A 98,635-nucleotide genomic window follows, 5' to 3' on the forward strand; every position below is an offset into this window, starting at 1 on the left:
CGGATTCTGACAGTGACTCGGATTCCGACAGCGATTCGGACTCCGACAGCGACTCTGACTCCGACAGCGATTCGGATTCTGACAGTGATTCGGATTCTGACAGTGACTCGGATTCCGACAGCGATTCGGACTCCGACAGCGACTCTGACTCCGACAGCGATTCGGATTCTGACAGTGATTCGGATTCTGACAGTGACTCGGATTCCGACAGCGATTCGGACTCCGACAGCGACTCGGATTCCGACAGCGATATCGAGGCCATCCCCGATAGCAACAGCCCGGACGTTGTCGCGCTGGAAGGTAACCTGAACAACGTCAGCGGTACCAGCGGTCAACTGGTTGGCCTGACGTTACTCAGCACCGTCGATGTCTCGCTGCTGTCGGGCAATAATCTGCGCTTTAGCGTGGGTTCCGGAACCGTTGAGGATATGACGGTATCGGTGAACGGCAACTCGCTGCTGACGGCGAGCGGATTGCTGACCACTATCGTCAACCTGCTGGGAGCAGGAAATACCCTGACGGCCGATCTGTCGGTGGTGAATACGGCCACCGGCGAAGTCGTGGCGATTGCGGAAAACAGCGTCTCTATCTCGGCGAGCCTGCTTGGCGGGCTCTCCTATAACGGCACGGTCTCCTTCGCCAATCTGCCGGCGGGCGACTACACCATGGTTATCTCTGCGCCGGAAAGTAACGGCCCCCTGGTATCGTTGATCAACGCGCTGGCGGCGGCCCAGGTGGCAAGCTTCGTCAACGTGGACGTGACGGATTCCGTTGGCTACAGCGTCGGCGCCATTGAAGGTAACGTGCTGGATACCACAGCCAGCGGCGATATGCAGGATAGCGGTCAGGGCATCTCGGTCACCAGCGCGGTATCTGACTCCGTCGACGGATCGACCCCGGTTAACGTGACCAGCGCTGGCGTCAATATCACCGGGGCTTATGGGGTACTGACGATTCACTCTGATGGCAGCTATAGCTACCAGTTGACCAAAGGCGGGGCCGCTATCGGTCAATCGGATGTCTTTAGCTATACCATTACCGATGAAGCGGGCAATACCTCGACGACTAACCTGACGATTAATATCGGCGGCAACATCGAACCGGCGCAGGCCAATCCGGATGCTCAGGAAACAGATCTGACCGCGACGTTCGATACCCTCAACGGAGAAAGCGGTACCGTTGGCCAACTTGTCGGCGTCTCGTTACTTGGTTCCGTCAACGTTGGCTTACTCAACGGCAATAGTTTTGACTTTGACGTCGCCGCGGGGGCAAACGAAAAAGTGCTGCTCGCTGTCTCTGGGACCACCGGCCTGAGCCTGGGCGCGGCCCTGAGCACGTTGCTGAGCCTGCTGGGTGGCGCATCGTCCTTTACGGCGGATCTCTCTATCGTCGATAAGGCGACCGGCGAAGTGGTGCAGGTTCTGACCAACGCCGTCAACATTAATGTTAATGGACTGGGTCTCAGCCTGGGCTATAGCGGCGGCGGCTGGTCCTCAATGTTACCTTCAGGGTCGTACACAGCGGTGGTCTCTTCACCGAATACCGGCGGTCTGTTGGGCGCGCTGCTGGACCTGAACCTGGGCACCTTTGTCAACGTGTCGGTCACCGACTCTGAGGGCTATCACACCGACAGCCTGACGGGGAACGTCCTGCAAAGCGATGGCGACGGCGATGTGGCGGACACCGGGGTAAATATTAAGGTGACGAGCGTCACCGCCACCTCGGTGACCGACGCCGATCCGGTATCGGTCACCAGCAGCGGAACGACGATAGCCGGTGCCTGGGGATCGCTGACCATCCATAGCGACGGTAGCTATACCTATCAGCCGTACGGCGGAGTGAATAGCGTCGGCCAATCGGAGGTCTTTACCTACACCATAACCGACAGTCTGGGCCACACGGCGAGCACGACGCTGACGATCGATATCGACAGCCCGGCTTCGCTGGCGGTGAATGATGTCGTTGCGCTGAACGTGGCAACGGCGCTGGCAACGGTGAATGTTCCGGCGATTGACACCGCGGGGCTGAACACAAGCGGTAAGTCGACAACGGGCGGAGTATCAGCGAGTAAGTCGATTAGCTTTAGCGTGGGGGCCGATCGCGAAATGGATACCCTCTCGGTGAATGTGAACTACACCGCAAGTGGCTCGGTGGTCAATACCGTCAGGATTGACAGCACGGTCAGTATTTATCATGTGCTCGGCGACGGCAGTAAGGTTCTGGTGTGGCAGGGGGTACCGACAGAAAATCTGACCACGATTATCGGCGCAACAGCTAGCGCTACGGATACGCTAACGCTAACGGGTGTGGCATTGAGCGAAGGAAATTACGAGATGGTCCTGGCTTCGAAAGCCACCGCCACTCTGGATTCTTTCTTAACGCCAGCGCCGAATTATACGGTTGGAGCTTCTATCACCGGTACAACGTTCGATACCGCAACGCATTATACGGTGGCAGGAACCAACGTCAGCGGGAATATCCAGAACGGAAACAACTCGGGCGGTACGGAAGATTTCCATGGCGTGCTGTATGCCTCATACACCGTCGCCGGACATACTTCCTCTGGCAGTGCCGAATCCTGGACCTTCAACAGTAATGGCAGTATCACCACCAGCAACGGTAGCGCAGTAACCGGAAGCAGCGTCACAATTTACGGTGACTATGGCACCCTGACGATGGCGAATAATGGTTCTTATACCTACAGTCTGAAGGCAGGGATGGATGTGTCGACAATCACGCACAAGGAGGTCTTCGCCTACACGGTAAACGACAGCAATGGCGTTTCTTCCGCGGCGACGCTGACCATCGATCTGCATCCGCAGATTACCGGCAGCGTGAACGGCGACGATATCCACAGCACCGCTTATGACGATACCTTCACCCTGGGTATCGGGGCCGACACGGTGGTTTACAACCTGCTGGCCGATGACAATACCGGCGGCAACGGCAGCGATACCTGGAAGGATTTCTCGGTTGCGCAAGGGGATCATATCGATGTGTCGGCGCTGCTGGTTGACTGGGATGGGAACAGCAGCAGTTTGGGCAACTATGTGACCCTGAGCTACGTTGGCAATAACACGGTGGTATCCATCGACCGCGACGGCGGGGCCGGTGACCATCAATCAACAACCTTAATTACGCTGGAAGGGGTGCATATCAATTCGCTCAACGAGCTGTTTGATACAAATAACTCCAACTAATCGGCGTTATAGCGAACGGCACACGGAAGTGCCGTCCAGATTATTTATTGCGGAGGAATGAATCGGGCAGCGATCCGGGAGATAGCAGACCGTTATTTAATAAAAATAATGATGCGGAAATTATTATATCCGTTTTTTCAGTGCGTGAATTCTGAAGGGTAAATTTGATGCGTCTATTTAAACAAAAAAGGAATGTCATAACCTGCGGCTATACCGCTCTCTTTATTGCTTTGAATCCGCCGTTTTCAGGTCATGCGGAAAATTCATACTTAATGCCGAATGATATTAGCAGCCAGCGTTTAACCGATAGCCAACAGGTCGCGGGGTACAATGAAGAGATTATTAATAGCCAGACCCGAATATCCGGCCCGCTGGATATTAAAAAAGCGGTAAAAAATGCGGTCAACTGGCATCCGGCGATTACCCAGGAGGTCAGCAAACTCCAGGAAATGGCGCAGAAAGTTGACGTGGCGAAAGCCAAATATTACCCGCAAATTAGTGCGGGTATGAATAATGGTTATAGTAATACTTATTCTGATGCCGGATATACGCCATCGCTGGTCGTCTCGGTATCGCAAATGCTTTACGACTTCGGCAAAGTGTCCAGTTCGGTCAGGGCCGCCGACTCCGGCGTGGCCCAGCAGCAGGCCACCGTCATGCTGAATATCGACCAGGTCGCTCACGACACCGCCGCGGCGGTAGTGCAGGTGCAGGGCTATCAAAAGCTGGTCGACATCGCTAAAGCGCAGGTCAATTCGCTTAAACAGATTGGCGATCTTATTCGCCAGCGCAACGATGCGGGGGCGTCATCATTATCGGACGTTGTGCAGACCGATACCCGCGTGGAGGGCGCGCAATCTACGCTCCTGCAATATCAGGCGGCCCTTCAGCGCTGGAAAGCCACGCTCGCGACCTATATCGGCATCGGCGGCATTGCCACGGTGACGGATGACCTTCCGCAGGGGATGGACGCCGCCTGCGCGGTATCCAAAATCGATTACCGCTCTGTTCCGGCGGTATTAGCGGCGCTGGCCCAGGCCGGCCAGGCTCAGGCTCAGCTGGATAACGCCAACGCGCAAATGCTGCCGACGATTTCCCTTGAGCCGGAAGTCACCCATTACCTCAACGATAACTACGCCAACAGCGCGGTACTGAATAAAACGCAATACTCCGCCTGGGTGAAAGTGCAAATGCCCATCTATCAGGGCGGTGCGATGACCGCCTCCCGCGACGCCGCCCAGCAAAGTCTGGCGGCGGCGAATGCGGCGATCAAAACCGCCCAGCTGGACGCCAGCCAGAAGCTGAACGCCTCTCGCGATGAAGCGGTTAATCTTGCCCAGTCGCTGGGGATTCAGAAACGTCAGCAGCAGCTGGGTGAGCAAACCCGGGCGCTGTATCAGGATCAGTATCTTCAGCTCGGCTCGCGGCCGCTGCTGGATCTGCTCAACGTCGATCAGGAAATTTACCAGGCCAGATTTAGCCAGGTCCTGACGGAATCACAACTGCGTTCGCTGGAGCTGGACTGCCTGTTCAGCACCGGCAAGATGCGCTCGGTGTTCGCACTGGAAAAGCAAAATATCCAGGGCGTGGAGATCCGCCCATGACCTCACAAAACGAACGCGCCGGGATACCGCATTTGCTCGATTGGTCTAATGCGATTGCTTTTATTGCCAACCACTATCGACAAAGCTTTTCTCCCGGCACGCTGCATGCCGCCGCCGAGTGGGCGACGCAGAAAACCCTGCCGGAGGCGCTCCGGCACCTGGCGCGCCACGCCGGGCTAAACTGCCAGTTTTTATCTCCGGGCGATGAGAAAATGTCGGCCTGGCGGCTACCGCTGGTCGTCCAGCTGCGCGACGGGCAAGTCGCCGTGCTCGAAAGCTTTGACGTTAATAACGCCGTCGGGGTGCGGTTTGTGAAGGAGCTCGCGCTGCTCAGCTACTGCCCGCTGGAAACCCTGCTGCCGGAAATTGAAAAGACCATTGCGTTTCGCCCGTCAGCGCCGGAAAGGGATATTCGCACCGAGAGCTACCTGGCCCGCTTTCAGCCGGACTGGCTGCGCAAAATTGTGCTGAAAGATATTCGCCCCTATCTGCACGTGATGCTGGCGTCTTTTGCCATAAACGTTCTTGCGCTGAGCGGTATTCTGTTTTCGATGCAGGTTTACGATCGGGTGATCCCGGCGCAGTCTTATCCCACTCTTTATGTCCTGTTCAGCGGCGTATTGCTGGCGGCAGTATTTGCTTTTGTGCTGAAAATTATGCGCGGGCACGTCACGGATCTGCTCGGCAAACGCGGGGATATTCGCGTTTCTGACCGGGTCTTCGGCCACGCGCTGCGCCTGAAAAACAGCGCGGTACCGCGCTCGACGGGGAGCTTTATTTCGCAAATCCGCGAGCTGGAGCAGGTGCGCGAAATGATGACCTCAACGATGATGACCATCGTGGCGGATTTACCGTTCTTTTTGCTGTTTCAGGTGGTGCTGTTTATCGTCTCGCCGTGGCTAAGCTGGATTGCGCCGGTGGCGACGATTCTGATGATCCTGCCCGGCCTGCTGCTGCAGCGCAAGCTCGCGGCGCTGGCCAATAAAAACCAGCATGAAAATACCTTGCGTAACGCCATTCTGGTGGAAAGCATTCAGGGGTTGCAGGACATCAAAATGATGCAGGCGGAAAGCCGCTTTTTGCATCAGTGGAATAGCTATATTGCCATTACCGCCGAGTCGGGGGTCAAAACGCGCAGGCTCACCCACGGCCTGGTCAGCTGGGGAATGTCGGTGCAAAACCTGCTCTATGCCACGGTGGTGGTGGTCGGCGCGCCGCTGGTGATTAATGGCGACATCACCACCGGGGCGATGGTGGCGGCATCAATGCTCTCGACCCGCATGGTGGCGCCGATGACCGCGCTGTGCGGCGTACTCGCTCGCTGGCAGCAGGTGAAAACGGCGAAGGCCAGCCTTGATAACCTGATGGCGCTGCCGGTCGAAGGGGGGCAGGACGAAACCCGGGTTCACCGCGCCGTGCTGCACGGCAACTACGAGTTCCGGCAGGCGGAATTCCGCTACGGCCTTAACGATGCCGCGATCCCGCTGCGTATCAACCAGTTATCCATTAAAGCCGGCGAGAGAATCGCCATCCTTGGGCGAATCGGCGCCGGTAAATCGACCCTGCTGCAGGCGATGATGGGCAACGTCGAGCTGGTTTCGGGCGAGCTGCGGCTGGATGATTTAAGCTTGCCGCAGATCGACCTCGCGGATATTCGCCGCAACGCCACCTTGCTGACCCAGGAGGCGCGGCTGTTCCACGGCACCCTGCGTGAGAACCTGATCCTCGGGCGACCGGCGGCGACGGATGATGAAATCTTCTCGGTGCTTACCCTGTGCGGCGCGCTGGAGTTTGTGCGCAAACTGCCCCTCGGTCTTGAACACGTCATTATGGAAGGCGGGCTGGGGCTTTCAGGCGGCCAGCGGCAGTCGCTGCTGCTGGCCAGGACGCTGCTGCGCGATCCGAACATTATCCTGCTCGATGAACCGACCTCGTTTTTCGACGAGCGAACGGAAAAGGCCTTTGTGGAACAGCTGGCGCAGTGGGCCGGCGAGCGAACGATGATCATCGCCACGCATAAAGCTGCGGTGCTTAATATCGTCGATCGGATCCTGGTTATGCAGGACGGGCAGCTGGCGCTGGATAAACCCAAAGCAACGGTTTTTGAGCAAGAGAAAGCCCGCGGGCAGGTGGTGAACATATGAGTAAAATCCCCCTGATGGCCGATCACGACCCGGTGGCGCTGCTGCCGGATAGCGAAGAAGACGAGGCGAAAATTGTTAAATCGCGGCGGCTGATTCTCCTGCTGGCCGTTATGCTGCTGGTGGGCGGCATCTGGGCATGGTTCGCGGTACTGGACGAAGTTTCAACCGGTACCGGAAAAGTGATCCCCAGCTCGCGGGAGCAGGTGATACAAACCCTCGACGGCGGTATTTTAACCGAGCTGAACGTACGGGAAGGCAGCAAGGTACAAGCCGGACAGGTTGTGGCGCGCCTCGATCCCACCCGCAGCGAATCTAACGTCGGCGAAAGCCAGGCGAAATATCGCGCCTCGCTGGCGGCGAGCATTCGCTTAACCGCCGAGGTGAACAATCAGCCGCTGGCGTTTCCCGACTCCCTGAAAGCCTGGCCCGCGCTGCTGGCGGAGGAGATGCGTCTTTACCATAGCCGCAAAGAGCAGCTGAGCAAATCGACGCGCCAGCTGGATGAGTCGTTAAAACTGGTGAATAGCGAACTGGCCATCACCGAAAGGCTGGCGAAAACCGGGGCGGCGAGCAATGTCGAAGTGCTGCGTCTTCGGCAGCAGGTCGCGGATATTAGTTTTAAAAAGATCGATCTCAATACCCGCTATTTTGTTGACGCGCGTGAACAGCTGTCAAAAGCCAATGCCGACGTGGCCAGCCTGGCGGAAGTGATAAAGGGGCGCGCCGATTCGGTCACGCGCTTAACCGTCCGTTCGCCGGTGCAGGGGATCGTTAAAAATATTAAGGTCAATACGATTGGTGGGGTTATTGCGCCCAACGGCGAGCTGATGGAAATTGTTCCGGTCGATGGCCGGTTATTAATCGAAGCGCGGATTTCACCTCGTGATATCGCTTTTATTCATCCTGACCAGCAGGCGCTGGTGAAAATTACCGCCTATGATTATGCCATCTATGGCGCGCTGAACGGCGTGGTGGAAACCATATCGCCGGATACCACTCAGGATGAAGCTAAACCGGATGTTTACTACTATCGGGTGTTTATTCGCACTGACTATGATTACCTGGAAAATAAAAGCGGCAAGCGTTTTTTAATTGGCCCGGGAATGATTGCCACCGTTGATATTAAGACCGGCGAAAAAACGGTCATGGATTATTTGGTCAAACCGTTTAATCGGGCAAAAGAAGCCTTAAGGGAACGTTAATCAACGGGCGAGCTTCTTATCGGCTACGGGCCATCGCCGTTTGCGGTCCGCCAGCCCGGACAAGACGCGTTGAGCGCCGCCTCCGGGGAGTGTGCCGGGACGAGCCATCGGCGCAATATCTAAAATGGGTTTGTTTGCAGTCTCTGATAATAATTTTTAAACATTCAACGCATTCTTGAATAAACGGAGAGGGGAAGATGGCGCTAAGTGATTTACTGCAACAAGCCTGCTTTCAGGCGAAAAAATTAAAATCCACCGTATTGCCCTCTGACTATCCGGCATGGGTAATCTTCTTTAGCGTCAGCGATGGCCAATCACGCGCGCATATGCATATTTCTCGCGGTACCAGCTTCGATCTCGCGTGGCTGGCGGGGGCCAGGGCGCTGCAGGAGTGGCGTAAAAAACAGGACAGCGAACCGCAGTGGCTGCGGGTTGACGTCGTGGACAGCGTGGAAAAGCTCAGCTGGCAATCCCTCAATGAAAAATTCATGGTCACCAAGCGTAACTATTTTCGCTTTGGCCTCGCGTTTGACCCGCAGTTTAATTGCGCAATGCTCGAGCAGGAAATTGCCGGCAACGCGCTGCTCTACGATGGCGATAACGGCGTCGTGGCGCCGAATAGCGTCAATCTGGAAAACTACGCCCGGCGGCGGTTTAAACAGACGCTTAGCTGGCCGCAGGATCCGCAGCAGCCGCTCTGGCGCTTTAAAACGCAGGGGATCTTCTGCGATCGTTTTGGGACAAAAGTGATGGAGCAGAGCGGGCGAGGTTCCGGCTATCGCGTTATCGGGGAAAACTGGCAGGACGAGTGCCTCGCCGAGGTGATTAAAAAAGGCACCGATTATCTTGCCCGTCAGGTAAAGCAAGACGGCCTCTACCATTACGGCTGGTTTCCCTGTTTCGACCGCCCGGTCCGATCCTATAACGCGCTGCGCCACGCCAGCTCCACCTATTCGCTGATCGAGGGCTGGGAAGCGACCCGTCAGCCGTCGGTTCGTCAGGCGATAGACCGCGCGATTGCGTACCTGGTTAACACGCTGATTGAAGTAAGGACGCTGGACGATGGCCGCGAGGCGGCGTTTCTCTGCGACGTGGGCGATGAGATCAAGCTCGGCGGTAACGCGGTAAGTATCCTGGCGCTGGTGAAATACACCGAAACGACCGGAGACCGGCAATATCTGCCGCTGATGGCGCAGCTGGCGACCGGCATCGCCTTTATGCAGGATCCGCTCAGCGGCCAGTTTGTTCACGTATTGAATAGCCACGATCTGTCGCTGAAAGCCAAATTCCGCATCATTTATTACGATGGCGAAGCGGCTTTTGCCCTTATGCGCCTGTATGGCCTGACCAAAGCGCCGCAGTGGCTGGAGATGGTGGAAAAAGCCTTCGCCTATTTCATTAAAAATAAGCACTGGCAGCACCATGACCACTGGCTGAGCTACTGCGTTAATGAGTTAACCCGCTTTCGCCCGGAAGAGAAGTACTTTCGCTTTGGCCTGAACAACGTGCGCGATCATCTTGATTTTGTGCTGCATCGCGTCACCACCTATCCCACGCTGCTGGAATTAATGATGGCGGCGTCTGAGATGGTGACCCGTCTGGACGCTTCGCCCGAGCATCGCCATCTGCTGGCGGATTTTGACCAGCAGAAGTTCTGGCAGGCGCTGGAAGTTCGGGCGCGCTATTTGCTGAACGGCTTCTTCTGGCCTGAGCTGGCGATGTTCTTTAAAAATCCCGCACGGATCGTCAACAGCTTCTTTATTCGCCACCACAGCTACCGCGTGCGTATCGATGACGTCGAGCACTACCTTTCCGGCTTTATCGCCTATCAGAAATACCATTTAGCGGCAAAAAAGCCGCTGCTCCCGCAGGACGACGCGCCGCCTTCGAATAACGCGATCCCCGTTTTTCTGCTGGAGACGCTGCGCGACGTCGGCAACGGTATTGAGGTGGCGGCCATGCGGCGGGCGAAGCTCTTTACCGAACATTTGCGCACCGTGCCCTGGATAGTTACCGCGACGTGGAATCCCGAATTGTCCAGAGCGGTGCGGGCGCTGAAAGCACGCGGCGCGCTGCCCGAAGAGGTGCCGGTTTATAACCTCTATGAGTGGCTCAGCGATTGCTTTGAGATGAACGCGATCGCTGCGCTGGCGCCGCTGGTGGGCAATATCGAGCTCAGGCATGCCGTCAATCCCGGCGCGGATGTCGCGGTGGGTAAACACAACTTCCTGCTGCGTCCGCAGGGGAGAATCATCGAAGACTACATTGATAGCGCCGGTAATATTCTGCTGCGCAAAAGCTTTGACGAGAAAAAGGGCAACGTGCAGCTAAGCCATCTTGAAATTGCCCTGGCGGGCGGCGAAGTCAAACGCTTTGCTCAGGAAGAGGCGTTTTATGCGTGGATGCTGGAAACCCAGCTGGCGGAAAAAGGGCGCTGGCATTTTATCGTCGATAAAAATAAAACGTGGAAAAGCTTCGTCTGCTCGCGGCCCGCACAGCGCATGGGGTGTACGCTGAGCGCGATTATTCACTCCCATCATCAGCTGTCTAACGGCGCGCTGAAAAGCTCCTACCGGCATATCCTCGAACAGCCGGAGCTTGTCGATCGGCTGATTGTCCTCACCGATGAGCAGTGGCAGGACCTGCAGCTGGAGGGTTTCCCGGCCGCGCGGATGGCGGTGATCCCCAATCATCTCGATAACGGCAATATTCCGGCGAACCCGCAGAAAGCGCCGTCGCAGACGGTCATTTATCTGGCGCGCTACTCGGAAGAGAAGCAGCATGCCTTGCTGCTGAACGCCTTTCGTAAAGTGCTGACGGCGATCCCCGATGCGCAGCTGCACACCTACGGGGTCGGTCCGCTGCGGCGCAGCTTAAGCGCGCGGGTGGCGGAGTGGGGGCTGGAGAAGGCGATCCATATCAACGGCTTCACCTCCGACATCGCGCAGGCGCATAAAACGGCCTGCTGCGCGGTACTTTGTTCGACTCAGGAGGGGCAGTCTCTCTCCGCCGTGGAGGCGATGGCCTACGGTACGCCGCTGATTAGCTTTGCCATTAAGTACGGTCCGCGCGACATCCTGCAGGACAGGGAGGCGGGGATTCTGGTGCCCTGCGGCGATGAGGAGGCCCTGGCGGCGGCGCTGATCGCCGTTATCTCCGACAAGTCGCTGCAGCAAAGTATGCAGCAGGCCGCGCTGCGCAACGCCCAGCGCTACTACGGCAGCGCTATCGCCGGACGCTGGGCGGCATGGCTGCAGACAAGCGAGCGTCAGCTGGATGCCGGCGCGGAGCGCGGAAACGGGCTGGAAAAAAAGCGTCCTCGGGTGGTTAACGTTGGCTAACCGTCAGCGCCTTTTTTATTCCCGCGGCCCTCAGGCGTGGCGATGAGGCGAGTCATCGCGCTCCTTCTGGCATCCTGCTGCTGTTCGCCGCTGCTGGCGCGCGATGTGGTGCAGGTTTCCCGCTGCGTTCCCGGCTCTTTGCTTCATGCGCATCGCCTGGAAAAAGCGCACGTCGTGGATGACTTTCATATTTACTACAGCCTGCAGGGTAGGGACGCCCTGCAATATCCGCAGGATAGTACCGGCGACGGCGTGCCGGATGTCGTGAAAGACATTGCGAGCCAGCTCCAGGCTGCGAAATATCTCTACACCTCGCTGCTGGGCCTGCGCTCGCCGCTGCAGCAGAAAATTTATCGCCAGGCCCGACAGATCAACATCTACCTGCTGACGCTCCCCAAAGGTCACGGCCTGGCCTTCGATCGGGTGGCGGCAGAAACCATGGGTGACGGAACGGCGCTGCCCTGCGGCTTAAAAATTGTCCTTAACGCCGCGCTGCGGCCGGCGCGCAACATTACGCCAGCGCATGAATTATTCCATTTGTATCAATACGGCTACGGGGTTTTTAAACAGAAATGGTACCTGGAAGGTATGGCGCGCTGGATGGAAAATACCTTCAGACCCGCGCAGGAAAGAGTTGTGCCTTCATCCGGGGAGGTTGCCTGCGAGAGCAACGTTTCTCGCGGCTATAGCGCGGCCACCTTTTGGGCCAGCTATGCGCAGCAGGCGTTTGCCGCCACGCTAGTGCCGGATAACGCGCTGGCGTATCGCTATGTCGACGGCAGCCCGGTGTTTCAAACCCGGACGGTACCCGGCGGCGCGATGCTGGCGCCTTTTTTTCAGCAGCTTGCGCTCAGCAGCCGGCGCATTTCTGGTGAAATGAAGCTGCCCAATATCCGCTGGAGTGAACAGCAGCAGCGCGACGGGCGGTTCAGTCGCCTGATTTGCCAGGCGTTAGCCGCGACGGCGCAGAATAAAAAATAAGCGGTATGCATACTCATTCTGCTGGCTGCGCGGGCCCGGATTTTGAATAAAGCCTGTTCATCTTTTCCGGCAGATCAATAATATCCGTCAGGATGCCGCGCGATAAATGGATATAGCCGTCACTCTTCAGCTTCGATAATACCCGCATGATGCCGCTGCGGGACAAAAAAGAGTGGTCCATAATATAATTCACAGCGGTGATGTTATTCTTAATTGCATTTGGTTCATCAATAAGTTCGAGCAGATGGGTACGTATAATTTCGTATGCGGAGAGTTGTGATATCGTCATGCAATGGGCATAGACTTTGGCCGAACTATAATCCTGCAGCATCGCCAGCGATTGCCAGAGATGATATTTGACGACCTGCTCATGAAAAAAACGTTGTGGAATCAAAAGCAAGCGCGATGTTTCTTTCGTTTTAACATACAGATGGCGGGTATATGCCAGCTGGCAGCTGGCGCCAAAAATAAACGGTGCGCTTTCAGCATTAAGGATCATCCCATCGCTTATGCGGTTTAACGCCACGCTCCCGTCGAATAAAATGAGGCACTGTCTTTCACCATTCCGCGTCAGGCTGATGTTGCGTTTTTTGCTGATGGTGCAGGGCGTATGCTCTTTAGCGATTATCTCAATCAATTTTTCAATATGATCGGTGGGTTTCACGACTTTGCTTAAAATTTCATCGCGGAGCAGCGAGTGATTATTCCTCTTCATTGTTACCCTTTTAAAACAATGAGTTGAAAATATTATTGAATGGATATTGTACGCGTCTAATAATCAATAATATGCTTTCTGTTGGCAACTTATCGAACATTGCCAGGATTATTTTCCTGCTATAAATTACGATTTGTAATCTAAAACCTGTAATTCATATTAGTCAATATAAATTGATTTTTTTTATTGTTTTTTTAAGCCAGGTAGATCTTTTTTTGCGGCTGGTCTTTTTGCGCAAAAAGTCATGTTATTGCGCGTGAGGAATTTCTCGCTTCGTTTTTGATTTTTTAACGCGGCGATAAGCGGAGTGAGTCAGATAGGTATATGTGTTTATTAACTAAAAAAGCGCGGCGTTTATTTTTTATCCTATTTGCCGCATACGCGGCGGCAAGGAGGAGATGAAAATAGCCAACGGGGTTTTAAACCTGGCGGAATCCAGGCGTAAAACCCACAAATGACTAGTTGCGCAATCGCGGCGCCTGCAGCTGCTGGCGAATGGTTCTGGCCAGTTCGTCCAGCGACGGCTGTTCAGGATGTTCGTCGCTGGGCTCGCTGCTCAGCTGCGCTTCTGCGAGATAAGTGTGAATCGGCTGGCCATCATCGTCTTCCATCACCACATGATACCAGGGCGCAAGGCGCAGTTCGTCGTTAGCGGCGATTTCATCCTCTTCCGGCTCCGTGAGCGAGTACTCGGGATCGACATCGACGATCACGCCCAGGTAGCCCAAAAGCGTGTGGCGAACTTGTTGGCCGATACCGAATTTGCTGGCTATCATAAGCACCTCCTGGGAGACATGATTACCTGCTATATGCGGGCCGATTCTCCACTTTTCAAGTTACATGATGCGGCAAGCAAACCCTTTCAGATACAGTCCTTCGGGGTAGGTTGCTATCACCGGGTGGTCGGCAGCCTGGCGGAACTGTTCTATAAATTGTACATCACGTCCGGCATCCAGGGCGGCATCGGCAATGATTTTCTGAAATAAATCGGTGGTCATCAGGCCGGAGCAGGAGAAGGTCAGCAGGACGCCGCCGGGATTCAGGAGCTGAATCGCCAGCATGTTGATGTCCTTATAGCCGCGGCAGGCGCCCATCAGCTGGCTTTTGTTTTCAACAAACTTCGGTGGATCCATCACAATCACGTCAAACTTTTCGCCGGCGTCGCGATATTTCCGCAGCAGCTTGAAGACGTCGTCGCGGATGAACTCCGCTTTAGACAGATCCAGCTTGTTCAGCTCAACGTTCTGCTTTGCGACGTCCAGCGCCTCCTGCGAGGTGTCAACGCTGACAACCTGACGGCAGCCGCCCATCAGCGCGGATATGGCAAAACCGCCGGTATAGGAGAAGCAGTTCAGCACGCGCTTATCGGCGACGTAGCGACGGGTCGCCAGGCGGCTGTCGCGCTGGTCAAGGTAATAGCCGGTTTTGTGGCCGCCCTGAATATCTACCAGCAGCTGCATACCGTGCTCGGTAATCGGCAGCAGGGCAGGCGGCAGTTCGCCGACAACGGGCCCCTGCGCCAGCTCCAGCCCCTCTTTTTTACGCACCGCGACGTCGCTACGATCGTAGATAGCGCAGTTCGGAAACAGCGTTTGCAGCGCGCTGACAATCGACGCCCGCTGGTATTCGGCACCGGCGCTCAGCAGCTGCAGTACAAAAAAGTCGCCAAAACGATCGATGGTCACGCCCGGCAGGCCGTCGGACTCACCGGCTATCAGGCGATAGCTATCGAGCCCGTCGCGGGCCGCCAGCCACTCGCGCCAGGTTTGCGCCTGCTGCAGGCGACGTTCGAAAAAGGCGTTATCAATGGCTTCATTGCGATCGAAGCTCCAGACGCGGGCGCGGATCTGTGAAGACGGCGAATAGGCGCCGCGGGCCAGCCATTTTCCCTGCGAATCAACGATATCGATGGTCTCACCTGAACGAGCCTTACCTTCCATCCGGGCGACGGCGCCGGAGAAGATCCACGGATGGCGACGCAGCAGGGATTTCTCGCGTCCTTTGGTTAACACTAAGCGGGGGAAAATGGAGTCTGTCATGGGGCTACCTTTAAGCAACGGGAATGTCGGCACCGAAAAAATGGCGCGTAGATTAGCACATGTGGCTGAGGCAAGCACCATTCCACCGGTATCGACAAGTGAGCGTTTCGGCACAAAACGCAGGCGCTTTGGCACAATAAAAAACATGCCGGGATCTTACAGTATTTCCTCACCTTACGGAGGAAAATACGATGAAAACAGGATTGAAGGTCGCAGCCGCGATGATGGTTATTATGAGCGGGACGGTGATTGCCGCGCCGTTTAGCGTCAGCAGCGCGGATATGCGCGACGGCCAGACGCTGGCGCAGACGCACTGGTTTGGCGGTTTTGGCTGCACCGGCGGCAATATTTCACCGCAGATCGCCTGGAAAAATGCTCCGGCGGGTACCCGCAGTTTCGCGGTGACCGCTTACGATCCGGATGCGCCGACCGGGAGCGGCTGGTGGCACTGGACGGTGGTGAATATTGCCCAACAGGTGACTGGCTTAGCCGCTGGCGCCGGAGACAAAAATAACGCTAAACTGCCCGCCGGGGCGATACAGGGGCGCAATGACTTTGGCTATGCGGGTTTTGGCGGCGCGTGTCCGCCCGCCGGAGATAAACCGCATCGCTACCGCTTTACGGTATGGGCGCTTGATACCCCGACGTTGCCCATTGATGGCGAGGCCAGCGGGGCGTTAGTCGGATTTATGTTACACAGCCACGCTATCGCCAGCGCGCAGTTAACGGCGCTGGCCGGAAGATAATAAAAAGGGCGGCATGATGCGGAACATCCATTTTCACCATAACGCGTTAACGGCGGCGGAAATCACTACCCGTCGTTTATGCAAACTGCACCGCGTCACGCTGTTCTCGCCCGCGATCTGCCGGGTAAACCGCGGCAGTAAGGTCATTGTGCAGGGTGCCAGCGAGATGCTGGCAACGCCGCAGCAGCTGATTATTTTGCCCGCCGAGGTTGAGCTCGAGGTGATTAATCAGCCGGAAAACGGGCTGTTTTGCTCCGACCTGCTCTCTCTCACGCCGGAACTGCTGGCGGATTTTAAGCACCGCTATATGAGCGAGCCGCAGACCGGTCGTCTGACGTCGCTTTGCGCGCCGCTGGCGCCGGAAATGTCGTTTATGTGGCAAAGCGTCCTGCGGGCGGTACGGGAGGGGCTCAGCGCCGAGCTGCAGCACCATCAGGCGATGGGATTGCTGCTGGCGCTGTATCAGGCTGGCTACGCCGGGCCGCTGCTCAACGAGCGGCGCGAGGACATAACCGGTCAGGTCAGGCAAATTATTATGCTGTCGCCTGCCGAAGCGTGGAGCGTGGCGAAAGTGGCTAAAATGCTCTTTCTTGGCGAATCGACGCTGCGCCGTCGTTTGCAGCAGGAGTCCCGGAGCTTCCGCCAGATCGTGGAAGAGGTCCGTATGGCCTACGCGCTGGGGCAATTACAGTCGACGTCGCGACCCATTGGCGACATTGCGCAAAGCAGCGGCTACCTGTCAGGCTCGCGCTTTAGCGCCCGTTTTCGTCAGCACTATGGATTATTACCTAAGCATGTACGCTGACGGAATTTGCTATCCTCTGTATTGAGTCATTGGCCGAAAAGGGGGGAACATGGCAACGGTTTGCACGATGGCGTGGGTATACGGCTCCGTTCAGGGCGTCGGGTTTCGCTATTCGACCCAGCGCGAGGCGCTGCAGCTTGGATTAACGGGATACGCGCGCAATCTCGACGACGGCGGCGTGGAGGTTCTGGCCTGCGGAGAACCGGACCAGGTGGAGAAACTTATTGCCTGGCTGAAGGCCGGTGGGCCGCGCAGCGCGCGGGTGGACAGGGTTCTGACCGAGCCCCATCAGCCCACCAGAGAGTGGCAGAAATTCGCCATTTTGTATTAGATGCATTTAACCGGTTTAGGCAGTCCGGCGATTTTTGTCGCCTGCTTAGCCGGGCCTTTCGGGAACAGGCGGTAGAGATAGCGGCTGTTGCCTTTCTCTTCGCCAAACTTGTTCGCCATGGCCTTCACCAGCATACGAATCGCCGGTGAGGTGTTAAATTCCAGATAAAAGTCGCGCACAAAGCGCACCACTTCCCAATGCTCAACGGACAGGCTGATGCCCTCCTGCTCAGCGATAACGGCCGCCATCGCTTCGTTCCACAGGGTTGTGTCCTTCAGATAGCCTTCGCTATCGGTCTCTATTTCATTGCCTTCAAAGATAAACATGATTCTTCACATACCGCTGAAAATGGCGGCAGTGTAGCAAAAAATAAGGCCCCGCATAAGCGGGGCCTGAGTACAGACGGGGAGAGGATTAGTCTCTGCTGGCGAAGCCAAGGATGCTCAGCAGGCTGACGAAGATGTTGTACAGCGAGACGTACAGGCTAACGGTCGCGCGGATGTAGTTGGTTTCACCGCCGCGGATGATGTTGCTGGTCTCAAACAGAATGGCGCCTGAAGAGATCAGGATAAACACCGCGCTAATCGCCAGATGCAGGGCCGGCAGCTGCAGGAAAATGTTGGCAACCATACCGATAAGCACAACCACCACTCCCGCCATCAGCATTCCGCCGAGGAAGGACATATCTTTACGGGTGGTCAGTACGTAGGCCGAGCAGCAGAAGAACACCAGCGCGGTACCGCCCAGCGCCAGGCCAATCAGATCGCCCATACCCGCAGACAGGTAGGCGTTAAGCATTGGCCCCAGGATGTAGCCCAGAAAACCGGTAAAGGCGAACGCGGAAATGATACCCGTTGGCTTATTCGCGGTTTTATAGGTCAGGAACATCAGGCCGTACATACCGACCAGCGTCAGAATCAGACCCGGAGAAGGCAGCATCAGCACCGTGCTGGCCGTCGCCGTAATAGCGGAAAATGCCAGCGTCAGGCTAAGCAGGAAATAGGTGTTCCGCAGAACTTTGTGCGTGCTAAGTAGCGATGAACGGTCTCGCGACGATGTAATTATACGATCCATGAGTCACTCTCTTATGACAGATGTAATTAATAACGAAGCATAAAAAAAACAGGGCCTAAGCCCTAATGCTTTTACCCATCTTTACTCAAAGTCAGCGGGCTGAATGCAGCACATTATTCCAGGAAAAAAAGAATAAGTGGCATTTTTATTTGTTCGCCTTCCGGAGTCAGATCGAAATCTGATAACTCACTGAAAAATATTGCGTTATAGCCATTCTGCGACTAACTCTGGAGAGGGTACTCACGAAGCGTAACAAAGGCAAGGGATATGAAAACACAAAAATATAATCACATCACAAGCGTACTGGTGGCCGTCGGTCTGTTCTCCATGGTCATCCCGGCGCTGGCCGCTCAGGTACCGCCGGGAACGGCGTTGGCCGAAAAGCAAGAACTGGTCAGAAATAACGGCAGCGAACCGTCGTCGCTGGATCCGCATAAAGTGGAAAGCGACGTTGAAAACAACATTATCAGCGATCTTTTTGAAGGGCTGGTCAGCGTATCGCCAGCAGGAGAGATTGAGCCCCGGCTGGCGGAGAAGTGGGAGAATAAGGACAACACCGTCTGGACGTTCCACCTGCGTCCCGGGGTGACCTGGTCCGACGGTACGGCGATTACGGCGCAGGATATTGTCTGGAGCTGGCAGCGTCTGGTGTCGCCGCTCACGGCGTCGCCTTACGCGAGCTATCCCGGCAATATGCATATCGTCAACGGGGCAGAGATAGCGCAGGGCAAAAAAGCGCCCGAGACGCTGGGCGTCAAGGCGCTGGATGATGCCACCTTCGAGGTGACCTTAACTCAGCCGAATGCGGCGTTTTTGGCGATGTTGGCGCACCCGTCTCTGGTTCCGCTCGATAAAGTGCTGATATCGCGCTACGGCGACAAATGGACCAAACCGGAGCATATGGTGACCAGCGGGCCCTATAAGCTGTCGCAGTGGGTGGTGAATGAGCGCATTGTGGCCGAGCGCAATCCGCGCTACTGGGATAACGCGCATACGGTCATCAATAAGGTGACCTACCTGCCGATAAGTTCTGAAACCGCCGACGTCAACCGCTATAAGGCGGGAGAGATCGATATTGTGTATACGGTACCGATTAATCAGTTTGCCCAGCTCAAAAAAACCATGGGCGATCAGCTGGATGTTTCGCCGCAGCTGGCCACCTACTATTACGAATTCAACACCACCCGGCCGCCGTTTAACGACCCCCGCGTACGACGGGCGCTCAATATGGCTCTCGATAAAGACATTATCGCGGAGAAGGTGCTGGGGCAGGGGCAGCGTCCGGCCTGGCTTATCAGCCAGCCTGACATCGGCGGGGTAAAGCTGCACAATCCAGAGTACGCCAGCTGGCCACGCGATAAGCGTATCGCCGAGGCGAAAAAGCTATTAAGCGAAGCCGGGTATAATGAGACCCATCCGCTGGTCTTTAATCTGCTCTATAACACGTCCGAATCTCACCAGCGAATTGCCATCGCCGCCAGCTCAATGTGGAAAAAGAACCTTGGCGTTGAGGCGAAGCTGCAAAACCAGGAGTGGAAGACCATGCTCGACGCCATGCATACGCATAATTTTGACGCCGTGCGCTACGCGTGGATAGCCGACTATGACGACGCCGCGACGTTTCTCAATAACTTCCGCACCGGCGACAGTGAAAATACCAGCCAGTACAGCAACCCGGCCTACGATGAGGCGCTGCGCAATGCGGCAAAAGCCTCTGACACGACGGCACGGGGCAAGTTCTACCAGCAGGCGGAGGATCTGTTAGGTCAGGATGTCCCGGCCATTCCGGTCTATCACTACGTGCGCACCCATCTGGTCAAGCCATGGGTAGGGGGATTTACGCCGGATAAGCTGGGGTATTACTACACCAAAGATATGTACATCAAAAAACATTAACGCGAAGAGGGCGGTTTGCGCTGAAAATCTGCGCAAACTGCCTGAATTTCAGACGAATAACGCGTTTTTGTTTAATTTTAAGGCAGTTGAATAAATTGGTGCTTTACAGCCTGAACAGAGGTGTTTATAGTGCGCCTCATTGGAAGCGTGGCCGAGCGGTTGAAGGCACCGGTCTTGAAAACCGGCGACCCGAAAGGGTTCTAGAGTTCGAATCTCTACGCTTCCGCCAAATTCTAAATAAAATCAATAGCTTGAAGAATGATTTTGATTTTATGGTACATAGAGTGATGTAAAAAAGCCCGTTTATACGGGCTTTTTTACATCTAAAGTCCGTCCTTTGCTCAATAAATATCCTTTCAGTAGCAATGCCCCCTTTTCAGGTAAGAGGCATTACTGTAAGTCGATACCTATGGTAAAGATACTTTGTTATTAGTGCCCATCAATATGCTACTTTGTGATGGTAAAAATTCCCCTTTATTTTCATCTCTTCCTTGTAATAATATTTTTGCATCATCTTTATTATAGTCACGAACGGCTTTAGCTGATAGCTCACCGATAATAGTGTCAGATGAGCGTAGCCGGTTAATAATAAGAACACACTTTGTGTCATTAAAGTCGGACATCATGTTTTGATCTCCTTCGCTATCGCCAGCAACTAATATTGGTCCTGTATTTTTGTAATGTTGTTGTATAAATTTCTTTATAGTTTCGGTTTTACCTTTACCTTGCGTCTGGGGATAGTATGGATCGAGGCTGTGAGTCAATCTACCTTCTTTATCATATAAGGGATGCATTGCATAGACATGAGACTCAGGAACAGAAAAACCATATTTTCCTGTAGTAACGATGCTTTTTATCACATCTAAAGCTGAAGCGGAAATGACATAAACATCAACACCTGCCTGCTGTAGGTTTTTATATAATGTCTGCATTTCTGGGATCAGCCTGAATCCGTTTTTCCATGTTACTGATACGATACCAGCTCGGCCTGCCATATCTGCCGGGCTTACCCATGTCACCTTTCCGATAGGCTGGTTATTTTGCCACTCAATAGTATCGTGCACTAAATCAGCTACTTCTTTTTTGGACATGCCAGAAAAAAGATACGTCACCCATGGATAAGATACCTCATGGTCGAATGACCCACCTATTGCATCATATAAATATCTCATTTTCACTATAAAATTCATATAATTGGAATTTTTTTTAATTTCATCAAGCGTTTTATTACCCGCAAATCCGCTGTAATTATTGTATAGCCATGTGTAGCTATCAATAATGTCTTGACCAATGAGGTTTATATTAACCGGTTGATGATTTTTATTATTATAATCCGAGTTAAAGTTTGAAGGCGGTATATCTTTGTAAATTATCTGTTTCAATATCTCAGGTTTCATCGAAAATTTAAGGTTTTCTAGTTGATAGATAAGCGTTGCCTCTTCGATATCCAGAAAAGCTGTTGTGTTGTCAAAATCAAAAACAGCATATAAAGAATGCGCAGGCTTCTGCTTTGCTTCTTGAATGAGCCTGTCAATTTTTCTTGAGTTGAACTCGTCCCAATTGCCGGTAACTATTTGCTTTTGTTGGGGAATTGTAGTTTCTAAATTTTGTGACACTTGATTTGTGTTACTGGCACTGGCCGTTGTTCCATATACTCCAAAAAATACGGATAGTAGTGCATATATTATTGTCATTTTCATGATTAATTCCTTTTTTAGGGTGCATTACCATCTGTAGCAAAAAGTAAAAGCTAGCTATATCAAAAATTGGCATCCTGATCATGAATGTGATGGTTATCATATTTTATGAATATATGAAAATGGTGAGGGAGTAAGCCAGAATTATCTACAGAGAAATGTTTAGTATGACAAGGTAGCAGGTCAAAAACAGTTCGAACTATCTCCGAGTGTTATTTTAATGTCACTTATCTATCTACGGCTAGTCCTGATGGTTCTTTTGCTTTCTTCGGCATCGTGCAATCCTGTCATACAAACCCCGAGCTATTTAATCGCTCGGGGTTTTTTCTTATGTGCCGCTATTCAGTATGCCATTCGGTTGAGTAACCCGCTCTGGCCGTTTGAAGCTGACAGGTGCGGTTCCCTTCGCAAAGTCCCCCTCATGCGCTGTTGAGGGGGGCGGGCTCAGAAGATATTGATGCTGTAGCCGACGATAAACTTCACGTCGTTACGATCGGTTTTATAGTTGCTGTCTGTCGCCCGGAAGAGCGCCGGGAGCAGGGTAAAGGAGAGGCCTTTCGCCATGCCGTCCGCCACCTGATAGCGAGCGGAAAGATCGAACGACACCATGCTCCCGTCGTACTTTCTCGTCGAACCGGTTTTACTGACATCGCTAACCACGTGCCAGCCGTAGGTTCCGGCACCGCCCAGGGTTAACTCCGGTAGATTAAGATCGGCAAAGTTATAACTCACGCCAAAACGAACCGCGCGGGCGCCGGAAACGTTAAAGTCTTCCAGCTGCGACAGCGTCGGCTGATAATCACGCTTATCGGAGTTCGCCCACGGGGTTAAGCGGAAGTTGTAATCTCCGGTGTTCGGGGCGTAGTTCTGACTATAGCCAAGGGACCACACGGTGTTGTCGTGGCTCAGGTTAAAACCAACCCCCACATAATATTCCGTTGCAGGATCTTTAATTTTCGACAGATCTTCAATGTAGCGCGCGCCCTGGTAGAAGAGCTTACTCTGCAGGGAGACATCCTTTGTCAACGTATCGTGACGCTCTACCTGTGCCTGCCAGTTGCGACGGTAGCCTTTACCTTCGCCATAGCCCACGTCAAGCACGGTACTGCCAAAGTTATAGACTGCGCCCACCGTGTGAATGTAATCGATGATTGCACCGGCTTTAATGGTTTTGCCGTTGTCATCGAGTCCGGCGGCGTTGTTCTGGTGCCAGGCCGTGGTCATCGGTTTAAAATCACGGCTCCAGTCGTTCTTGAAGCGGTCGGCCCAGGCGTAGGTCAGCCTCAGTTTGTCGAGGGTCAGGGCACTGTCAAACCCGCGAAAAGCGTGAGGGTTGAGGCCCCAGCTGCTTTTTACGGTACCGGAGTTAATGGGGGTATAGCCCGCGGCCAGCTTGAAGTTGGTGCCTGCATCGCCAAGGTTGAGCTTGAGTGCGGCAACCGACACGCTCATGTAGGACTTCTCGCACGGGCTGAACTTGCCCGGCTCGCCGCAATCGTAGTCGTAGTAAAGGATCTCCGACTGACCGACGGTATGCCCGAGCTTAATGTTGGCGTTGCCCCAGAAATCAAAGCCAATAACGTCCTGGTAATAGCCTGAAATATAGCTAATTGCCACGTTACCGGTCTGGTTCTGGATCCCGGCTGGACCCAGTCCGTATTTACCGGTCGCGGGGTCTTTTACAGCACGATGACGAATATATAGTGAGGTATTGAGATTTAATTTGCCTTCATCATAAAACGCTTTCTCAAACTGAGAAGGCGCTTCATAATCCGTTTCTTCTTCCGCAAAGGCATCTGCGGCAATAAAAAGAAACAGCGGTGTACACAGAGAAACTCTGAGTCTATGACTTGTCATTATTATATACCTTATAAAACCATGTATTATAGGGCGAGGGGATGTACTGCTTATTTAAAACTCGTGTTATTTATGAGCTCCGGGATTTGCGCACCGTATTTTTCGAGAAGATATTCATTATGTTTTGCGGAATTCGCAATGTTACCGCTCAAAAATACCGGCAGAGATTTATTTTCACTCCCCAGGTTCGCTATGATTTCCGCGAACAGGGTGTGCATAATAAACAGCCCGGTCATTGAGGAAACCGGCGCGAACGGCGTTGCATGCTCCGTAAGGGAAAGCACCGCATCACCGATGGGCACCTGGTTATCAATGGCGACATCCACGCAGTCCCGCAGCTTAAGGCCAGCCTTGTGCTTCGACGGTTGGGTCTCGGCATACAGAAAGCTGGTCAGCGCCAGGGTAAATGCCCCGTGCTGTTTTGCCCAGAGCGCTGCATCGACCGGAGCGGGGTTAATCCCGGAAGTTGAGATAACAATCAGCGCATCTTTACTGGTGATCGAGAATCTCTCCAGGTGCTCAGCAATATAGTCATTCTGTTTTTCATAATATGATGAGGCCGCCGCCCCCTGATGTAACATTAAAGGTTCGATAAATATTGGCCGAACCGGGGCGATTCCTCCGGCACGATAAAATACATCTTCAGCGAAAATATGTGAGTGGCCGCAGCCGAAAATATAAATTACACCTCCCTGGTTAATGATTTTTGCCAGTTCCACGGCGGTGGAAGTGATTTTATGGCTTTGCTGTTGAGTAATGTCGTTAAGTTTTTTCTGGACGATATCTAAATAGCTCTGAATCATTGTCATAACCAGTATCCTGACCATTGTGGTTGGTAGACTCGGTATAACGCTTCCATATAGAAGTAATCTCCCCAGAGATTACATTCATCGATGCCTTTACCGAGGGCATAGGCGTAAACACCATGTTTAAGTAAGCCTTCGCAGACATCATCATCGCGGGCAGACGCGCCGCGCATTAATGCCAGCAGACACTGACGCGCCAGTTTCTGGTAACCGGCATCCGGAAAGTGCTTATGCGCTTCCAGCAGGCCGCAGACCGCAATCGCCAGCGCGGAGCTGTCTTTCGGGGCGTCCGGATCTGCAGCCAGCAGCAGATCCCAGGCGGGAACGCCGTCCTCCGGCAGGTAGCGGAAGAAATACTCGCAGGCCTGCTGCCACCGTTCGTAGTGGTCGGTTTCGCCGGTAGCCGACCAGTGAAGCGGGATGCCGAGAATGGCCCACGCCTGGCCGCGGGCCCAGCAGGAGTTATCGCTGTAGCCCTGAAAGGTTTTCCCGTGCGAAGGCGCACCGCTTGTCTGGTCAAAATAGAAGGTATGGAAAGTGGAGCCGTCTTCGCGAAAAATGTTGTTGATGACCGCCGCATAGTGGCGTTCAGCCACTTCCCGATAACGTGATTCACCGCTGATCTTTGCCGCCACGTGGAGCAGGGGAAGGTTAATCAATGAATCGATAATAAGCCGGTACTCCTGCGGGTCGTTAAGCGTCCCCCAGGCCTGGATAAAACCGGCGCTGTGGTGAAAACGGTTTACCAGCAGATCGGCCGCCGCCAGAATAAGCGGGGTTAGCGCTTCGCGCTCCGTCAGTTTCCAGTACGCGACTGCCGACAGGCTATAAAGGAAGCCGATATCGTGGTGATCGAGGACGTGGTGCGCCGCCAGGCGGGCTTTAAAACTCGCCACATTGCGTTCAACGCCGTCCAGGTAGGCGCGATCGCCGCTGAACTCCCAGGCCATTGCCTGCATCCCGGTCCAGAATCCGTTGGTCCAGTCGTTATTCTCTTTCAGAACGTAGCGATTATGGATCGTGCAGGCTGAGGGGAATTTCTCGCCGTACAGACCCATGTTACGCGCGATGCGTCGCGCGCACGCCGTCAGCTCATCCCGACAGGCGTCGGGCGTGAGGGCAGAAAAGGGCAGCGGTGTGAGGCGATTCGACAGACTCTCTTTCATGATTTTTCCCTACAGCGTGAATACGCGCTCTTTGTACTGACTCATCAGCATGTCGTTGTATTCTTTACCGCCGGGCAGATTGATGCTGCGCATCACCGGCGGCGCGATACCTTGTTCCAGCAGCATCTCGATGCAGCGGATCACCACGTTATTGATGATGAAGGCCGCAGACAGCGAGGACACCGGACCGGTCATGATGTTGCCGTTATCCATACTTAGCGTGCAGTCACCGGACGGGCAGCCGTTATCGAGAGTGACATCGGCATAGTCGCGAATGCTCTCGCTCGTTGGCGTCGACTCACCGGCGTAGCGGGTGATAACCACCAGCTTCAGCCCCCTCTCTTTGACCTTGCGTGCCAGCTCAACGTGCAGCGGTTTAGTGCCGGAGTTGGAGATAATCACAAAGCAGTCTGACTCGCGCAGATCGAGCAGCCCGGAGAAGATGTCGCCAATCCCTTTCAGCGAATCAAACCAGCCGGTTGGCCCATAGAACTGGTCAATGGCTTTGGTATTGACCAGGCCGCCCGCACGACCGGCCAGCTCAACCGCCGCGGCAAACGAGTGGCCGGATCCAAAGCCGTGAATAATGCCGTTGGCTTTGACGCACTCGGCAAACAGCGCCGCCGCCTGCTCAACTTCAGCGCTCTGAGTAAGAAACACCTGATTCAGCGTCGCTAAAACATGCTGATAATACTGCTGCTGATGTGGTGACATCCCTTATCCCTTATCGGCTTTTAAAAACGTGGTGATACAGGCGTTCGGCTCTTCCGGCGTCATCTGCGCCGTCACCGCCACGCCTTTTTCCAGCAGCGCGTTGATGGCCGCGATCTCAGCATCGTTGACGCTGACCGAGCGTTTGATCTGGCGGCGATCGTCTTTGTTGGACATATTGCCGATATTGAGCTGGGGGAGGGCAATTCCGGCGTTCATCAGCTTCAGCGCCAGCTCCGGGGTCTTCAGCAGGATCAGTACGCGCTGACCGTCGTAGTTGCCGGCGAGGATATTGGCGCTGGCTTTCTCAAAAGAGAGAATAGAGGTGTTGCAGCCTTCCGGGGCTGCACTGCGCAGCAGCATTTTCTCTACCTCGTTTGCAGCTACGGCGTCGTCAATCACCATAATACGGTTGGCGTTGAAGTGGCTTACCCAGCGGGTGGCCACCTGGCCGTGGATCAGCCGGTCATCGACACGAATATGCACAATACCTTTCATGATAAATTCCTTAAATCAATGTGTTACTTAACCGAAAATATTCAGGTTGTAGCCGATAATACCTAAAGCAATCAGGACAAAAATGACCCGAGTCGAGTTCATCTTTTTGAGCCCCAGCAGCCAGTAGGTGAACCCCACAACCAGCAGCGGAATAAGCCCGGGCATAATCTGGTCGGCAATGCTCTGCAGCTTGAGCGACACTTCGCCGTAGCTGAATTCGAAATTAAGATTCGCCTTCACCACCGAGGGGATAAGCGCCCCGATAACCGTCAGCCCGAGAATATTGGCTGCGCGGGTAATTTTGTTGAGGCTATTGGTCAAAGACCCCAGCAGGTTGACCCCTTCCTGATACCCTTTGCTGATGCTAAAGCGCATAAACAGCATGCGAACCAGGGCGAACAGTAGCCAGAGAACAAGCCCCACCGGGTTGCCCTGCAGCGCGAGGTACGACGCGACAGAACCGATAATGGTGGTCGGAATAACAAAGAACAGCGTATCTCCGATGCCCGCCAGAGGCCCCATCAGACCGGTTTTGATCCCGGCAACCGCATCTTTCCCCGCAAGCCCGGTCTGCTCTTCCAGGGCGATGTTCACCCCGAGGATCCCCGGCGCCATGGTGTTGTTGGTGTTAAAGAACTGGCTGTGTACCTTCGCCGCGTCCTTCTGCTCTTCGGGTTTTGCGTACTTTTTCTCAAGGAACGGATAGATGCTGTACAGATAGCCCAGACCCTGCATTTTTTCGTAGTTCCAGCCTGACTGACCGAACAGGAACCAGCGCCAGAACACGCGTTTTAATACTTTATTCATCGCCCATTGCTCCATTTGCCGGGGATTCGGTAGTTTGCGTTACCTGTTTTTCTGAGTTGAAGACGTAAAGCGCAATTGCCAGACCCAGCAGCGCGGCGCCCAGCACCGGCACTTTCAGATAGGCCGCCAGGAAAAAGCCCAGAATCAGAAACGAGATGTTCTTCTTAATCGGTAAATAGCGCAGCAGTATGGAGATACCCAGCGCAGGCAGTAGGCCCCCGGCGACTTTAAGACCGTTCATGATGGACGCGGGGATCCAGGTCACGACGTCATTAACAAAGGTTGCCCCGAGGATCAGCGCCAACAGCACCGGCAGCATACGCGAGAGCGAAATAGGCACCTGGCCCAGCAGGTTCATCCTGGCCGCCGCCTTCACCTGACCCTCTTCAATCAGCCTGTCGGCCTTATGATGGATAAAGGTGTTGCTGAAGCGGGCGAGGATATCCAGCTGTACCATTAAGAGACCAATCGGCACCGCAATGGTGGCGCCAAACGCCGCGCCCTGGCCGCTGATGATCGCGAAAGTGGTACCCAGCACCGCACCGGTCATGTAGTCCGGGATCGACGCGCCGCCGAAGTTGCCCACGCCCAGTACCAGCAGGTTCAGGGTGCCGCCGACGATAAGCCCGGTGGTCATATCGCCCATAATGAGGCCGGCAAAGAAGCCCGCCATGCTCGGTTTCACTAACCCAAGCGTCGTGTTGTTGCCGTCGTATATCGCCAGCCCTGAATAAAGCGTCAGTAACGCTATCTGCCAGACCGCAATGTGCTCCATTTTTTACTCGTCTCCGTCGTCTGTGTGGGCGGCAAGCGCTGCCTGCTGTAAATGGTAAATACCATCACGCGCCGTAGTTATTATTTCATTCAGCGAGGCTGGCGAGTGACTTTCATCAATTGCCATGGCCATTTCCAGAATTAAGTTTAAATTCATCCCAGAGAGCAGGGTGATATTATTCCATAGGTTGTTAGTGACAATAATCTCCATTGCGGAGTTATACGGCGAACCACTTTTTAAATCAGAGAGGATAATAATTTTGGATTTTGCTGCGCTAAGGATGGTGATTTTATCGAGAAGTTCCTGTTTAAATACTGCTATCCCTTTCTCACCATCCAGTTCAACTACATGAAGGTTTGGCTGCGCTCCGAGTATTAATTCTGTGGCCTGTCTGGCACCGCTGGCGAAACCCCCATGAGAGATTAATAATAATTGGTTCATCCTGCCCCCTTATCTGGCGTTCTTATTTCAATATAAAATGATTCTAACCGTTTCCAGGTCTCAATATATTCAATCACCTGACCTTGCTCGTCGTGGGTATAGCGTTTCATCATGATAACGGGCTGGTGAGCCGTGAGCTCAAGGTGCTGCAGGACTTCTGGCGCAGCATCGGTCAGGGCGCAGATGGTCTGCCGATAGGGCATGGTGTACATATCAAGACCATTGTTAACCTTAAAAGCCTCATAAATAGAGCTGAGTGCCGAATTCTTAATCGTCAATTGACTGGCGAAGTAGCGGGCCGGAATATGCGAAATCTGTAATGCATAAGGTTTGTTATTATCAAACTTTAAACGCGCAATACGATAATATCTTTCATCATCATTTAACCCGAGTTTTTCTTTAATACACGGATCGTTTTCCAGTTCACAGGCGATAACTTTAACCGACTGCATGCCTTTTAAATCGTTATCTGATTCTGAGAAAATAATGTTCTCATTACGTTTGGCTTTCGAAACAAAAGTGCCTTTACCCTGATAGCGAATCAGGTAGCCTTCATTCACCATTTCGTGAATAGCGCGAATAACCGTGGCGGAACTGACGGAGTAACGCTCTTTTAATTCCGACTCACTGTAGAATTTTTCCCCGGGTTTAAAAGTACCGTTTCTTATTTCATCTAACAGTGCTGCCTTTATCACCTGGTATTTCGTTGACTGTGCCGTTGCTTTCATTGTTTCGCCAGTTTCTGTTTACATTTATTTTATTTCGTAGGCTTACGATACCCGTACCCGATTGTCCGATCAACCTCTCAACTCAACTTAACCGGTTAACCTGTTAAGTTATTTCCTGGACTGTGATGCATTTCGCAATTTCGCCCCGACGGAGGGGGCAGGGGCGAGGAATTTTTGCTGCGCTATTGCGCTGGCGAGCTGAGAAAACGGAGCGCCCGCATTCAACAACCCCGGCCAGTACATCGCGCGGGGTTTTCTTTTTACAGGGCGCCATTGTGGTACTTGCGTGTCCTAACGCAGCTGCGCGCAGGCTTCGGCAATCCGCTGACAGGCCTGCGTCAGTAGCCCATCTTCTACCGCGTAGGCAATACGTAAATACCCCGGCATGCCGAACGCGGACCCGTGTAACACGGCCACCTGAGTGTGTTCTAACAGCCAGTTCGCCAGCCCGCTGTCGTCGCGGAGAGTTTCGCCGGTGGGCGTCACTCGCCCAATGAGCCGCTGGCAGTTGGCAAACACATAGAATGCGCCCTGGGGGATGCCAGCGCTCAGGCCCTCGGTAGCGGCAATCATCCCCAGCACCTGCTGACGGCGTTTATCCAGCGTGTGCAGCCAGCCGTCTAAGAAGTCCGCCGAATGGTTAAGAGCAGCGACCGCCGCAGCCTGCGAAATCGCGCTGGGGTTGGAGGTGCTTTGTGATTGCAGGATCTGCATGGCGGCAATGAGCCACTGCGGCCCGCCCGCATAGCCCAGACGCCAGCCGGTCATGGCGTGGCTTTTGGACACGCCGTTCACCGTCAGCGTGCGCGAAACCAGCTGCGGCGCGGCCTGAGCAAACGTGGTGAACGGGGTATTGTCGTAACGCAGCGGCTCATAAATGTCGTCGGCCATCACCAGCACCTGCGGGTAGTCCGCCAGCACGTCTGCCAGCGCGCGCAGCTCCCGTTCGCTGTAAACCGCCCCGGTCGGGTTGCCCGGCGAATTGAGGATCAACCAGCGCGTTGACGGGGTGAGGGCGGCGGCCAGTTGTTCCGGCGTCAGCTTCCAGCCGTGTTGTTCATCGCAGGGCACAATCACCGGTTCGCCGTCGGCCAGAGAGACCATATCCGGGTAAGAGACCCAGTAGGGCGCGGGAATAATCACCTGCTGCCCGGCGTCCAGGGTTGCCAGAAAGGCGTTGAAAATAAGCTGTTTGGCGCCGCTCCCGGCGATGATCTCTTCCGGACGGTAGCGCAGCTGATTGTCGCGAGCGAACTTGGCGGCAATGGCCGCCTTGAGCGCTGCGGTGCCGGAAACGGCGGTATACTTAGTCTGGTGATGCACGATAGCTTCAATGCCCGCATAGCTAATATGGGGTGGGGTAGCAAAATCCAGTTCCCCTTCGCCCAGGTTGATAACCTGCTTGCCTGCGGCTTCCAGTACCCGTACCTGGTCAGAAATGGCCGCGGTCGGAGAAGGCCGTACGGATTGCATACGACGGGCGATTTGACTGTTATTCATAAATCCTCTTTTGTATCTAATGATTCAATTAATACAATTAGGTACCCAACATCAGCAGGAAACTCGCCGTGTCACCGATCTTTATTCTCGATAACAGCTCCGCGCCCGCCCGCTACGGTATCACCGCCAGCCTGTGGGCCAATCGTCTTGGGTTGCCCCTCTGGAGCCTTCGCCCCGACTTCGCCGGGGATGTACCCGATAGCCACCAGCACGTCATTCGTGCAGGGTACTGCGTGACCAGCGGCCTCTGGCGCAGCGATACGCTGCGTGAAGAGGTGCGCGATATCGCCCGCCTGCCGTCATCAGACGCCGTCATTGTGCTGGCGTCCTCGCAGGTGCCGCTTATCGCCGACCTGCCGGGCCAGCGGCTTTACAGCGACGACAGCCGCCACCGCCTGACGCTCAGCGATGGGCAACACACGCTGTTAGATCTCACCGCTGACCGCTACGGCCGCTGGGATAGCGGCGTGTCGTCGTCTGCCGGCGGGTCCTTGCGCATCGCGCTGATTGGCCGCGAGGCGGACCACCGTCTGGTCTATCCCGCCACGCTCGGCTCGCTGGGCGATGCCGCGGCGTCGCTGGGGCTGAACCTGGAGGTCCATTTCTTTGCGCCGGTCAGCCTGTCCACGGGATTACACGAGCTTCAGGCCTTCCAGGGCGTGGTGCTGCCAGGCGGTTCCTCGATGGCGGCGGTCAACGGACAAATCCGCGTGGCGGAAGAGACCCTGGCCCGCGGGCAGCCAACGCTGGGGCTGTGCCTGGGAATGCAGAGCATGATGACCGCAGCCGTGCGCCGTAGCCCGGGTTTCGAATCGGCCATACCCGCGGAAGTCGCCCCCGATGAAGCCCTGCACAGCTTTGTTCCCTTTGCCGATGGCCGTCATCGCTGCGGCGTATTCCCTTTTTCCTCCGGGCTTATCCCCGGCGATATCCGCGAAATGCACTACAACCATCGCTACTGCTTTAACCCCGAGTTATTGCCGGCGCTGTCTCCCGGCGGGGTCAGCGTGAGCGCGCAAAGCGACGGTATCGTGGAAGCCGTTTCCCAGCCTGAGCTGCCGTTCTGGCACGGGGTTCAGGGGCATCCGGAACTGATGTCCCGCCCGGATGCGCCCCATCCGCTGTTCGTCGCGTTCCTACAGGCGGCGCTTAACGCGCCAGCGTAACCCCGCTGCGAGGGTCGCTGGCAAGCTCCTGCATTACGCGGGTCAGCTCTGCCAGCGCCGCGTCGCCGATCGGTTTTAACGGTGCGCGTACGGTGCCGCCGTTAAAGCCGCGCAGCGCCATCGCCGCTTTCACCAACTGCGGCTGACCGTGTTTGCGCGCCAGCGCTCGATACGCGTACCACAGCTGATGCAAATCGCGGGCGGTGGCGGCGTCGCCCCGTTCTACGGCGCGGAAGGTATTGACGATCAGCTCCGGCAGCGCGCCGCTGTTGGTCGTGCTGATGCCGTCAAACCCGGCCATCATCGGCCCGAGGAAAGCCAGATCGGAGGCACAGAACAAACGCAGCCGCCCGCGCAGGCGGTTGGCAATCTGATCGATGGCGGTTGGGTTGAGATCGCCCTGTTTGATGCCGACCACGTTCGGGATCTCTGCCAGCCGTTCCAGCAGCGCCGGGGAGAGGGTGATGCCGATGCCCGGCGCGTTGTACACCAGAATGCCGGTTTTGGATAACGGCGCCATCTCATTGAAGTAGCTGACGATCTGTTCGTCAGTGATTTCGCTAACAAAGGGGGCGGTGACCATCGGCAGCCCGCCCAGCTCGCTTGCCAGCCGGGTCAGCTCGCGGGCGTCGCGCGGGTCGGAACTGGCGCTGCACAGCATCACCGCCACGCGGTCGTCCACGCAGCCCATCACCTCATGAAACAGCTCTCGGCGTTCTTCGACGGTCATTACCGGAAACTCACCGTAGGTGCCGCCAATCAGCAGGCCGTCATAGCCCAGATCAATCACGCGTTCGATATTTTCACGCAGCGCCGGGAAGTCGATCGCGCCGCTGGCGGTGAACGGGGTGACGGTGATGTTGAAAATGCCGCGCAGGCGTTCACGGCACTCGTTGATATCTTTCATCTTTCTTTCCTTACAGCAGCGTTAATGGGCGAGCCAGGGAACCCAACTGGCGATATCCGGTTTCAGTCACCACCACGGTTTCGCTGACGCCGACGGTGAATTGACCGTAGATACGCAGGGCCGGCGGGATGTGGAAGGTCATGCCAGGTTGCAGCTCGGTGGTGACGCCGCTGTACAGGCTGAGAATGCCGCCTTCGCCCCAGTCCGGCGCGAAGGCGATACCGATGGAGTAACCGGTGCGTTTTTTGAAGTTTTCGGTGAATCCCGCGCGGTCGATCACCTTCTGGCAGGCCAGGTGCGGCGCTTCGCAGGTGGCGCCCGGACGAATGGCGTCGAGGGCGGCCTGCAGGGCTTCCTGACAAACTTTTTCCATTTCGATGGCGATAGCGGGCGGACGGCCCAGCCAGGCGGAGCGCATCATCGCGGCGTGGTAGCGATCGTGGGCGGCGGACATCTCCAGAAAGACCGGGTCGTTATCCTGCATCACCCGACGTCGCCACGTGCCGTGCGGCACGCCGCTGCGTGGGCCGGTAGAAACCAGCGGTTCCATGCCGACATACTCGGAACCGGCGGCAATAGCGGCCCCCATCATCGCGGAGACCAGCGCGTTTTCGTCCGCGCCGCTGCCAATCGCCGCCATCCCGGCGCGCATGCCCGCATCCACATAGCGCGCCGCGAGGGCGATTTTTTCCACCTCCGCCGCCGATTTCACCGCGCGCAGCGGTTCGATGACGCCCGCGGTATCGGCGATGGTGCCGAGCTTCGCCTGCAGGGCTTCATAGACGGCAATCGGCAGGAACCAGCCGCGTTTGTCCAGCCCAATGCGTTTGTTGAGCCAGCCGCGCTGTTGCAGCCTGCCTACCAGAAAATCCACCGGGTTATCGCCATCCTGGTAGATGGCGGCGTCTGAAATAAAGGTGTTGGCGATAAAGTTAAAGTATTCGAGCTGGCGAATCACAAAGACCGGATCCCCTTCTACCGGCAGCAGCAGCGCCTGAAAGGTGTAATAGCCCGGCGTTTGCTGACCGGTAAGCCAGAAAATGTTTTCCGGGCCGGTCACGATCATCACGTCCACGCCCGCGCGGCTTAAGCGTTCGCGGGTACGCTGAATGCGCAGCGCATATTCGTCGGCGCGAAAGGCGGACTCGCTGCCCTGAATCACATTGTTAACATCTTGCATCATTAAACTCCTGGAGTAAGTTGGCCCGCGCGGCATCGAACTGCACGCCCAGACCGGGAGAGTCGTTAACGGCGACCATGCCATTGCGGTATTCCAGCCCGCTGACGGGATCGTCGGTTAATCCATCGGCGCCATACAGTTCGGCAAATGCCGGTTGCACCACGCGGCACAGCTGGAGCGCGGCGGCGGTGGCGGCATGGCCTTCATTCATCTGGCCAATCATGAACGGCACGTCGGCGAGTCGCAGACGACCGGCGGCGGCAAGCGTCGGAGCAAGCCCCCCCAGTTTCACCAGCTTGAGATGCCCCCACAGCGCACCTTTGGCGGCGATAAGCCGGGTGATGGCCGACTCGCTGTTGAGGCTTTCGTCGAGCATGATCGGGATGCCGTAGCCGTACAGTTCAGCAAGCTGGCTATCGTTTGCCGGGCTTAACGGCTGTTCGATATAGCTGAGATTCAGCTCGCGCAGATAAGGGAACGCCGCGTGAGCCTGCGCCAGCGACCACTGGCCGTTCACGTCAATCGCCAGCGAAATCTGCTGACCAAACCGCAGCCTCAGCTTTTGCAGGCGGGCCAGGTCGGTGGCGAAATCCGCTATCCCCGTGCGTAACTTCAGCTGGGTAAAACCGCGATCGACATAGCGCTGCGCCTGCGCCAGCATCTCTGCTTCGCTGCCCCAGAACAGCGTCTGATTGGTGTGCCAGGCGGGCAGGCCAGCTGGCGCCCCCAGCCAGGCGGCGACGCTGACCCCGTTCTGACGCGCCATCAAATCGTGCAACGCCATATCCAGCGCCATGCGCGACGGCGGCAGCAGCGTGCGGTCCTCCTCGTGCAGCGCGGCAAGTTGCGCCGCGGGCTGCTGGCGCCAGTCCCAACCGTTGAGGCGCTGAAGCAGGTTGTTCAGCACCTGCTCTTCGCGGTAGCCGTGCAGGTAGCGAATGTTGAGACGCACTTCGCCAATCCCCGTCACGCCACGGTCCTCCAGGCGCAACCAGAGGGTGTCGAGCGCCGTCACCGGGCCGGAGGCGGCGGTATGCAGCGTCACGCCGGCGTAATGCAGGTCTCCCCGAAAGAGCTGCGCTTTCATAAATCGGACGCCGGCGGCAGCATGGCGAGCGCAATATCGAGATAGATATCTGCCGCGGCGATAAATTCATCGACGGGGACGAATTCATCGGGCTTGTGGGCCACGGCCAGCGAGCCGGGGCCAATCACCACGCCCTTTGCGCCCAGCGAACGGAAATGCACCAGGTCACAGCCGCCCTGAAAACCAAACGGGCCGGGCTCGCTCTGTCCGTGACGGCGGCAGGCGGCAAGGCTTTGCTCGACAATGGCTTCGCTGCTGTCGGTTTGCGTCGCGCCGCCGGTGGTGGGCTGCCAGGCGATAATTTCCGCTTCCACGTTTGCCTGCGCGTACGCGTGGTCGAGCAGCTGTTGCAGTTCGGCTTTAACAACCTCTTCGTCTTCCCCCGGTACCATGCGGCGATCGAGCAGCAGCTCGCAGCTGTCTGGCACCACGTTGTCCGCATGGCCGCCGTTGATGCGGGTCACCGTCAGGCTGGCATTGCCGACCAGATCGTGGCAGCGGCAACGCACCTGCTGGTGGTGGGCCTCTTCGATCAGCCCTAAAAGGCGCGCGGACTGGTAAATGGCGTTAACCCCCAGCTCCGGCGTGCCGGAGTGCGCGGTGACGCCTTTTACCCGCACGCGAGGACGCAAGCTGCCTTTGTGAGCCGAGAAGGTCGCATTCGATGTCGGCTCGCCAATCACCGCGAAATCAATCGCCGGCGGGGTGTCGCGTACGTAGAATTTCGCCCCTTCGCTGGCGACCTCTTCATCGGCGGTGAACACGCCCATCAAGGTGCCGGACCAGCGCTGACGGTTGGCGGCCAGCAGACGCAGGGCTTCAACCATCGCCACCAGCGGGCCTTTGGCATCGCAGGATCCGCGCCCGTACAGGCGGCCATCGCGTTCGCTGAGGGTGAAGGGATCGCTGGCCCAGCCGCTGCCCGCCGGAACGGTGTCAATATGGGTATTGAAGGCGAAGCACGGCCCCGGTCCATTGTGCAGGACGGCGATAACGTTGGTCCGCCCCGGCGCATATTCGCTAAAGGAGAGATCGAACCCGGCGGTCAGCAGCCAGCCTTCCAGACATTCGGCGGCTTCACGCTCATGGCCCGGCGGATTTTCCGTATTGATGGCAACCAGCGTCGCTAAATCCTTTTTCATTCGTGCGCTGTCAACCTGGTAACTGGACATAGGAACTCCATAATTAATGTAATATTTGCGTCAGGAAGCGCTGCGCGCGCTCGCTGACGTGGCCGGCGAAGAAATCACCGGTGCTGGCGCGATCGATAATTTCGCCGTCTTCCATAAAAAGAATGTTGTTGGCGGCCCGCCGGGCGAAGCCCATCTCGTGGGTCACCACCATGCTGGTCATCCCTTCCGCGCTGAGCTCTGCCATCACTTCCAGCACTTCGCGGATCATCTCCGGGTCGAGAGCTGAGGTGGGTTCGTCGTAGAGCATCAGCTCGGGCTTCATCGCCAGGGCACGGGCAATCGCCACGCGCTGCTGCTGGCCGCCGGAGAGCTCGTCCGGAAAGTGGTCCGCGCGTTCGTTGATGCGCACCTTCGCCAGCAGGTTGTCCGCCAGCGTGCGGGCATCAATGCGGTTCATCCCCAGCACCGTCATTGGGGCCAGCATGATGTTTTCCGCCGCCGTCAGGTGCGAGAACAGCTCGTAGTTCTGGAACACCATGCCAATACGCTGGCGCAGTTTGTGCACCGGCACTTCGCCCCGGCTGATGTGCTGGCTGGCGAAAAAGATGTCGCCGCTGTCGGCAGGTGAGAGCATGTTGACGCAGCGTAGCAGGGTGGATTTTCCCGAGCCCGATGGCCCAATCAGCACCACGGTTTCCCCGCGCTGCACCTCAAGTGAGCAGTTCTTGAGCACGGTCTGGCGACCAAAAGTCTTATCAATGCCGATCATCTCCAGCAGCGGTTTCTCGCTCATGGTTCCTCCCGGGCGATTTTCGGTAATTTAAACAGGCGGGTCAGTCGCTTCTGGCTCTTGCTGCGCCGCTGTTTGGGATCCAGTACGCTTTCAAGCCACGACTGGAAGATCATGAACAGGCTGGTGAGCAGCAGGTAATAGAGACCGGCGGCGCAAAGCGCTTCGAAGTAGCGGAAGCTGGCGCTGGCGGTCTGGTTGGCGACCAGCAGCAGCTCCTGAACGGCGATAACCGACACCAGCGCGCTCGATTTCAGCATGCTGATCATCTGGTTACCCATCGGCGGCAGAACGATGCGTGCGGCCTGAGGCAGCACGATTTTTCGCATGATCTGCTCGTGGGTCATCCCGAGCGCCATGCCGGCGGTGCGCTGGCCGCTTTTTACGGCCTGCAGGCCAGAGCGCAGAATTTCCGCCATGTAGGCGCCTTCATTGAGCGAAAGCGCCAGCACTGCACAGGTAAACGCGGAGAAGCGTAAGCCGAAGCCTGGCAGCACGTTGTAGACAAAGATTATCTGGAACAGCACTGGCGTCCCGCGAAACAGCCACAGGTAGAAAAAGGCCAGCCCTCTCCCGGCGCGAAACGGCGCTTCCTGCAACAGCGCCAACACCAGGCCCAGCACCACGCCACACAACAGTGAGCAGAGGGTAATCAGTAGTGTCATCCACGCACCCTGAACAAACTCGGGTGAGAGGAAGTACTGCCACATTAGTTCGATCGACATAGCTTTCTCCGGTTAATGGCAAAACGGCTTAGAAAAGGGCAACGGAGTCAGGGAAGTTCCATTTCTCAATCAATTGCTTATAGGTGCCATTTTTGACGAGACCCTGGAGACCTTTCTCCAGCAGGGCCCGGGTTTCGGTGTCGCCTTTACGCACGGCAAACGCGATATGGGTATCCGCTTCGAATTCGTCGCCAACCGCGGCAAACATGCCCGCTTTTTCGGTTAACAGGGCGACGGTCCCCGGCGTGGAGAGGAACTCGGCATCGGCGCGGCCCTGGGCGACGGCGACGGCGGAGTCGGTGGCGGCGGGGAAGGTCATGACGTTAATGGCCAGTTTTTTGGCGTCCAGGCAGCGCTGGTTATCTGCCCGGGCCTGGCTCTCTTCGATCCCGCCGAGCGTCACGGCGATGTTTTTGCCGCAGAGGCTCAGGTCGCGTCCGGTGATTTTTGCCGGGTTACCTTTGCTCACCACCACGCGGCTGCCGATTTTCAGATAGGGCACGAAGTCGACCTGCGCGGCACGGGTCGGGTTGACGTACATGGCGGAGTTGATGATATCGAGACGTTTCCCCTGCAGCGCTGGGATAAGCCCTTTGAACTCCATCGGCATCGGCGCAGGCGTCAGCTGGATCTCTTTGCTTAGCGCGTTAATCAGGTCGATATCGAAGCCGGTGAGCTTGCCCTCTTTCACGAACTCAAAAGGCATAAACGTCGCCGCCGTGCCGTAGGTCAGCTTGCCCGGGGCGATGGTTTCCACCGCAGCATGGCTTACCAGCGGAAGTGCGGTCAGCGCGAACATCAAGGTACGCACGCGGCGAAACAGTAAAGAATTGCTGGACATAGTCGTCTCCTGGTTAAGATTTAAATTGAATTTATTGAGTCAATAAATACAATCAAGCGTGTGAAAAAAATGTCTCATCCTGGTGCGTATTGCACGCTAATCGTGCAGTCCTTGCTTTGTTTTGCTGCGTTTTGTTGCCTGTGATATTGTATATATCGATCACAACAATGCATTTCAGGGAACCGTTCTCCATGCAGCCTGACTCCACTGCGAGCAGTCGCCGGATCGCCCGGCAAATACTCGACCTGATATCCGAAGCAAAATTCGATCCAGGTCATCATTTACGGGAGCAACATCTTGCCGATGCGCTGGGCGTGTCGCGTACGCCGGTGCGCGCCGGGCTAAAAGAGTTGACCCGAATGGGGGCGGTTGAAGCGCGTCCGAATCAGGGCTTTTTCCTGCTCAAACGCAGCAATGAGCTGGAGCTGCTGGAGATTGAGCAGTCCAAGAGCAATGACCAGAAGCTGTACGAGCAGCTGGTACACGATCGTATTGCGGGTGCGCTGCCGGAATCGTTTACCCAGACCGAAATCAGCCAGCGCTATGATGTCGATCGCGGCGTGCTGACCCGTACGCTGGTGAAGCTATCGGAGGACGGCCTGATTGCCCGTAACGCGGGGCACGGCTGGCGCTTCCTGCAAACCCTCAACTCCGATGTCGCCCTGCGCAACAGCTACGGTTTTCGCCTGATGATTGAACCGACGGCGCTGCTGACGCCCGGCCTGCATGTGGACAGGCAGATGCTTAAACGCCTGCGCGCAAGGCATCTGCGGCTCATCACCCATCCGGACATTACGCAGGTGCCGGCAAAAGAGATTTTCGAAACCGACGCTGAGTTTCACGAGTTGCTGGCAGAAGCCAGCGGCAACCTGTTCGTGTTACAGGCCATTCAGCAACAAAACCGGCTGCGCCGTCTGCTGGAGTTTGGCAGCTATCACAATAAGCGCCGCGTAAAAGCGTGGTGTGAAGAGCATGTTGCCATCATCGATGCTCTGCGAGAGAACAAGCCGGAACTGGCGGCAGAGTTGATGAGAACGCATCTGCAATACGCCTTTGACCAGGTCAATGTTAAAAACGCCCGCGCATAACTGGCATCGCTCTTGCACATATTGCTTCTGAAAATACAATCAGGAGCACTTATGGATTTTCAGATACAACAACGTGTGGCGCTGGTCTGCGGTGCCGGCAGTGGTCTGGGACAGGCTATTGCCCTGTCCCTGGCGCAGGAAGGGGTGAAGGTGGCGGTCACCGGCCGCAGCGCGGAAAAACTGGCGCAAACGGTGGAACGTATCACCTTATTGGGCGGTACTGCCCGCGCCTGGCGGTTGGATCTCGCCGCCCCGGAGCAGTTTGATCGAGTGATTGCCGATATCCGCGAGCGGTGGGGCGATATCGATATTCTGGTTAACAACTCCGGTGGTCCGCCGCCCGCACCGGCGCAGGGGACGGATGGCGCAGTCTGGCAACAGCAGTTTTCAGTCATGGTCGCCTCGTTGATTCAGCTCACCGATAAACTCCTGCCCGCCATGCGCAGCCGCGGCTGGGGACGCATTATTACCACCACTTCATCCGGCGTGATAACCCCCATTCCCGGACTCGCCCTGTCGAACGCGCTGCGCATGAGCCTGCTCGGCTGGTCGAAAACCCTCGCCAGCGAAGTGGCTGGCGACGGCGTGACGGTGAATGTGATGGTGCCAGGGCGCATCGCGACCGACCGCGTCAGTCAGCTGGATGCTCTCAAGGCGCAACGGGAAAACAGCAGTGCGGAAGCGGTCGCCGAAAAGAGTCGTCAGAGCATTCCGGCCGGGCGCTATGGCGAACCGCAGGAGTACGGCGCCGTCGCTGCGTTTCTGGCAAGCCAGCCTGCCGGCTACATTACCGGCGCGGTGATTCGGGTTGATGGGGGATTGATCGGCGCGATTTAGCCAGCGAGAGTGCGCCATGCCAGCCGGTTCGCAACGGGCTGGCATGGCGGCTTATCAGCCGCTCCGAATTGTTTATTTTGCAGGCAACGAAATCCATGTCTGCAAATTTAACCCGTGGCATCGGGATCGGCTCTGACAGCGATTCATTTTCTGTTTAACGGGTTTATTCTTCCGGCGTTGTTAAAGTGGAATGGTTCACCATAAATAATGCGCAAAGCGCGAGCAGTACGGCCCCGCCGGTAAGTAGCCACCCGGCGTGGTGAAACGCGGCTAAACTCCCCCGGGTATGGGCAAATCTGACGTAGCAGGCGGTTATCAGCGCCGCGCCCGCCATCGCCCCAACGCGCTGGAGGATATTCAGAACAGGTGCGGCATCAGCGACGTGACGGCTGCCAGCCATTGCCAGGCCCGCAGCCATCGCGGGCACCGTTGCCAGGGCTAAACCGAACCCTCTGACCGCTATTGCGCCCCCCACAAGCGTATAGCGACTTCCCGCATCAATCATTGCCAGTGGCAATGTGGCAAATGCCGCGAGCAAACCGCCAATGATAAGCACCGTTCGTGGCCCCAGCTTGTCAGAGAAGTAGCCGGCTACCGGAAATCCTATTGCCGAGCCGATTAACTGAGGGGTGAGAAGCAGGCCCACTTCAGCAAGCGTTACATGGCAAACGTCGCGGAAATATAAAGGAAGCAGGAACTGACCGCCAAAATTCACCGCGCCGCCGATAGCCATCAATAAGGCAGATAAAGTGAAACCCCGATGCTTGAAAAGCTCGAGATGCAGTAAGGGGGACTCAATGCGCAAAGAGCGATAAATAAACAAGCAGGTGAACAGGGCGCCCACGCTGAGCATGATGACGTTCCAGCCATATTTACCACTATTCAGGCTGAGCTCTTTCATGCCTTCCATCAGCATCGGCAGGCTGCAGAAGACCAGCGCCAGTCCCAGCCAGTCCAGGGAGAGGGGCCTGTCAGTTTTTATTGTCGGACGGGGAAGCAGCTTCCATCCGGCCAGATAGGCGCACAGACAGAACGGCACCGTGATCCAAAATAATCCTCGCCATCCGCAGATTTCAAGCAGGACCGCGCCCAGCGATGTTCCCAACAAAGGAGCAATAACGATCGCCACGCCAATCGTGCCAATCACCCGCCCCAGACGTTCGCGTCCGACGACCAGACCAAGGATCGTTTGCCCTGCCGGTACGAGTAATCCCCCTGCCAGGCCTTGCATAACTCTTGCAGCAAGCAGCAGCTCAAAACGCGGGGAAAGGGCGCAAACTGCCGAAAAAATCGCAAATAAAATAAGGCCATAGAGCCAAAGCTGCGTAGCGCCAAACCGCCTGGCCGCCCATGCGCTAAGCGGAACGCCTGCCGCAAGGGCCATAAGATACGCCGTTGCTATCCATTGTATTGCCGTGTCCGTCACGCCAAGGCCGGCGGCCATCGCGGGCAGCGCCGCGCTCAGCATCGTTGATGAGAGCATCGTTGCAAACGCCCCCAGGGTAATGATGGCCGCCTGCATCCACAGCGTCGGAGGTATGGCGTTTATCGGTCGTGGATGGGTTGTTTCCTTGACCCGCTTGTCTTGATTGATATTCATAAAAAGCCCCCTAAGGACGATGAGCGAAGAAATCTATCATTGATCAATAAACCTATCAATGATAGATTTATTTGCATTAAAGATTCCGTCAGGCGCTGAGTTCAGACAAAATGGCGCTTCACAGACCACTGGCCGGTTTGATGCATCAATAAAGGGGGAATATCATGGCGAAAATCCAGCGAGATCAGGTGATTGAGGCAGCATTAGCATTATTAGATGAGGTCGGCCTGGAAGCGATTACGACCCGTAAGCTGGCACAAAAACTGGGGGTGGAATCAGCGACGTTGTACTGGCATTTCAAGAACAAGGCCAGTTTACTTGAAGAAATGGCTTCCGCGGTTTTAGCCAAACACCATTCCCTGCCTGTCCCCGAAGACATTGCTGAATGGGCAAACTGGCTGGCGGAAAACGCCCGTAGTTTCCGGCGCGCTCTGCTCGCCCATCGGGACGGCGCCCTGTTACATGCCGGGACATCACCGGCCCGGGTGGGAGGGGATACGTTTCGTCCCAAGGTGGCGTATCTTGCGCGCGTCGGTTTCACTGAGGCCGACGCCGCTATGATATTACTCACTCTGAGTGAATACACCCTGGGATGCGTATTAGAGGAGCAGTCCCGCTCGGGCGGTGATGGTAAGCAAATTTTATCAAAGCCATCGCCAGGAAGTGCCTCTATCGAATCGCTGGTTTATCCCCATCCGGATACTGCGTTCGAATTCGGTCTGTCATTGATAATGAAAGGGTTATTAGCGCCCTGAGCTTCACGCTGTGCCGGTGACAACATGATGTGCATACCTTACGCAAAAACTATCTTGATAAAACCGGCAGCATTCAGAAGGGGAGGCGACATGTTTATTTCCGAAACAGTGATAGCCGTCATCATTGACTGGATCGACAATAACTTACATAAACCACTGCGTATAGAACAGATAGCCCGTTATTCAGGGTATTCCAAATGGTACCTGCAGCGTTTGTTCTTGCAATATCGAGGCGAGAGCCTCGGGCGCTATATCCGTAATAAAAAACTGGACTCAGCGGCCCGCGATTTACGCGAGACCGATGAGAATATTTACAGTATTGGTTTGCGCTACGGCTATGACTCGCAGCAAACATTCACCCGATTATTTACGCGTCATTTTCATTTGCCGCCCGGTGAGTATCGCAAGAAAAACAAAACAGCCTGTTACGTACCGGGTAAGGCTGAATCTTAATCTCCTTTCCGATAGCCCTGGCAAAGCCGCCGCAGAAAAATCGATGCGAAGAGATTTATCAAAAAATAGAAAAACAGACAGCGCCGAAAAGACAAAACCTCCTGTTCTTTGAGTAAACATGGGGAACGGCGCGGAAAACGCCGCGCCTGGTGAGTTATCAGAAGGTAGCTGGTCAGCTAGCGATTAATGGTAGGCGGGAAGCCAGCTGCCGTGTGCTTCAATAAGTTCGTCGCACAGTTTGCGGATGTCATCGATCGACAGCTCTGCGGAAGTATGCGGGTCGAGCAGGGCGGCATGGTAGATGGCTTCGCGTTTGCGCGTCACCGCCGCTTCGATGGTCAACAGCTGAGTATTGATGTTGGTCCGGTTCAGCGCTGCCAGCTGCTCCGGCAAATTGCCGACGTAGCATGGCGTGACGCCCTGGCCATCGACCAGGCAAGGGACTTCGACGCAGGCCTCGGAAGGTAAGTTGGTAATCAAGCCGGTGTTGAGCACGTTACCGCCAATTTTGTAAGGCCGATCGGTTTCCATCGCTTCGATGATGTAAGACGCGTATTCATGGGTACGGCTGTGGGTCAGGCTGGTGTCATGGGTCAGCGCCACTTTCTGCTGCTGCCATTGGTCAATCTGTTCAATACACCGGCGCGGATATTCATCCAGCGGGATATTGAATCGTTCAATCAGCTCCGGGTAGCTGCGTTTGATCCAGTAAGGCATATATTCGGCGTTGTGCTCTGACGATTCGGTGACGTAATAGCCGAAAGTTTTCATGATTTCATGGCGCACCATATCATCATGTTTGCTCTGCAGGGCGCTGGCCCGGCGCTTGATTTCCGGGTACAAATCCTCGCCGTGACGGCGAATGTCCAGCAGCCAGGCCATGTGATTAATACCCGCGATATGAAATTGCACGTCGTCGGTTGGCATATCCACGCTTTTCAACAGCGTTTCAGCACACACCTGAACGCTGTGGCACAGTCCTACCGTTTTCACTTCCGTATGGCGCAGCATGGCGCCGGTTATCGTGGCCATCGGGTTGGTGTAGTTCAGCAGCCAGGCGTCCGGGCACACGGCTTCAATATCCCGTGCGAAATCAAACAGCACGGGTAGGGTGCGCAGCGCGCGGAAGATACCGCCAATGCCCAGGGTATCGGCAATAGTCTGCTGCAGACCATATTTTTTCGCGATCGTGAAATCGGTGATGGTGCACGGATCGTAGCCGCCAACCTGAACCGCATTCACCACGTAATTGGCGTTTTTCAACGCCGCGCGGCGGTTCTCAACGCCAAGGTAGGCGGCGATCTTCGCTCTGCCCGCATTGGTATTGCGGTTGATATTATTCAACATGGCGAGGGATTCATTGAGACGGGCGCTGTCGATGTCGTACAGCGCAATCTCCACCTCTTTCAACGCCGGCGTCGTCATAATGTCGCCGAGTACGTTCCTGGCGAAAATGGTGCTGCCTGCGCCCATAAATGTCACTTTAATCATGGTATTTCTCCGTTCCTGCTGTTTTCACCAGGCAGAATGTACGCTGCGGCATGAACAGGAAATATGGCTAAATGTGATATTGGTATGGCGAAAAATGATGTCGCAATGAAAGTGTGAGCCAGCTCCGAATCTGGCCGAAACGCGGTGACTTTACTGCAGGCATCTCTGATAACGTGGGTGAAAAAGAGAGAGCGCGACTGATGCACAAGACTTTTACCCTTAATCATACCGACAATATCGAATTGAATTTGTACCAGTACGGCGAGGAGAATTGTCATAAGGGACATCGCTTTGGCCCCGCAGTCCGCCAGCATTACCTATTTCATTATGTGATAAGTGGAACCGGCACATTTTACAGTGAGTTTGGCGCTTTTCCTGTCGGCGCCGGGGAGGGGTTTCTGATCCATCCTCATGAGGTGACAACCTACTGCGCTGATAATAGGGATCCGTGGCATTATATGTGGCTTGAGGTCGATGGGCTGATTGCCGCCAGAATTTTCGAGGAGTGTCATCTTAGCCGGCAATCTCCGGTTTATCGACCCAACCTGAATAAAGACGACTCCAGCGCCTCTGGCTACCTGCGGCAAATTGTCGAACATGGCGATGAGCATCCGCTGAAGGTGCAGGGATTGTGCTATCTCTTCTTTTCTTCGCTAATCAGCAATACGCCCGGCGAAAAGGCTTCCCTCCCTGATGACAAAACCCGGCATCTGCAAAGGGCGATCAAAAAAATTGAAAATCGCTACCACGAACATCTGACGGTTGATAGCCTGGCCGCCTATTGCAATATCAATCGCAGCTACCTCTGCCGATTGTTCAAAGGCGCCTACGGTATCGGCCCCAGGGAATACTTGCTTAATTTTCGTATGAACATCGCAGTGAGCCTGCTGAAAAACAGCGCTACGGCGATTAAAGTCGTGGGCATTTCCGTAGGCTATGAAAATCAGCTGCATTTTTCTAAAGCCTTCAGGAAGCTGTACGGCATATCTCCGGCTAAATGGCGGCAAAAATACCTTTCTGAACAGCAGGCGCTGAGATGACGTTCAGCGCTTATTCTCATCGGCGGTGATTCTGCGCGATCGCTATTTTGCGGGCGTATCCTGATTGAGAATGCGCGATCGACAAACATCCAGAATTTCATCTGCCAGAGAGGAGCTATCAGGACAGGCGCGGGAAAGGACCAGCGCGCCGACAAGATGCGCAATCGTATCGATCAGGTCGGCACGCGTAAGGCCTTCCGCGGCTTTCTCATTTGCTAAGGTGGCCAGCTGAGCTTCAATGCCAGCCGCAAAGGTTGCCTTAATGGCTTCAGATTGACGCGCGGCGTCACTACCCAGAGCCGACATCACACACCCCTTTGCCATGTCATCACGATGTTGGCGGGAGAGGTAATACTCCACAAACGTTTTCCGGCTCACATCGGCCGTACGTTCTGCCGAACGCGTAAAGCCGCAATGCATCGCCTCCGATAATAAATCGGCCTTGGAACCAAAGTGTTTGTAAAACCCTCCGTGGGTTAAGCCAGCCGCTGACATCAGCTCCGCTACGCCTACGCCGTCGTAACCGCGCTCACGAAAAAGTTCTGAAGCCGTTTCAACGATTCGCATCCTGTTTTCGCGAACCTGCTCTTTTGACACTTTCATGGCTTACCCCCCTCAAAACAAAGGCTAAGTATACATTGATGATGATCATAATCAAACCAGTTGACTTTATAGATGATGATCATCATCATTAATCCTGCGCCTTTACCCGCTACCCAGCAGAGGAAGAAACATGACGAATTCCCCCTTATTTCACCCCTACGAACCTGGAACGATAACGCTTGCTAACCTGAACAACATCTTGAGAGCGTACTCAGAATGAACAATAAACGTGTGGCTCTGGTGACAGGCGCTTCTTCAGGCATCGGCGAAGCGACGGCTCATCAACTTTTAGCGGCGGGTTATAAGGTTTATGGCACCAGCCGGCGTGGCTCTCAGGCGGGTACACACCGCTTTCCGCTGCTGACGCTTGATGTGACTGACGATGCTTCGGTCGGGGCCGCTATTGACGATCTGCTGCGCCTGGAGGGGCGGATCGATATTCTGGTCAATAATGCGGGCTTTGGGGTCGCGCCAGCCGCCGCGGAAGAAAGCTCTATTGAACAGGCCTGGAGCATTTTCGATACCAACTTTTTGGGCATCGTCAGGCTGACGCGGGCTGTGCTCCCTCATATGCGCCGTCAGGGCAGCGGGCGCATCATCAATATCGGTTCGATTCTCGGGGTCGTGCCGTTGCCGTATGTCGCGCTTTATGCGGCCAGCAAGCATGCGGTCGAAGGGTACACGGGAGCACTCGACCATGAACTGCGCACCCAGGGCATCAGGGTTTCCGTGATCGAACCTGCCTACATAAAAACGCAGTTTGAAGCCAATAACAGAGAAGCGGATGCAAAGCTGGAAGAGTATGACCTTATCCGGGCTAAGCTGACGAAAGTGGTCAGTAAGGCAATGGCCGAAGCGGAAAGTCCGGAGGTTGTGGCTAAGGTGGTGGTTAAAGCGGCCCAGGCTCTACGGCCCAAGATCCGCTACACGGCAGGATCGCTGGCCGGTAAATTGAATTTCATTCTCCGATTCGCGCCTGCAAAAATCCTGGATAAGGTCGTGCGCAACAGCCTTCAGCTTGATGCGAGAGAGTCATCATGACATTTTCGCGACTGGCCGCGTCAGGCATCGTCGAGCGGCGTGAAGGATATGCTAACGGGCAAATTCTGTTTGCCGTATTTATCGAGCCGTTACTGGGAACCGCTTTTTTACTCGGCAATAGCGGCGCCAGAAAACATATCAGGACAAATACCAGGAAACCAGCACCATGAAAGCCTTCACGTTTAAACGCTACGGTAAATCCCCGGCGCTGGGATTTGATGACGTCGATTATCCCACCCCCGCGGCTGATGAACTTCTGGTTAAAGTTTACGCCGTTGGCCTGAATCCCATTGATAACGTGATTCCTGGCGGCCTGTTCAAACCGATTTTGTCTTTTAAACTTCCCGCAACGCTGGGCAGCGACTTGTCCGGGGTGGTTGTGGCAACGGGAAGCCGCGTGACGCGTTTTAAGCCAGGCGATGAAATCTTCGCCAGTATTTTCGACAGGGGAACCGGTTCTCTTGCCGAATTTGCGCGAGTACCTGAAAATCTCGCTGCCATGAAACCCGCAAACCTGGATTTCGAACAGGCAGCGTCGCTCCCGATGGTGAGTCTCACCGCCTGGCAGGCGCTGACAGAGAGAGCCGGACTGCAGCCAGGGCAGAAGGTGTTCATCCCGGCGGGGTCCGGAGGAATAGGCAGTTTCGCGATCCAGCTGGCAAAGCATCTTGGCGCAAAGGTGGGAACGACCACAAGTTCAGGCAACCTTGCGTGGGTGAGTCGTCTTGGCGCAGATGAGGTGGTTGACTACAAAAAGCAGACGTTTGAAAACGTGCTGAGCGGCTACGATATTGTACTCGGCACTCTCCGGGGAGATTCGATTGAAAAAGCCGTTAAAATACTCAAGCCTGGTGGCAAGATTGTTTCCCTCACCGGACCATTGGATGCCGCGTTCGCCCGTGACCGGGGGTTAAATTTCTTTTTGCGTTTTATCTTTGCGCTGATGAGCCGAAAGATCCTGCGTCTTACACGAGTGCGGGGTCTTAGCTATTCGTTTTTATTTGTCCGCCCCGATGGCGAGCAGCTCGCGCAAATTAGCCAACTCATCGAATCCGGGCAGATCGGGCCTGCGATCGACAAGGTGTTTCCCTTTGCCGAAACAAAGGAGGCGCTGGACTATCTTGCCCGGGGCCATGCTAAGGGAAAGGTGGTCGTTAGGGTGTCTGGGTCATAACCGCAGCGGTTTTCCGCTTCAACAAAAACACTTTCGTTTAAATCCGTCGTCCTTACTCTCCATCGGGAGCGCCCTGAGGACGGCCTTAGCCCGCAGGGAAAAGCGGGCGTCACGCCGTAGCGTTCACTTCCATCATTGAGATAAGCTGTCATAGGTGAGCCGATGCTTTTGTTGGCAAAGGATTTTGTCTGATACAATTTTGCTCGGGGAGCATCCGAATCTGGCCCAACAGCGTATGTCGCCTGACGCGGACGCTCCGGGCAGGTGCCGTCACCTGTGAGGATGATATTGCGCGATCCTGAAACAAGTCGAAATCGTGACTTAATTCTAAAATGGTTACTGGTTGTCAATCAAGGCGCATCACGCTAAGCTGAAAAAATGACTAAGAATATGAACGTCCCATCATCACGCGGCCCGCTCGATCACAGCGTCCGGGAGCAAATCGTCGACGCCGCCTTTGAGCATTTCGGGCATTACGGCTATGAAAAAACCACCGTGGCGGAGCTGGCTAAATCTATCGGTTTTTCAAAATCTTATATCTATAAGTTTTTCGAATCCAAACAGGCTATCGGCGAAGTGATCTGCGCTAACCGCCTGGAAATGATCATGGCCGCGGTACTCTCAGCGGTGGCTGACGCGCCGTCAGCCAGCGAAAAATTACGCCGCCTCTTCCGGGCGCTCACCGAAGCGGGGAGCGAACTCTTTTTTCACGATCGTAAACTCTACGATATTGCCGCCGTCGCCTCGCGGGAGAAGTGGCCTTCAACAGAAAGGTATGCGGAACGGCTGTTAAAGCTGATTGAGAGCATTCTTGTCGAAGGCAGGCAGGCCGGGGAGTTCGAAAGGAAAACCCCCCTTGATGAAGCCACTTATGCGATATATATGGTGATGTGCCCCTTCATCAATCCTGTTCAACTGCAGTTTAATCTCGAAACGGCCCCAACGGCGGCGGTTCTTCTCTCGTCGCTGATTTTAAGAAGCCTGGCCCCCTGATTTGTGACCATTGACTTTATTGGTCACTGGTCTGAGAATGCGGAAACCATCCTGTTATTTGATTAAGGGTTTCCCATGCTCAGGCTTCATTCAGCCCGCTTTGCCGCTTGTCTTCTGCCGTTGGCCCTCGTGGCCTGCGGTGATAACGCCTCGAGTGACGATCCGCGCACCCAGCCGCCGCTCGTCAGATCCGCATCCGTAGAACTCGCGCACGATACCTCTCGCACCTATACCGGCGTGGTGGTGGCAAGGACGCAAAGCGATCTTGGTTTTAGAGTGCAGGGTAAGATCCTTGAACGCTTTGTTGATACTGGCCAGACCGTTAAGCGCGGTCAGCCGCTGATGCGGCTGGATCCCGCCGACCTGAAGCTGCAGGCCGTGGCTCAGCAACAGGCCGTTGACGCCGCCAGGGCGCGGGCGCGAAAAGCCATCAGCGATGAGGCGCGCTACCGTGGCCTCGTTGGCGCTGGCGCAGTCTCCGCCTCGGAGTATGACCAGATCAAAGCGGCGGCAGATTCCGCGAAAGCGGATCTCAGCGCAGCCCAGGCGCAGGCAAACGTGGCGCAAAATGCCACGGGCTATGCCGTGCTGCTGGCCGACTCTGACGGCGTGGTGATGGAGACGCTTGCCGAACCCGGTCAGGTTGTCAGTGCCGGGCAGGCGGTGATCCGGCTGGCCAGAGCGGGGCAGCGTGAGGCGCTGGTACAGCTGCCGGAGACGCTGCGCCCCGCCATCGGCAGCGAAGCGCTGGCGACGCGCTATGGCGACGAAACGCAGCCTGTCGCCGCAAAACTGCGCCTGCTTTCCGATGCCGCCGATGCCACCACCCGTACCTTTGAGGCGCGGTACGTGCTGGAAGGCCCGTTAGCCAACGCGCCGCTGGGGGCGACCGTAACGCTGCACATCAAAAAACAGAGTGGGGAAAGCCAGGTCATGCAGGTGCCGCTGGCCGCGCTTTATGATGCGGGCAAAGGACCGGGCGTCTGGCGGATCTCCGCGCAGCCAGCCAGGGTCGCATGGCAGCCCGTCAAGGTGCTGAGCGTGGGCGAGGAGGCGGCGCAGGTAACGGGCGAGGTGAAGCCCGGTGAGAAGATCGTTGCGCTAGGGGCGCATCTTCTGCACGAGGGCGAGGCTGTCCGCCTGGCTGGGCAACCGGATACGGCCCGGACGGGGGACAAACCATGAGCCAGGGCCGCTTTAACCTGTCAGCGCTTGCGGTGCGCGAGCGCTCGGTCACGCTGTTTTTAATTATTCTGGTGACCATCGCCGGTATTTACGCCTTTTTTGGCCTCGGGCGAGCGGAGGATCCCCCCTTTACGGTTAAGCAAATGACGGTTATCACCGTCTGGCCCGGCGCGACCGCGCAGGAGATGCAGGATCAGGTGGCTGAGCCGCTGGAAAAACGCCTGCAGGAGCTCAAATGGTATGACCGCACGGAAACCTATACCCGGCCCGGCATGGCCTTTATCACGCTCTCACTCCAGGACAATACGCCGCCATCACAGGTGCAGGAAGAGTTCTACCAGGCGCGGAAGAAGCTTGGCGATGAAAGCAGAAACCTCCCCGCCGGCGTGACGGGGCCGATGATAAATGATGAATTTGCCGACGTCACTTTCGCCCTGTTTGCGCTGAAAGCGAAAGGAGAACCGCAGCGCCTGCTGGTCCGCGATGCCGAAACGTTACGCCAGCAGCTCCTGCACGTCCCGGGGGTCAAGAAAGTCAATATTATCGGCGAACAGGCCGAACGGATTTATATCTCCTTCTCCCATGAGCGTCTGGCTACCATGGGGCTCTCGCCGCAGGATATTTTCAATGCGCTGAATAACCAGAACGCATTAACCGCGGCAGGTTCAATTGAAACGCGCGGCGCGCAGATCTTTATTCGCCTCGATGGCGCTTTCGATGAATTGCAGAAGATCCGCGATACGCCATTTATTGCTCAGGGTAAAACGCTCAAGCTGTCCGACGTGGCAACGGTAGAACGCGGTTATGAAGATCCGCCCACTTTGCAGATTCGTAATCAACATGAATCGGCGCTGCTGCTGGGGATCGTGATGCGTGAAGGCTGGAATGGGCTGGCGTTGGGTAAAGCGCTGGATGCCGAAACGGCAAAAATCAATGCCAGTATGCCGCTGGGGATGACCCTGACGAAAGTCACCGATCAGTCCGTGAATATCAGCGCCGCAGTCGATGAGTTTATGATCAAATTCTTCGTCGCCCTGCTCGTGGTGATGGTGGTCTGTTTTGTCAGCATGGGGTGGCGCGTGGGGGTCGTGGTCGCGGCGGCGGTTCCCCTGACGCTGGCGGTTGTTTTTGTGGTGATGGAGGCCGCCGGTATCAACTTTGACCGCGTGACGCTGGGCTCCCTGATTCTTGCCCTGGGCTTACTGGTTGACGACGCGATAATCGCCATCGAAATGATGGTGGTGAAAATGGAGGAGGGCTACGACAGAATCAAAGCCTCCGCCTACGCCTGGAGCCATACCGCCGCGCCCATGCTGGCCGGTACCCTGGTCACGGCTATCGGCTTTATGCCGAATGGTTTCGCCCAGTCCACCGCCGGGGAATACACCAGCAATATGTTCTGGATTGTTGGCCTCGCCCTGATTGCCTCATGGCTGGTCGCCGTTGTTTTCACCCCTTATCTGGGGGTGAAAATGCTGCCGGATATCGCAAAGGTAGAAGGGGGGCATACCGCCATCTATGACACGCCGCGCTATAACCGCTTTCGCCGCCTGCTGACCCGCGTTATCGCCAGGAAATGGCTGGTGGCCGGTTCCGTCATTGCGCTTTTCGCGCTGGCGGTCATGGGGATGGGGCTGGTGAAAAAACAGTTTTTCCCCACCTCTGACCGCCCGGAAGTGCTCGTTGAAGTGCAGATGCCCTATGGCACCTCGATTGAGCAGACCAGCGCGGCAACGGCCAAAATAGAGGACTGGTTGGAAAAACAGCCGGAAGCCAGGATAGTTACCGCCTACATTGGCCAGGGTTCACCGCGTTTTTACCTGGCGATGGCCCCCGAACTCCCCGACCCGTCGTTTGCCAAAATAGTGATATTGACGGACAGCCAGGCATCACGCGATGCGCTCAAGTTGCGGCTGCGGCAAGCCGTGGCCAGCGGACTGGCGCCTGAAGCACGCGTTCGCGTGACGCAGCTGGTGTTTGGCCCGTATTCCCCTTTCCCGGTCGCCTGGCGAGTGATGGGGCCGGATACCGATACGCTGCGCGACATCGCGGACCGGGTTAAGGGCGTGCTGCAGGCAAGCCCGATGATGAGGACCGTCAACACCGACTGGGGATCGCGCGTGCCGACACTGCATTTCACCCTCGATCAGGACCGTCTACAGGCAACCGGCTTAACGTCCAATGCCGTTGCTCAGCAGCTCCAGTTCCTGCTATCGGGCATTCCCATCACCGCCGTGCGGGAAGATATTCGCTCGGTGCAGGTGACGGGGCGCGCCGCGGGGGATATACGTCTGGATCCGGCCAAAATTGAGGGGTTTAGCCTGGTCGGCAATGCGGGCCAGCGCATCCCGCTCGCGCAAATCGGGAAGGTGGAGGTCAGAATGGAAGATCCTTTACTGCGTCGCCGCGACAGAACGCCCACGATTACCGTGCGGGGGGATATTGCCGACAATCTTCAGCCGCCGGACGTTTCCGCCTCCATCATGAAACAGCTGCAGCCGATTGTGGACTCGCTTCCGCCAGGGTACCGCATCGAAATGGCGGGGTCGATTGAGGAATCGGCTAAAGCCACCCGGGCGATGGCGCCGCTGTTCCCCATCATGATCGCCCTGACGCTGCTGATCATCATTGTGCAGGTGCGCTCAATGTCGGCCATGGTTATGGTATTTCTTACCGCTCCGCTCGGGCTTGTCGGCGTGGTTCCCGCGCTGCTGCTTTTCAATCAGCCATTTGGTATCAACGCCCTCGTCGGGCTGATTGCGCTTTCGGGCATTCTGATGCGTAATACGCTGATTCTTATCGGGCAGATTCACCATAATGAGAAAGAAGGTCTCGATCCGTACCATGCGGTCATCGAAGCGACGGTGCAGAGAGCCAGGCCCGTCTTACTGACGGCCATGGCCGCCGTTCTGGCGTTCATTCCTCTGACCCATTCGGTGTTCTGGGGGACGCTCGCCTATACCCTGATTGGCGGGACGTTGGGGGGAACCATCATGACGCTGGTGTTCTTGCCCGCCATGTATGCGATCTGGTTCAGGATCCGTCCTGAAGCCCGGCGCCATGCTGAACAACATTAAGGCGCTCGCCTGCCTGCTCAACGAGCGCCTGGCATGACCGTCCGAAAGCAGAGAAAAGCGCCGCAGTCCGCGGCGCTTTTCATCACGCCTGAATAGAGCGATGAATGTTGGGTCCCATGGTGTATTGTTCGGCTGTCAGATTGGGAAAACCGGGAGTTTTTGAATATTCGGGTTATCCCGGTTCTTTTTTATTAAAGAAAAGCGTAAATCATCACTAGCCAGAGTATGGCTCCAACGGCAATAATCATTTTCAGGATGAAGTTACTGGCCGGGAAAAATATACCGCCGGCAGTGCGGAACGCCTGGCCTTAATGAGTAAATAAGGCGGCAATAATATACTCCACAGCACCAGCGAGATGCCGGCAAAGGCCAGGGCAGACAAAAATCCTTGCGGGGCAAATACAGGCCAGCGCGGCAGGAAAATAGGTCAAAATATGGCCAGCGGGCGTGAGCCCCGGCGGTTAATTTTGTTCAGCATATCCTCGAGATAATCACTCAAACCGATTGAGGCTGACATTAGAGAGGCTAAAACGGCAATACATCCAAAAGAGACCAGCATCCGTAGGCGGCCTGCCGAAGCAGGCCGGCAGCAGCTATTTATTTCGTGGCTTCAGCCAATGATTCTCTGAAGTTTTTATGGAAGTCGTCGATTTGCCCGCTCTCGTGGAGCGCCGACAATGCGCAGCGCAGAATGGCGTGTCCTTCTTCAACGGTTGGATACATCGCCACGGTCGTCGCGAAGCCGCGATCGTGCAGTTTTTTGCACATCGTGATGGCGAGATCTTCGTTACCAATCAGGATCCCCCGAATCGGCATCGTCGTACCCCGGTTAACGATGTCGATCTTGCCGAAAACTTCGTCAAAATAGCGAATGACGTTCTGAAGCTTCTCCTGGCGGGCAGCGACGGTGCCGTCCAGGTGGAGATCGGCGGCGGCTACGCAGGCGGCAATTCCAGGCAATGAAGGCGGCCCACCAAAGGCGTAGGTTGTGCCGTAGGTCTTAATAAATTTGATGGTCTCAGCGTCGCGACAGGCGATAAATCCGCCGTGTGAGCCAAAGGCTTTAGATAGCGAGCCGGCGATAATAATACGTTCGTCAAGCCGATGGCCGAGGCATGACATAACGTATCCGGAACCGTACTCTCCGTAGATAGAGGTGCCGTGCGCATCGTCTATATACGCGTAGCCGTCATACTGATGCGCCAGGCGGACAATATGCGCGACGGGGGCGACGCCGCCCATTGAGCCTACGCTGTCTGATACCGAGATCGGCGTTAATCCCTGGCTGGCCGCATAGCGAAAAGCCTCTTCAATCCGCGCCTTATCCTGAAAATCAATTCTGACGACTTCCCCAAACTGCTGTAAAAGCCCGCGGTTGATCTGCAACGTCGCGTGCGCGGTCTTCTCCATAATAAAATAGGGTTTTTTGCTGAACGTAAAATGCGGCAGCGTCCCGGATGCCAGCAGCGGCAGCACCGCGATATGGCAAGGGGTCACGGCGTTAAACGTCAGAGTATGAGCCCCATGCATGATGTCGTTCAGTCGTGCTTCCAACTGTGGGAACAGATCGACTTTTACCCGCGTTCTGGCGACAGAAACCTGCACGCCAAAACGCTCAATGGCGTCGACAACCGCTTTTTTCAGCGCCGGGTGAGTCTCTAGCCCAAGATAAGAGCATGAGACAAATTCCACCATTTTTCTGCCATCTTCGAGGGTGATGACCTTACCGTCCCTTTTTACCGCGACCAGTTCATTAATATGTTCAGAGAATACCCGGGTCTGATATTTTAGCGACCTGTCTATTTTCCTTTTTTGCCAGTTTTCCATTGCGTTACCTTCATTGTCGTGACTACCAGAAGAGACAGAATTGCCAGCGTTAACGTGCTGGCACCGAGGGTTCTGTCAAACCCCATACCGGTATCCGTTAGTTTTACGGCGAAATAGCTGATGGCGCCGGCGCTCACCGTTTGAATAAATCCGGTGACGGACGCCGCAATACCTGTTTTGCTGCCTTTGATTTGCAGCGCGATAAAATTCGCGCTCGGGTAATAGGCGCCAAGGGTGAGGTTAAAAATCATCGAGCCGGCGATGCATAATAGTAGTGAGTGGCTACCGATAATAAATGGGGTAACCGCCAGCGCATTCAGGATAAATAAAATCCACGGGTTAATTATTCGCTCAAATTTGGCGATCTGATTGCCAATAATAAAAAATAATACGGAAGCAGAAAAGAGCAGCGAGTAGTGCATGGTGCTTAGCCCCAGCTGCTGCATAAAAATGGCCGGCGACAGCGAGATATAGCAAAACAGCGAACTCAGAATCAGTGAAACCAGCAGCGTTCCCTGAATAAATGCCGGGGTGATAAACCCGGAAGAGGAGGGCGCCGCGGCCGCATCGTGCTGCTCAAGGCGACGCGGAGAGAGCACAAGGGTGACGACGCTAAACAGGGCCATAACCAGGAATATCGAATTCCAGCTGAGATAGCCGAGGAGTGCGGCGCCGGCCAGCGGCGCAATAAGAGGAACCACCGCGCTGGCGGAAGAAATATCGGAAAGCGCGCGCTTGAGCGTTAGCGGGGAGAACGTCTCTTTAGCGATAGCTTTAGACAGGACCGGCCCGGCGCCGGCGCCCAGGGCCTGTAACGCCCTGCCGGCCAACAGCATCATTAAACTATCGGACATAAAACAAAGGAGGCTGCCCGCGAGGAAAAGCAAAAAGCTGGCCGTCAGTACACGTAATTTACCCAGCTTTTCGCCAAGAAATCCTGAGAATAACTGGCTCGCCGCGTATATCACCAGAAAACCACTAATGGTTAACTGAATAGCCGAATAATCGGTAGTAAACGCTTCTTGTAATAGGGGCAGCGCGGGCACGATCATATCTGTCGCCAGCGCGGAAACCGATGCGGCGAGAATAAGGTATAAGTATATCCTGAGCATATTAAACTCTTCGGTGAATATGGGTTAAAACGTTAGATTATTATTTATGAATACGCCGCTGCTTTTTTAGCGAATGAGCAAATCGCGATTCCGGTCAAAATTAATAGCGAGCTCAGTAAATGATAGAGATGCGGCTGGGTATGTAAAAATACAATGCTTAATATGCCGCCGGAAAGCGGAATGATATGGGTATAAATCTCACCGCGAGTCGCGCCAATAGCCGCGATGCCTTTATTCCAGAACAGGTAGGCCAGCCACGAGGGGAAAATCACCAGATACGCCAGTCCAGTAAGGAACGCGATATCGTGGTAGGCGGCGAATGAGGTGGCGGGGTGCAGCCACAGCCAGAAAATCACCACCGGAAGCAGAATAAGGGTGCCAAGAAGCGAACTGACGGCGACGAAAGCATTGGCGGGGATACGACGATCTTTGTTACGCAACAGCGAGCAGTATACTGCCCAGCTTAGCGCCGACCCCATTGCCCACAGATCGCCCTGGCTAAACCCTTTTAGCCCCTCTGCGTTGTTCAGGTTGCCATGCAGCAGGAGCAGCAGCACGCCTGCGGTACTAAAGATCACGCCCCACCAGTTCCGCGCCGATACCCGGTCATGGAAGATCAGGCGATTAATCATCAGCACCATACAGGGGGTCGCAGACATGTAAATCGCCGCGTTCAGCGCAGACGTCGACTGCAGACCAATATAGAGGGTTAAGGGAAAGCTCACCTGTCCACACAGCGTTAGAACCAGCAGCGTTGCGCCATTCTGGCGGAACAACGGCCGACTGTCGCGGATTTGACGCTGATACAGCAATACCAGCAGTAGTGCGGTCAACGCCCATCTCGCTTCGGTCATGAGAATCGGATCCGCGCCCTGAACGAGAATATGCCCTACGACATAATTCCCTCCCCAAAACAGGGCCGCCAGCGTGAGTAACAGGTAAGGCATGCTCATTCCTTGCATCGCTTAGAACTGTACTAAATGGTAACTTTATTTTTTTTAATATATCAATTAAATTTTATGGTTATTGGGGGATTTTATTATTTTTTTATTTTAAATCATGCATTTAAAAATTAGTTACCTGTGTGCAAAAAATCTGATTGCAGCATATTTGTCTGTACGATAACGTATACATACCATGCATTATACAGGGATAAATCAATGCGTAAGACAGAAAATGGTTTCACCGGGAACGAACAACATTCCGCAATGGCCAAGCTCTCTCTGGATGACATGATTGACCAGCTTCTTCACAGCAACGCGCTTTCACTGAAACTGACGGCCAATCCGCTACTGGCGGACAGAGCCTGGTACCTGACCGAAAATACCTGTACTAAGGCTTTTACCGCCAACGATCCGCAAGCGAAAAAACGTGCCCACAGCGCGCTGTTTAAACTCTACCAGGCGTGGCTGGCGGAGCCGCTATCGGCGGCGGCAAAAAACCAGTTTCATCCATTACTCTGCGGGATCAGAAGCTACATCGAATCAGAATGGCTCCGGGTGGAAAAAAAACGTTTCAGTTTCCCGATACCCGCGCTTGACGCCGGGAATATCGTTGAGGAACTCCGTCATTTATGTCAGAAACATCCGGCTTCGCACCATCCCCTCTTTGATTTCCTCTCCTCTTCCGCCTCTGCTACGCAAATAGACTATTTCTTCAAAAGCGATAGCGCGCTCAATTTGCTGTTTTTCGATCTGGTCGCGATGGGGCTGGTCGGTTCTCTGCCAGAAACGCGTGCAGAAATTGCCCAGAACCTTTGGGATGAAATAGGCCAGGGCAGCCAGGAGTTTACGCACGTTAATTTGTATAAGGATTTGCTGAAGCGCAGAGATATTGCGCTACCTGAAAACCATTTCGCCCATCTGTATGACTGGCAGGGGCTCGCCGGGTATAACGCGTTCATGCTGGGCGGCGTTAACCGTCAGCATTACTACAAATCGCTCGGCGTGATGGCGATGACGGAACTGCTGGACCCGCCGCAGTACCAGAAGCTCGTGACCGGGTGCCGTCGCATTGGCCTTACGGATCGCGACGTGCATTATTACGCGGAACATATCGAGGTTGATATCGGTCACGCCGATGGGTGGCTGAATAACGTTATCGTTCCGATCGGCAATAAAAACCCGGCTGCGCTGGAGGAGGTCTACGTTGGCGCAGCGCTGCGTCTTCAGACCTGCTGCGATTACTACGATTGTCTGCTGGAGGCGTTACGTACCGTTGTTGAACGCGAGTCAGAGGGTGCCGCCCTCTGAATAAATAAGCGCTTTTGCCGCGCTCCAGGCCGTTATTCCGGGAGGGATCTCCCGGCATTCCGAGGACTCCGCCTGCTGAGCGGCAATGGCGCCGTCAATCAGCATGAGCATCATCATCGCCACCCGTTCCGCAGGTTCCGGTTTTAACAGCAGGGTAAGAATGTCGCGGAAAAACTGGTAGAGGCGCGATTTAAACCGTGAGCATGTCGCCCGGATAGCGGAAGACGAGGTTCCATATTCAAACAGGGCGCGGGTGAACATGCAGCCGTGGAAATCCTCACAGGTGAACCAGTTATTGTAATATTCGAAGACGGCAAACAGCTTCTCGCGGCCCGAAGGTTTATCGGCGGTAATCTCCTGCAGCGCCTGCATAAACTCACTCTCTTTCTGCTGTAAAATATCAAGAATGAGCGCCTCTTTATCCGCATAGTAGCGGTAGAAGGTCATTTTGGAGATGCCTGCATTCTCCGATATCCGGTCAATACTCGGCGACTGATACCCCTCTTTGTTAAACAGAGACATTGACTGGCGGATAATTTCCGCTTGTTTTGGCTTCATACTGTTTCCCGTGGAATGAAGTAATACAGAGGGTTTCTGGTAGCGAGCAGTCATTCATTTGATATGGCGGGCGGCACGCTGCAACGACGTATGCGCAATGTCATCCCGATGGCCGATATCCCAGCCCCTGCGGTGAGCGGCATCAGTGAACGCGTTGACCCATAAAAATTGTTGTCGATTCTTACATCCGGCTGCAAAAAAAGCAAAAATCCCTCAGGCGATCTTTGCGCTGCGCGAATCAGGGCTGCGCTGGGCCGCCACGTTATGCCCTTAGCCCTCCACGCTGCGCGCGGGGAGGATAAAGAGAGGCCCGGGAGAAGTCAGCATCCCCCCCGAACAGGGGGTGATGTTTTTGTGATGCACATCATAAAATAACGCCTGGTTATTGTGATGTTATTTGCAGTCAATGGATTTGCATTTGAATCAACCCGCGCTATCTCTGCGGGTTTTTTTTCGTCCGGCGATAGTCGGCGGGCGGCGACTCCGCCTGCTGTAAATAGTCCTGATACCAGCCGCTGATACGTCGGGTCACCGGATTTTCGTTGAGGTCGAAGCGCCTGCCGTCGAGCCTGTTTACCGGGGTAATACCTGCCAGCGTTCCGGTGACAAAAGCTTCGTCCGCAGTGAAGGCTTCGGCAAGGGTAAAGGATCTTTCCTGCACGCCGAGGCCCTGCTGGCGCGCCAGTGACAAAATAGTGTGGCGGGTAATACCGTTAAAGCAGTACAGGCCGTTTGAGGTCCACAGCTCGCCCTGGTGTACGATAAAAAAGTTGGTGGAATTGCAGCTGGCGACAAACCCATGAGGGTCCAGCATCAGCGCTTCATCTGCGCCGGCGTCCAGCGCCTGCAATAGCGCCTGGATCAAATTCAGGCGGCTGTGGGAATTAAGACGCAAATCGAAAACATCCGGCGCGCTGGTACGATAGGTCGAGGTGAACAGGGCAAGGCCGCGCCGTTTGGCCTGTTCATCCACAACCTTATATTCCGCCACGCAGACGATAGTAGCGCCGCCGAGGATAAAGCGCGGGTCCTGATTTGGCGTGCGCTTTTTGCCGCGGGTGATCATGAGCCGCAGATGGGCGCCGTCCGTCATACCGTTTATCTTCAGCGTGCTGTACATAATATCGGTTAGCTCCTCACGACTATGGCCGATATTGAGCTGGATAGCGGCCGCCCCGGCAAACAGGCGATCGAGATGCGCCTGAAGGGCGATCAGCTTGCCGTTCACCAGCCGCAGCCCCTCCCAGACCCCGTCGCCGCAGACGTAGCCGGAATCGAAAACGGAAACCGTGGCGCGATCGCGGTGAACGAATTCGCCGTTGACGTACACCTGCACATTGTCGTTGCGCGTATCCTGCAGGTACGCCTGACTGCTTTGAGCGGAGAGAGCTAAACTCATCATGTTTCCTTGCGGTTAAAATGCCCGTTCAGCGAAACGGGAAAGGAAGGCCTGGGTGCGCGGTTGGCGTGGATGGCGCAGCACCTCTTCCGGGGTGCCCATTTCATGAATCACGCCGTTTTCGATAAAAATCACCCGATCGGCGAAATGCCAGGCAAAGCCCAGCTCATGAGTGACCAGCAGCAGCGTCCGCCCCTCATCTGCCAGTTCACGGATGGTATGCAGCACTTCCCCCACGAGTTCAGGGTCGAGGGACGAGGTGGGCTCATCGAATAATATTATCTCTGGCGCCATTGCCAGGGCGCGAGCAATAGCGACGCGCTGCTGTTGACCGCCGGACAGGCTGCCGGGCCAGACCTGGTGCTTATGGCCGAGCCCCACTTTTTCCAGCTGCGCGTGGGCAATGCGCATCGCCTCTTCGCGACGCATCTTTTTCACCGATATCAGGGCTTCGCTGACATTTTGCAGCACCGTGAGATGCGGGAAGAGATTAAATTGCTGAAACACCATCCCCACGCGCTGGCGAACATCGCTCAGCTGTTTTTCGCTATAGCGCCGCTGACCGCGGCTGTCGATTTTACCGAGGGTAACGCCGTCCAGTTCTACGGTGCCAGCGCTGGGTATTTCCATAAAGTTCAGACAGCGCAGCAGGGTGCTCTTACCCGAGCCGCTGCCGCCAATGATGGCGATTTTCTCACCGGCATAGATATCTAAATCGATGCCCTGTAACACGCTTTGCGCACCAAAGCGTTTGTGCAGGGCGCGTATCCGCATGACGACTTTTTTCTCTGACATGGCCTTTCTCATCATATTAAGGATGTGGACGGTAGCGGCGCTCCAGACGTGCCGCCAGGTAACTTCCGGGCCAGATCAGCACAAAATAGAGCAGGGCGACGACGGTGAAAATCTCCACTGGGCGATACCAGGTACTGCTTAGCAGCCTGCCCTGATACATCAGTTCGTTAACCGTGAGAATCGAGGCGAGGGAGGTCACCTTCGCCAGTTCAATCATGCGGTTTGTCAGGGCTGGCAACATACGGCGAAATACCTGCGGCAGGATAATACGCCGCAGCATCACGCCCGGCGGCATGCCTAAGGCTTTTGCCCCTTCCCACTGCCCGCGTTCGATGGACTGTAGCCCGGCGCGAAAAATCTCGGTGCTGTAGGCGGCGGTGTACAGGGTTAACGCCAGCGCGGCGGCGCCAAAAGTGGAAAACTGAATGCCCACCAGCACCGGAAAGGCATAGTAGAACCAGATGAGCTGGATAAGCACCGGCGTATTGCGGAACACCTCGACAAAGGCGCTGGTAAGGGGATAAAAATAGCGCGGCCCGCGGGCACGGACGACGCCAACGGCAAGCCCGATCAGCGTGCCGACAATTCCCGCCAGCAGCCATAGCTCCAGCGTAACGCCCAGTCCCTTCAGCAGTACCGGCAAGTTTTGCCAGACAAGGGAAAAGTCCCACTGATAATGCATGGTTGTTCTCTCGTTAACGTGAGTCGGAGACGGCAAGGCGTCGTTCAAGCAGCTGGCTGCCCTGGCTGATAATCAGCAGCAGGGTGAAGTACATCACCGCAATAAGCGAATACACTTCCAGGGGCCGGTAAGTCTGACTGTTGATTTGCATCGCCTGATACAGCAGCTCGCTGTACGCCAGAGACGAAGCAAGGGCGGTGGATTTGAGCAGTTCGAAAGAACGCTCAAGGAAAGGAGGAATCATTCTGCGCAGCGCCTGAGGGAAAATGACCCGGCGGAGCGCGGTGGCGCGCGACATGCCCAACGCCTTCGCGCCTTCCCATTGTCCGGCGCCGATCGACTGGATGCCGCCGCGGTAAACTTCGGCATAAAACGCGGCCGACTGGGCGGAGAGCGCCAGTACCGCGGCAGCAAACGGCGAGAGCGTCAGCGGGCTGACGACTGGCAGAGCGTAGTAGATCCAGAAGAAGTGGACGATAGCGGGAGTATTACGATAAAAGCCGATCAGTATCAGCGCCGGAAGACGGAAGAACGTTAGCGGCGAGGCCTTCATCAACGCCAGCGCAATGCCGGCCAGCATGCCGAATAAAATACTGGTGACGCCGATCTGAATGGTACCCCACAGCCCCTCCAGCAACAGCATGCGATATGGCCAGATGGCGGCAAAATCCCATTGATACGACATAGTTCTGGAACCCCTGAAAAACGCAAAACGATGGTGATGGTTTTAGAACGACATCATCTTAGCAGTAGCGAAATGTGATAATTAAATAATAAAAACCATTGCTATTATCTCTTTTGGTTATAAATATTTACGCGAGAAAGCAATGCCAAACTCTGATTCCTTAACCGCTACGCTGGCGCGTTTTGCCGGCGAACTCACCCCGTCTGCGATATCGGCGTCGGTGAAAGCCAGGATCGCTCTGCATTTTATTGATAGCCTGGGCTGCGGCGTTGCCGGCTGCGAAGACAGCGTGCTGCGGAAAAGCGCGCGGGTTATTCGTAGCCAGTACGCGACCGGCAAAAGCGCGGTGCTCGACGGTGGAACTCCGCTCTCCGCCAGCGGCGCCGCGTTCCTCAACGCCGCTGCGATAAACGCGCTGGATTATGACGATGGTTTTGAAGTCGCCGGGCGGGGGATGGGGCATCCCGGCGCCACGCTGGTGGCCGGGGCGCTGGCCGCGGTGGGCCAGGGCGGGCCGGTCAGCGGCGGGGCGTTGCTGACCTCTCTGGTGGCGGCCTGGGAAATCAACAGCCGCGTGATTATCTCTCAGCAGCCGAGTCCTGAACGGTTTCAACAAGTGTACGGCGTGTGCCAGCACGAATCGCTGGGGGCGGCGGTGGCGTATGGTTTACTGCGCGGCTGCGATGCCGCGGGGCTGGAAAATAGCCTGGGACTGGCCGCCTCGTTAACCCCTTTGCCCACGTTGCATAAATACAACTGGCAGGCGCGTCCACTGGTTTCGTTTAAGGATTACAACGCGCCGGCGGCAGAGGCCGGCGTACGCGCGGTGGAGCTACACCTCGCGGGGATAGTGGGGCCGCGCGAGATACTCGATGGTGAACAGGGATTCTGGCGGATGTCAGGCTCCGACCGTTTTCAGCCAGAACGGCTGACGGAGCATCTGGCGACGCACTGGCAGCTCAGGCACGCCAGTTTCAAAGACTATCCGGTATGTCGCTGGATGCATACGGCGCTGGCGTCGTTTGAGCGTCTGCTGGACCGTATTCCGTCGCCAGAGTCGATTGAGCGGATTCGCGTTTACGGTAGTTTTACCCTGGCGCGTTTTTTCGCCGACGCGCGTCCCGTCAGCAATACCGATGCGCAGTTCAGTCTGCCGCTGGCGATAGCCTGCCTGGCGTTTAAAATCGCGCGTCATCAGTGGAGCAGCGATCGGACGCGCGGCGCGGCGCCACTCCTTGCCTTCGCTGACCGGGTTGAAATCATCGCCGATGAGACCTTTGAACAGCTGATGCTGCAGCATCGCCGTCCCGCCGCGCGCGTGGACATTGTGGTAAAGGGAAGGACGATCGCCGGAGAGCGTATCGACTTCCCGCCGGGGTGTGCAGAAAATCCGCTGCCGGAACAGCGGATCGTGGATAAATGCGTGGCCAACCTATCATCACGCCTCAGCGCGCCGCGGGCAGCGCGGCTGATTGACGCTCTGCTGGATATGGAACGCTGCGCGGACATTGGCGCGGCAATCTCGCCGCTTCTGTCCGCGCCAGGAGAGTAGTCGCTTATTTCCACTCTTCTTTAATCACCGAGGGCACTTTGCTGATATCCACACCGCGTAGCTTAAGGGCGTCTTCATAAAACTGTTTGCTCTGTCCCGACTGGTAAATTTTGGCAAACTCTTCATTCAGAAAGTTGCGGAAGCGGGGATCGCTCTCTTTGCGCAGCGCGCCGCCGGTGCTGATGGCAATAATCGGTTTTGGCAGAATCAGGTTGCCTTTGTGCACTTTTGCCTGCTGCAGAGCCAGCGCCGGGTGGACGTACGAGAGGGCGTCGACGCGTCCGGCGTAGAAGGCTGCGACGCCTTCATCCATATTGGTAAAGCGCACCAGCTGCACTTTGGGTAATTTTTTGGTCAGTATCAGGTCCGGGCTGCTGCCGAGCGTGACGCCAATCTTAATATCCGGGCGATTGAGATCTTCCCAGCTCTCGGCCTTCACGCCGTCGCGGATCAGGACCCCCTGCGCATACCAGAGGAAAGGCTGGTCGGAAAAGTCGGCGGCTTTGCGGCGTTCATCGGTGGGGTCCAGCACCAGCATGGTATCAATCTGCCCGGCCTGCAGCGCGGCGACCGCATTTCCCCAGGTGGTCTCCACCGGCACCAGTTTTACGCCTAAATCTTTTGCCAGTACTTTACCCACGTTATAGCCAATGCCGTTCCACTGACCGGTGGCTGGATCTTTGAAATACCACGGTTCTCCCTGCGCGACGCCGATGCGCAGTTCGCCCGATTGCTTAATATGATCCCAGGTGGACTCTTCGGCATGGCTGAAAAAAGGCGCGGCGGCGATCGCCAGCGACAACAGCAATTTATGAATTTTTGTTGGCATATTTTTACCCTGATGAGAAAGTCATTTCTGAAAAACAACGTATTACGCGAACACGATAACGGAGTTTGTTATCAGTGCATTATTATTTTTTGGTTTAACTCATGCCCGAATGTTATTTGCTGATACCTAACCGGTTTCGCTTAAATTACGGCGCGTTGCACATATTATTCATAACTTAATGCGCTATTGTTCTAAGGTGCTTTATTTCCGTCGCCGAATATAAAAATTCCGATCTGGTGGGAGTCATAGTTTGCCGGGACGTTAAAAATATCACTTCTGACAGCCAGGCTTATAAAAGAGCGACAATAATTGCCAGACGAGCGCGTCCCCGGCCTGAAAATGATATCGCCGCGTCCCTCACGCAGCGTCAGGCGCTAGAGTGCCGAAGATAAAAGCGGCTCTACCGGGTAAATTTCCCTATCCACGGGCTGCTTGTATCCTGTGACCAGAGTTGTAATAGCATCTCCCTGAACTTTTCCGCTGCAGGGCTCAGCGCCGTTTCTCTGCGCAGCACGAGACCGAGCGTGCGGCGAATAACCGGCTCAACGAGCGGACGGCTGACAAGAATGTGATGCTCATCGGTCGGCATGGCCAGACTGGGAACCACCGCCACGCCAAGCCCTGCCTCTACCATACCCAGCGACGTCGACAGATGCCTGACTTCATAGAACCAGTTGGGCTTCCAGTCCATATTCTCCAGCGCTTGATCGATCAGCGAGCGGTTACCGCTTGAACGTCTAACGCCAATAAGCCTGAAGTTGGCCAGGTCTTCCCACAAGATCAGCGATTTCTGCGCCAGTTCGTGGTCCCGTCGGCAGGCTAATACGAAAGGTTCATTGACCAGCGGCGAGAAATCGATATTGGGATGTGTGATGTTTATCATGTTTATGCCGAAATCTGCGTCACCGTTTAAGACGGCTTCAAGACAATCGCTGGCGCTATGCTCGAGGATGCGGATACGGATATTGGGGTAGTGATTGTTATAGTCCCTGATGACCGAAGGGAGGAAATAGAACGCCGCGGTGGGGAGACAGGACAGGGTGACAACGCCGCTTTGATGGGTGGCCATTTCTTTAATACTCAGGATCGAGCTTTCATAAAAATCTATTAAATTCTTTGCCTTAGGTAAAAACTCTCTGCCTACAGCCGTGAGTTTAATGTTTCTGGTTGTCCGTTCAAATAGCGTAGCTCCCAGCTGCTCTTCAAGTTTTTTAATCCGGCGGGTTAACGCCGGTTGGGATGTGTGAAGAAAATGTGATGCTCTTGTGAAACATCCAATTTCTGCAATTTTAACAAACGCTTGTATACCTTGAAGATCGTGCAGCATGAGATTTCACTCCAGACTTTATCGCGATGCAAACACACTAACCTAACCGCTATTTATACGCAAAACGTATTAATCGATAGTTTTATTGGCATTAGAATTATGTATTCGTCTGTGGAATCCTGACATTGCTCTTATCAATGCGTGAAACGAGAAACATAATGTTAAAGATTCCTTGTGTACTGATGCGTGGCGGTACTTCGAAAGGCCCGGTGCTTCTGGCCAGTGATTTACCGACAAAAATTGAAGAACGCGATGCTGTGCTGCTGGGCTTAATGGGCGCGGGTCACGAACTTGAAATTGATGGTATTGGCGGCGGCAGCCCCCAAACCAGTAAAGTCGCGATTGTTAGCCCCTCGGACAGTCCGGATGCTGACGTCGACTATTTATTTGTTCAGGTGATGGTCAACGAGCGCCGCGTCGATACCACGCCTAACTGCGGTAATATGCTCTGTGCCGTAGGGCCCTTCGCGATTGAAAAAGGCCTGGTTAAGGCGCAAAGTCCGGTGACGACAGTGCGGATCCGCAACCTGAATACCGGTACGCTGGTTGATGCGGAAGTACAAACGCCGAATTTTTATGTCAACTATGAAGGCGATACGCACATTGATGGCGTTCCCGGCTGCGCTGCGCCGATTGGCCTGACTTTCCTTAACTCCGCCGGATGCAAGACGGGAAAGCTGCTGCCAACCGGTAACGTCGTCGATGTGATTGATGATGTGGAAGTCACCTGCATTGATATGGCGATGCCGATGGTGCTGATTAGGGCAGAGCGGATGGGCAAAACGGGAGACGAATCACCGGCCGACCTCGATGCCGATCGCGCGTTTATGAATAAGCTGGAAACGATCCGGCGCAAGGCAGGTGCGAAAATGGGGCTGGGCGATGTCGCCGATAAAGTGATCCCTAAACCGGTTCTGCTGAGCGCGCCCGGCGCAGGCGGGACCATCAGAGTTCGTTATTTTATGCCTCATACCTGCCATAAATCACTGGCTATTACGGGCTCTATCGGCATATCCACGGCCACGATAATTGAAGGATCGGTGGCCCATCACATTGTGGCCGACCAGCCGAGGACGCCGTATACCAATATTATTAATATTGAACATCCGAGCGGAAAAATTTCCGTATCTTTACTCAAAGAGGGAGATGATATTGAGAAAACGCGTGCCGCAGTGATTAGAACCTCCCGTAAATTATTTGAAGGCACGGTTTGCGTCCCGGAATATGTTTTAGCGGAGGAATTATAAATATTTTATATCATTAATGCGGTGCAATACTGATGTCCTCTCGCGTGTAGTTGCTACATAACTCTGTACCTAAAAAAATAATGTCGAGGATTTTATGGCTATAACCCATACGAAAGATAATCAGCTTAATTCTGCTCCCGTCAAGGTCAGTAATTATATTCGGATCATCCTGGCCCTGGCGCTATCCGGCCTTGCAGAATTAGCCTCACTCTTTTTTATTCAACCTCTGTTACCCGTTCTCGCCGTCGAATATGATGTGCCGGTGAGTCAGGTGAGTATCATTCTCTCCGCAGAAACGGCGCTTCTGGCTATCGGTTTATTATTCACCGGAACGCTGTCCGATCATTACGGCAGAAAAAAATTAATTATCGTTTCGCTGCTACTTGGCGGACTGCTGACGATGCTCTGTCCTCTGGTCGAATCATGGGCGATGCTGGTGGCCCTGCGTGCGGTTATTGGCCTGGCGCTCAGCGGTATCGCTGCTGCCGCAACCGCCTATATCAGCGAGGAGGTCGCGCCGGTGGTGGCGGGGGTGGTCACCGGATACTTCGTTTTTGGTAACTCGATGGGAGGGATGTCCGGGCGCATTGTGGCCAGCCAGCTGATCGACCATATCTCAATAAATACCATTTTCTATGGTTTTGCGATCAGCCTGATTTTGGTAGCTTTGCTGGTTTACTTTTTACTCCCGGCGTCTCAGAACTTTAAGCCAACGCAAAACCTCAACGTTCTTCGCGTGGTGAAAGGCGCGGCATCTCACTTTAAAAATAAAAAGCTGGCGTTAGCCTTTGTGATTAGCTTCATCATCTTTGGGGTATTCACCTCTCTCTATAACTACCTGGCTTTCTTCCTGAAAGGCGAACCCTTTCATATTTCTCCGGCGAATGCGGGCCTGCTCTCCTTTAGCTTTGCCTTAAGCTTTTTCACCGCCCCTCAGGCGGGACGACTTTCCGCAAAATACGGCAGTATGAGAGTCCTGCGCGCGCTGTTTGTGATGATGGCGCTGGGAATGCTGCTGACTTTAACGTCTAACGTCGTCACCTTTATTATCGGCGCGGTCATTTTTACCGGTTGTTTCTTTGGTTGTCACTCCATTGGCTTAAGCTGGGTAAGTAAAAATGCAACGCATGCACGTGGCCAGGCCGTCGCGCTGTATCTGTTCTTCTACTACATGGGCGGCTCAGTGATTGGTTTCGTGAACGGCTTTGTTTTCCACTCTATGGGCTGGCAGGGGATGACGGGATTCATTATTGCGCTACTGGCCGTGGGGGCGGTGGTTGCAACGTATTTGTCTTCCAGCGAAACAAAAGCCATGGTTCCGGTTGAGTCTTAAACCTTCGTGGCGAAGTGAATGACTCACGTCATCTCCAGTGGCGTGAGTAAAGAAATTCAATGTTAGTAAGGTGTCATCATGAAATTAGCAAGCTATGTTCATCATGGTCGTAAGAGTTATGGAATATTGACGGATACAGGCATTATTGACCTGGGTAGCAAGATTGGTCATCAATATCGTACGCTGAAGGACTTACTGCAGTGGGGCGCTATTGAGATCGCCGGCCAATATGTTAATTATCCGGTCGATGTCATGATGGCTGATATTACTTTTTTACCGGTCATTGAAAATCCAGGGAAAATTTTCTGCGTCGGTATGAACTATGCGGAAAAAAGAAAAGAGTTTTCTGAAACCAGCGATGCGCCGACCCTCTTTATTCGTTTTCCTGACTCGCAAACCGGTCATGCAACGCCGATATTAAAACCCGCGCTATCCAATGAATTTGATTATGAAGGTGAGCTGGCCGTTATTATTGGCAAACCGGGTATGAATATCGATACTGACGCTGCCCTGAGCCATGTTGCAGGCTATAGCTGCTATATGGATGGATCGGTGCGCGACTGGCAGCATGCCTGGTTTACCGCCGGGAAAAACTGGCGGCAGACCGGCGCGTTTGGTCCCTGCCTGACAACCGTTGATGAAATACCCGATCCCCACCGCTTGTCTATTCAAACCTATTTGAACGGCATTATGGTTCAGAATGATTCAACGAGCAGTATGATCCATAAAGTTGCCGATCTGATTAGCTATATCAGTACTTTTACGGCGCTCAGCGCCGGCGATGTCATTATTACCGGCTCTCCTGGCGGCGTCGGTAAAAAAAGAACGCCCCCACTCTTTATGCACGAAGGCGATCGGGTTGAGGTGGTAATTGAAAATATTGGGCATCTCATGAATACGATTGTCGAATCAAAACCGCAGCACGAATTGCAGATGTCGTCGTCTCCGCGGGCTCAGACAAGATTATTTGACGCTCATTAAGGTATGGGCAGGAGAAACAAGATGTACACCGACCAAACGCTAGAATTCGAGAAAGTGGAAACTAGCAACGGTACCTTCAGAGACGAAATTATTCTCTTTCTGAAGAACAATGGATTAGGCATCGACGGCGACATTGAGCAATTTGTTGTCGCGCGCTGCCAGCGGCAGCTGGTTGCCTGCGCCGGGCTTGCGGGGAATACGTTAAAATGCATTGCGGTTGCCAGAGAGTGGCGCGGGACAGCGTTAGGCCTGAAAATCATTCATGAAGCGGAGCTGCAGGCTGTTCAGAACGGCGAACATCAGCTTTTTCTCCTGACGTGTCCGGACAATGTGCGGTCATTCCAGGGATGCGGATTTTATCCTTTGGTCACCCTCGATAACAGGGCGACGCTGATGGAGAATTCGCCGGTTGGCATCCATCGCTACTGCCGCCAACTGCGGGGCCAGCATTTGGTGACGGCCGGAAATATCGGCGGGATTGTGATGAATGCAAATCCCTTTACGTTAGGGCACCAGTATCTGATTGAGCAGGCTGCAAAAGCGTGCGACTGGCTGCATGTCTTTGTCGTTGAGGAAGATCTGTCCACGTTTTCCTTTCGGCAACGGTTTGCCATGGTTCAGGAGGGGTCACGGCATCTGCCTAATATTACGGTCCATCCTGGCTCAAAATATATTATTTCTCGAGGAACATTCCCCGGTTACTTTCTCAAAGAAAAACAAATTATTAACGAGGTGTATGCCGCCATAGATTTGCTTATGTTCCGCCGTTACATTGCACCGGCTTTAAATATTAATCAGCGCTTTGTTGGTACTGAACCCTTCTGTAAGGTGACCGCGCAATATAATGACGCAATGCATCACTGGCTGGAGGATGAGATGACAATACCTGCCGCCAGTATCAAGGTGAATGAGATTCAGCGGATGACCGATATGAATAATCTTCCCATCTCCGCCTCTGCGGTCAGGAAATTGTTAAGTCACGAAGATATGCACACCGTTAAAAGTATGGTGCCTGCAACTACGATGCCTTATTTATATAAATGGTTATCAGCGAATCAATCTAAGCAGCCCGATTTAGATATGGTTGATGCTTAATAAATCATTGTTCAGGATATTTATATGAAAATATTACATGCGGCAATCGCCGGGACGCTGGAATCCAGCGACCTGGTTGTCAAAGTCAGCCCCTACGATGATGGGCTCGATATTACTATCAACAGCGAAGTGTACAAACAATTTGGTGAACAGATTACGGCGGTGGTTAATGAAACACTTTCCGCATTAAACGTTACGCAGGGGCAAATTATTGTTGAGGATAAGGGTGCGCTGGACTGCGTTATCCGCGCCAGAATGCAGGCGGCGATTTTACGGGGAACGGCCAGCAACGAAATTGCGTGGGAAAAATTATGATGAAAAAATTACGCCGTAGCATGCTTTTTTTACCGGGTTCAAGCGCCGCTATGCTTTCAACAGCCTTTATTTATAAACCCGATTCAATCATGTTTGACCTGGAAGATGCGGTCTCGTTGAAAGAGAAAGACAGCGCGCGGCTGCTGGTGTTCCATGCGCTACAGCATCCTATGTATAAAGATATTGAAACCGTTGTCAGGATTAATCCGCTGAATACGCCATTTGGCTTAAAAGACCTGGAAGCGGCGGTGCGCGCTGGCGTCGATGTTATCCGTTTACCCAAAACCGATACGCCGGAAGATATTTACCAGCTTGAGCGTGAAATTGTGCGTATTGAAGAGAGCTGCGGCCGCCCGGTGGGCTCTACGCAGCTGATGGCGGCGATTGAATCGGCGGTGGGGGTCATTAATGCCGTCGCTATCGCCAGGTCCTCTCAACGACTGATGGGGATTGCGCTGGCGGCGTTTGATTACGTTATGGATATGCAAACGGAACGCGGCGACGGTACCGAGCTGTTTTACGCGCGCTGCGCGGTATTACATGCGGCCCGCGGGGCAGGTATTGATGCGTTTGACGTGGTCTATGCCGATATTAATGACGAGGCCGGCTTTTTGAAAGAAGTGGATTTGATTAAACGTATGGGCTTTAACGGTAAGTCGCTTATTAATCCGCGGCAGATAGAGATCTTACATAATGCCTATGCCCCCACTCAGGAAGAAGTTGATTACGCGGAGCGTGTTATTGCCGCGGCCGAAGAAGGGGAGCGTAGCGGACTTGGGGTGATTTCACTGAACGGCAAAATGATTGACGCGCCGATCATCAACCATGCCCGGGTGGTTATTGAACGTAAAAATGCCTCCGGCATCCGGCAATAATCTCCATTCAGTCACCAGCAACAGGATTTAACTATGAATCAATTAACCGAAGCCCTTCATAATATATCCGGCGCCCAGCACCAGTATGAGGTATTTTCCGGCGCAAATACCCATACGCCCTATCTTGCGGATACCCGGCAAAAATATCAGCGCAAACTTTTTGACACGCTGGATGAAGTTTTATCGCGCTGCGATTTACGCGATGGGATGACCGTTTCATTTCATCACGCCTTCCGCGAGGGTGATCAAGTGATTAACTACGTTATGGCCAGGCTGGCGGAAAAAGGCCTGCGAGGGCTGACGCTGGCGTCAAGTTCCCTGATGACCTGCAACGCGCCGCTGATCGAGCATATTAAACACGGCGTTATTAGCAAAATCTATACCTCCGGGATGCGCGGTGAATTAGCGGATGCGATTTCACACGGCCTGATGGAGGAGCCGGTACAGATCCACTCGCACGGCGGCAGGGTCAATCTGATTGAAAAGGGTGAAATTAATATTGATGTCGCGTTCCTGGCGGTCTCCTGCTGCGACGAATATGGCAATGCCAGCGGCAGCGGCGGCAAATCCCGATGCGGCTCGCTTGGCTACGCGATGGTCGATGCAAAATACGCCCGCAAGGTGGTTTTGCTGACGGAAAGCATTGAGCCGTTTCCGTATATGCCGGCCAGCATTATTCAGGATCAGGTTGATTATATTGTCAAAATCGACAGCGTAGGCGACCCGGCGAAAATCAGCGTTGGCGCCGCGCGCGTGACCAGCAATCCGCGAGAGCTGATGATCGCGCGGTCTGCTGCGGACGTCATTGAGCATTCCGGTTATTTTCGCGATGGCTTTTCTCTGCAAACGGGATCGGGCGCGGCGTCCACCGCCTGCACGCGATTCCTGGAGTCCCGCATGAGGAAACACAATATCGTCGCCGGCTTTGCCTTAGGCGGCATTACCGGCAGTATTGTCGATCTGCATGAAAAGGGGCTGATTACTAAGCTGCTGGATACACAAAGCTTTGATGGCGCGGCGGGGGAGTCGCTGGCGAAAAATCCGCACCACGTTGAAATCTCGACCAGCGTTTACGCCAACCCGGCGGCGAAAGCCGCCTGCTGCGACCGCGTGGATATCGTCATCTTAAGCGCTCTGGAAATTGATACGGATTTTAACGTCAACGTACTGACCGGCTCCGACGGCGTGATGCGCGGGGCATCGGGCGGACATTGCGATGTCGCGGCGGCGGCAAATTTAACTATCGTGGTCGCGCCCCTGATCCGCAGCCGCATTCCCACCGTCGTCAGGCACGTCACGACCCGCGTAACGCCGGGAGAGAGCATTGACGTGCTCGTCACCGACCACGGCATTGCCGTGAATCCTGCCCGTCCGGAAGTCAAAGAGAGGCTGACGGCGGCCGGTTTGCCGGTCGTTGACATCGAGGCGCTTTATCAGACATCGCTGGTGATTTCTGGCGAGCCGAAACCTATTGAGTTTACCTCGCGCATTGTCGGCGTCGTGCGTTATCGCGATGGCAGCGTCATTGACGTGGTAAGGCAGGTGAAAGAATGATCGGCGAAACAACAAACGCTTCCTGCGCCCCTCTCACCCTTGAGGAAGTCCTCAAAGCCAGAGAAGCGCGCGCGAGTGTACAACAGGCGTGGCTGCGCCGCTTCGAACAACCGATGGTATCCACCACGCTCGTCTGGCCCGGAGAGGTAAAAGATACGCCGCTTGCCCGGCAGGTTATGGCGGAGGCGACGGACGCGTTCAGCCAGCTGCTGCGGAAACATCGCTGGGGCGTTTCCAGACACGACGTTCGTTTTCAGCCCACCGGGCCCGAAGCGTTCTGGTCCGTAGCGGCGCCAGCCTGGATGATCAAGCACGTGACGGCGCATCTTGAAGATCATCATCCTCTCGGGCGTCTGTGGGATATCGATGTCTTTTGTCCCACATCCGGATTAATTAAGCGCAGCGCGATCCGACAGCCGATGCGCAAATGCTTCATTTGCAATGAGGCTGCCCACGTCTGTTCCCGTATGCGCCGCCATTCTCAGAATGAACTTGCGCAAGTGATTGAGGATTTAGCCTATGACTATTTTCGCGGTCAACGCTGAACGGGCTGAGCAACGGGAAAGCATCGCCTGGCTGGCTGCCGAGGCGATGTATCGGGAAGTGAGATTAACGCCAAAGCCCGGGCTGGTTGATGGCGAGAACAATGGTGCGCATCGTGATATGAACATCGCCCTGTTTATGGCCAGTATTCGCGCCGTCTCGCCCTGGTTTCCGCGCTTTTTTGCGCAGGGAAAGGCGACGGCGGATTTGCCTGCCCCGCAGACGCTATTGGCGATAAGGCCCACAGGACTGGCCTGCGAACAGGCGATGTTTAACGCCACGGGGGGAGTAAACACCCACAAAGGCGGCATTTTTTCCCTTGGCCTGCTGTGCGCCGCCGCTGGGCGCCTTGTTAAGCGCAACCAGATGCTTAGCCAGCGCAATCTGTGCGAGGAAACCCGCGCGATGTGCGCGGGCCTGGTTAGCCAGGAACTGAAAAGAAAGGGCCTCGCCAAAACCAAAGGCGAGCATATTTTTCAGCGCTTTGGGCTTAGCGGCGCGCGGGGTGAGGCTGAGAACGGCTTTTATACCGTCAGGCAGTTCGGGCTGCCGCAGTGGCAGAAAGCGCGGCGGGAGGGGTTATCTGAGCAGGATGCGCTGCTCAGGATGCTGCTGGCCCTGATGGCCTTCAACCCCGATACCAATGTGGTGTCCCGGGGCGGGCTGAGCGGCCTGCAGTATGTGCAGCGCTATGCGCAACGCGTTCTGAATATAGAACACCTGGCGGGTGAAAAGCTCAGAAAAGCGCTGAGACACATGGATAAGGCGTTGATTGACAGAAATATTAGCCCTGGCGGCAGCGCGGATCTCCTTGCCGTTGGCTGGGTACTTTCCCATTACCCGGCCTGACGGGCGGTACTGAACGTGGAGAGGAAGGCTTTATGACTACCCAACGTCTGGAACAGCTCAGCGAGAAGTTGACGATTATTCTGGTGCCGGGCCTGCGAGACAGCGATGAGCATCACTGGCAAAGCTGTTGGAGTCGTCGTTTTCCTTTTTGGAAGCGGATAAGCCAGCGGAACTGGCTGGAGCCGGATATCGATGCCTGGGTATCCGCTATCCGTCGGGAGCTGGCTACCTGTCAGCGGCCGGCCGTGCTGGTCGGCCACAGCTTTGGGGCGCTCGCCGCATGTCGCCTGATTCAGACGCAAAAGGTGAACATCGCGGGTATCGTCATGGTTGCGCCTGCGGAGCCATCGCTCTTCGAACTGGACGAGGCGGTACTTCCCGAGAGGCTGCGGGTGCCCAGCCTCCTGTTTGCCAGCCGAAACGATCCGTTAATGACCTTTAAGCGAGCGCAGTACTGGGCGCAATGCTGGGGAGGGCGGTTAATCGATCTGGGTGACGCCGGGCATATTAATGCTGAGTCCGGATTCGGGGAGTGGAATTATGGTCTGGAGCAGTTAGCAGAATTTTGTGAAGGCTTACCGCAATTTATTAAAAGTTAATTTTACCAACCGAATATCGCTATTACATAAACAACCTTCAGATAAATAACATCTGAAACGGAGAGCATATGTTAGAAGCTTATAATAAGCATGTGGACGAACGCGCTGAAAAAAATATTCCACCGAAGCCGTTAACCGCTGAGCAAACGCAAGAATTAATTACATTACTGACCAGCAAGACCTGCGATGATAAACATGCCCTTGTACAGCTGTTAGCGCATCGCGTGCCGCCGGGCGTCGATCCGGCGGCGAAGATTAAAGCCGATTTTCTTTATCAGCAGATCAAAGAAGAAAACCCGGCGAGTATTATTGCGCCTCAGCAGGCTATTGAACTGCTGGGCACCATGCAGGGCGGTTATAATATTCAACCGCTCATTCACTTACTGGACGATCCCCGCTGGGCCAGCAGCGCAGCGGAACAATTAAGCGCCACGCTGCTTATTTTTGAAAAATTTAAGGATGTGGAAGAAAAGGCGAAACAAGGAAATGCCTGGGCGCAAAAAGTGATTCAGTCATGGGCCGACGCCGAATGGTTTTTACGTCGTCCGGCGCTGCCGGAGAAGATCACGCTGAAAGTATTCAAAGTGACGGGGGAAACCAATACTGATGATTTGTCCCCTGCGCCCGAGGCATGGTCACGTCCGGATATTCCTCTGCATGCCTTGTCCATGTTGTGTCATCCGCGCGACGGCGTCAGCCCGGATGAACCGGGAAGCCGCGGGCCGATACGACAGCTAGAGCAGTTAAAGAAAGAGGGCTATCCGCTGGTCTACGTCGGCGATGTCGTCGGCACCGGCTCTTCGCGAAAATCGGCCACTAACTCTATTTTATGGCACCTTGGCAACGATATTCCATGGGTGCCGAATAAACGAAGCGGCGGCTTTGTTTTTGGCGGCAATATTGCGCCCATCTTTTTTAATACCCTGGAAGATTCCGGCGCGCTGCCCCTTGAAATGGATGTTTCCGCGCTATCCACGGGAATGCTGATTGATCTCTATCCGTATCGCGGGGAAATTTGCGAAGCCCACAGCCAGCGTCCTGTCACCTCATTTTCCCTGAAAACGGACGTTCTGCTGGATGAAGTGCGCGCCGGAGGGCGCATTCCGCTGATTATTGGCCGCAGCCTGACGGCCAGAGCGCGGCAATCATTGAACCTTGCGCCCTCCGACGTTTTCCGCCGGCCGAAAGCGCCGGCACCCTCCGCCGCCGGCTTTACGCTGGCGCAGAAAATAGTGGGGAGAGCCTGCGGCGTTGCCGGGATCCGACCAGGACAGTACTGCGAGCCGCGAGTCACCACCGTCGGTTCGCAGGATACCACCGGAGGAATGACGCGCGATGAGCTTACCGATCTGGCCTGCCTGAATTTTTCCGCTGATTTGGTTATGCAGTCTTTCTGCCATACTTCGGCCTATCCCAAGCCGGTTGATGTGAAGCTGCATGAAACGCTGCCCGAGTTTATCAGCCGCCGAAACGGCGTGGCGCTGAAGCCGGGTGATGGCATTATCCACTCCTGGCTTAACCGTATGCTGATTCCTGATACCGTGGGGACCGGGGCGGATTCGCACACCCGTTTCCCGCTTGGCATCTCTTTTCCCGGGGGCTCCGGGCTGGTGGCCTTTGCTGCGGCAACGGGCATTATGCCGCTGGATATGCCGGAGTCCGTACTGGTCCGTTTTACGGGAGAGATGCAGCCGGGGATAACCCTGCGCGATCTGGTTCACGCTATTCCGCTCTATGCCCGCAAGCAGGGATTACTGACGGTGGAGAAAAAAAATAAGATCAATATTTTCTCCGGCCGTATCCTGGAAATCGAAGGGCTCGGGATGCTGAAAGCGGAGCAGGCCTTTGAACTGGCCGACGCCTCGGCCGAACGCTCCGCAGCGGCGTGCGTGCTGCGTCTGGAAGAGGAGAACGTGGCGGAATACCTGCGCTCCAATGCCACATTGCTACGCTGGATGATTAATCAGGATTATGAAAATGCCGACACGCTGGCGCGGCGAATTGCGGAAATTGAGGCGTGGCTGGCGAATCCGTCGCTGCTGGTGGCCGATGAGAACGCCGAATATGCCGCGGTGATTGAGATCGATCTCACGGAAATTACCGAACCCATCGTCTGTGCGCCGAACGATCCGGATGACGCCCGGCTGCTGTCGGAAGTCGCGCGTACGCCGATAGATGAGGTCTTTATTGGCTCCTGCATGACGAATATTGGCCATTTCCGCGCCGCCGGTAAAATTATTGCCGACGCCCGCGAGATACCCGTACGGCTGTGGCTGGCTCCGCCGACGAAAATGGATGCGCGTCAGCTTGCCAGTGAAGGCTACTTTAATCAGTTTATAAAAACGGGCGCCAGAATCGAACCCGCCGGCTGTTCGCTGTGTATGGGGAACCAGGCGCGGGTACGTCAGGGCAGTTCCGTTGTTTCAACATCGACTCGTAACTTCCCGAATCGTCTGGGCACCGATGCGAACGTTTTTTTAGCATCGGCGGAGCTGAGCGCCGTGGCGGCGATGATAGGGAAAATGCCGACCGTTGAACAATATTTCTGGCACATGGATAAAATCAAAGCAACAAGGGACGATATTTATCGTTACCTGAACTTCGATCGGCTGCCAGAGTATCAGTCAACGAATGATGGAAAAAATATTATTAAAACATTCGCTGGCTAATTCTTTACTGCATTAAGCAATAACGGTGAATAGCTCACTTGTTCAGCGGAAGCTTCAGAAGAAAGAGGCTTCTGCTTTTAATGACACGGATTGTAGCCGAGGTGAAGCATGTTGAAGTCAAAGCTAATAAAAATAGCGGTGCTTATTTTTATTATTATATTAGCAATCATCATTCCACCCCCCGCGGGATTAACGAAAGAAGCCTGGATACTGGCCGGTATCTACCTGGCATCCATTATAGGTCTGGTGAGTAAGCCTTATCCTGAGCCGGTTATCATGCTGTCGGCGGTAGGCTTGTCGTGCTTAACGGTGGCACGATTTGATGACTCCCCCGTCAGGTCAATGGATGTACTGAGCGGTTTTTCCTCGGGAACGACATGGCTGGTATTTAGCGCGTTTACTTTGAGCGCCGCTTTTGTCACCACCGGATTAGGGAAACGTCTGGCGTACTGGTTTATTTTAAAGTTCGGTGGGACAACCCTGCGGCTGGGGTATGTCACGGCGCTGTTGGATTTAATGCTGTCACCGGCGACGCCCTCTAACACCGCACGCGCCGGCGGCGTCGTATTCCCGATTATCAATAGCATTGCCCTGGTGTTAGGTTCAACGCCAAAAGAGAGTCCGCGTCAGGCCGGACGTTATCTGATGGTGAATATCTATATGGTGACTAAAACCACCAGCTATATGTTTTTGACCGCGTTTGCCGGAAATGCCTTAGCGTTACAGTTAATTTCCGATATTTTTCATATCCGCATAAGCTGGGTAGGGTGGGCTCTGGCGGGGGTACCGCTTGGGCTATTGATGTTAGCCGTCATTCCTTATATCACCTACAAAATAGTGCGCCCGCAATTAAAAGAAATAGACAATGTAAAAATAGCCACTGCGGGCCTAAATGACCTGGGGCCCATCAGTTCGAAAGAGACAGGGCTGATCGTGGTCTTTATCTCCGCACTCTCCGGCTGGATATTTTCTCATTATCTGGGGCTGAATGAATCCTCCGTTGCGGTGATTGCCATGGCTGGCGCTTTGCTCACGAATGTCATTTGCTGGAATGATGTGCTGCAAAATAAGGGCGGCTGGAATACGTTAATCTGGTACGGCGGCATTATTGGACTGAGTGCGACCTTAAGCAAAGAGGGATTTTTTAAATGGCTTGCCGCCTTTATGTCCGAGCATCTGGATTTCCTCGGCGCCGGTAACACGACCATTGTGATTATTGTTTTTTTAAGCATCGTCGTGCGCTATTTATTCGCCTCCGGCGGTGCATACGTCGCGGCTATGGTTCCCGTCTTCGCCACCGTCGGACTGGTTACCGGAACGGCGCCTGCGCTGCTGGCGCTCGCCATCCTGTTTTCTAACTCTTACGGGGGCTGTATCACGCACTATGGCGGTGCCGCCGGGCCGATTATCTTTGCCGCCGGTTATAACGATATTAAATCCTGGTGGTTAACCGGGACCATAATCGCTTTATTAACGTTTCTGCTGCATATGGTTGTCGGCATTCCGTGGTGGGGCTTTTTGATTCAGCACGGAATACTCTGAGGCCAGCCTTGTTTTTTATTACCTGACGGCTCGCGATATAACGAAAAAACCCCGACATGATGTCAGGGTTTTTTAACTGGCGTGAGTCCATCATCGGCAGCGAAGCTGAAATCTACCGCCAGCAAATAAAGCGCAGCTTAGATGGCGAAGACGTTACCGGCAGAAGGGCCTTTCTGGCCATCTTCAATGGTGAATTCGACTTTCTGGCCTTCGTTCAGGGTTTTAAAACCGCCGCCCTGGATAGCGGAAAAATGTACAAACACATCTTTGCTACCGTTGTCCGGGGTGATGAAACCAAAGCCTTTCGACTCATTAAACCATTTTACTAAACCAGTCATTTTATTAGACATTGATAATACCTCAACATATCTGAGCCTTACGGCGAAAAGGTTTCGCACAGAATCTAATTAATAACGATAAGGAGACTCAAAAGGAAGAATTATCAACGGATAACACTTAAGATGAGGACTGCTTTACTGAACCGCTTTATTATGTCTGTGTACTTAACCGACCAATCATTAGTCACATACTTCACCGCGGATAGCAAGACTTATTTCAATTGATATTGCCGGGGCGGAGAGTGATACGGGAAGAGGGGGGAGTGATTCACCAGCGACTTGCTGATGGCGTAATGATAATAACTTTCAGTATTTCATTGAATTAACTCGATTTTTGGTTACGGTGACGTGGATGAATCTGCAGAGAATGTTTTTTTATTTTTCCGAACAGGCTCACCCGGCGGTGAAGCCATATCACCGGTCGCAGCGCGATTAATTTAGGCCGTTTCTCATTATTTATCCCCATCGGGGTATCTGGACGGCTAAAATTTCATTTGCTTATTAATGGTATTCATGCCTTAATGAAATTATTAATCCGAAAAAACGCATGCACTTAAAAATTTTACCGGCCCGTTCTCATTACCAGGCGCTATCGCTGATACCCCCTTTCTTTTGAGTCCATACGTTTAATCCGACACGTTTTCTGTCAATTACCTGATGCGCAACTGGAGTCAGTATGTCCTCAAGAATTAAAGGTCTGGTCAAGTGGTATAATGAGTCGAAGGGATTTGGTTTCATTTCACCTCTCGATGGCGGTAAAGATATCTCGGTCCATTGCTCGGCGCTGCGTGGTGATAATTTTAATACCCTGTTTGAAGGCCAGAAAGTTGAATATGCCATACTCCATAGAGATGACAAAGGCCCTGCCGCCACCCATGTCATACTGTGCGATAAATAACGATTTATAGCGTTACGCCCGCGATAGCGAAAGCCGTGCTGGCGATATCACGACGGCCTGTCCCAGGATTTTCCTCCCTTATTCCATGTCCTGTCCCTGAGCGCAACGACAGCCGCGTTGCGTACGGTTTTTCTTATCCGGCGATGCGGCAGAAATGCGTTCAACGGATTCTGGAAGCGCGTACAATTCATCGGCTTTCAGTCAGTATTTAAATCCGATGACAGGGGATAGTGATGGTCAGACGCTTTTTGGTGTGTTTCTTCATGCTGTGCGCATGCTCAGCCTTTGCCGCTAACGGTGGGAATGGCGGCGACGGCGGGAATGGGAATAACTCGGATGGGGGCAATGGCTCTGATGGCAGCGCGACCGCGTCGGGACGCGATGGTTGCCCCGGCGGAACGCAGCCTGACTCGTCCGGAAAATTTTATCTTCCAGGCACAAAAGAACCGTGCAATCCGGGCAGGCAGGATGCCATGAAAAGCGCGCGCCATTAGCCTTATCAGCCGCTGTTTAGCGGCTGACGACAAGACCGCCGAACGAGTGAGGCAAGTCAGTTTCTTGTTAAATAAGGAGGAGTGTATGGGTCAGATGGTACGAAAAAATTACCCTGAACTGGGCGAGGTCAAGGCGCCCTACGTTCATTCGGTTAAGCACGGGAACACGCTCTATATTTCAGGGCTCACCGCGTTTGGCACCCGTGCGCAGCAGGCCGGTATTGGCGCACAGGCGGAGGAGGTTTTTACGCAGATACGAACCGTTGCCCGCGCCGAAGGCATCGATTTTTCCTCTCTTATCAAAGTCACGATCTTTATCACTTCTTTTGATGAGATCGACGAGTTGCGCAAAGTGCTTTACCGGAACTACGGCGATCATCTACCCGCCAGCTCGCTCGTAGAAGTCAGCCGCCTGTTTTCTGCGGATCTCAAAATTGAAATTGAGGCAATATTCGGCCTGTGAGCCAGTGTTTATTGCCCGGGCCGCGGTCTGCGCCGCCGGGCAGACTCAATCAATTTATTTGATGCATTCGGTTAAACAAACAATATTTATTCTCACCGGGTTATGCGTAAAGTAGAGGCATAACGCGGCAGACACGTTTTTCATTATGCGCCACCTGCCAACGACCTCCCTGCAACCCAGGACACCCACGTCATGAAAAAGATTGGCTTTTTGTCATTTGGTCACTGGACGCCGTCGCCGCAGTCCGGGACGCGCTCGGCCGCTGACGCGCTGCTGCAATCCATCGATCTGGCCGTTGCCGCCGAAGAGCTGGGCGCGGATGGCGCCTATTTCAGGGTGCATCATTTTGCCCGCCAGCTCAGCTCGCCGTTTCCCCTGCTGGCAGCGGTCGGGGCGAAAACCAAACGTATTGAAATCGGCACCGGCGTTATCGATATGCGCTATGAAAACCCGCTGTATATGGCCGAGGATGCGGGCGCGGCGGATTTAATCTCCGGCGGCCGTTTACAGCTGGGTATCAGCCGCGGCTCGCCGGAGCAGGTGATCGATGGCTGGCGCTATTTTGGTTATGTTCCCGGCGAGGGCGAAAACGAGTCCGACATGGCGCGCCGCCACACCGAAGTGCTGCTGGACGCGCTGCGCGGAGAGGGGTTTGCGAAACCTAACCCGCAGCCCATGTTCCCCAATCCGCCGGGACTGCTGCGGCTTGAGCCATATTCTGAAGGGCTGCGCGAGAGAATCTGGTGGGGCGCCGGTTCGAATGCGACGGCAAGATGGGCGGCAACGCTGGGGATGAACCTGCAAAGTTCGACGCTGAAAGACGATGAAACCGGCGAGCCGTTCCATATCCAGCAGGCGAAGCAGATCCGCGCCTATCGCGAGGCATGGGCAGAAGCGGGCCATACGCGCACGCCGCGGGTTTCGGTCAGCCGCAGCATTTTCGCTCTGATGAACGATCGCGACCGGATGTATTTCGGTTCAGGCCGTGACGAGAGCGATTCGATAGGTTTTCTCGACGAGAAGACCCGCGCCATTTTTGGCCGCAGCTACGCCGCAGAGCCGGATAAGCTGGTCGAACAGCTGAAGCAGGACGAGGCGATTGCCGAAGCGGATACGCTGTTGCTGACGGTGCCGAACCAGCTGGGCGTGGAGTATAACGCCCACGTGATTGAGTCCATACTGAAGCACGTTGCGCCGGCAATGGGCTGGCGCGACGCATAAACCCGCGCTGAGCGACGCCCCGCAGGCGCGGGGCGAAAGGGTTTTACGCTGCGACCTTTGGCTGTAGCTGATAGATCCAGGCGGTCACGCGCTGGCCGTCTTCCATGGTAACGTCAACGGCAACGCGGTCGTAGCCCTCTTCAAACGCATCCAGCATTGGCCAGTGGGCGCTAAGATTCGCGGACAGGAACAGGTAGCCGTCGACCCGAGGCCCGTTGTTGTCGAGCACGATCCCCGGAAAATCCGCCGCCGCTCCCCAGCCGCGTTCATAAAACAGACCCTGCACATAGCCGGGCAGCCACTCGCCGCCAATGTTGTCCATAATATGGGCATTGGAGTGGCCCGGACGCAGCGTGCCGTAGACAAATAAACGTTCCATTATTCCTCAATCACTCAAGCGTTGAAGGCCCGGACGGGCAGAGCAGGTCATAAAATACGAGCTCTGGCGGGGGTTGGCAAGGCGCCCCGCGGGACGCCCGCTCTTCATCAGGGCTCAGGTCCGAACATCTCCAGCAGCTGTTTCTTGTCGGGCATGCCGACCACCTGCTGGAGTTCGTTCTGTTCATTCATGTAATAGATGGCCGGCGTCGCGCTGGCGCCCAAATCATCCATCAGCTTTTGGTTATGCTGAAGAAGATTAAAGGTTTCGCGCGGCGTCACGCCGTCAAAGCGCGGCACTTTTTTGCCGCCGGAGAGTTCATACTCTTGCCAGGCGGCTACCGGATCTTTGGCATTCAGGATTGCCGTGGCGTATCGGCCGCTTTTCGGGTTGAGAAAGGCAACCAGCAGGGTATTCAACTGGACCTTACCGGCTTTTACCCACGGCTGCGCCGCCGACCAGAACGTCTTGCAGTAAGGGCAGAACGGATCGGCGAAGACGATGACTTTTCTGGCCGCCGAATCCGCGCCTTCCTTGAGCGGCCGGGCATCGTTCAGCTTCTTCCACATTTCGCGGCCTAATGGGGTATAGATCGCTTCTTTAAAATACCCCTCGCTGAGGTTTTGCCCTTTATCATCGTAAAGATACCCGGAAATGACGTGCTTTCCGTCCGGGGTTAAAAACAGGGTCACCCCCATATCCTGATACTGACCGACCCAGCCTTTTACGCCGCCGGGGGAGTCTATCTCCTTGATAATTTTGATCCCTTGCTGTTCACCAAAGTTTTGAACTATCTGGGGAATCGCCCCCTCCGCAAGCGCCAGGCCCGGTATCATCCAGGCCGCCAGCAGGAAAATATATTTCATCATATCGCCTCTCAATGCAGGGGGAACGCTCCCCCTGACGTGGGTTACTGTTTTTTCAGCGCATCGCCGATTGTGGCATCAAATTGCTCCCAGGGGATCCAGCCCGACAGCATCTCATCGCCAATTAGCGTGGCCGGCGTTCCCTGAATGCCGAGCTTTTCGGCGACAGAGAAGCTTTTCTGAATCGTCTCCAGGCTTTGCGCATCCGGCTTAGCCACGATGACGCCCGCCTTTTTTTTCGCCTGCTCAAGGCTGGCGCCGTCGTGATACCCCTTTTTTGCCATCAGGATCGCATTAAATTTGGCGAACTGTTCAGGATGCGTGCGCCACAGGGTGAGCGCATCCCTGGCCGCGGTCATTGAGCTTTCGGAGCGCCAGGGCAGAAACTTAAAGATCACCGCAACATCCGGGTATTTTTCCACAATCTTCTCCAGATAGGGGTCAAACTTTTTACAATACGGACAGTTATGATCCGTAAAGACCACCAGCGTCAGCTTCGGCTTTTGCGCGCCGATTCGCGGTGAGTGGGGGTCGTGAAAGAGAAAATCGCCGTACTGCGACAGCACCTGGTTGAGCGATTCCTGTTCCGCCCGGGCATTCTGCCGATCGAGCTTATCGGCCGCGGCGATCAAAATTTCAGGATGGCTGAGCAGCGTCTCCTGGACCAGTGCCTGCACGCGGGCCTCCTGCGCCGGCGTGAGCGGCGACGAGGCTGACGCCGTCAACGACGCCGAGAGAAGAAGAAAAGTGAGCAGCGTATTTTTCATCGTTAATTAACCTCTGGCATGAGTGAGCGCGTTCAGGACGCTTTGTTGATCGAGCAGCGGCGGGAGCGTCTCTCCTTGCGGCACGCCTGGACCGTAGACCTGATTGAAGGGAATGGCGTAACGATTTCGGCTTTGCAGGAAACGGGCGATCGGCTCAGAGGGCTTGCTCCAGTCGCCGCGCAGCGCGACGACATCCGGCTCAGCCAACGCGCTGATGATGGCGGGCTGATTTAACACCCGGTATTCATTGACTTTGCACGTGACGCACCAGTCAGCTGAGATATCGATAAACACCCGTTTGCCATCCGCCAGCGCGCTCTGGATGGCCGCCTCGCTGAGAGGCTGCCAGCGAATTTGCTGAGCGTTAGCCTCCGGCGACGAGACGATGGCACCCTCGGCGAGCAGGCCGCGAACCTGAAAGCCGGCAAACGCCGCCAGCGCGATAATCACCAGCCAGAAGGCTGGCGTCGCTCGCGGACGGGCGACTAACAAGGCGATCGGGGCCGCCACGGTGAGGGCCAGCGTCAGCATGCCGCCCGCCGTTTCGCCCAGGTGCAGGCCGAGCAGCGTCGTCAGCCAGAGGCTGGAGGCCAGCATCATGACGCCAAGCGCCATTTTCAGGGTGTTCATCCAGCGGCCGGGGCGGGGGAGCAGGACGGCGGTTTGCGGGAACAGGGCGACGAACAGCCACGGCGCAGCCATCCCCAGCCCGAGCACCAGAAAAATCAGCCACAGCTCCTGAAGCGGAGCGGCAAGCGCGAAAGCGACGGCCGTACCCAGGAAGGGAGCCGAGCAGGGCGTTGCCAGCAGGGTGGCAAAAACGCCCTCGCAGAAGCTGCCCGCCATCCCGGCGCCGCCGGCGGTCGCCATCCGGCTCACGGCTGCCGAGGGAAGCAGCATCTCGACTACCCCGAAGAGGTTCAGCGAAAAGAGAAAGGTGACGGCAACCATTAAGCCGATAAACCAGGGATTCTGAAACTGGATCCCCCAGCCCAGCGATGCGCCGGTGAGCTTCAGTATCGTCACCATCAGCGCCAGCAGAGCAAACGAGGTCAGAATACCCGCGCTGGTGGCCAGAAAACGCAGTCTGACCATGCCCCGATCTGAACCGGCCTGCAGCACCGCGCTGAGCTTCATGCCCATCACCGGCAATACGCACGGCATCAGGTTAAGGATTAAGCCGCCGAGCAGCGCGAAAAGCACTATTTTCCCGAGACTAACCGTCGCCGCCGGGGCGAGATCCGCGCCAGTCGTAAGGTTTATCTGCTGCGCTTTTTCACCATTTGTCAGCACCAACGACAGCGCTTTTCCTGCCAGCGTGGCGGGGATTTCTCCCCATTCGTCGGTGACCGGTACCGTCACCTTGAGGTGGCTGCCCTCGGCGCGAATGTCCGGATCGCCGGCCACAATTCCCCCGTCCATAGGGTCAAAATAGATCCCGGGGTTTTTCCATTCGCCGGTCGCGGTGGCGGTGATGACCAGCTGGCTCCCGACCCGATGCGCGGCGAGATCGTTGGTTATGCCGGTATCTGCCGGGACAGTGCGCATGGCCCGGGCAAAGGCGTCCCGGAAATCGCCGTCCGCGGGCTGATTGAAATCGAGACGCAGCCGGTAGTCGGTCAGCAGACAGACGTTGCTGCAGGTCGATAGCGTAAGCGTGCCTTCCAGCACGTCGCCGGGGGCGGCGGCGATCGTCATCGGGATCGCGACCCGGTCATGGTAGCCCTGGGTCGTCAGGCCGGAAATCTTGAATCTTGACGGGGCAGGCCAGTACCACCGCGCCTGTTCCCCGTTGTTCCAGATGATTTGCGGGGCGACGCCGCCTTCGCCCGGCGAGCGCCAGTAGGTTTTCCAGCCGGAGGCCAGCTCAATAGAGAGCAGACCGTCGATCCGATCGTTTCCTTTTTCCGCCTGGAAGCGGATCCGGGCATGGTCGTTTTGCGGGGATGTCAGCCATCCGGTGTCCGCCCCGTGGGCAACGCCCGCGCAGGCCAGCAACAGGAAGACGAAGCCCCTGAAGATATTCAGCATTTTTTTCTCCGTGAATTAAAAAATTAATCGTTTAAGAACGATTTTTTCATTCACGGAAAACGCAGTTTTTAAGGTGTATTCGCAGCGTGGGCGGCCGGACGGGATCGTCCCGGAAAACCACCGGACGCCCTGCGGTGAGCAGCTGAAGCAGGGCGAGGAAGAGTATGACGGCAGGTAAGGCGCCATCAAAGAATAGCGGCTGCGCGCAGAGCAGGGATTTAGCGCTCAGCTGACAGGGCGAGGGGCCTGGCTCAGCCTCCTCAGAAGACGGCTGCTGGGCCTGCGCGCTGAAGGGTATCGCCTGCGTGCCGGCGCCGACATCGGCCAAAAAATGGTGCAGATAGGCCGCCCGCTGAACAAGGCAGAATGCCATGACCAGGCAGGTCAGTATCAAAAACCATTTACCAGGAAGCCGACGATTGTGCATAGGGTACCAGGACAAGACAGAACCCGAGGATCATAAACAATCCTTATCAATGTACAAGAGGCTGGCGTGTAAGGTTTTGTCTGGATGGATAACGTTGCCGGCGTATGCGGCGGAAAGGCGGGCGTTCAGGTATTTCGTACATTTATATTATTTACAGCGTTGATGCATTCGGCTACTATTCGCGTCGCTAAGCGGTACCGGCACGCCGCTGCCGGACGTGACTGCTTAGCGCCTGACCGCCATTAGCTCATCTGGAAGAGCGAACGACGTACGTTGTAGGGAACGGGGTTCGAGGCCTCGATGGCGGCCCAACACTTGCTTAGCGGATCCGCACGGTATCGGTAATAAAGCCTCCCGCTTCTGTTGAATACGCCTCTGAACATCTTTAATCACTCCTTTTAGATCTCTTTCCTGCTATTGCTACATAGCCGTTATTATTGCCTGTGAAATAATTTCTCTTCTCTCGCTATTACTCGCGACGGAATGTGATTGCCTGGTTTTATCGCGACTGCCCTGGCAAAGGAATATCTGAATTTGGAGTGTTTAAGATTTACCTAAGCAAATCTGAATAATTTTAATGTGAATCTACTTATTAGGATTTAGTCGCGTATTTTTCAGAAATTTCATCACTTTTTATATGGTATTCTCCCTTGTTCAAGGAGTGAACGAAGGAAAAAAGAATGCTTTACCGCTATGCCGTTTTCTCCAGAAAACATAATACGTTTCATATTCTTTTACTGTTTACCATTTTGATAATAAGTTTCATACATTTGAGCGTGCTGCTGGAAACCGATAACACATGGCTGCTGGGGCCGATGGTGATTTATCTGCCCATTTTTTTCCTTTGGCGAAAGGTCTCAGTGTTACGAAGCAGAATCGCTGATTAATGTGCTGGTGGAGTTCCCTACATGAGTGAAAATACAACATCTAAAGCAACCTCTGAACCGAAAGTCCGGCAGCCCGTCTTGCGGAAAGTCGATCTTAACCTGTTAACCATTTTTGATACCGTTATGCAGGAGCAAAGCTTAACCAAAGCGGCGCACACGCTGGGCATGTCTCAGCCGGCGGTCAGCAGCGCGGTCTCTCGCCTGAAGGTGCTGTTTAAGGATGAACTGTTCGTCCGCAACGGCCGCGGGATAAAACCGACGGAGCGCGCCTTTCAGCTGTTTAGCTCCGTTCGTCGCGCGCTGTCGCTGGTGCAAAATGAGCTACCGGATACGCTTTTCGACCCGCTGGACTGCGAACGTAATTACAACCTTTGCGTCTGTAGCCCGTTGGATAACTACCTGACTCCGCTTATTTTTAACAAAATCAGCGAGATTGCTCCCAGGGTCACTCTTTCCTTTAAATCTTCGCTAAGTCAGCAGGTGACTAATCAGCTGCGCTATCAGGAGGTGGAATTTGTACTCGATTACAACAAATTCAATCATCCGGAATTTACCAGCATCCCGCTGTTCCATGACCGAATGGTGCTGGTGGCCAGGCGCAACCATCCGCGTATCGCATCGCCGCTGAGCGAGGAGGATATTTATCGCGAGCAGCACGCCACCGTCGCGCTGGATCGCTACGCCTCCTTCAGCTATCCCTGGTATAGCTCTGAAGAGCAGCAGGCCTGCGTCGCTTTTCACGGTAACGCGATGGTCAGCGTGTTGAGCGTGGTGTCGCAAACCAATATGGTGGCTATCGCGCCGGAATGGCTGGCGAAAGAGTTTGAAGAGCAGTTTGCGCTACAGCTGCTGCCGCTGCCTTTAGAAATGGACAGCCGTACCTGCTATCTTTCGTGGCATGAAACGGCGGGCCAGGAGAGAAGCCATCGCTGGATGGCGGAGCTGCTAATAAAAATTTGCCAGCGCTAAATAGACCTGAAGAAATGCCTGGTAAGACGCCAGGTATTTTATTATTCACGCTCAACTCTCGCCCTGAAAATTAATTAAGATCCCTCCTTTATTCTTGTTCATCAGGCACTGATGACCGGATAAAATACGCTGTATTAATAAAATTAACCCACCAGAATTTCATTAAAAAATCTATTTACCGAAAATCGCGCATTTCTCCGGCAGAGCCAACCGGCGGTTTCTGTACCCAATGGATTTCGATTTGCTTTGAGGCGGCAAGAGAGTGACAAATTCGTCGGGAACGAATTTGACCAGCCGAAGGCTGGCCGCCGGTGAGAGCTGGAGCCTCTCATTAATCCCCAGGAATTTACTCAAGTAAGTGACTGGGGTGAACGAACGTAGCCAACAAAAAAGCAACTTGAAAGACGACGGGTATATACTCTTATTATCCAGCCGGGCCGACGCCTGAACCAGGGGATGATGTTGATGCGCAGAAAAATGATGAAGCCTGCGGTGGCCGTCGCCGCCCTGATGATGTCATCGACGGCCCTACAGGCGGATGAAATCAACCTGTATTCGGTTAATACCGGCTCCTGGATTTACCATCTGTCGAACAACCACGGCCAGTACACCGAAGGTTTTGACAACCAGTTTGCCTCCGTTGAGCGCAGGTTCTCCGAAGATTCGCCGTACAGCCTGCTGGCCGGAACGATGAAAAACAGCTTTGACGATCGCTGCATTGCGCTGGGGGTTCGCCGCGACTGGGTCTCGTTGGGCAACGGCTGGGTGTTTAAGGGAATTTATGGCTACGTTGGCGAGTTTTTTTTCTCGGCCTTCGAGCACTGCGGCGATCATGGTTCTTATAAGGATTTTAAAGACGCCACCGGCATCGGCTTTTCTCCCTATATTTATCATGGTTTTCAGTACAACTTTACCAATTATTTCGGCGTTGAAAGCGGAATTATTCTTCCCGCCGTCTTTGTGGTGAGCATACAGTGGAGTTTTCGCTAATACAGTGGCGAAAACCCGCCCGCTGTGGGGCTTTGAAAGAACCGTAATAAAAAATGAAGTCATCTTAAGGTTATTTTAATCTTCACCGCGACGGTTATTTTTTTATAGCATTTTTCTCGCCCTTATCCGCCCGCGCTCAGTACATTTCACTTTTTTCATTAGATGGTAATTGTTTGCATTATCATTCACATTCCTCTGTGATTTAATCCTTGCCGGCCGGCGGCCAGTGACTCTTCGCCCACCTCTATTAAGGATTAGTTTATGCGTTTTCGTCTGGTGTCTTATTGCTCCGCTGCATTGATGGCTTCTTCCGCGTTTATTGCCCCGCAGGCGCTGGCGGCGGCCAGCAGCGACGGGATTGTGGTCTACAACGCGCAGCATGAAAATCTGGTGAAGTCCTGGGTTGACGGCTTTACCAAAGAGACGGGAATTAAAGTGACGCTGCGTAACGGCGGCGACAGCGAGCTGGGTAATCAGCTGGTGCAGGAGGGGACGGCATCCCCGGCGGATGTCTTTCTGACCGAAAACTCCCCGGCGATGGTGCTGGTGGATAACGCGAAGCTGTTTGCGCCGCTGGCGGCCGAGACCCTTCAACAGGTCGCCCCGCAGTACCGCCCTGAGCACGGCCGCTGGATAGGCATTGCCGCCCGCAGCACCGTATTCGTCTATAACCCGGCGAAAATCAGCGAAGCGCAGCTGCCGACATCCCTGATGGATCTGGCGCAGCCGCAGTGGAAAGGGCGCTGGGCCGCTTCGCCATCCGGCGCGGATTTTCAGGCCATCGTCAGCGCCATGCTGGCGCTGAAAGGCGAGCAGGAAACCCTGGCATGGCTTAAAGCGATGAAAACCAATTTTGTGGCCTACAAGGGCAACAGCACGGTGATGAAAGCGGTGAATGCCGGTCAGATTGATGGCGGCGTTATCTATCATTACTACCGCTTTGTCGATCAGGCGAAAACCGGCGAGAACAGCAAAAATACCCGTCTCCACTACTTTAAAAACCAGGATCCGGGCGCCTTTGTCAGCATTTCCGGCGGCGGCGTGCTGGCCTCCAGCAAACATCAGGAACAGGCTCAGGCCTTTATCAAGTGGATCACCGGCAAGCAGGGACAGGATGAACTGCGCACCAATAACGCCTTTGAATACGCCGTTGGCGTCAGCGCCGCGTCCAACCCGAAGCTGACGCCGCTGAAAGCGTTAGAGGCGCCGAAGGTTGAGCCGTCTTCGCTGAACAGCAAAAAAGTGGTTGATTTGATGACCCAGGCTGGCCTGCTGTAATCGTCCGTTAAAGTGAACACGCTATGTCTTCTCTGAGTTTCGCGCTCGGAAAAAAAGCCCAACGCCTGCCCGAGCGCAGGCGTCCTGCTTTTCCGATGATCGCGTTAGCCGTTCTGTTTTCTCTGCTGGCGCTCTTGCCGCCGGGTTTTGTTATTGCCGTAGGGGTCGATACCGGCTGGGAGACAATCCAGGCGCTGGTCTTTCGCCCGCGCGTCGCTGAGCTGTTAAGCAATACCCTGTGGCTTATCGCGCTGACGGTACCCCTGTGCATTGCGCTGGGCGTTGGCCTGGCCTGGCTGACGGAGCGCACGCTGCTGGCGGGGCGGCGGCTCTGGTCGGTGCTGGCGGTAGCGCCGCTGGCGATCCCGGCCTTTGTGCAAAGCTACGCCTGGGTCAGCGCGGTGCCGGCAATGCACGGCCTCTCTGCCGGGGTGTTTCTTTCGCTGCTGGCCTACTACCCGTTTATCTATATGCCGGTTGCCGCCGTTCTGCGGCGGCTGGACCCGACGCTGGAAGATGTTGCCGCCTCATTAGGTACGCCGCCGTGGCGGATCTTTTTCCGCGTGGTTTTGCCCCAGCTCAGGCTGGCGATATGCGGCGGCGCGCTGCTGGTGGCGCTGCATCTGCTGGCGGAGTTTGGCCTGTTCGCGATGGTGCGTTTTGATACCTTTACCACCGCCATCTATGACCAGTTCCAGTCAACCTTCAGCGGCCCGGCGGCGAACATGCTGGCCGGAGTGCTGGCGCTCTGCTGTCTGGCTATTTTGCTGCTGGAAGGGGCGTCGCGGGGGAAAGCGCGCTATGCCCGCATCGGTTCGGGCACCGCGCGCGAACAGCAGCGGCAGCCGCTGGGCCGGCTGGCGACGATCCCTCTCCAGCTCGCGCTGCTGACGCTGGTGATGCTGGCGCTGGGCGTTCCGCTGATGGTGCTCTGCCGCTGGCTATGGCTGGGCGGCGTGGAGAACTGGTTAAACGCCGACCTCTGGCTCTCCCTGCGACAAACGCTGCTGCTCGGCGCGGTGGGCGCTCTCCTCACCACCGCCTGCGCTATTCCCATTGCCTGGCTGGGCGTTCGCTATCCGCAGCGTCTTATTCGACTGCTGGAGGGGTGTAACTACATGACCAGCTCTCTGCCCGGCATCGTGACGGCGCTGGCGCTGGTGACGGTCACCATTCACTACGCGCGCCCCATCTATCAGACCGAGGTCACGCTGCTGCTCGCCTGGCTGCTGATGTTTATGCCCCGGGCGCTGGTCAACCTGCGCGCCGGCATCGCTCAGGCCCCCGTGGAGCTGGAAAACGTCGCCCGCAGTTTGGGCCGCAGCCCCGGCCGGGCGCTGTGGAGCGTGACCATGCGGCTGGCGGCGCCGGGCGCGGCGGCAGCGGCGGCGCTGGTGTTTCTCGGCATCACCAATGAGTTGACCGCCACGCTGCTGCTCTCCCCGCTCGGCACCCGCACGCTGTCGACCGGCTTCTGGGCGCTAACCAGCGAAATTGATTACGTCGCCGCCGCGCCTTACGCGATGCTGATGATTCTGCTTTCGCTGCCGCTGACCGGCATTCTCTATATCCAGTCGAAAAAAATCGCAGGCCTGTAAATGCTTGAACTCTCCTCAATCTCAAAATCTTTTGCCGGTACGCGGGTGCTCGAAAACCTGAATCTGACGGTGGCCGCAGGCAGCCGGACGGCGATAGTTGGTCCCTCCGGCTCCGGTAAAACCACGCTGCTGCGGATCCTCGCGGGTTTCGAAACGCCGGATAGCGGGCGCATTGTTATGCAGGGGCGCACGCTGTTTGCGCAGGGGACATTTATTCCCGCCCACCTGCGCGGGGTGGGCTACGTGCCGCAGGAAGGCGCGCTGTTCCCCCATCTGAACGTCGCGGACAATATCGCCTGGGGCCTCGACGGCAGCCGGCAGGAGAAATATCAGCAGGTGGCGGCGCTGATGGAGAGGGTGTCGCTGGACCGTCAACTGGCGAACCACTGGCCGCATGAAATCTCCGGCGGTCAGCAGCAGCGCGTAGCCCTGGCGCGCGCGCTGGCGCAGCGGCCCGCGCTGATGCTGCTGGATGAGCCTTTTTCCGCTCTCGATACCGGGCTGCGCGCGGCCACGCGCAAAGCCACCGCCGATTTACTGGCGCAGGCCGGGGTCGCGTCGATTCTGGTGACTCACGATCAGAATGAAGCGCTCTCCTTTGCCAGCCAGGTCGCGGTGATGCGTCAGGGACGTTTTGCCCAGGTCGGCACGCCGTATGAGGTCTACAGCCGTCCCGTCGATGAAGAGACGGCGCTATTTCTCGGCGATGCGCTGGTGCTGCCCGCCGAGCTTCGCGGCGGGCGGGCGCGCTGTGCGATTGGCGAAATTTCAACCGATGATCCGCATGCCGTCGGCCAAGGAAGGGTCATGCTGCGCCCCGAGCAGCTGGTTATCTCCCCCTCTCCAGCGGATGGACAGCCGCTCACCGTACGCGATGTGGACTTTAGCGGCCACCTGTCAACGTTAACCCTGGCGATGCCCGGCCAGGGCGAGCCGCTGATCGTCAAAACCGTCAGCCGGCAGTTATGGCGGCCGGGGGCGGCGGTACGCATTGAGGTGGTGGGCGAGGCGCGGGTCTTTGCCCGCTAGCGCCGACGGGCTATAAATCAATGCACAGATTCACCGACCGGCTGCGGGAGCAGCACAGGGCGATCTGCTGCGCGCCGGCGGATTTCTCCGCCTCCGACTGCACGGTGTCGCGGTGGTCGACAACCCCCTCGATAACCGGCGTCAGGCAGGCGCCGCAAATCCCCATCTCGCAGGAGAGGGGGACGGCGACGCCGTTCTCCTGGAGCACCTGGGCGATGGTCTTATGCGGGGGCACCGGCCACCGCTCTCCCGAGGACGCAAGCGTCACGCTAAACGTTTCTCCCTCCTCAGCGCCGGCGGGCATCGCGACAGGCTGAAAGGCTTCGCTATGGATCAGCGTTTCCGCCCAGCCCTGTTCCATGGCGACCCGGCGCGCGGCGGCCATAAATCCCTCTGGCCCGCAGAGATAAATCGGATATCCGGTATGCGTCTTGTTCAGCGCGGCGGCTAAATGCTGCCGGGCGCTGTCTCCTTCGCAAGAGCTGTGAATCACCACGCTTTCGGCGCGGAATCGCCGCTGCAGTTCGCGGACAAACGCCCCCTGAGCGCGATTTTTCAGGTAATAGTGCAGCGTAAACGGCACGCCCTCCGCCTCCAGCCTTAGCGCCATTGCGTACAGCGGCGTAATGCCGATACCGGCGGCCAGCAGCGTCACCCGCTCCGCCGCCCGTAAGGGAAACAGATTGCGCGGGGGAGAAATCAACAGCGTCTGGCCGGGGCGCAGCTGCTGATGGATATAGCGCGAACCGCCGCGTGACGCTTTCTCCAGCGCCACGCAGATCAGGTAGCCGTCGTCTGCGTCCTCCGGGCCGGTCAGCGAATACTGGCGGATAATGCCGCACGGCAGATGAACGTCAATATGCGCGCCGGGCTGCCAGGCGGGGAGCGGTCGCCCGTCCCGCGCCACCAGCCTGACGGCGAGGTTCTGGCTGCCCTGGCGCCAGAGGCCGTCAACGATAACCTCTACTACATCGCTCATGATAGCTCTCCACTTAAACGAGGAAAAAGTCGCCGAAGCCCATTTTTTTCAGTCCGCGGCGATAGGCGATGGAGCTGCGATCGGCGGGGATATGCGCTTCGAGCGTTAAATCCAGCGGCAGTCTCTCCGGGCGCTGGGTCTCCACCATCAGGCGATCTTCCTCAAAGACGCGCAGGTTAAAGGCGTGAACATCCTCTACCGGTACGTGCAAATCGAAATTACGCGCGATGGGCGCGAACATCCGGGTTATCCGCGAGGAGACCGGCGAGGCGGCGTTCATAATCACCAGCCTGGCCTCACCGGGAAAATGAATCGTCAGGGTGGCGGTAAACGGCAGATGCATCTCGAAATGGCGCAGCCACTGGAAGCCCTCCGGCGCGCGAAACTCGGAGCTGGCGGGATAGTTGCCGACCGAACTCCAGTAATCGGCGATAAAACCAAACGACGTCTCCTGCGGGTTATAGTTCGGCACCACCTGGTTATCCGGGTCGGCGAAAGTATCGGTATGGATCCAGGCGAAATGGGCGACATCCAGAAAGCCCTCGACCTGGCGCCCCGCAAAGCCGTTGACCTCAAAGGCCGGGCAGTTGATTTGCTGAAAGCCGTCGTCGTGCCAGTGCGGCATCACCGGCAGCGGCATCGGGTTCTCCGGGTCGAAGGCCAGGCAGGTCCAGATCAGGCCATAGCGCTCCTCAACCGCAAAGCTGGTGAGGTTGAGCTTCGCCGGTACCGGCTGGTCGGGGCTGGACGGGATACGGTTACAGCGGCCATCTTCGCCGAAGCGCAGGCCGTGGTACGGGCAGACGATGCCTTCTTCATCGTGAAAACCGAGCGTCAGCGGCACGCCGCGGTGGGGACAGACGTCGCGAGCGACCACCACCTGGCCCTTAATACGATAGATCACCAGCTGCTCATCAAGCAGGGTGGCTTTTACCGGCGCGGGGCCGATATCGCAGGCGCGGGCGACCGGGTGCCAGCATTTCGCCAGGCGCAGCCAGTCCTCCGGCTCAAAGGTGCAATGGGCGGGTGGGGTGGGTTGTGGTCTGTTCATGGCTTCTCTTCCTGCTCACAAAAACATTTGTTTAATTGTTGTGAGTTTATTGTTGTCATATTAGGGTGTTGACATCCATCAGCAAGAATTCATCCAGCCGTTGCAAAAAAGAGAACAGGTCACCGATGAGCCCATTTTCACGTTTCGCCCTCTATTTTGCCGAGGTCGCCCGCAGCGGTAGCCTGCGGCGGGCGGCAGAAAAGCTGCATATTTCCGCCTCGGCCATCAACCGGCAAATCTTGCAGGCGGAAGAGGCCTTCGGCACGCCGCTGTTCGAACGCCTGCCGGAAGGGCTGCGCATGACCACCGCCGGAGAGCTGCTGTACGACAATCTGCTGCGCTGGCAAAAGGAGTTTCATCTGACGCGGCAAAAGTTTGATGAGCTGCAGGGGCTAAAGCGCGGCACCGTTAGCCTTGGCATGGTGCAGGCGCTAGCGGAAGGGAGCTTTGCCGCCGCGCTGGCGGAGATTATCGGCAGCTGGCAGTGGCTCGAGCTGAATTTGCAGGTCGCGGATAGCCATACCGTCAGCCAGAAGGTGCGGCAGGCGGATCTTGATTTCGGCCTGATTCTGGATCCTGAAGGCCAGGCCGGACTGAGCGTACTGGCCTTTGCTGAGCTGGAGATGGGCGCGGTGATGCGTCCGGATCACCCCCAGGCGCAGGCTGCGATGCTGTCGCTAGGCGAGCTCAGCGAGGAGCGGCATATTGTTCCCGGCGCGCCGCTAATCGTCCACGATCGGGTCGCGATGCTTTATCGCCATTATGATTTTTTCCCGGCGAACAGTATCAGCTGCAACGATATCCGGCTGATTAAATCGCTGGTGCTTAAAGGCGGCGGCGTGACCATTCTCAGCCGTCTGGACGTGCTGGAAGAGGTGAAGCTCGGGCAACTGGCGTTTGTCCCGCTGCGCAACAAGCTGCTGCGCCCGCTCACCCTGGCCCTGTGCACCGCGCCATCGCGCCAGCTCTCCCGCCCGGCGCAGATGGCGATCCAGAAGCTGACCGCCGTGATGGAGGAGATGCAGGCCGGGACAGCGGCTTCCCCCCCGTCTGCGTAATATGCCCGGCCTGAAATACTCTGCGGCCTGCTTCCCCGGTGGCGCTGCGCTGACCGGGCTAC

The 98,635-nt window shown here is 55.3% G+C and carries 88 protein-coding genes, 1 tRNA gene and 1 pseudogene; 45 read left to right on the forward strand and 45 right to left on the reverse strand.

The features are described from left to right. The 6 genes from ABLU87_RS15320 to ABLU87_RS15345 form a co-directional block, all read left to right on the forward strand. On the forward strand, positions 1–3,200 hold a 3,200-nt coding region (locus ABLU87_RS15320), incomplete at its 5' end, for a type I secretion C-terminal target domain-containing protein (RefSeq protein ID WP_348866036.1). A 167-nt stretch (positions 3,201–3,367) separates the two neighbouring features. After that, the gene (locus ABLU87_RS15325; protein WP_025106164.1) at positions 3,368–4,804 is read left to right on the forward strand and encodes a TolC family outer membrane protein; all 1,437 of its coding nucleotides are present in this window, start codon (positions 3,368–3,370) and stop codon (positions 4,802–4,804) included. Continuing rightward, positions 4,801–6,948: a type I secretion system permease/ATPase gene (locus ABLU87_RS15330; RefSeq protein WP_122116870.1), complete on the forward strand. Its 2,148-nt coding sequence runs from the start codon at positions 4,801–4,803 to the stop codon at positions 6,946–6,948. The genes ABLU87_RS15325 and ABLU87_RS15330 overlap by 4 nt, the downstream gene beginning before the upstream one ends. Continuing rightward, positions 6,945–8,150: an HlyD family efflux transporter periplasmic adaptor subunit gene (locus ABLU87_RS15335; RefSeq protein WP_122116869.1), complete on the forward strand. Its 1,206-nt coding sequence runs from the start codon at positions 6,945–6,947 to the stop codon at positions 8,148–8,150. The genes ABLU87_RS15330 and ABLU87_RS15335 overlap by 4 nt, the downstream gene beginning before the upstream one ends. Positions 8,151–8,347: 197 nt before the next feature. Further along, positions 8,348–11,491, forward strand: a complete 3,144-nt coding sequence (locus tag ABLU87_RS15340) for a glycosyltransferase (RefSeq protein WP_122116868.1) — start codon at positions 8,348–8,350, stop codon at positions 11,489–11,491. 42 nt (positions 11,492–11,533) lie between these two features. Beyond that, on the forward strand, positions 11,534–12,472 hold the full coding sequence (locus ABLU87_RS15345) for a peptidase (RefSeq protein WP_048263197.1): 939 nt from the start codon (positions 11,534–11,536) through the stop codon (positions 12,470–12,472). A gap of 13 nt (positions 12,473–12,485) precedes the next feature. On the opposite strand, the gene ABLU87_RS15350 is transcribed toward ABLU87_RS15345, so the two are convergent. The 3 genes from ABLU87_RS15350 to rlmI form a co-directional block, all read right to left on the reverse strand. Then, complete coding sequence (locus ABLU87_RS15350) at positions 12,486–13,187, reverse strand: helix-turn-helix domain-containing protein (RefSeq protein WP_032749730.1); 702 nt, start codon at positions 13,185–13,187, stop codon at positions 12,486–12,488. A 458-nt stretch (positions 13,188–13,645) separates the two neighbouring features. After that, on the reverse strand, positions 13,646–13,963 hold the full coding sequence (gene hspQ / locus ABLU87_RS15355; protein ID WP_009651933.1) for a heat shock protein HspQ: 318 nt from the start codon (positions 13,961–13,963) through the stop codon (positions 13,646–13,648). Between the two features lie 60 nt (positions 13,964–14,023). Further along, a complete protein-coding gene (gene rlmI / locus ABLU87_RS15360) occupies positions 14,024–15,226 on the reverse strand; it encodes a 23S rRNA (cytosine(1962)-C(5))-methyltransferase RlmI (protein ID WP_009651924.1) in 1,203 nt (400 codons plus the stop codon). A 191-nt stretch (positions 15,227–15,417) separates the two neighbouring features. Here rlmI and ABLU87_RS15365 point away from each other — a divergent pair, with 191 nt between their 5' ends. The 3 genes from ABLU87_RS15365 to yccX are packed head-to-tail and all read left to right on the forward strand — an operon-like array spanning position 15,418 to position 17,108. Continuing rightward, entirely contained in the window at positions 15,418–15,972 is a 555-nt protein-coding gene (locus ABLU87_RS15365; RefSeq protein ID WP_014228676.1) for a YbhB/YbcL family Raf kinase inhibitor-like protein, read from the forward strand. Between the two features lie 16 nt (positions 15,973–15,988). Continuing rightward, a complete protein-coding gene (locus ABLU87_RS15370) occupies positions 15,989–16,777 on the forward strand; it encodes a helix-turn-helix domain-containing protein (protein WP_014837988.1) in 789 nt (262 codons plus the stop codon). Between the two features lie 49 nt (positions 16,778–16,826). Beyond that, positions 16,827–17,108, forward strand: coding sequence for an acylphosphatase (gene yccX / locus ABLU87_RS15375; protein WP_004849561.1), 282 nt, complete (start codon positions 16,827–16,829; stop codon positions 17,106–17,108). On the opposite strand, the gene tusE is transcribed toward yccX, so the two are convergent. Then, complete coding sequence (gene tusE / locus ABLU87_RS15380; protein WP_004849563.1) at positions 17,105–17,434, reverse strand: sulfurtransferase TusE; 330 nt, start codon at positions 17,432–17,434, stop codon at positions 17,105–17,107. The genes yccX and tusE overlap by 4 nt on opposite strands. A gap of 88 nt (positions 17,435–17,522) precedes the next feature. Beyond that, entirely contained in the window at positions 17,523–18,182 is a 660-nt protein-coding gene (gene yccA, locus ABLU87_RS15385) for an FtsH protease modulator YccA (RefSeq protein ID WP_004100829.1), read from the reverse strand. A 267-nt stretch (positions 18,183–18,449) separates the two neighbouring features. Between yccA and ABLU87_RS15390 the strand changes: the two genes are divergently transcribed. Together ABLU87_RS15390 and ABLU87_RS15395 are read left to right on the forward strand one after the other, a co-directional pair. Continuing rightward, the gene (locus tag ABLU87_RS15390) at positions 18,450–20,078 is read left to right on the forward strand and encodes an ABC transporter substrate-binding protein (RefSeq protein WP_122116867.1); all 1,629 of its coding nucleotides are present in this window, start codon (positions 18,450–18,452) and stop codon (positions 20,076–20,078) included. Between the two features lie 141 nt (positions 20,079–20,219). Further along, positions 20,220–20,307, forward strand: a tRNA-Ser gene (locus ABLU87_RS15395). A 178-nt stretch (positions 20,308–20,485) separates the two neighbouring features. On the opposite strand, the gene ABLU87_RS15400 is transcribed toward ABLU87_RS15395, so the two are convergent. From ABLU87_RS15400 to ABLU87_RS15450, 11 genes are all read right to left on the reverse strand, one after another. Further along, positions 20,486–21,778 (reverse strand): haloacid dehalogenase-like hydrolase, encoded by a 1,293-nt coding sequence (locus ABLU87_RS15400; protein WP_122116866.1) that lies wholly within the window; start codon positions 21,776–21,778, stop codon positions 20,486–20,488. 441 nt (positions 21,779–22,219) lie between these two features. Next, positions 22,220–23,632, reverse strand: a complete 1,413-nt coding sequence (locus tag ABLU87_RS15405) for an OprD family outer membrane porin (protein ID WP_049083500.1) — start codon at positions 23,630–23,632, stop codon at positions 22,220–22,222. Between the two features lie 50 nt (positions 23,633–23,682). After that, complete coding sequence (locus ABLU87_RS15410) at positions 23,683–24,459, reverse strand: SIS domain-containing protein (protein WP_224233260.1); 777 nt, start codon at positions 24,457–24,459, stop codon at positions 23,683–23,685. Further along, complete coding sequence (locus ABLU87_RS15415; RefSeq protein WP_080528662.1) at positions 24,438–25,604, reverse strand: glycoside hydrolase family 88 protein; 1,167 nt, start codon at positions 25,602–25,604, stop codon at positions 24,438–24,440. The genes ABLU87_RS15410 and ABLU87_RS15415 overlap by 22 nt, the downstream gene beginning before the upstream one ends. A gap of 9 nt (positions 25,605–25,613) precedes the next feature. Further along, a complete protein-coding gene (locus ABLU87_RS15420) occupies positions 25,614–26,318 on the reverse strand; it encodes a sugar isomerase domain-containing protein (protein WP_048263181.1) in 705 nt (234 codons plus the stop codon). A gap of 3 nt (positions 26,319–26,321) precedes the next feature. After that, positions 26,322–26,813 carry a PTS sugar transporter subunit IIB gene (locus ABLU87_RS15425; protein ID WP_025106174.1) on the reverse strand — a complete coding sequence of 164 codons (492 nt, stop codon included), beginning with the start codon at positions 26,811–26,813 and terminating at the stop codon, positions 26,322–26,324. A 27-nt stretch (positions 26,814–26,840) separates the two neighbouring features. Next, positions 26,841–27,620, reverse strand: coding sequence for a PTS system mannose/fructose/sorbose family transporter subunit IID (locus tag ABLU87_RS15430; RefSeq protein ID WP_046877465.1), 780 nt, complete (start codon positions 27,618–27,620; stop codon positions 26,841–26,843). Further along, positions 27,613–28,395, reverse strand: a complete 783-nt coding sequence (locus ABLU87_RS15435; protein WP_014228687.1) for a PTS sugar transporter subunit IIC — start codon at positions 28,393–28,395, stop codon at positions 27,613–27,615. The genes ABLU87_RS15430 and ABLU87_RS15435 overlap by 8 nt, the downstream gene beginning before the upstream one ends. 3 nt (positions 28,396–28,398) lie before the next feature. Then, complete coding sequence (locus tag ABLU87_RS15440) at positions 28,399–28,836, reverse strand: PTS fructose transporter subunit IIA (RefSeq protein ID WP_014228688.1); 438 nt, start codon at positions 28,834–28,836, stop codon at positions 28,399–28,401. Further along, a complete protein-coding gene (locus ABLU87_RS15445) occupies positions 28,833–29,564 on the reverse strand; it encodes a GntR family transcriptional regulator (protein WP_014837997.1) in 732 nt (243 codons plus the stop codon). The genes ABLU87_RS15440 and ABLU87_RS15445 overlap by 4 nt, the downstream gene beginning before the upstream one ends. A 291-nt stretch (positions 29,565–29,855) precedes the next feature. Then, positions 29,856–31,064: a pyridoxal phosphate-dependent aminotransferase gene (locus ABLU87_RS15450; RefSeq protein WP_122116865.1), complete on the reverse strand. Its 1,209-nt coding sequence runs from the start codon at positions 31,062–31,064 to the stop codon at positions 29,856–29,858. A gap of 68 nt (positions 31,065–31,132) precedes the next feature. Between ABLU87_RS15450 and ABLU87_RS15455 the strand changes: the two genes are divergently transcribed. Continuing rightward, on the forward strand, positions 31,133–32,230 hold the full coding sequence (locus ABLU87_RS15455; protein ID WP_122116864.1) for a CTP synthase: 1,098 nt from the start codon (positions 31,133–31,135) through the stop codon (positions 32,228–32,230). Here the strand turns inward: ABLU87_RS15455 and ABLU87_RS15460 are convergent. The 7 genes from ABLU87_RS15460 to ABLU87_RS15490 are packed head-to-tail and all read right to left on the reverse strand — an operon-like array spanning position 32,214 to position 38,893. Beyond that, a complete protein-coding gene (locus ABLU87_RS15460; protein ID WP_103815017.1) occupies positions 32,214–33,137 on the reverse strand; it encodes a dihydrodipicolinate synthase family protein in 924 nt (307 codons plus the stop codon). The two genes, ABLU87_RS15455 and ABLU87_RS15460, sit on opposite strands and share 17 nt — an antisense overlap. Positions 33,138–33,147: 10 nt before the next feature. Beyond that, on the reverse strand, positions 33,148–34,317 hold the full coding sequence (locus ABLU87_RS15465) for a Xaa-Pro peptidase family protein (RefSeq protein WP_049102204.1): 1,170 nt from the start codon (positions 34,315–34,317) through the stop codon (positions 33,148–33,150). After that, entirely contained in the window at positions 34,304–35,404 is a 1,101-nt protein-coding gene (locus tag ABLU87_RS15470; protein ID WP_049102207.1) for a mandelate racemase/muconate lactonizing enzyme family protein, read from the reverse strand. The genes ABLU87_RS15465 and ABLU87_RS15470 overlap by 14 nt, the downstream gene beginning before the upstream one ends. Further along, a complete protein-coding gene (locus ABLU87_RS15475; RefSeq protein ID WP_122116863.1) occupies positions 35,401–36,576 on the reverse strand; it encodes a M20 family metallopeptidase in 1,176 nt (391 codons plus the stop codon). Before ABLU87_RS15475 ends, ABLU87_RS15470 begins: the two co-directional genes overlap by 4 nt. Positions 36,577–36,589: 13 nt before the next feature. Continuing rightward, on the reverse strand, positions 36,590–37,330 hold the full coding sequence (locus tag ABLU87_RS15480) for an amino acid ABC transporter ATP-binding protein (RefSeq protein WP_025106180.1): 741 nt from the start codon (positions 37,328–37,330) through the stop codon (positions 36,590–36,592). Continuing rightward, positions 37,327–38,052 carry an amino acid ABC transporter permease gene (locus ABLU87_RS15485; RefSeq protein ID WP_122116862.1) on the reverse strand — a complete coding sequence of 242 codons (726 nt, stop codon included), beginning with the start codon at positions 38,050–38,052 and terminating at the stop codon, positions 37,327–37,329. Before ABLU87_RS15485 ends, ABLU87_RS15480 begins: the two co-directional genes overlap by 4 nt. Positions 38,053–38,080: 28 nt before the next feature. Beyond that, positions 38,081–38,893: an ABC transporter substrate-binding protein gene (locus tag ABLU87_RS15490; RefSeq protein WP_122116861.1), complete on the reverse strand. Its 813-nt coding sequence runs from the start codon at positions 38,891–38,893 to the stop codon at positions 38,081–38,083. Between the two features lie 191 nt (positions 38,894–39,084). Here ABLU87_RS15490 and ABLU87_RS15495 point away from each other — a divergent pair, with 191 nt between their 5' ends. After that, on the forward strand, positions 39,085–39,981 hold the full coding sequence (locus tag ABLU87_RS15495; RefSeq protein ID WP_014838004.1) for a GntR family transcriptional regulator: 897 nt from the start codon (positions 39,085–39,087) through the stop codon (positions 39,979–39,981). Positions 39,982–40,032: 51 nt separating this feature from the next. Next, positions 40,033–40,818 carry an SDR family oxidoreductase gene (locus tag ABLU87_RS15500; RefSeq protein WP_014228700.1) on the forward strand — a complete coding sequence of 262 codons (786 nt, stop codon included), beginning with the start codon at positions 40,033–40,035 and terminating at the stop codon, positions 40,816–40,818. A gap of 163 nt (positions 40,819–40,981) precedes the next feature. On the opposite strand, the gene ABLU87_RS15505 is transcribed toward ABLU87_RS15500, so the two are convergent. After that, positions 40,982–42,418 (reverse strand): DHA2 family efflux MFS transporter permease subunit, encoded by a 1,437-nt coding sequence (locus ABLU87_RS15505; RefSeq protein WP_122116860.1) that lies wholly within the window; start codon positions 42,416–42,418, stop codon positions 40,982–40,984. A gap of 164 nt (positions 42,419–42,582) precedes the next feature. Here ABLU87_RS15505 and ABLU87_RS15510 point away from each other — a divergent pair, with 164 nt between their 5' ends. After that, complete coding sequence (locus ABLU87_RS15510; RefSeq protein ID WP_122116859.1) at positions 42,583–43,173, forward strand: TetR/AcrR family transcriptional regulator C-terminal domain-containing protein; 591 nt, start codon at positions 42,583–42,585, stop codon at positions 43,171–43,173. A gap of 90 nt (positions 43,174–43,263) precedes the next feature. Further along, a complete protein-coding gene (locus ABLU87_RS15515) occupies positions 43,264–43,626 on the forward strand; it encodes a RamA family antibiotic efflux transcriptional regulator (protein WP_004849595.1) in 363 nt (120 codons plus the stop codon). Between the two features lie 183 nt (positions 43,627–43,809). Here ABLU87_RS15515 and ABLU87_RS15520 read toward each other — a convergent pair whose 3' ends face one another. Then, positions 43,810–45,117: an alpha-glucosidase/alpha-galactosidase gene (locus ABLU87_RS15520; RefSeq protein WP_122116858.1), complete on the reverse strand. Its 1,308-nt coding sequence runs from the start codon at positions 45,115–45,117 to the stop codon at positions 43,810–43,812. Positions 45,118–45,317: 200 nt separating this feature from the next. On the opposite strand from ABLU87_RS15520, the gene ABLU87_RS15525 reads away from it, so the two are divergent. Further along, a complete protein-coding gene (locus tag ABLU87_RS15525; protein WP_122116872.1) occupies positions 45,318–46,157 on the forward strand; it encodes an AraC family transcriptional regulator in 840 nt (279 codons plus the stop codon). 42 nt (positions 46,158–46,199) lie between these two features. Here ABLU87_RS15525 and ABLU87_RS15530 read toward each other — a convergent pair whose 3' ends face one another. Beyond that, positions 46,200–46,760 carry a TetR/AcrR family transcriptional regulator gene (locus tag ABLU87_RS15530; protein ID WP_014228707.1) on the reverse strand — a complete coding sequence of 187 codons (561 nt, stop codon included), beginning with the start codon at positions 46,758–46,760 and terminating at the stop codon, positions 46,200–46,202. 216 nt (positions 46,761–46,976) lie between these two features. Here ABLU87_RS15530 and ABLU87_RS15535 point away from each other — a divergent pair, with 216 nt between their 5' ends. The 5 genes from ABLU87_RS15535 to ABLU87_RS15555 all read left to right on the forward strand — a co-directional run bounded on the left by ABLU87_RS15535 (position 46,977) and on the right by ABLU87_RS15555 (position 54,230). After that, on the forward strand, positions 46,977–47,801 hold the full coding sequence (locus ABLU87_RS15535; RefSeq protein ID WP_014228708.1) for an oxidoreductase: 825 nt from the start codon (positions 46,977–46,979) through the stop codon (positions 47,799–47,801). Between the two features lie 166 nt (positions 47,802–47,967). Beyond that, a complete protein-coding gene (locus tag ABLU87_RS15540) occupies positions 47,968–48,975 on the forward strand; it encodes an NADP-dependent oxidoreductase (protein WP_014228709.1) in 1,008 nt (335 codons plus the stop codon). A 378-nt stretch (positions 48,976–49,353) separates the two neighbouring features. Next, positions 49,354–49,968, forward strand: a complete 615-nt coding sequence (locus ABLU87_RS15545) for a TetR/AcrR family transcriptional regulator (RefSeq protein WP_014838012.1) — start codon at positions 49,354–49,356, stop codon at positions 49,966–49,968. 75 nt (positions 49,969–50,043) lie between these two features. Continuing rightward, positions 50,044–51,153, forward strand: a complete 1,110-nt coding sequence (locus ABLU87_RS15550) for an efflux RND transporter periplasmic adaptor subunit (RefSeq protein WP_049071276.1) — start codon at positions 50,044–50,046, stop codon at positions 51,151–51,153. Next, entirely contained in the window at positions 51,150–54,230 is a 3,081-nt protein-coding gene (locus tag ABLU87_RS15555) for an efflux RND transporter permease subunit (RefSeq protein ID WP_122116857.1), read from the forward strand. Before ABLU87_RS15550 ends, ABLU87_RS15555 begins: the two co-directional genes overlap by 4 nt. A 250-nt stretch (positions 54,231–54,480) precedes the next feature. On the opposite strand, the gene ABLU87_RS15560 is transcribed toward ABLU87_RS15555, so the two are convergent. From ABLU87_RS15560 to ABLU87_RS15575, 4 genes are all read right to left on the reverse strand, one after another. After that, a complete protein-coding gene (locus ABLU87_RS15560; protein WP_241183040.1) occupies positions 54,481–54,612 on the reverse strand; it encodes a hypothetical protein in 132 nt (43 codons plus the stop codon). 215 nt (positions 54,613–54,827) lie between these two features. Then, the gene (locus ABLU87_RS15565; RefSeq protein WP_048263155.1) at positions 54,828–56,057 is read right to left on the reverse strand and encodes an aminotransferase class I/II-fold pyridoxal phosphate-dependent enzyme; all 1,230 of its coding nucleotides are present in this window, start codon (positions 56,055–56,057) and stop codon (positions 54,828–54,830) included. Then, positions 56,030–57,169, reverse strand: a complete 1,140-nt coding sequence (locus ABLU87_RS15570; protein WP_122116856.1) for an MFS transporter — start codon at positions 57,167–57,169, stop codon at positions 56,030–56,032. The genes ABLU87_RS15565 and ABLU87_RS15570 overlap by 28 nt, the downstream gene beginning before the upstream one ends. Before the next feature lie 44 nt (positions 57,170–57,213). Next, a complete protein-coding gene (locus ABLU87_RS15575; RefSeq protein WP_122116855.1) occupies positions 57,214–58,116 on the reverse strand; it encodes a DMT family transporter in 903 nt (300 codons plus the stop codon). Positions 58,117–58,329: 213 nt separating this feature from the next. Between ABLU87_RS15575 and ABLU87_RS15580 the strand changes: the two are divergent. Then, positions 58,330–59,425: pseudogene (locus ABLU87_RS15580) on the forward strand (iron-containing redox enzyme family protein). Here the strand turns inward: ABLU87_RS15580 and ABLU87_RS15585 are convergent. The 5 genes from ABLU87_RS15585 to ABLU87_RS15605 form a co-directional block, all read right to left on the reverse strand. After that, positions 59,401–59,979, reverse strand: coding sequence for a TetR/AcrR family transcriptional regulator (locus tag ABLU87_RS15585; RefSeq protein ID WP_004849617.1), 579 nt, complete (start codon positions 59,977–59,979; stop codon positions 59,401–59,403). The pseudogene ABLU87_RS15580 and the gene ABLU87_RS15585 sit on opposite strands and share 25 nt — an antisense overlap. A gap of 433 nt (positions 59,980–60,412) precedes the next feature. Then, the gene (locus ABLU87_RS15590) at positions 60,413–61,378 is read right to left on the reverse strand and encodes an aminotransferase class IV (RefSeq protein WP_122117928.1); all 966 of its coding nucleotides are present in this window, start codon (positions 61,376–61,378) and stop codon (positions 60,413–60,415) included. Between the two features lie 15 nt (positions 61,379–61,393). Then, positions 61,394–62,173 carry an amino acid ABC transporter ATP-binding protein gene (locus ABLU87_RS15595; protein ID WP_122117927.1) on the reverse strand — a complete coding sequence of 260 codons (780 nt, stop codon included), beginning with the start codon at positions 62,171–62,173 and terminating at the stop codon, positions 61,394–61,396. A gap of 16 nt (positions 62,174–62,189) precedes the next feature. After that, positions 62,190–62,855, reverse strand: coding sequence for an amino acid ABC transporter permease (locus ABLU87_RS15600; RefSeq protein WP_014228720.1), 666 nt, complete (start codon positions 62,853–62,855; stop codon positions 62,190–62,192). 13 nt (positions 62,856–62,868) lie between these two features. Beyond that, positions 62,869–63,540 carry an amino acid ABC transporter permease gene (locus tag ABLU87_RS15605; protein ID WP_025106197.1) on the reverse strand — a complete coding sequence of 224 codons (672 nt, stop codon included), beginning with the start codon at positions 63,538–63,540 and terminating at the stop codon, positions 62,869–62,871. Positions 63,541–63,682: 142 nt separating this feature from the next. On the opposite strand from ABLU87_RS15605, the gene ABLU87_RS15610 reads away from it, so the two are divergent. Next, complete coding sequence (locus ABLU87_RS15610) at positions 63,683–65,092, forward strand: MmgE/PrpD family protein (RefSeq protein ID WP_196942092.1); 1,410 nt, start codon at positions 63,683–63,685, stop codon at positions 65,090–65,092. A gap of 4 nt (positions 65,093–65,096) precedes the next feature. Here the strand turns inward: ABLU87_RS15610 and ABLU87_RS15615 are convergent, their stop codons facing one another. Together ABLU87_RS15615 and ABLU87_RS15620 are read right to left on the reverse strand one after the other, a co-directional pair. Beyond that, complete coding sequence (locus ABLU87_RS15615; RefSeq protein ID WP_024359628.1) at positions 65,097–65,921, reverse strand: transporter substrate-binding domain-containing protein; 825 nt, start codon at positions 65,919–65,921, stop codon at positions 65,097–65,099. Between the two features lie 400 nt (positions 65,922–66,321). After that, positions 66,322–67,248, reverse strand: a complete 927-nt coding sequence (locus tag ABLU87_RS15620) for a LysR family transcriptional regulator (protein WP_004131117.1) — start codon at positions 67,246–67,248, stop codon at positions 66,322–66,324. 158 nt (positions 67,249–67,406) lie between these two features. Here ABLU87_RS15620 and ABLU87_RS15625 point away from each other — a divergent pair, with 158 nt between their 5' ends. The 12 genes from ABLU87_RS15625 (at position 67,407) to ABLU87_RS15680 (ending at position 80,850) form a co-directional block, all read left to right on the forward strand. Continuing rightward, positions 67,407–68,495 (forward strand): 4-oxalomesaconate tautomerase, encoded by a 1,089-nt coding sequence (locus ABLU87_RS15625; RefSeq protein ID WP_004849620.1) that lies wholly within the window; start codon positions 67,407–67,409, stop codon positions 68,493–68,495. A 94-nt stretch (positions 68,496–68,589) separates the two neighbouring features. Then, positions 68,590–69,828 carry an MFS transporter gene (locus ABLU87_RS15630; protein ID WP_004849622.1) on the forward strand — a complete coding sequence of 413 codons (1,239 nt, stop codon included), beginning with the start codon at positions 68,590–68,592 and terminating at the stop codon, positions 69,826–69,828. Between the two features lie 78 nt (positions 69,829–69,906). Then, complete coding sequence (locus tag ABLU87_RS15635; RefSeq protein ID WP_064358337.1) at positions 69,907–70,809, forward strand: fumarylacetoacetate hydrolase family protein; 903 nt, start codon at positions 69,907–69,909, stop codon at positions 70,807–70,809. A gap of 21 nt (positions 70,810–70,830) precedes the next feature. Further along, entirely contained in the window at positions 70,831–71,904 is a 1,074-nt protein-coding gene (citC, locus tag ABLU87_RS15640) for a [citrate (pro-3S)-lyase] ligase (RefSeq protein ID WP_014228728.1), read from the forward strand. 24 nt (positions 71,905–71,928) lie between these two features. Beyond that, entirely contained in the window at positions 71,929–72,219 is a 291-nt protein-coding gene (gene citD, locus ABLU87_RS15645; protein WP_004849626.1) for a citrate lyase acyl carrier protein, read from the forward strand. Then, the gene (gene citE, locus ABLU87_RS15650) at positions 72,219–73,094 is read left to right on the forward strand and encodes a citrate (pro-3S)-lyase subunit beta (protein ID WP_014228729.1); all 876 of its coding nucleotides are present in this window, start codon (positions 72,219–72,221) and stop codon (positions 73,092–73,094) included. The genes citD and citE overlap by 1 nt, the downstream gene beginning before the upstream one ends. A gap of 33 nt (positions 73,095–73,127) precedes the next feature. Continuing rightward, on the forward strand, positions 73,128–74,648 hold the full coding sequence (citF, locus tag ABLU87_RS15655; protein ID WP_064375167.1) for a citrate lyase subunit alpha: 1,521 nt from the start codon (positions 73,128–73,130) through the stop codon (positions 74,646–74,648). Beyond that, entirely contained in the window at positions 74,645–75,193 is a 549-nt protein-coding gene (citX, locus tag ABLU87_RS15660) for a citrate lyase holo-[acyl-carrier protein] synthase (protein WP_014228731.1), read from the forward strand. Before citF ends, citX begins: the two co-directional genes overlap by 4 nt. Continuing rightward, on the forward strand, positions 75,168–76,040 hold the full coding sequence (gene citG / locus ABLU87_RS15665) for a triphosphoribosyl-dephospho-CoA synthase CitG (protein ID WP_038424290.1): 873 nt from the start codon (positions 75,168–75,170) through the stop codon (positions 76,038–76,040). Before citX ends, citG begins: the two co-directional genes overlap by 26 nt. Positions 76,041–76,072: 32 nt before the next feature. Continuing rightward, positions 76,073–76,639: an alpha/beta hydrolase gene (locus ABLU87_RS15670; RefSeq protein ID WP_014838027.1), complete on the forward strand. Its 567-nt coding sequence runs from the start codon at positions 76,073–76,075 to the stop codon at positions 76,637–76,639. A gap of 68 nt (positions 76,640–76,707) precedes the next feature. After that, complete coding sequence (gene acnB / locus ABLU87_RS15675) at positions 76,708–79,308, forward strand: bifunctional aconitate hydratase 2/2-methylisocitrate dehydratase (protein WP_122117822.1); 2,601 nt, start codon at positions 76,708–76,710, stop codon at positions 79,306–79,308. Positions 79,309–79,416: 108 nt separating this feature from the next. Next, on the forward strand, positions 79,417–80,850 hold the full coding sequence (locus ABLU87_RS15680) for a DASS family sodium-coupled anion symporter (protein WP_064358334.1): 1,434 nt from the start codon (positions 79,417–79,419) through the stop codon (positions 80,848–80,850). Positions 80,851–80,987: 137 nt separating this feature from the next. Here the strand turns inward: ABLU87_RS15680 and ABLU87_RS15685 are convergent, their stop codons facing one another. After that, a complete protein-coding gene (locus ABLU87_RS15685; protein ID WP_004849644.1) occupies positions 80,988–81,200 on the reverse strand; it encodes a cold-shock protein in 213 nt (70 codons plus the stop codon). A 664-nt stretch (positions 81,201–81,864) separates the two neighbouring features. Here ABLU87_RS15685 and ABLU87_RS15690 point away from each other — a divergent pair. The 3 genes from ABLU87_RS15690 to ABLU87_RS15700 all read left to right on the forward strand — a co-directional run bounded on the left by ABLU87_RS15690 (position 81,865) and on the right by ABLU87_RS15700 (position 84,264). Beyond that, on the forward strand, positions 81,865–82,086 hold the full coding sequence (locus tag ABLU87_RS15690; RefSeq protein WP_004849645.1) for a cold-shock protein: 222 nt from the start codon (positions 81,865–81,867) through the stop codon (positions 82,084–82,086). A gap of 579 nt (positions 82,087–82,665) precedes the next feature. Next, positions 82,666–83,043 carry a RidA family protein gene (locus ABLU87_RS15695; RefSeq protein ID WP_048263131.1) on the forward strand — a complete coding sequence of 126 codons (378 nt, stop codon included), beginning with the start codon at positions 82,666–82,668 and terminating at the stop codon, positions 83,041–83,043. A gap of 192 nt (positions 83,044–83,235) precedes the next feature. Further along, positions 83,236–84,264: an LLM class flavin-dependent oxidoreductase gene (locus tag ABLU87_RS15700; RefSeq protein WP_014228742.1), complete on the forward strand. Its 1,029-nt coding sequence runs from the start codon at positions 83,236–83,238 to the stop codon at positions 84,262–84,264. 43 nt (positions 84,265–84,307) lie between these two features. Here the strand turns inward: ABLU87_RS15700 and ABLU87_RS15705 are convergent, their stop codons facing one another. The 5 genes from ABLU87_RS15705 to ABLU87_RS15725 form a co-directional block, all read right to left on the reverse strand. After that, the gene (locus ABLU87_RS15705) at positions 84,308–84,643 is read right to left on the reverse strand and encodes a gamma-glutamylcyclotransferase family protein (protein WP_014228743.1); all 336 of its coding nucleotides are present in this window, start codon (positions 84,641–84,643) and stop codon (positions 84,308–84,310) included. 107 nt (positions 84,644–84,750) lie between these two features. Continuing rightward, positions 84,751–85,509 (reverse strand): thiol:disulfide interchange protein DsbG, encoded by a 759-nt coding sequence (gene dsbG / locus ABLU87_RS15710; RefSeq protein WP_122117585.1) that lies wholly within the window; start codon positions 85,507–85,509, stop codon positions 84,751–84,753. A 44-nt stretch (positions 85,510–85,553) separates the two neighbouring features. Further along, complete coding sequence (locus ABLU87_RS15715; RefSeq protein WP_014228745.1) at positions 85,554–86,276, reverse strand: DsbA family protein; 723 nt, start codon at positions 86,274–86,276, stop codon at positions 85,554–85,556. 6 nt (positions 86,277–86,282) lie between these two features. Next, positions 86,283–88,307, reverse strand: coding sequence for a protein-disulfide reductase DsbD domain-containing protein (locus ABLU87_RS15720; RefSeq protein ID WP_122117586.1), 2,025 nt, complete (start codon positions 88,305–88,307; stop codon positions 86,283–86,285). 46 nt (positions 88,308–88,353) lie between these two features. Further along, positions 88,354–88,734, reverse strand: a complete 381-nt coding sequence (locus ABLU87_RS15725) for a hypothetical protein (protein WP_014228747.1) — start codon at positions 88,732–88,734, stop codon at positions 88,354–88,356. Between the two features lie 908 nt (positions 88,735–89,642). On the opposite strand from ABLU87_RS15725, the gene leuO reads away from it, so the two are divergent. From leuO to ABLU87_RS15750, 5 genes are all read left to right on the forward strand, one after another. After that, the gene (gene leuO / locus ABLU87_RS15730) at positions 89,643–90,590 is read left to right on the forward strand and encodes a transcriptional regulator LeuO (RefSeq protein WP_014228748.1); all 948 of its coding nucleotides are present in this window, start codon (positions 89,643–89,645) and stop codon (positions 90,588–90,590) included. A gap of 510 nt (positions 90,591–91,100) precedes the next feature. Beyond that, entirely contained in the window at positions 91,101–91,580 is a 480-nt protein-coding gene (locus ABLU87_RS15735; RefSeq protein WP_162557613.1) for a hypothetical protein, read from the forward strand. Between the two features lie 261 nt (positions 91,581–91,841). Beyond that, positions 91,842–92,858, forward strand: a complete 1,017-nt coding sequence (locus ABLU87_RS15740; RefSeq protein WP_122117587.1) for an iron ABC transporter substrate-binding protein — start codon at positions 91,842–91,844, stop codon at positions 92,856–92,858. A gap of 23 nt (positions 92,859–92,881) precedes the next feature. Next, positions 92,882–94,456, forward strand: coding sequence for an iron ABC transporter permease (locus tag ABLU87_RS15745; RefSeq protein WP_183129351.1), 1,575 nt, complete (start codon positions 92,882–92,884; stop codon positions 94,454–94,456). Then, the gene (locus ABLU87_RS15750; protein ID WP_064375188.1) at positions 94,457–95,485 is read left to right on the forward strand and encodes an ABC transporter ATP-binding protein; all 1,029 of its coding nucleotides are present in this window, start codon (positions 94,457–94,459) and stop codon (positions 95,483–95,485) included. Between the two features lie 10 nt (positions 95,486–95,495). Here ABLU87_RS15750 and ABLU87_RS15755 read toward each other — a convergent pair whose 3' ends face one another. Both ABLU87_RS15755 and hpxD read right to left on the reverse strand, forming a co-directional pair. After that, positions 95,496–96,464, reverse strand: a complete 969-nt coding sequence (locus tag ABLU87_RS15755) for a PDR/VanB family oxidoreductase (RefSeq protein WP_122117588.1) — start codon at positions 96,462–96,464, stop codon at positions 95,496–95,498. A 13-nt stretch (positions 96,465–96,477) separates the two neighbouring features. Beyond that, entirely contained in the window at positions 96,478–97,515 is a 1,038-nt protein-coding gene (gene hpxD, locus ABLU87_RS15760) for a molybdenum cofactor-independent xanthine hydroxylase subunit HpxD (protein ID WP_014228754.1), read from the reverse strand. A 125-nt stretch (positions 97,516–97,640) separates the two neighbouring features. On the opposite strand from hpxD, the gene hpxR reads away from it, so the two are divergent. Beyond that, complete coding sequence (hpxR, locus tag ABLU87_RS15765) at positions 97,641–98,573, forward strand: LysR family hpxDE operon transcriptional regulator HpxR (protein ID WP_025106218.1); 933 nt, start codon at positions 97,641–97,643, stop codon at positions 98,571–98,573. The last annotated feature ends 62 nt before the right edge of the window (positions 98,574–98,635 follow it).

The organism is Klebsiella sp. CB_Kp196 (assembly GCF_040061575.1).
Classification (GTDB): domain Bacteria; phylum Pseudomonadota; class Gammaproteobacteria; order Enterobacterales; family Enterobacteriaceae; genus Klebsiella; species Klebsiella michiganensis.

Coding starts and splice junctions, on each gene's coding strand:
- ABLU87_RS15490 (WP_122116861.1), bottom strand. CDS start 38,893: ATGTCCAGCAATTCTTTACTGTTTCGCCGCGTGCGTACCTTGATGTTC.
- acnB (WP_122117822.1), top strand. CDS start 76,708: ATGTTAGAAGCTTATAATAAGCATGTGGACGAACGCGCTGAAAAAAAT.
- hspQ (WP_009651933.1), bottom strand. CDS start 13,963: ATGATAGCCAGCAAATTCGGTATCGGCCAACAAGTTCGCCACACGCTT.
- ABLU87_RS15735 (WP_162557613.1), top strand. CDS start 91,101: ATGATGTCATCGACGGCCCTACAGGCGGATGAAATCAACCTGTATTCG.
- ABLU87_RS15425 (WP_025106174.1), bottom strand. CDS start 26,813: ATGAAAGGTATTGTGCATATTCGTGTCGATGACCGGCTGATCCACGGC.
- ABLU87_RS15540 (WP_014228709.1), top strand. CDS start 47,968: ATGAAAGCCTTCACGTTTAAACGCTACGGTAAATCCCCGGCGCTGGGA.
- ABLU87_RS15585 (WP_004849617.1), bottom strand. CDS start 59,979: ATGAAGCCAAAACAAGCGGAAATTATCCGCCAGTCAATGTCTCTGTTT.
- ABLU87_RS15625 (WP_004849620.1), top strand. CDS start 67,407: ATGTTAAAGATTCCTTGTGTACTGATGCGTGGCGGTACTTCGAAAGGC.
- ABLU87_RS15570 (WP_122116856.1), bottom strand. CDS start 57,169: ATGCTCAGGATATACTTATACCTTATTCTCGCCGCATCGGTTTCCGCG.
- ABLU87_RS15500 (WP_014228700.1), top strand. CDS start 40,033: ATGGATTTTCAGATACAACAACGTGTGGCGCTGGTCTGCGGTGCCGGC.
- ABLU87_RS15680 (WP_064358334.1), top strand. CDS start 79,417: ATGTTGAAGTCAAAGCTAATAAAAATAGCGGTGCTTATTTTTATTATT.
- ABLU87_RS15690 (WP_004849645.1), top strand. CDS start 81,865: ATGTCCTCAAGAATTAAAGGTCTGGTCAAGTGGTATAATGAGTCGAAG.
- tusE (WP_004849563.1), bottom strand. CDS start 17,434: ATGTTTATCTTTGAAGGCAATGAAATAGAGACCGATAGCGAAGGCTAT.
- citG (WP_038424290.1), top strand. CDS start 75,168: ATGACTATTTTCGCGGTCAACGCTGAACGGGCTGAGCAACGGGAAAGC.
- ABLU87_RS15465 (WP_049102204.1), bottom strand. CDS start 34,317: ATGCAAGATGTTAACAATGTGATTCAGGGCAGCGAGTCCGCCTTTCGC.
- ABLU87_RS15575 (WP_122116855.1), bottom strand. CDS start 58,116: ATGCCTTACCTGTTACTCACGCTGGCGGCCCTGTTTTGGGGAGGGAAT.
- citC (WP_014228728.1), top strand. CDS start 70,831: ATGTACACCGACCAAACGCTAGAATTCGAGAAAGTGGAAACTAGCAAC.
- ABLU87_RS15545 (WP_014838012.1), top strand. CDS start 49,354: ATGACTAAGAATATGAACGTCCCATCATCACGCGGCCCGCTCGATCAC.
- ABLU87_RS15755 (WP_122117588.1), bottom strand. CDS start 96,464: ATGAGCGATGTAGTAGAGGTTATCGTTGACGGCCTCTGGCGCCAGGGC.
- ABLU87_RS15450 (WP_122116865.1), bottom strand. CDS start 31,064: ATGAATAACAGTCAAATCGCCCGTCGTATGCAATCCGTACGGCCTTCT.
- ABLU87_RS15520 (WP_122116858.1), bottom strand. CDS start 45,117: ATGATTAAAGTGACATTTATGGGCGCAGGCAGCACCATTTTCGCCAGG.
- hpxR (WP_025106218.1), top strand. CDS start 97,641: ATGAGCCCATTTTCACGTTTCGCCCTCTATTTTGCCGAGGTCGCCCGC.
- ABLU87_RS15595 (WP_122117927.1), bottom strand. CDS start 62,173: ATGTCAGAGAAAAAAGTCGTCATGCGGATACGCGCCCTGCACAAACGC.
- ABLU87_RS15390 (WP_122116867.1), top strand. CDS start 18,450: ATGAAAACACAAAAATATAATCACATCACAAGCGTACTGGTGGCCGTC.
- ABLU87_RS15700 (WP_014228742.1), top strand. CDS start 83,236: ATGAAAAAGATTGGCTTTTTGTCATTTGGTCACTGGACGCCGTCGCCG.
- ABLU87_RS15400 (WP_122116866.1), bottom strand. CDS start 21,778: ATGAAAATGACAATAATATATGCACTACTATCCGTATTTTTTGGAGTA.
- hpxD (WP_014228754.1), bottom strand. CDS start 97,515: ATGAACAGACCACAACCCACCCCACCCGCCCATTGCACCTTTGAGCCG.
- ABLU87_RS15330 (WP_122116870.1), top strand. CDS start 4,801: ATGACCTCACAAAACGAACGCGCCGGGATACCGCATTTGCTCGATTGG.
- ABLU87_RS15550 (WP_049071276.1), top strand. CDS start 50,044: ATGCTCAGGCTTCATTCAGCCCGCTTTGCCGCTTGTCTTCTGCCGTTG.
- citF (WP_064375167.1), top strand. CDS start 73,128: ATGAATCAATTAACCGAAGCCCTTCATAATATATCCGGCGCCCAGCAC.
- ABLU87_RS15715 (WP_014228745.1), bottom strand. CDS start 86,276: ATGAAAAATACGCTGCTCACTTTTCTTCTTCTCTCGGCGTCGTTGACG.
- ABLU87_RS15365 (WP_014228676.1), top strand. CDS start 15,418: ATGAAAACAGGATTGAAGGTCGCAGCCGCGATGATGGTTATTATGAGC.
- yccX (WP_004849561.1), top strand. CDS start 16,827: ATGGCAACGGTTTGCACGATGGCGTGGGTATACGGCTCCGTTCAGGGC.
- citE (WP_014228729.1), top strand. CDS start 72,219: ATGAAAAAATTACGCCGTAGCATGCTTTTTTTACCGGGTTCAAGCGCC.
- ABLU87_RS15630 (WP_004849622.1), top strand. CDS start 68,590: ATGGCTATAACCCATACGAAAGATAATCAGCTTAATTCTGCTCCCGTC.
- ABLU87_RS15350 (WP_032749730.1), bottom strand. CDS start 13,187: ATGAAGAGGAATAATCACTCGCTGCTCCGCGATGAAATTTTAAGCAAA.
- ABLU87_RS15695 (WP_048263131.1), top strand. CDS start 82,666: ATGGGTCAGATGGTACGAAAAAATTACCCTGAACTGGGCGAGGTCAAG.
- ABLU87_RS15460 (WP_103815017.1), bottom strand. CDS start 33,137: ATGAAAGATATCAACGAGTGCCGTGAACGCCTGCGCGGCATTTTCAAC.
- ABLU87_RS15445 (WP_014837997.1), bottom strand. CDS start 29,564: ATGAAAGCAACGGCACAGTCAACGAAATACCAGGTGATAAAGGCAGCA.
- ABLU87_RS15685 (WP_004849644.1), bottom strand. CDS start 81,200: ATGTCTAATAAAATGACTGGTTTAGTAAAATGGTTTAATGAGTCGAAA.
- ABLU87_RS15590 (WP_122117928.1), bottom strand. CDS start 61,378: ATGAGTTTAGCTCTCTCCGCTCAAAGCAGTCAGGCGTACCTGCAGGAT.
- ABLU87_RS15670 (WP_014838027.1), top strand. CDS start 76,073: ATGACTACCCAACGTCTGGAACAGCTCAGCGAGAAGTTGACGATTATT.
- ABLU87_RS15410 (WP_224233260.1), bottom strand. CDS start 24,459: ATGGTCAGGATACTGGTTATGACAATGATTCAGAGCTATTTAGATATC.
- ABLU87_RS15515 (WP_004849595.1), top strand. CDS start 43,264: ATGTTTATTTCCGAAACAGTGATAGCCGTCATCATTGACTGGATCGAC.
- yccA (WP_004100829.1), bottom strand. CDS start 18,182: ATGGATCGTATAATTACATCGTCGCGAGACCGTTCATCGCTACTTAGC.
- ABLU87_RS15325 (WP_025106164.1), top strand. CDS start 3,368: ATGCGTCTATTTAAACAAAAAAGGAATGTCATAACCTGCGGCTATACC.
- ABLU87_RS15485 (WP_122116862.1), bottom strand. CDS start 38,052: ATGTCGATCGAACTAATGTGGCAGTACTTCCTCTCACCCGAGTTTGTT.
- ABLU87_RS15495 (WP_014838004.1), top strand. CDS start 39,085: ATGCAGCCTGACTCCACTGCGAGCAGTCGCCGGATCGCCCGGCAAATA.
- ABLU87_RS15610 (WP_196942092.1), top strand. CDS start 63,683: ATGCCAAACTCTGATTCCTTAACCGCTACGCTGGCGCGTTTTGCCGGC.
- ABLU87_RS15720 (WP_122117586.1), bottom strand. CDS start 88,307: ATGCTGAATATCTTCAGGGGCTTCGTCTTCCTGTTGCTGGCCTGCGCG.
- ABLU87_RS15605 (WP_025106197.1), bottom strand. CDS start 63,540: ATGTCGTATCAATGGGATTTTGCCGCCATCTGGCCATATCGCATGCTG.
- ABLU87_RS15420 (WP_048263181.1), bottom strand. CDS start 26,318: ATGTCACCACATCAGCAGCAGTATTATCAGCATGTTTTAGCGACGCTG.
- ABLU87_RS15340 (WP_122116868.1), top strand. CDS start 8,348: ATGGCGCTAAGTGATTTACTGCAACAAGCCTGCTTTCAGGCGAAAAAA.
- ABLU87_RS15475 (WP_122116863.1), bottom strand. CDS start 36,576: ATGTCCAGTTACCAGGTTGACAGCGCACGAATGAAAAAGGATTTAGCG.
- ABLU87_RS15635 (WP_064358337.1), top strand. CDS start 69,907: ATGAAATTAGCAAGCTATGTTCATCATGGTCGTAAGAGTTATGGAATA.
- ABLU87_RS15615 (WP_024359628.1), bottom strand. CDS start 65,921: ATGCCAACAAAAATTCATAAATTGCTGTTGTCGCTGGCGATCGCCGCC.
- ABLU87_RS15345 (WP_048263197.1), top strand. CDS start 11,534: ATGAGGCGAGTCATCGCGCTCCTTCTGGCATCCTGCTGCTGTTCGCCG.
- rlmI (WP_009651924.1), bottom strand. CDS start 15,226: ATGACAGACTCCATTTTCCCCCGCTTAGTGTTAACCAAAGGACGCGAG.
- ABLU87_RS15510 (WP_122116859.1), top strand. CDS start 42,583: ATGGCGAAAATCCAGCGAGATCAGGTGATTGAGGCAGCATTAGCATTA.
- ABLU87_RS15740 (WP_122117587.1), top strand. CDS start 91,842: ATGCGTTTTCGTCTGGTGTCTTATTGCTCCGCTGCATTGATGGCTTCT.
- citD (WP_004849626.1), top strand. CDS start 71,929: ATGAAAATATTACATGCGGCAATCGCCGGGACGCTGGAATCCAGCGAC.
- ABLU87_RS15435 (WP_014228687.1), bottom strand. CDS start 28,395: ATGGAGCACATTGCGGTCTGGCAGATAGCGTTACTGACGCTTTATTCA.
- ABLU87_RS15335 (WP_122116869.1), top strand. CDS start 6,945: ATGAGTAAAATCCCCCTGATGGCCGATCACGACCCGGTGGCGCTGCTG.
- ABLU87_RS15430 (WP_046877465.1), bottom strand. CDS start 27,620: ATGAATAAAGTATTAAAACGCGTGTTCTGGCGCTGGTTCCTGTTCGGT.
- ABLU87_RS15415 (WP_080528662.1), bottom strand. CDS start 25,604: ATGAAAGAGAGTCTGTCGAATCGCCTCACACCGCTGCCCTTTTCTGCC.
- ABLU87_RS15725 (WP_014228747.1), bottom strand. CDS start 88,734: ATGCACAATCGTCGGCTTCCTGGTAAATGGTTTTTGATACTGACCTGC.
- ABLU87_RS15505 (WP_122116860.1), bottom strand. CDS start 42,418: ATGAATATCAATCAAGACAAGCGGGTCAAGGAAACAACCCATCCACGA.
- ABLU87_RS15565 (WP_048263155.1), bottom strand. CDS start 56,057: ATGGAAAACTGGCAAAAAAGGAAAATAGACAGGTCGCTAAAATATCAG.
- leuO (WP_014228748.1), top strand. CDS start 89,643: ATGAGTGAAAATACAACATCTAAAGCAACCTCTGAACCGAAAGTCCGG.
- ABLU87_RS15555 (WP_122116857.1), top strand. CDS start 51,150: ATGAGCCAGGGCCGCTTTAACCTGTCAGCGCTTGCGGTGCGCGAGCGC.
- ABLU87_RS15750 (WP_064375188.1), top strand. CDS start 94,457: ATGCTTGAACTCTCCTCAATCTCAAAATCTTTTGCCGGTACGCGGGTG.
- ABLU87_RS15525 (WP_122116872.1), top strand. CDS start 45,318: ATGCACAAGACTTTTACCCTTAATCATACCGACAATATCGAATTGAAT.
- ABLU87_RS15600 (WP_014228720.1), bottom strand. CDS start 62,855: ATGCATTATCAGTGGGACTTTTCCCTTGTCTGGCAAAACTTGCCGGTA.
- ABLU87_RS15745 (WP_183129351.1), top strand. CDS start 92,882: ATGTCTTCTCTGAGTTTCGCGCTCGGAAAAAAAGCCCAACGCCTGCCC.
- ABLU87_RS15620 (WP_004131117.1), bottom strand. CDS start 67,248: ATGCTGCACGATCTTCAAGGTATACAAGCGTTTGTTAAAATTGCAGAA.
- ABLU87_RS15405 (WP_049083500.1), bottom strand. CDS start 23,632: ATGACAAGTCATAGACTCAGAGTTTCTCTGTGTACACCGCTGTTTCTT.
- citX (WP_014228731.1), top strand. CDS start 74,645: ATGATCGGCGAAACAACAAACGCTTCCTGCGCCCCTCTCACCCTTGAG.
- ABLU87_RS15440 (WP_014228688.1), bottom strand. CDS start 28,836: ATGAACCAATTATTATTAATCTCTCATGGGGGTTTCGCCAGCGGTGCC.
- ABLU87_RS15530 (WP_014228707.1), bottom strand. CDS start 46,760: ATGAAAGTGTCAAAAGAGCAGGTTCGCGAAAACAGGATGCGAATCGTT.
- ABLU87_RS15535 (WP_014228708.1), top strand. CDS start 46,977: ATGAACAATAAACGTGTGGCTCTGGTGACAGGCGCTTCTTCAGGCATC.
- dsbG (WP_122117585.1), bottom strand. CDS start 85,509: ATGAAATATATTTTCCTGCTGGCGGCCTGGATGATACCGGGCCTGGCG.
- ABLU87_RS15370 (WP_014837988.1), top strand. CDS start 15,989: ATGCGGAACATCCATTTTCACCATAACGCGTTAACGGCGGCGGAAATC.
- ABLU87_RS15480 (WP_025106180.1), bottom strand. CDS start 37,330: ATGAGCGAGAAACCGCTGCTGGAGATGATCGGCATTGATAAGACTTTT.
- ABLU87_RS15470 (WP_049102207.1), bottom strand. CDS start 35,404: ATGAAAGCGCAGCTCTTTCGGGGAGACCTGCATTACGCCGGCGTGACG.
- ABLU87_RS15705 (WP_014228743.1), bottom strand. CDS start 84,643: ATGGAACGTTTATTTGTCTACGGCACGCTGCGTCCGGGCCACTCCAAT.